Raw genomic sequence first — 113549 nt, forward strand, 5'->3', positions numbered from 1 at the left:
TGCGTCGTCTGGCGACAATGGAAGCGGCCCTCAACGAGGGCACGTAACTTGATGCGCCTGGGGCTTAGCGAAGCTCGCGCCTGCAAATCAGCCTTCAATGGCCGAGGCCCATGGTGGAGCTCAGGCGCATCTCATATGAATCAGGCGCTGCCGAAGAAACTATGGGGTCAGCTTGGGTTAGTTTCGGTACTGGATACGATAAACCGGCTTAGCCGCATAGCTTGAACCGCCGTATACGGATCCGTACGTACGGTGGTGTGAGAGGACGGCGGCTGTAAAGCCGCCTCCTACTCGATCCGTCATCCAGATGATTTCAAGCATTGCGCATGCTGTGTAGCAGCTGCCGAGCCTGCGTTCGGCTGCGAAGCAGTCGTGAAATCAGGCGATGCGGTGTTTCAGGGAGACCGCACATACAGTTTTACGACTGCTCCGCAGCCGAACAGGGATAAATCCCCTCGCCACAAGGCAGCTGCAAAAATTGCAGGTGCGCCGCGCTCACTTGAGCAACTTCTGAAAATCCTCCACCGGCAGCGGCGGGCTGTGCAAATACCCCTGATAGAAATGACAGCCCAGCCCCTGCAAAAATTCCAGCTGCTCCGGTGTCTCTACCCCTTCGGCAATCACTTTCAATTCCAGGCTGCGGGCCATGGCAACGATGGCGCGGATGATCTCGGCGTCGTTGGGGTCGGTGGTGGCGTCGCGAATGAACGATTGGTCGATTTTCAGGGTGTCGACCGGCAGACGCTTGAGGTAGGTCAGCGAGGAATAACCGGTGCCGAAATCGTCCATGGCGAAACTCACGCCGAGTTTTTTCAGGCTACGCATTTTGTTGATGGTGTCTTCCAGGTTCTGGATCACGATGCCTTCGGTGATTTCCAGTTTCAGCAGTGAGCAGGGCAGACCGTGGCTGACGAGGCTGTGTTCGATGCGTTCGACGAAGTCGTTTTGGCGAAATTGCCGTGGGCTGATGTTGACGCACAGGCTGAAGTCCAGCGGATCGACCAGGCCTTTGGCGATCAGCTGTTTGAAGGCGCTGCAGGCCTCGTCGACAATCCAGGTGCCAACTTCCAGAATCAGTCCGCTGTCCTCCAGCACCTTGATGAACTCGGTGGGCGATTGCGCGCCGAGTTCCGGGTGATTCCAGCGCACCAGCGCTTCGGCACCGACGATACGGTCGTTCCGGGCGTCCACCTGAGGCTGGTAGTGCACGCGGAACTCACCCCGGGAAAGGGCCAGGCGCAGGTCGGTTTCCATGCGCAGGCGTTCGCTCGCCGCCTTCTGCATGGTGTTGTGGTACATCTGCGCGGTGTTGCGGCCCGAATCCTTGGCCCGGTAGAGGGCGATGTCGGCGCGTTTGAGCAGGTCGGTCGGGGTCGAGCCGTGATCGGGAATCAGCGCGATGCCGATGCTCGGGGTCACTTGCAGGCGTTGCCCGTCGAGGAACATCGGCTCCGACAGCAGTTCACGCAAGGTGTCCGCCAGTTGCAGGACTTGCTCGCTGACCTCGTTGCGCGAGCCTTCGAGCCCGCTGAGCAGTACCACGAATTCGTCACCGCCCAAACGCGCGACGGTGTCTTCCATGCGCACGCTGGCTTCGAGGCGCGCGGTGATGATTTTCAGCACGGTATCGCCCACCGGATGACCGAGCGAATCATTGATGTGCTTGAAGTGATCAAGATCGAGAAACATCAGGGCGCCGCGCAGGTTGTGGCGCTTGAGCAGGGCAATCTGCTGACTCAGGCGATCCATCAGCAGGGCGCGGTTGGGCAGGTTGGTCAGCGGGTCGTGGTAGGCCAGGTGGCGAATCTGCGCTTCAGCGTTTTTCAGCAGGCTGACGTCCCGCGCGGTCAGCAGCAGGCAGGCGGTTTCGTTGAGGGTAATCGGCTCTACCGAGACTTCGACGGTCAGCAACTCGCCGCGTTTATTGCGCCCGAGCATTTCCTGGTGATGCACCCGGCCCTTGATCTGGAGTTCGGCGAGCAGCGCCGAACGTTGTTTTTCCTCGGCCCAGATGCCGACCTGATACACCGTGCGACCGACCACTTCATCGGCGCGGTAGCCGGTCAGGCGGCAAAAGCCATCGTTAACCTCCAGATAACGCCCGGTGTCGCGCTCGGTGATGGTGATGGCGTCGGGGCTGGAGTGGAAGGCCTTGGCGAACTTCTCTTCGCTGGCCTTGAGAGCGGCTTCCGAACGTTGCTGCTGAGTGATATCGCGCAGGGAGGTGACGATGCACGGCTGGTCACCGACGCTGATCTGGCGGCTGGAAATCACGCAGGTCAGGGCTTGCCCGTCTTTGTGCTGAACGAGGATCGCCACGTTGTTCAGACCCTGTTCGCGGATGACCTGCTCGATCCGTCGCAGGCTTTGCGCCGAAGTGTCCCATAGACCGATTTCGTCGGCGGCGCGGCCAATCACGTCGGCGGCGCTCCAGCCGAAGGTCTGGGTGAAGCTGGAGTTGATCTCGATGAATTGGCCGGTGTCCTGACGGGTCACGCAAATCGGGTCCGGGCTGACCTGGAACAGGGTGGCGAACTTCTCTTCAGACGCCACCAGCAGCTGCTCCCGCTCGACCTGATCGGTGATGTCAAGCAGCGTGCCGGCCATGCGTAGCGGGACACCGTTTTCATCGCGATAGAGTCGGGCGCGGCTTTCCAGGTAGCGCGAGCTGCCGTCCGGCAGTTGCACGCGGTAGGTCAGTTGATAATTGCCGGCAGGGCCTTCTCGCAGGCTGCGATAGGCGTCGCGCATGGTGCCGCGCTCTTCTCCGGGCACGCCTTCGAAAAACTCGTCGAAGGATTCATGGAAAGGTATGGGGTCCAGGCCGTGCAGCTGGGCGGCGCGAGCCGAGCCGTACAGCATGCCACTGGGAATGTGCCAGTCCCACGTGCCGAGTTGCGCTGAATCCAGTGCCAGGTCGAGGCGCTCCTGGCTGTCTTTCAGGGCATGTTCGGCGGCTTTGCGTTCGGTGGTGTCAAGGAACGTACTCAGCAGATAAGGCTGGCCTTCGAGCTCGACCTTTTGCGCGCTGAGGATGCCGTCGTGGATCTGGCCGTTGCTGGCGCGAAACTGCACCTCCATGCTGATCAGTTCGCCCTTGGCCTTGGTGGCTTTGACGAGTTGCGCCCGTTGCTCTGGATGCACCCAGAGGCCCAGTTCCAGGGTGGTGCGACCAATAGCGTTCTGCACTGGCCAGCCAAACAGGCTTTCGAAATACTGGTTGGCTTCGCTAATCAGGCCGTCTTCCTGGCGAGTCAGCAGCACCATGTTCGGACACAGGTGGAACAGTGTGGCGAAGCGTTTTTCCGAGCTGCTCAACGCCTGTTCGCGCTGGCGCTGGTGGGTGATTTCACGGATGACGCCAATCATGCGTGGTCGACCGTGTTTGTCCGGCAGCAGACTGCCGTTGATCTCCAGCCAGTGCAGGCTGCCGTCGGGCCAGCGGATGCGGTGATGCATCGCCTGTTCGAGCGGGGCGCCGGCGATCACCGCGTCGAAGGCGCGAATGGTTTTCGCCCGATCCTCTGGCGGCAGCAAGTCGAGGTATTCCAGATCCGCCGGCAGCGGTTGCCGGGGATCGAAGCCGAACAATGCCTGAGTGCCCCGCGACCAACTGATCTGCCCGCGCTCGATGTCCCAATACCAGGCGCCCAAACGTGCACCGTTGAGGGCGGCCAGCAATTGTGGGGCGCTTTCCCAGCTCTGCTCGGACCGTTTTGGGTCAAGCGCCTGTATACGCGGCATCGGCGGAATACGGTCAACAGATTTCGGCATTGGCAAGCCTTGGCTGAGTGAGGTGTCAGGTTCAGTGACTCGAGGCTCTATAGAAGTAGCACAGCTTAGCCGAGAGTCCCTGGCAGATCGATTTGCGCATCCAGCAAGGCCATGAAGGCCCGTGCCGCATTCGACAGCGTCCGCTCTGTGTGCAGGATATAGCCTAGCTGGCGAGTCAGTTGTATGCCCGGTAAAGGTATTCGCGCAACCTGATCATCAAGCATGGTGCGTGGCAACACGCTCCAGGCCAGGCCGATCGAGACCATCATCTTGATGGTTTCCAGATAATTCGTACTCATGGCGATGTTCGGCGTCAGGCCTTGAGCTTCGAACAGGCGCCGGACGATATGGTGAGTAAACGTGTTGCCGCCGGGGAATACCGCCGGGTGCAGGGCAATGTCCGCCAGGCTGACCGGGCCGTGGCTGATCAGCGAGTGCTCCGGGGCGACCACGAAGTCCAGCGGGTCGTCCCACACCGGCGTGGCCTTGACCAGTGCGTGGGGCTCCGGCGCCAGGGTGATGACCGCGAGTTCAGCGCGGCCATGGAGGATTTCTTCATAGGCCACTTCCGAATCGAGGAACTGAATATCCAGCGCCACTTGCGGGTAACGTCGGGTGAACTCCCTTAATAAGGGGGGCAGGCGGTGCAGGCCGATGTGGTGGCTGGTGGCCAGCGTCAGGCGGCCGCTCACTTCGCCAGTCAGGTTGGTCAGGGCGCGGCGGGTGTCATCCAGCACATTCAGAATCTGATAGGCCCGCGGCAGCAAGGCGCGTCCGGCCTCGGTCAGGCTGACTTCACGGCCCAGGCGATCGAACAGGCGCACCTTCAATTGCTGTTCCAGCCCGGCAATACGCTTGCTGATGGCCGGTTGCGTCAGGTGCAGCCGTTCACCAGCGCCGGAGAAGCTACCGGTCTCGGCAATCGCGATAAAAGCATTGAGGTTGGCGAGGTCCATTGCGGTATTCCAGTTGGTTATCCAAAGCATAAAAAATATGAATTTGAGTTATTTAATGTAACCCCCTAGGATCGACCTCACAAGCCAAGGGGTTATTGAATCTCTCAAGACCCAGAGGTCTGTGTGGCGAGTTTGTTAGTTCAAATTCGGATGCCAGAAGTCCATAGCCAAGGCGCTGCGATGAGTCATAGCGCGCTATGGCGAGGAGCAGCAACGCAGGATATGGGCTACTGGCGCCGAAGTTGACTAACAAAACTCGCTACACAGACCTCTCCGGCATAGAAACACGCTGATGAGGACCGTCTGATGGCCGGCAAAACGCTTTACGACAAGCTTTGGGATTCCCATGAAGTGAAACGGCGCGACGATGGGTCGTCGCTGATCTATATCGACCGCCACATCATCCATGAGGTGACTTCGCCCCAAGCTTTCGAAGGCCTGCGTCTGGCCGGGCGCAAGCCTTGGCGCGTCGACTCGATCATCGCCACCCCGGACCACAACGTACCGACCACGCCGGATCGCAAGGGCGGCATCGAAGCGATTACCGACCAGGTCTCGCGCTTGCAGGTTCAGACCCTCGATGACTACTGCGACGAATACGGCATCACTGAATTCAAAATGAATGACGTGCGTCAGGGCATCGTTCACGTGATCGGTCCGGAGCAGGGTGCCACCTTGCCGGGGATGACCGTGGTCTGCGGCGACTCGCACACCTCGACCCACGGCGCGTTTGGCGCATTGGCCCACGGCATCGGGACTTCCGAGGTCGAGCACGTGTTCGCCACGCAGTGCCTGGTCGCCAAGAAAATGAAAAACATGCTGGTGTCGGTCGAGGGCAAGTTGCCGTTCGGGGTGACCGCCAAGGACATCGTGCTCGCGGTGATCGGCAAGATCGGCACCGCCGGCGGTAACGGCCACGCCATCGAGTTCGCCGGCAGCGCCATTCGCGACTTGTCCGTTGAAGGCCGCATGACCATCTGCAACATGTCCATTGAAGCTGGCGCTCGCGTTGGCCTGGTGGCTGCCGACGAAAAAACGGTGGCTTACGTCAAGGGCCGTCCATTTGCCCCGAAAGGCGCGGAATGGGACATGGCGGTCGAAGCCTGGAAAGACCTGGTGTCCGACACCGATGCGGTGTTCGACACCGTCGTCGAGCTCGACGCTACTCAGATCAAGCCGCAAGTCAGCTGGGGCACTTCGCCCGAGATGGTCCTGGCGGTTGATCAAAACGTGCCGGACCCGGCGAAGGAAATGGACCTGGTCAAACGCGGTTCCATCGAGCGCGCCTTGAAATACATGGGTTTGAGCGCCAATCAGGCGATCACCGACATTCAACTGGACCGCGTCTTCATTGGTTCCTGCACCAACTCGCGGATCGAAGACTTGCGCGCTGCGGCGGTGATCGCCAAGGGCCGTAAAGTCGCTTCGACCATCAAGCAAGCCATCGTGGTGCCGGGCTCGGGCCTGGTGAAGGCGCAAGCCGAGGCCGAAGGCCTGGACAAGATTTTCCTCGAAGCCGGTTTCGAGTGGCGTGAACCGGGTTGCTCGATGTGCCTGGCGATGAACCCGGACCGTTTGGAGTCGGGCGAGCATTGCGCCTCGACCTCCAACCGCAACTTCGAAGGGCGTCAGGGCGCCGGTGGCCGTACGCACCTGGTCAGCCCGGCCATGGCCGCAGCGGCTGCCGTCCACGGTCGTTTCATCGACGTTCGCGAACTGATCTGAGGAACCGCACATGAGAGCTTTTACCCAACACACCGGTTTGGTCGCGCCATTGGACCGTGCCAATGTCGACACCGACCAGATCATTCCGAAGCAGTTCTTGAAGTCGATCAAGCGCACCGGTTTTGGTCCGAACCTGTTCGACGAATGGCGCTACCTGGACGTGGGCTATGCCTACCAGGACAACTCCAAGCGTCCGCTGAACAAGGATTTCGTGCTCAACGCCGAGCGTTATCAAGGCGCCAGCGTGCTGCTGGCCCGCGAGAACTTCGGTTGCGGCTCCAGCCGTGAACATGCGCCGTGGGCGCTGGAAGAGTACGGTTTTCGCAGCATCATCGCGCCGAGCTACGCCGACATCTTCTACAACAACAGCTTCAAGAACGGCTTGCTGCCGATCATCTTGAGCGACGCTGAAGTGGATGAGTTGTTCCAGCAAGTCGAGGCGAATCCTGGCTACGAGTTGAAGATCGACCTGCAAGCCCAGACCGTGACCCGGCCTGACGGCAAGGTCTACAGCTTTGAGCTTGACGAGTTCCGCAAGCATTGCCTGGTCAACGGCCTGGACGACATCGGCCTGACCTTGCAGGACCACGAAGCGATTGCGGCGTTTGAAGCCAAACACCGTGCGAGCCAGCCGTGGTTGTTTCGCGACGTTTGATTGATCCGGAATTGATGTAAGCAGTACCGGCCTCTTCGCGAGCAAGCCCGCTCCCACATTGGATTTGCGTTGTTCACAGACCCTGTGGGAGCGGGCTTGCTCGCGAAGACGGCAGCCCAGGCACCACAAGGCTCAACCCCAAAAAGGAAGTCCATATGACCAGCACTGCCCAGCACAGCCAAGTCGTACAAAAGCAATTCGGTGAACAGGCCTCGGCCTATCTGAGCAGCGCCGTACACGCTCAGGGCACCGAATTCGCGCTGCTACAGGCCGAACTGGCAGGGCAGGGCGATGCCCGTGTGCTGGACCTGGGCTGCGGCGCCGGTCACGTGAGTTTTCACGTAGCCTCGCTGGTCAAGGAAGTGGTGGCCTACGATTTGTCGCAGCAGATGCTCGACGTGGTGGCCGGTGCCGCCGTCGATCGCGGTCTGACCAACGTGTCCACCGTGCTGGGCGCCGCCGAGCGCCTGCCGTTCGCCGATGGCGAATTCGATTTCGTCTTCAGCCGTTATTCGGCGCACCATTGGAGCGATCTCGGCTTGGCCCTGCGAGAGGTTCGCCGGGTGCTGAAACCGGGCGGCGTAGCGGCGTTCATCGACGTGTTGTCACCGGGCAGTCCGTTGTTCGACACTTACCTGCAAAGCGTCGAAGTGCTGCGCGACACCAGCCATGTGCGCGATTATTCCGCCGGCGAGTGGTTGCGTCAGGTCAGCGAAGCGGGGTTGCATACCCGTAGCACCACCCGTCAACGGCTGCGTCTGGAGTACACCTCGTGGGTCGAGCGCATGCGCACACCAGAGGTGATGCGCGCGGCAATCCTCGAGTTGCAGAAGTCGATGGGTAACGAAGTACGCGAATATTTTGAGATTGAGGCCGATGGTTCATTCAGTACCGATGTGCTGGTGCTGATGGCAGAGCGATAGAATTTTTCCGGGCGCGCCCACGGGCGCGCCGACTGATGACATGAGGAAAGCATGAGCAAGCAGATTCTGATTCTCCCAGGTGACGGTATTGGCCCGGAAATCATGGCCGAAGCGGTCAAGGTGCTGGAGCTGGCGAACGACAAGTACAGCCTGGACTTCGAACTGAGCCACGACGTCATCGGCGGCGCCGCCATCGACAAGCATGGCGTGCCATTGGCCGACGAAACCCTGGCCCGTGCGCGCGCAGCCGACGCTGTATTGCTGGGCGCCGTGGGCGGCCCGAAATGGGACACCATCGAGCGTGACATCCGCCCTGAGCGCGGCCTGCTGAAAATTCGTGCGCAACTGGGCCTGTTCGGCAACCTGCGTCCGGCGATCCTGTACCCGCAATTGGCCGAGGCTTCGAGCCTGAAGCCTGAAATCGTGGCTGGCCTGGATATCCTGATCGTCCGTGAACTGACCGGCGGCATCTACTTCGGCGCGCCACGCGGTACCCGCACCCTGGAAAACGGCGAGCGTCAGGCTTACGACACGCTGCCGTACAGCGAAAGCGAAATCCGCCGTATCGCCCGCGTCGGTTTTGACATGGCCATGGTGCGCGGCAAGAAGCTGTGCTCGGTGGACAAGGCCAACGTGCTGGCCTCCAGCCAACTGTGGCGTGAAATCGTCGAGCAAGTGGCCAAGGATTACCCTGAAGTCGAACTGAGCCACATGTACGTCGACAACGCCGCCATGCAACTGGTGCGTGCACCGAAGCAATTCGACGTGATCGTCACTGACAACCTGTTCGGCGACATTCTTTCCGACCAGGCGTCGATGCTTACCGGTTCCATCGGCATGCTGCCGTCGGCGTCGCTGGATACCAACAACAAAGGCATGTACGAGCCGTGCCATGGTTCGGCGCCGGACATCGCTGGCAAAGGCATTGCCAACCCGTTGGCGACCATTTTGTCGGTGTCGATGATGCTGCGTTACAGCTTCAATCTGCAGGATGCGGCCGATGCGATCGAGAAGGCCGTCAGTCTGGTATTGGACCAAGGCCTGCGTACTGGCGACATCTGGTCGGCCGGTTGCACTAAAGTCGGTACGCAGGAAATGGGCGACGCAGTAGTCGCCGCGCTGCGGAATCTGTAATCTCTCGGGCCCGCTGCAACTTTCACTTTGAAAGCAGCGGCCCACTTTTTAAAGAAGGTGTAGTTGCGATGAAACGTGTAGGTCTGATCGGTTGGCGCGGTATGGTCGGTTCCGTGCTCATGCAGCGGATGCTGGAAGAGCAGGATTTCGATCTTATTGAGCCGGTGTTTTTCACCACTTCCAATGTCGGTGGCCAAGGCCCGTCCGTGGGCAAGGACATTGCTCCGCTCAAGGACGCTTACAGCATTGATGAGCTGAAAACCCTCGACGTGATTCTGACCTGCCAGGGTGGCGACTACACCAGCGAAGTCTTCCCGAAGCTGCGCGAAGCCGGCTGGCAGGGTTACTGGATCGACGCCGCTTCCAGCCTGCGCATGCAGGATGACGCGGTGATCGTGCTGGACCCGGTGAACCGCAAGGTCATCGACCAGCAGCTCGACGCGGGCACCAAGAACTACATCGGCGGCAACTGCACCGTCAGCCTGATGCTGATGGGCCTGGGTGGTCTGTTTGACGCCGGTCTGGTGGAGTGGATGAGCGCCATGACCTATCAGGCGGCCTCCGGTGCCGGCGCGCAGAACATGCGCGAACTGATCAAGCAAATGGGCGCGACCCACGCCGCTGTCGCCGATCAACTGGCCGACCCGGCCAGCGCGATCCTCGACATCGACCGCCGTGTGGCCGAAGCCATGCGCAGCGACGCGTACCCGACCGAAAACTTCGGCGTACCGCTGGCCGGCAGCCTGATCCCGTGGATCGACAAGGAACTGCCGAACGGTCAGAGCCGCGAAGAGTGGAAGGCCCAGGCCGAGACCAACAAGATCCTCGGTCGCTTCAAGAGCCCGATCCCGGTCGATGGCATCTGCGTGCGCATCGGCGCCATGCGCTGCCACAGCCAGGCGCTGACCATCAAACTGAACAAAGATGTGCCGATCGCCGACATCGAAGGGCTGATCAGCCAGCACAACCCTTGGGTCAAACTGGTGCCGAACAGTCGCGAAGCCAGCATTCAGGAACTGAGCCCGACGAAAGTCACCGGCACCCTGAACGTACCGGTTGGCCGTCTGCGCAAGCTGAACATGGGCACGCAGTACGTTGGCGCGTTCACCGTCGGCGACCAACTGCTGTGGGGCGCGGCCGAACCGCTGCGTCGCATGCTGCGGATCCTGCTTGAGCGTTGATCGATTGAAGCAATGAACGAACCCGTGCCTTGAAAGAGGTGCGGGTTTTTTCTTTTGGTATGTTCGTCGCCTGCAAAAAGATCGCAGCCTTCGGCAGCTCCTACATCGGCCGCGTGCAAACCCGATCCTGTAGCTGCCGAAGGCTGCGATCTTTTGCTCTAAATTGCCGAACTGCCAACCACCCGGTAAAGTGCCGCTCCCCCCGTTTCGCCAGAGTTAGAACCATGAGCCAGTCCTTTGATATTGCCGTGATCGGCGCCACCGGAACTGTCGGCGAAACGCTCGTGCAGATTCTCGAAGAGCGCAACTTCCCGGTCGGCAATCTGCACCTGCTCGCCAGCAGCGAGTCGGCCGGGCATTCGGTGCCGTTTCGCGGCAAGAACGTGCGGGTGCGGGAAGTCGATGAGTTCGACTTCAGTAAAGTCCAGCTGGTGTTCTTCGCGGCCGGCCCGGCGGTAACCCTGAGTTTTGCTTCGCGTGCCACGGCGGCCGGTTGCTCGCTGATCGACCTGTCCGGTGCCTTGCCGGCTGATCAGGCGCCACAAGTCGTGCCTGAAGCCAATGCGCAGGTACTGGCCGGTTTGAAGAAACCGTTCCAGGTCAGCAGTCCAAGCCCTTCGGCCACCACACTGGCGGTCGTGCTGGCGCCGTTGCTCGGTTTGCTCGACCTGCAACGCATCAATCTGACCGCCAGTCTGGCCGTCTCCGCCCAGGGTCGCGAAGCCGTCACCGAGCTGGCACGGCAAACGGCCGAGCTGCTCAATGTGCGTCCGTTGGAGCCGACCTTCTTTGATCGGCAGATGGCCTTCAACCTGCTGGCGCAAGTGGGCAAGCCAGATGATCAGGGTCACACGCTGCTGGAAAAACGCCTGGTACGCGAGCTGCGTCAGGTCATGGCGCTGCCTTTATTAAAGATTTCCGTCACTTGCATTCAAGCCCCGGTGTTTTTTGGCGATAGCTTTAACGTGACCTTGCAGTCATCGAGCGACATCGACCTGGCAAAAGTCAACGCCGCCCTGGAAGACGCGCCCGGTATCGAGCTGGTGGAAGCCGGCGATTACCCGACGCCGGTAGGCGATGCGGTAGGGCAGGACGTGGTCTACGTTGGTCGGGTTCGCAACGGTATCGACGACCTGTCGGAACTAAATTTGTGGCTGACGTCAGATAACGTACGCAAAGGCGCAGCGCTCAATGCTGTGCAGGTGGCTGAATTGTTGATAAAAGACCTGCTGTAAAAGATACTTGGCAACAATTTGTCGAATGAATCCGGCCGGGCGCTATGCTTGGGCGGACTGCTGAAGGCGGGCTCCCTCCGGGGCTTTGCGTGGCATGAATGAAATGATCGCGTGCGACGACTCTTCGCCGCCGCGCGCAATGCCTTACGGCAGCGACTATCAACACCTTCTCGCTGGCCGAGGAATGTTCAAACAAAGGATGAGGCTATGGTTCAAGTTCGCAAACTGGTGTTAGCAATAGCGGCCGCCTCGGCGCTGTCCTCCGGTATGGCGCATGCCCTCGGGCTCGGGGAATTGACCCTGAAGTCGACGCTGAACCAGCCCCTGGTGGCGGAAATCGAGTTGCTCGACGTCAAGGACCTCACCGCTGCTGAAGTGGTGCCGAGCCTGGCTTCGCCCGCAGATTTCGCCAAAGCCGGTGTCGACCGCCAGGCGTTTCTCAATGACCTGACCTTTACCCCGGTGCTCAACGCCAGCGGCAAAAGCATCCTGCGTGTGACATCCAGCAAGCCACTCTCCGAACCCATGGTGAAATTCCTGGTTCAGGTGATGTGGCCCAACGGTCGTTTGCTGCGCGATTACAGCGTGCTGCTCGATCCGTCCAAATTCTCGCCGCAAACCGCTGATGCGGCCGCGCAGCCTGCACCGACGCAAACCGTCACCGCACCGGTGACCGGTGGCACCAAACCAACCCAATACACCACCGCGCCGCGCGATACCCTGTGGGAAATCGCTGCGAAGGCGCGCAATGGCGGCTCGGTCCAGCAAACCATGCTGGCCATCCAGGCGTTGAATCCGGATGCCTTTATCGATGGCAACATCAACCGGTTGAAAGCCGGTCAGGTGCTGCGTATGCCGGATCAGGCCCAGAGCGCCAGCCTGCCGCAACCGAATGCCGTTGCCGAAGTCTCCGCGCAGAACACCGCGTGGCGGCAGGGGCGTCGTTACGTGGCGAAGCCCGGGACCGGACAGCAGCAACTCGATGCCACCAAACGCGCTCGCGGCGAAGGCCCGTCGTCGCAAACGGCGACAGACAAACTGAGCCTGGTCTCTGCCGAGTCCGGCAAGGCCGGTGGCAAAGGCGCCGCGGGTGATGCCAAGAATTTGAGCAACAAGCTGGCCGTGACCCAGGAAAGCCTCGACACGACCCGTCGTGACAACGCCGAACTGAAAGGCCGCATGACCGATCTGCAAAGTCAGCTGGACAAGCTGCAACGTTTGATCGAACTGAAGAACAATCAACTGGCCAAGTTGCAGGCTGAAGGCGCGGCGGGTGCGCCGGCACCAGGTGCGACTGCTCCGGCAATGTCAGCCGAACTGGCGGCCAATCCTGCGGCAACAACGCCTGCGGACGCGGCTCCGACTGCACCTGAGGCTGCTGCGCCCAAGGCCACTCCGGCTCCGGTCGAGCAACCTGTCGAGCCGACGCCGGCAGCATCCGACGATCAGCAATTCAAAGAACTGCTGACCAATCCGTGGCTACTGGGTCTGGCAGGTGGCGGTGCCGTGGTGGCGCTGTTCCTGCTGCTGTTGCTGGCGCGTCGCCGCAAAGCCCAGCAAGAAGCCGAGAAGCATTTGCGCATGGCCCGTGACTTGGCCGAGGAACAGGCGTTTTCCGCTGAACTCGACCTGCCAAAAGGCATCTTCGAAGACCTGGACGTGCCGCCGCCGAGCGTGAAGCTCGCTACCGCGCCAACCCCGACGCCACCGCCTGCACCAGCCCCGGCCCCCGCGCCAGCGCCGGTAATTGCTCCGGTTGTGGTAACGCCGCCGATCGCTGCGCCATTGATATCGCCTGCTGCCGAGCGCGATGACGACGTATTGAGCAAGGCGCAGTCGCACATCACTGCCGGTCGTCTGAATCAGGCGGCTGCCTTGCTGGAAGACGGGATCAAGCAAGAGCCGCAACGCAGTGACCTGCGCCTCAAGCTGATGGAAGTCTACGGTCAGCAAGGCGACCGCGATGCATTCGTTGCCCAGGAACGCCAACTGGTTGCCAACGGTGACAACTTTGCTCAGGTCGAAAAACTCAAGAGCCGCTTCCCGGCCATGGTCATTGCGGCAGCCGGTGGTATCGCAGCCGCTGCGATCGCTGCCGAACTGGACGCGCAATACGTCAAGGATTTGCTGCTGGACGAGCCTGAAGCGCCGGCACCGGCAGTGCCCGATGACTTCGACAGTGCCTTCGATTTGAGCCTGGATGATCTGGAAGCTGCCTCTCCGGCGGTGGTTGCGCCAGAGCCAGAAGCAGAGGCAGAGCCCGATGACTTCGACAGTGCCTTCGATTTGAGCCTGGATGAACTGGAAGCTGCCTCTCCGGCGGTGGTAGCACCAGAACCAGAACCAAAACCAGAGGCAGAGTCCGATGACCTCGACAGTGCCTTCGATTTGAGCCTGGATGATCTGGAAACTGCCTCTGCGGCAGTGGTTGCACCAGAACCAGAAGCAGAGCCAGTGTCTGCGGCTGAGCTGGACGAGTTCCCGCTGGACGACGACCTGAGCTTCGAGTCGGTGTTGCAGCAGCAGACCGACATCAAGGAAAACCTCGATGACCTGTCGGACTTCGACCTGGATATGGATCTCGGTGGGGATGCCTCGCCGGCGACCCTGGCCGAAGACGACTTCCTGTTGAGTCTGGATGACGGCGTCAAGGACCTGGATTTACCTGCCGCTGAAACGCCGGCTGTTCCCGAGGTTGCGCTGGACGATCTGGAGCTGCCAGCCGATTTCGACCTGTCGCTGGCTGACGAAATGGACGCGCCAGACGCTCCGGACGCGTTTGCCGCCGAACTGGATGACGTCAACGCCGAGCTGGATCGTCTGTCCCAGAGTCTTGGCGAGCCGAGCTTCACGGCGGAAGACGCCATGGCCTCCGCGGCTGATGAGCCGGAATTCGATTTCCTTTCCGGCACTGACGAAGTCGCGACCAAACTCGATCTGGCCCAGGCCTACATCGACATGGGTGACGCCGACGGCGCCCGGGACATCCTCAATGAAGTGGTGACCGAGGGTGATGCAGGTCAGAAGAGCGAAGCCAAGGAGATGCTTTCGCGTCTGGCTTAATTGATCGGTAAGGCGTAAACAAAACGGCAGCCCATTGAGGCTGCCGTTTTTGTTTCAGCGGGGATGTGATGGGGTCTGTCGGGCCGCTATCGTCGGAACGCCGCCCGGAGCAAGCTCGCTCCCACAGGGATTGGCGTCGAACACAAATAGTTTGAGCAACGCCGGTCCAATGTGGGAGCGAGCTTGCTCGCGATGAGGCAATCACATTCAGCGCAGTACCGCCTGTTGTACTGGCGTCCCCGTCCGGCGGCCTTATAATGCCCGCCTTTGCGTACATCAGCAGGCTGTCACTCCTTGGCAAATATAGATAATCCGGCCGCCGAAATGGTGGCCGACGGCTTTTTCCGGATCGCATTGGGCGTTGAATACAAAGGCTCGCGCTATCGCGGCTGGCAGCGCCAGGCTTCCGGCGTACTCACCGTGCAGGAAACGCTCGAAAAGGCCTTGTCCAAAGTCGCCGATTCACCGGTGTCGCTGCTCTGCGCCGGGCGTACGGATGCCGGTGTGCATGCGTGCGGTCAGGTGGTGCATTTCGATACCCAGGTCGAGCGTTCGATGAAAGCCTGGGTCATGGGCGCCAATATCAATTTGCCTCACGACGTCAGTGTCAGCTGGGCCAAGGTCATGCCGGCGCATTTTCATGCGCGGTTCAAGGCGATTGCCCGGCGCTATCGCTACGTGATCTACAACGATCAGATCCGCCCGGCGCACCTGAACGAAGAAATCACCTGGAACCACCGTCCACTGGACGTCGAGCGCATGGCCGAGGCGGCGCAGTACCTGGTCGGCACCCACGATTTCAGTGCTTTCCGCGCTGGTCAATGTCAGGCCAAGTCGCCGATCAAGGAGCTGCATCACCTGCGTGTCACGCGCCACGGCAAGATGATCGTGCTGGACATCCGCGCCAGCGCCTTCCTGCACCACATGGTGCGCAACATTGCTGGCGTGCTGATGACCATCGGTGCCGGCGAGCGCCCGGTGGAGTGGATGAAAGAGGTTCTGGAGAGCCGCATTCGCCGGTCCGGCGGGGTGACGGCGCATCCGTACGGCCTGTACCTGGTGCAGGTCGAGTACCGCGACGAGTTTGAATTGCCCGAGCGTTACATTGGGCCGCACTTCCTGACAGGCTTCTCGGAACTTGACGGCTGACGCCCTCGAACGCTTTTGTTACCATCCGGGACTTTCTCGGATTTACCTTGGGGTTCTATCGACATGTCGGCCGTTCGCAGCAAGATTTGTGGGATTACCCGCATAGAAGATGCGTTGGCAGCGGTCGAGGCCGGGGCTGATGCGATCGGATTTGTGTTCTACGCCAAAAGCCCACGGGCCGTGACGTTTCAGCAGGCGCGCTCGATCATCGAGGCGTTGCCGCCGTTCGTGACCACTGTAGGGTTGTTCGTCAACGCCAGCCGCTGCGAGCTGGGGGAAATCCTCGACGCCGTGCCGCTGGACCTGTTGCAGTTCCATGGCGACGAAACCGCAGCCGAGTGCGAAGGCTGGCACCGTCCGTACATCAAGGCGCTGCGGGTCAAGGCCGGTGACGATATCGCGGCTGCGTGCGATGCGTTTCCAAGTGCCAGCGGTATCCTGCTCGACGCCTACGTTGAAGGCGTACCCGGCGGAACCGGTGAGGCGTTTGACTGGTCTCTGATACCGCAAGGCTTGAGCAAACCGATCATCCTGGCGGGTGGCTTGACGCCGGACAACGTCGCCGAGGCGATTGCAAGGGTTCGGCCTTATGCCGTGGACGTCAGCGGTGGGGTAGAGGCGAGCAAGGGCATCAAGGATCACACAAAGATTCAGGCATTCATTAAAGCGGTACGCAATAGCTGATGTGACGGCTGGCACACTGCCGCCGTCCACAGGCATGGCTGAGGGTTTTTGGGGTGTACGCAGGTCACGTTTAGCTGATCCGGCAACCCATCGATCATCGCCACACACATGAATTTAGCTCAAGGGCATACGCGGGGCTGCGAACCAGAGCGTTCGGGCCGCCGGTACTGGAGAAAGAAAGCATGAGCAACTGGTTAGTAGACAAACTGATCCCTTCGATCATGCGTTCCGAGGTCAAGAAGAGCTCGGTGCCTGAAGGTCTGTGGCACAAATGCCCGTCTTGCGAGGCTGTGCTGTATCGTCCGGAGCTGGAAAAGACCCTGGACGTTTGCCCCAAGTGCAACCACCACATGCGTATCGGCGCACGCGCCCGTATCGACATCTTCCTCGACGCCGAAGGCCGTGCCGAACTGGGCGCGGACCTGGAACCGGTTGACCGTCTGAAATTCCGCGACGGCAAGAAGTACAAGGATCGCCTGACCGCTGCGCAGAAGCAGACCGGCGAAAAAGACGCACTGATCTCCATGAGCGGCTCCCTGTTGGGCATGCCGGTAGTGGTGTCGGCCTTCGAATTCTCCTTCATGGGTGGTTCGATGGGCGCCATCGTTGGTGAGCGTTTTGTTCGCGCCGCCAACTACGCGCTGGAAAACCGTTGCCCGATGATCTGCTTCGCCGCTTCCGGCGGTGCACGGATGCAGGAAGCCCTGATCTCCCTGATGCAAATGGCCAAGACCTCTGCGGTGCTGGCGCGTCTGCGTGAAGAAGGCATTCCGTTCATCTCCGTGCTGACCGACCCGGTCTACGGCGGTGTTTCCGCTAGTCTGGCGATGCTTGGCGACGTGATTGTCGGTGAGCCGAAAGCCCTGATCGGCTTTGCCGGTCCGCGCGTCATTGAACAAACCGTGCGTGAAAAACTGCCGGAAGGCTTCCAGCGCAGCGAGTTCCTGCTGGAACACGGTGCGATCGACATGATCATTCATCGTCAGGAACTGCGTCCGCGTCTGGGCAATCTGCTGGCACAAATGATGGGCCTGCCGACGCCGAAATTCGTCGCCGCGCCAATCGAGCCAATCGTGGTTCCACCGGTGCCCGCCAACATATGATCGAACGTACCCTTGGCGAGTGGCTCGCCTACCTTGAGCAGTTGCACCCTTCGGCCATCGACATGGGCCTGGAGCGCTCGCAACAGGTAGCGTCCCGCATGGGACTGGGCAAACCGGCGCCTCGGGTGATCACGGTCACCGGCACCAACGGCAAAGGTTCTACCTGCGCATTCGTGGCTTCGTTGCTGCGGGCGCAGGGCCTGAACGTCGGTGTCTACAATTCTCCGCACCTGCTGCGTTACAACGAGCGGGTGCAGGTCAATGGCGTCGAAGCCACTGACGCCGAGCTGTGCGAAGCCTTTGCAGCGGTCGAGGCGGGCCGTGGCGACACATCCCTGACGTACTTCGAAATGGGCACCCTGGCGGCGTTCTGGCTGTTTCAGCACGCCAGTCTCGATGCGGTGGTGCTGGAAGTCGGGCTGGGCGGGCGTCTGGACACCGTCAATGTGGTCGATGCCGATATGGCGCTGGTCACCAGTATCGGTGTCGATCACGCGGACTACCTGGGCGATACCCGCGAGTCCGTGGCGTTCGAAAAGGCCGGCATCTTCCGCCAGGGCGCGCCTGCGCTCTGTGGCGACCTGAATCCTCCACAACCTCTGCTGGATAAAGCGCGCGAGCTCAATTGCCCGTTTTTCCTGCGTGGGCGCGATTTTGACCTCGGCATCACCGATCACAACTGGCAATGGCGCGGTCTTGACGCTCAAGGGCGAGTGGTCGAGCTGCACGATTTGCCGTTGCTCGATCTACCGATGGAAAACGCCGCGCTGGCGTTGCAGGCTTACCTGTTGCTCGGGTTGCCTTGGGTGGATGCACAAATTATTGCAGCGCTGAAAGCCACTCGGGTGGTCGGTCGCCTCGATCGCCGTCAGTTCGACTGGCAGGGCACGCGCCTGAACCTGTTGCTGGACGTGGGGCATAACCCCCATGCGGCAGAGTATCTGGCTCGCCGTCTGGCCAGCCGTCCACCGGCCGGCAAGCGTCTGGCGGTGTTCGGACTGTTGGCGGACAAGGATCTGGATGGTGTTGTCGGTGAATTGAATGCTAGTGTCCAGCAATGGGCCGTCGCGCCGCTGGATTCACCGCGAGCACGCCCGGTTGCCGATTTGCACGCGGCGTTGCAGAACCTTGGCGCCTCGGTAACGTCCTATGACAGCGTGGCCGCCGCCCTGGAAGGGCAGTGCGCGCTGGCGACGAGCGACGACGAGATTCTGTTGTTCGGATCATTTTATTGTGTCGCCGAGGCCCTTGAATGGCTGGCCCGGCGCTCCACGGAGGAAGCGGCAAATGGCATTGCTGGATAAGGCATACAAGCAGCGCATGGTTGGCGCCCTGGTTCTGGTGGCGCTGGCGGTGATTTTCCTGCCGATGCTGTTTTCCCGTCAGGATGAACAGCGTCAAGTGACGGTTGAAGCCCCGGCTGCGCCGCAAGCGCCTGCGGTGCCGCAAGTTCAGGTCGAGCCGGTGGTGGTGCCTGAGCCGCAAGCGCTGCCTCAGGAACCTGTGCCGAGTGATGATGAAATCGCTCAGCAAGAAGCACCGATCACACCGATTGCCCCAAGTGCCCCGGTTGCGCCTGCACCTGCCGCCAAACCGGTCGCGCCAGCACCTGCGCCGGTCAACAAACCAACGGTTGCACCTAGCCAGCCCATCACGGCTGCACCGGGCAAGCCGGACACGACTCAAAGCCGCGTCGATGCCAATGGCCTGTCGGTCAGCTGGTCGGTGCAATTGGCCAGTCTGACTAGCCGCGCAAGTGCAGAAAGTCTGCAGAAATCCCTGCGCAGCCAGGGCTACAACGCCTACATTCGTACTGCCGACGGCAAGAATCGGGTGTTTGTCGGACCGCTGATCGAACGTGCAGAAGCCGATCGTCTGCGTGACTTGTTGGGTCGCCAGCAGAACCTCAAGGGTTTTGTGGTGCGTTTCCAGCCTGAGCGTGGTTAAAACTATCGACCCGATTTGAAATGCACTGACAATCGCAGCTTACCGATAGCCATGCGCTCTGCTAAAATGCGCCGCCTTATCCGTCTGTAGGCTGCACTGTGCCATTTACCTGGGTTGATTGGGCGATCGTTGCAATCGTCGCCATCTCCGCTTTGATCAGTCTGAGCCGCGGCTTCGTCAAAGAAGCACTGTCGCTGGTGACCTGGATCATCGCAGGAGTCGTCGCCTGGATGTTCGGTGGTTCATTGTCCGAGTACCTCGCCGGATACATCCAAACGCCGTCTGCCCGTGTGATCACGGGCTGTGCCATCATGTTTGTCGCCACGTTAATCGTAGGCGCAATGATCAATTATCTTATCGGCGAATTGGTTCGCGTCACCGGGCTATCCGGGACCGATCGATTCCTCGGCATGGCCTTCGGCGCCGCGCGTGGCGTGTTGCTGGTGGTCGTGGCGGTCGGGCTGTTGAGCCTGGGGCCGGTACAGCAGGACGGGTGGTGGCAAGAGTCACAGCTCGTGCCAAAATTTCTATTGGTCGCAGATTGGTCCAAAAACCTGATTCTCGGGTGGAGCAGTCAGTGGCTTGCCAGCGGTATCAGCGTACCCGCTGAGATACCGTTCAAGGAGCACCTCTTGCCGATGGTCAAAACGCCTCAGTGAGTTGTGTTCAGTTCAGATCCATTAAGTAGGGGTTGCGTCGCATGTGTGGCATCGTCGGTATCGTCGGTAAGTCGAACGTCAATCAGGCGCTGTATGACGCGCTAACCGTCCTCCAGCACCGCGGCCAGGACGCTGCCGGTATCGTGACCAGCCATGATGGCCGGTTATTCCTGCGCAAGGACAATGGCCTGGTGCGTGACGTGTTCCATCAACGTCACATGCAGCGCCTGGTCGGTCACATGGGTATTGGCCATGTGCGTTACCCGACCGCGGGCAGTTCGACCTCGGCCGAAGCCCAACCGTTTTACGTCAACTCGCCTTACGGCATCACCCTGGCGCATAACGGTAACCTGACCAACGTTGAACAGCTGGCCAAGGAGATTTACGAATCTGACCTGCGCCACGTCAACACCAATTCCGATTCGGAAGTGCTGCTCAACGTGTTCGCTCACGAACTGGCCCAGCGCGGCAAGTTGCAGCCCACCGAAGAAGACGTGTTCGCGGCCGTTACTGACGTGCACAACCGTTGCGTCGGTGGTTACGCGGTCGTGGCGATGGTGACCGGTTACGGCATCGTCGGTTTCCGCGACCCGCACGGCATCCGCCCGATCGTCTTCGGTCAGCGTCACACCGACGAAGGCGTCGAGTACATGATCGCTTCCGAAAGCGTCTCTCTGGACGTGCTCGGTTTCACCCTGATTCGCGATCTGGCACCGGGCGAAGCGGTCTACATCACTGAAGACGGCAAGCTGCACACCCGTCAGTGTGCGACCAACCCGTCCCTGACCCCGTGCATCTTCGAACACGTGTACCTGGCGCGTCCGGACTCGATCATCGACGGCGTGTCGGTCTATAAAGCACGCCTGCGCATGGGCGAAAAACTCGCCGAGAAGATTCTGCGCGAGCGTCCAGAACACGACATCGACGTGGTCATCCCGATTCCGGACACCAGCCGCACCGCGGCCCTGGAGCTGGCGAACCACTTGGGCGTCAAGTTCCGCGAAGGCTTCGTGAAGAACCGCTACATCGGCCGGACCTTCATCATGCCGGGCCAGGCTGCACGGAAAAAATCCGTACGCCAGAAGCTCAACGCCATCGAGCTGGAATTCCGCGGCAAGAACGTGATGCTGGTGGACGACTCCATCGTTCGCGGCACCACCTGCAAGCAGATCATCCAGATGGCCCGCGAAGCCGGCGCCAAGAACGTTTATTTCTGCTCCGCGGCACCGGCCGTTCGCTACCCGAACGTCTACGGCATCGACATGCCGAGCGCTCACGAGCTGATCGCGCACAACCGTTCGACCCAGGACGTGGCTGATCTGATCGGCGCCGACTGGTTGATCTATCAGGACCTGCCTGACTTGATCGAAGCGGTCGGTGGCGGCAAGATCAAGATCGAGAAGTTCGATTGCGCGGTGTTCGACGGCCAGTACGTCACCGGCGACGTCGACGAGGCTTACCTGAACAAGATCGAGCAGGCACGTAATGATGCCTCCAAGGTCAAGACGCAGGCAGTCAGTGCGATCATTGATCTGTATAACAACTGAGTAACTACCGGCCCTGAGGGGCCGGTTTTGTATCTACTAAAAAGAGCAAGGCAAGGAGTGACAGCATGAGTCAGGATTGGGATGCCGGTCGGCTGGACAGCGACCTCGAAGGCGTAGCGTTCGACACCCTGGCCGTACGCGCCGGTCAGCACCGCACGCCGGAAGGCGAACACGGTGATCCGATGTTCTTCACTTCCAGCTACGTATTCCGTACCGCCGCCGACGCGGCCGCACGTTTTGCCGGTGAAGTGCCTGGCAACGTTTACTCGCGCTACACCAACCCGACCGTGCGCGCGTTCGAAGAGCGCATTGCCGCGCTGGAAAGCGCCGAGCAAGCCGTGGCCACGGCGACCGGCATGGCCGCGATCATGGCGGTGGTGATGAGCCTGTGCAGCGCCGGCGATCACGTGCTGGTGTCGCGCAGCGTATTCGGTTCGACCATCAGTCTGTTCGAGAAGTACTTCAAACGCTTTGGCATTGAAGTCGATTACGTGCCCCTGGCGGACTTGTCCGGTTGGGATGCGGCGATCAAGGCCAACACCAAGTTGCTGTTCGTCGAATCGCCGTCCAACCCGTTGGCCGAGCTGGTGGACATCGCCGAACTGTCGAAAATCGCTCACGCCAAAGGCGCGATGCTGGTGGTCGACAACTGCTTCTGCACCCCAGCGTTGCAGCAGCCGCTGAAGATGGGTGCGGACATCGTCGTGCACTCGGCGACCAAGTTCATCGACGGCCAGGGCCGTTGCATGGGCGGTGTTGTGGCCGGTCGCAGCGAGCAGATGAAAGAAGTCGTCGGTTTCCTGCGGACTGCCGGGCCGACCCTGAGCCCGTTCAACGCCTGGATCTTCCTCAAGGGCCTGGAAACCCTGAGTCTGCGTATGAAGGCGCACTGTGCCAATGCCCAGCAACTGGCCGAATGGCTGGAGCAGCAGGAAGGCATCGAAAAAGTCCATTACGCCGGTCTCAAAAGCCATCCGCAGCACGAGTTGGCCCTGCGTCAGCAGAAAGGCTTTGGTGCGGTCGTGAGTTTCGAGGTCAAGGGCGGCAAAGAGGGTGCCTGGCGCTTCATCGATGCGACCCGTCTGATTTCCATCACCGCCAACCTCGGTGACAGCAAAACCACCATTACGCACCCAAGCACCACCTCTCACGGCCGTCTGGCGCCGCAAGAGCGTGAAGCAGCGGGCATTCGTGACAGTCTGATCCGCATCGCGGTCGGTCTGGAAGACGTGGCTGACCTGCAAGCCGATCTGGCGCGCGGGTTGGCTGCCTTGTGATCGAGTTGTCCACGCCGACCACCGGCACCAATGGCCGCGTCGCACTGGTCACGGGTGCTGCGCGGGGCATTGGGCTGGGGATCTCGGCCTGGCTGATCAGCGAAGGCTGGCAAGTGGTGCTGACTGATCTTGATCGAGTACGCGGTTCGAAAGTGGCGAAGGTGCTCGGCGACAACGCCTGGTTCATCGCCATGGACGTCTCGAACGAAGGGCAGGTGGCGTTGGGCGTCGCCGAGGTGCTGGGGCAGTTCGGGCGTCTGGATGCGCTGGTGTGCAACGCGGCGGTTGCCGATCCGCACAACATCACCCTTGAAAGCCTTGATCTGGCGTACTGGAATCGGGTGCTGGCAGTGAATCTCAGCGGGCCGATGCTGTTGGCCAAGCACTGTGCGCCGTACCTGCGCGCTCACAGCGGCGCAATCGTCAACCTGGCCTCGACCCGCGCCGGGCAGTCGGAGCCCGACACCGAGGCTTATGCGGCGAGCAAGGGCGGCCTGTTGGCCCTGACTCATGCCTTGGCCATCAGCCTCGGGCCGGAAATTCGCGTCAATGCGGTCAGCCCCGGCTGGATCGATACGCGGGATCCTTCCGCACGTCGTGCCGAACCGTTGACCGATGCCGATCATGCCCAGCACCCGGCGGGCAGGGTAGGGACGGTCGAGGACGTGGCGGCGATGGTCGCCTGGCTGTTGTCGAAGAACGCCGGTTTTGTCACGGGCCAGGAGTTCGTGGTCGATGGCGGCATGACCAAGAAGATGATTTACAGCGAGTAATAGGGTGGGGCGCTGTCTCCAGCATTGATGTTGAATGTGCCGCCGTCTTCGCGAGCAAGTCGAATCGTCGCACCGCCGCTCCCACAGTTGATTTTCGTCGAGCACAGAACTGATGCTCACTGCAGAACCCTTGTGGGAGCGGGCTTGCTCGCGAAAGCGGTCTGACAGCGTAAGACACGATTTTGTCTTTTTCAGAAAAACTTCAAGCGGGGTATTGACTTAGCTTCGGTACCTGCGTAAATTTCGCGGCCTCGGAGATGCAAACGGGTGATTAGCTCAGCTGGGAGAGCGTCTGCCTTACAAGCAGAATGTCGGCGGTTCGATCCCGTCATCACCCACCACTTCCGAGAGTCTTGCGAAAGCAAGATGGAAGCTTTTAAAAGCCTCCACCGACGCGCAGCGGTAGTTCAGTCGGTTAGAATACCGGCCTGTCACGCCGGGGGTCGCGGGTTCGAGTCCCGTCCGCTGCGCCATATTTTCCGAGTCAGGTTTATTCTGGTTCGAGATTGAAAGCCTCGAAGCTTTCAGTCAGACGAGTTACTTGGACGCAAGTCCAAAGCGATACGCAGCGGTAGTTCAGTCGGTTAGAATACCGGCCTGTCACGCCGGGGGTCGCGGGTTCGAGTCCCGTCCGCTGCGCCATATCTGCCTCAAGGCCCACTGAACGCCTTGGAGCTACGAAGAAAGCTGCTGGTAAAGCCAGTGCCTACTTCGAGTCGATAGCAAAGACCCTGGTCGAAAGACCGGGGTTTTTTGTGTCTGCGATTTGGCTTTTCTCTCCTGCTCTCCGCAACCATGGGTATTCGCATCTGCCAGCCAAATGCGGCCGTGTGTCGAATTCTTACTCCTCTCGACGATTTCCCTTAATAACGCTCAGCCCTGATTAACCGGTAGCTGCGTGGCAGAAACACCAGTCTTTCATTCGCGTATTCAAGGTTTTCCTGGGGGCAAACCGCACAAAGCGCTTGGTTTGAAGTCTCAACACTAATTAGAATGAGTCGCATTTAAAATATTTCTTCGCGCAGGGTTCCTTTAGATGAGTGATGCAGCGATGCCGGCGGCGCAAACTTTCCACGACCTGTACCGCGACCATCGTGGCTGGCTCGAAAGCTGGTTGAGGCGACGCATGAGCAATGGCCATGATGCGGCGGACTTGAGCCAGGATACATTCGTGCGTTTACTCGCCAGCGCCCAGCACATCGCTGACTTGCAAGAACCCCGCGCCTATTTGGCGACGGTCGGCAAGCGACTGCTCACCAATTTCTATAAGCGCCGCAGCCTGGAGCAGGCCTACCTCAGTGCGCTGGCGCTGCTGCCCGAGGACTGCGTGCCATCCCCCGAGCAACGTTGGTTGCTGCTGGAAACCCTGCAAGCCCTGGATGAATTGCTCGATGGATTGCCGACCGCGGTGCGACGGGCGTTTCTCTGGAGCCAGTTGGAAGGCTTGGGTTATCACGAAATTGCCGAACGCCTGCAAGTCTCGGAGCGCACGATCAAGCGCTACATGGCGCAAGCCTATGAGCATTGCTTGCTGGTGGATTTGTGATCGGTTCGGCGCCTTCGGCTGAAGCCCGGCAAGTCGTGCGGGCTGCCGCTCAATGGCTGGCGCTCATGGAATCAGGCGCCGCCAATGAACGCGATCGTGCCAATCTGCAGCACTGGCGTGACAGCCATCCCAGCCACGAACAGGCCTGGCAGAAAGCCCAACTCTTGCGCCAACGCTTTGCCGACCTGCCGTCAGCACTGGCTATGGCCAGCCTGGATCGGCCGCAGACGAGTCGGCGCACGGTGCTCAAGCGCGCCGTCGGGGCGGTGGCGCTGGTGCCAACCGCTTGGCTGATCAGTCGGCAGCTACCTCTGGATGTCTGGCGCGCTGACCTGCGAACCGCGACCGGGGAGGGCAAAAAGGTCCAGTTGGCCGATGGCAGCTCGCTGCAATTGAACACCGCGAGTGCCGTCGATATCGACCTGAAGAACCGCCGGCTGAGACTCGTGGAAGGCGAATTAGCGCTGAATGTGCCCTGCACATCGCCACTGACGATCCAGACGCACTTCGGGCAAGTGGTCGTCAGTCAGAGCGAAGTGTGCGTTCGTCAGGGGCAGGCGGGGTGCAAGGTGTCAGTGCTTAAAGGCGCGGTGCAGTTGCAGCCTTTGCGCGGGCCGGTCTTTTCATTGCGCGCGGGCCAGCAAGTCAGCCTTCAGGCGATGGGCGCGGGCGCCGTAGAGCCTTTCGATGTGCTTGCCCCAGGCTGGCGCGACGGCGTGTTGATGGCACAGAACCAGCCCCTGGGCGATTTTCTGCGCGAACTCAGCACCTATCGTCCGGGATTGTTGCGCTGGGAACCGCAACTCGAATCCCTGCGCGTCACCGGCAGTTTCCGTCTGGAAGACACCGATCGCATCCTGACGTTGCTGGCGGCCAGCCTGCCGCTGGAGGTGCATAGGCGAACCCGCTACTGGGTCACGTTACTGCCGCGCAAAAATAGTGTCTGAGGCCTGTCCCCTTTTTTCGCGTCGCTTGTCATTCAAGGCAAGTGAAACGAAATCAGAGAGATTCTCAATGCCAGTAGTGATGCCCTGCAGTACGCGTCTGGGTTCTTCCAGGCTGCGCCCGTTGTTGCACTTGAGTCTGTTGCTGAGTCTGAGTGCCTGTCCGTTGTTCATCACTGCCGGTTGGGCCGAAGACGCGCCTCGACGCAGTTACCAGGTGCCGGCAGGAAGCCTCAGCGCAGCGCTGACCCGTTTCGCCGGGCTGGCCGGGGTCAATCTGTCAGTGGACCCGGCACTGGTGGGCAGTCGCACCAGCCCTGGACTTTCCGGCGAGTACGCGGTGGAGGAGGGCTTTGCCCGACTGTTGCAGGGTTCAGGTCTGCAACTGCAGCCGGTAGGTGAAGAGGCGTACATCCTGACCCCGGCGCCAGAAGGCGGCAGCCTGCAACTGGGCGCCACCTCGATTCTCGGTGCCATTGACTCGGAGCACGGCGATCCGTATGCCGGCGGCCAGGTCGCGCGCCGTGGTTCACAGGGCCTGCTGGGCTCGAAAGACTTTATGGAAACGCCGTTCAGCATGACCACCTACACCAGCGAGGTGGTCAAAAACCAGCAGGCGCGTACCTTGGGTGACCTGATTGCCAACGATCCTTCGGTTCGCGCCACCAACCCGGCGGGTGGGCGCTATGAGCAGTTCACCATTCGAGGGTTGAGCCTGTTCAATAGTGATGTTGCCTACAACGGTCTCTACGGCGTCCTGCCGACCTATACGATCGACATGGAGATGGCCGACCGCGTCGACGTCCTCAAAGGTCCGAGCCAGCTCATCAACGGCATCTCGCCGCGGGGCAGCGTGGGTGGCGGGATCAACGTGGTGCCCAAGCGCGCGACCGACAAGCCCATCACTTCATTCACCGGCAGCTACGCGTCCGACAACCAGGTCGGCGGTGCCGTGGATGTCGGCCGGCGCTTCGGTGAAGACAACAAGTTCGGTCTTCGTTTCAACGGCGTGAAGCAATCCGGCGACACCGAATGGGATCACCAGAATGTCGACCGCGAGATGGCCGTGCTGGGCCTGGATTTTCGCGGTGAACGCCTGCGACTCTCGACGGACATCGGGCGCACCGAGCGTGATACCGACGCCCCGCAGGAGCGCGTACAGGTTGGCCCTAACGCGCAGGTTCCGCATGCCAGCGATGTGCGCCGCAACTATGCGCAGCCCTGGAGCAAGGCGAGTACCAACGACACTTTCGGCATGGTGAACGGCGAATTCGATGTCAGCGATTCCGTGATGCTGTACGGCGGTGTGGGCGTGCGCAAAAGTAACCATGACTTCCTCCGACATGCCGTTTCGGTCACCAACAACGCTGGCAATTTCAGCGTTCTACCCCGTGACTTCACCCGTGACGAAAATGTCCGGACGGCTACGGCGGGGGTGCGCAACTGGTTCCATACCGGCCCGGTGAGCCATGAAGTCAACCTGGCCGCCAGCTATTTCTACATGGGCTTTGAAAACGGCGGCGCCCGTTATGCTGCGGCCAACAGCAACCTCTACAACCCCGTGGTAACACCAACGCCTGTCCGGCCCACGCGACAGGATTCGGAGGTCTATACCGAAAACCGCTCCACCGGTGTGGCGCTGTCCGACACCCTGGGTTTCTTCGATGACCGGCTGCTGCTGACCCTCGGCGCCCGCTGGCAGCGCGTGAAGGTTGACGACTGGACCGATAACGTCAGAGGCGACACCGCCTACGATGAGGAAAAGGTTTCTCCGTCGGGCGGCATCCTGTTCAAGGCCACCGATAAGTTGTCGCTGTATGCCAACTACATGGAAGGCCTGAGCCAGGGCAAGATCGCACCGTCGACCTCGGTGAACGAGGACGAGATCTTCCCGCCGTTCATCAGCCGCCAGGTCGAGGTCGGTGCCAAGTATGACGCCGGTGCGTTCGCCGTCACCGCCGCCGTGTTCCGGATCAAGCAGCCGGCTTACGAGACCAACGCCACGACGCGCGTCTTCGGCCCGAACGGCAAGCGTGAGAACACGGGTGTGGAACTGAGCGTGTTCGGTGAACCGCTCGATGGTTTCCGTCTGCTCGGCGGTGTCATGTACATCGACAGCGAATTGAGTAACACCACCAATGGCACCTTCGACGGCAACCGGGCACCGGCCACGCCGAAATACAACGTCAACCTGGGCGCCGAGTGGGACGTGCCGACTGTACAGGGCCTGACCTTGACCAGCCGCGGCATTTATTCCAGCTCGCAGTACCTGGACCAGTCCAACAACAAGGAAATCGACTCCTGGGAGCGTTTCGATGTGGGCGCACGCTATGCGTTCAAGGTCGAGGAAAAGAACATCACCCTGCGTGCCAATGTCGAGAACGTGGCGGACAAGCGCTACTGGAGTTCGGCCGGGGCCTCGGATGACAGCGAGCCTGGCTTGACGCTGTCGACCCCGCGCACCTACCTCCTTTCGGCGACCGTTGACTTCTGATCCACCCGTGTCGTGCGCCTCAGGGATCGGGGCGCCATCGTTGAACCATGACCTGATTCGTATAGAGGAAGGACATATGCACCCCCTCAGTTAATGAACATTCAAGACACTTGCGTATAAGTCGCTATCTGTCGGTAGCCTATACCGAAGTTGTCAGTTGCGTTAAAAGATCATGGCTAGATCATGGCACTTCCGGAGTTCATACCAGGTTTATTAACTTGGTTTTTTGCGTGTCTGATGGTTTTTAAAGTAGTTCAATTCGCTATATGTAAATTTCCAAATCGGTTGTAAGAATTAGTTGCAACAACTTGTTAATGAGAATAAGTTGCATATCGAATTTAACGAGGGTGAAGCGATGTTGAATGATGGCGTATTGCACTCTAATCCTTTGCAAAAAACCAATGCCGACTATTTGGCTCGACAAAGCAAGTTTGAATCTAATGTCCGTAGTTATCCACGCAAGTTGCCGCTGGCCATCGCCAAGGCGCACGGGCTCTGGGTTACTGATGTTGAGGGCAATACTTACCTCGACTGTCTGGCTGGCGCCGGTACTTTGGCCCTGGGGCACAATCATCCGGCCGTCATGGCCAGCCTCGACAGCTTCCTCGCCTCAGGTCTGCCGATGCACACCCTGGACTTGACCACCGCGGTCAAGGACGCTTTCAGCGAAACCTTGCTCAGCCTGTTGCCGAACCAGGGCCGTGATTACTGCCTGCAATTTTGCGGGCCGTCCGGGGCGGATGCGGTGGAGGCCGCGCTGAAACTGGCCAAGACCTACACCGGGCGCAACAACATCATCAGTTTCTCCGGGGCCTACCATGGCATGACCCACGGCGCCCTGGCCCTGACCGGCAACACCGCGCCGAAAAATGCCATCGCCAGCCTGATGCCCGGGGTGCAGTTCATGCCGTACCCCCACGAATACCGTTGCCCGCTGGGCATTGGCGGTGAGGCCGGGGTCGAGGCCTTGACCCACTATTTCACCCAGTTCATCGAAGACGTCGAAAGCGGCGTGTCACTGCCGGCGGCGGTGATCCTTGAAGCGGTGCAGGGTGAGGGCGGGGTCAACTGTGCCCCGGCGAGCTGGCTGCGGGCGATCCGCGAGGTGACGCGCAAGCACGGCATCCTGCTGATCCTTGACGAAGTGCAGACCGGTTTCGCCCGCACCGGCAAGATGTTTGCCTTCGAACACGCCGACATCGAGCCGGACCTGATCGTCATGTCCAAGGCGGTCGGTGGCGGTTTGCCCATGGCAGTGCTGGGCATCCGTCGTGAATTCGACGCCTGGGAGCCAGGCAATCACGCCGGCACCTTCCGCGGCAACCAGATGGCCATGGCCGCCGGGCTGGCCACGTTGCAGGTGCTGCAGCAACAAAACCTCGCCGCCCAGGCCGAGCGCCAGGGCCAGTGGCTCAAGGACCGACTGGTCGAGTTGCAGGCGCATTATCCGGCCCTCGGCCAGGTGCGCGGTCGCGGCCTGATGCTGGGCATCGAGATCGTCGACGAGCGCCAGCCGGCGGATCGCCACGGGCATTTCCCGATGGACCCGGCGCTGGCCGCGGCCATCCAGCAACAGTGCTTCAAACAAGGCCTGTTGCTTGAGCGCGGCGGGCGTAAGGGCAATGTCATCCGCTTGTTGCCACCCTTGATTATCGACGATGAACAATGCCAGCAAGTCATCCAGCGTTTTGATAACGCGATGGCTGCCGCGTTATTGCAGTTGCGCCGTTGAATTAATCAATCGTAGTTGCTTTAGCAGTCCGCCGAATTGCAGTTTGATGACGTTGCTGTAAGTAACTTTGATGGTCGTCTGATTGTTTAAAAAAGTTTCAGTGAAGTGATGTCGTTACGTGGGGTTTCGTCGGCTGTTAAACAGGTCGATCAGCAACTAATTTTTTCGCCATATAACGTGTCCAGTGGCCTCGCGGGCTACTGTGGAGCACCCATGAATCATCCAGATCGCAGTGTTTTATCGAATATGGTCAGTGAGTTGGCGACGACGCGTGCGTTGCTTAATTGTTTGATCAAAGAGTTTGCCTTGCCGGAAAACTGCCTCAGTTACAGTTGGCCGACGCAGATGCAAGGTATCGCCCCGGGCAGTTACCTCGAGGGCCTGGAATGGAAGGGCATTCCGCTGACCATCAAGCTGCCCAACCAGCAGCAGTTCTTTGTAATGGTGGACCGCCGTGATGGTCTCGGCAGTCACCGTTACCTGTCGGACGTTTATGCCCGGCGTGGCGAGGGCGACTGGTCGTGCCTGAGGTTTACCGAGTTCGTCGAGCAGTTGCTCACGGCGTGCGAACACATGACCCGCGCCAGCAACGACGAGTTGCTGGATCAGGTGTTGCAAAGCCAGTTGCTGACCGCGGCCATCGTCGGCCACAACATGGACGGCCAGCACCCGGCACCGCTCAGCGGTTACCTCGCCAGCGAGCAGGGTTTGTGGTTCGGTCATCCGAACCACCCGGCACCCAAGGCGCGCCTGTGGCCCGCTCATCTGGCCCAGGAAACCTATGCCCCGGAGTTCCAGGCCCGCACGCCGTTGCACCTGTTCGAGGTGCCGCTGGAAGGATTGAGCGTCGGGGCCAACGGCCTGAGCAAAGCCCAAGTGCTGGCCGGTTTTGCCGATCAAGCGCAGGCGCGGCCGGGGCACGCGGTTATCTGCATGCACCCGGTTCAGGCTCAGCTGTTCATGCAGGATGGCCGGGTTCAGCGTTTGTTGAAATCCGCGGCCATCGTCGATCTTGGCGCCACAGGGCTGATGGCCAACCCCACGGCGTCCATCCGAACCTGGTACATCGAGGGCCATGAGTTCTTCATCAAGGGCTCGCTGAACGTGCGCATCACCAACTGCGTCAGGAAAAACGCCTGGTACGAACTGGAAAGCGCACTGATGATCGACCGAGTCTTTCGTAACCTCCAACTGACCCGACCCGAAACCCTTGGCGGGCTCTCGGTGGTGGCCGAGCCGGGCAATTTGAGCTGGGCGCCGCAACAGGCCAGCGAAGCCGATAACCACTGGTTCCGCGAACAGACCGGGGCGATCCTGCGGGAGAACTTCTGCCTCGACACCGGCACCGACTGCAGCATCATGGCCGGTACGTTGTTCGCTCGTGGCCTGCATTTACCGCCCTTGGTGCATGAGTTCCTGAGCCGGTTCAACGGCAATGACATCGACGATCAACAGCTGTTGAGCTGGTTCGACGACTATCAGGCGCTGCTGCTACGGCCGGTGCTGGCGCTGTTCTTCAACCACGGCATCGTCATGGAACCGCACTTGCAGAACAGCGTACTGGTGCATGACAACGGTCGTCCACAACGCTTGCTCCTGCGGGATTTCGAAGGGGTCAAACTGACCGACGAACTGGGTGCTTACCGGATCGACGCAGATGTTCATCCACGGGTGCGTGAGTCGCTGCTTTATTCCCGCCAGCAAGGCTGGAATCGCATCGTCTATTGCCTGTTCGTCAACAACTTGTCCGAGGCTGTGCTGGCCCTGAGCTGGGAGCGTCCGCACCTGGCGCCGCTGATGTGGCAACGGGTGGAGCAGCAATTGATCAGCATCCGCGCCGAATTGACCCGCGCTGCGCCGGAGTTGGATGCGCTGATCGCCGGTCAGCCGATTGCCTGCAAAACCAACCTGAAAGTCCGTCTGGCCGCCAAGGCCGATCGCCAGGCCAGCTACGTCAGTCTGGTGTCCCCGTGGGGCAAGGAGGCCAAGCATGGATAAGCTGCCCGAAACGGTATTGGCCGCCATCGACGAAGCCCGCCTAAAACACGAAGACCCACTGGCGCTGTTCATCTATGACCTGGACGCGCTGAAACAGCACGTGACGCAGGTGATGGCGGCGCTGCCTGAAGGCGTGGAGCTTTATTACGCGATCAAGGCCAACAGTGAACCGCAGATCCTCGCCGCCATCGCGCCGTTGGTGCACGGGTTCGAGATTTCCTCCGGCGGCGAGATCGATCGTCTCCGGGTCTGCTCGACGCGCAAGCCGTTCATCTTCTCCGGCCCCGGCAAACTGGACTCCGATCTGCGTTCGGCGCTGCAACATCAGGTCGAAGCGATTCATATCGAAAGCCTGAATGAAATCGTCCGCCTGCAACGGCTGGCACTGGAAGCGGGGCATGTGCAAGACGTCTTGCTGCGGATCAACCCCGAACTGCCTTCGCCGCTCTCCAGCAAACTGGCGATGGCCGGCACGGCCACACCGTTCGGGATTGATGAGTCGGAACTGGCTCAGGCGGTCAGTTGGGTCGATAACGCCAGCCACCTGCGGCTCAAGGGTTTCCATGTGCATGCGATGTCCCATCAGTCGCTGGTGGAGCGCCATGAACAATTGCTCGATCTGTACCTGCAGCGCTGGCCGCAATGGAAGGCGTTGTCGGCCGATCCTGCGGCGATCACTCACCTCAATGTGGGCGGTGGCATCGGCGTTAATTACCTTGGGCCGCAGCAATTCGATTGGCAGCGCTTGTGTACGCATTTGGGGCAAAGCCTGGCAGCCTGTGCCGATGCGCCCATCGTGCGTTTTGAGCCCGGTCGTTTCATCAGCGCCTTCTGCGGCTACTACGCCATTGAAGTGCTGGACAAGAAAACCAGTCACGGCAAGCACTTCCTGGTCTGTCGGGGCGGTACCCATCAGTTCCGTTTGCCGGTTGCCCAGGGACATGATCACCCGATCATTCATCTGCCCCGGCATCGCGTAACGCCAACGGCGACACAACAGAACTGGACCGTCGTGGGGCAGCTCTGCACGCCCAAGGATGTGCTGAGCCGAGATTGCCCGCTCACCGGGGTGGAGATCGGCGACATGCTGGTGCTGCCCCTGGCCGGTGCCTATGGCTACAACATCTCCCACGCCGATTTCCTCTGTCATCCGCGACCGCCGCAGGTGTTTGTGCAAGAAGCCGGAGTCGCCCCGTGGGATTGACGTTTGCCGTGCCGCGCTGGTTGGTGGTGGTCAATGTGTTGTTGGGCACGCTGACGGTCAGCCTGAACAACAGCTCGCTGAATCCGGCGTTGCCGGCATTCATGGAGGCCTTTCAGATCGGTCCGCTGTTGGCCACCTGGATTGTTGCTGCGTTCATGGTGAGCATGGGCATGACCATGCCACTCACCAGTTTTCTCAGCCAGCGGGTGGGGCGCAAATCCCTGTATTTGTGGGGCGTGGCGTTGTTTGTCTGCGGTTCGCTGCTGGGAGCGCTGGCCAACTCCATCGCGCTGGTGATTGCCGCGCGCGTGGTGCAAGGGATCGCCAGCGGGCTGATGATTCCGCTGTCGCTGGCGATCATTTTTTCGGTGTACGCCAAGGGCGAGCGGGGCAGGGTTACCGGCCTGTGGGGCGCGGCGGTCATGCTGGCGCCGGCATTGGGGCCCTTGTGCGGGAGCCTGATGCTGGAGTGGTTCAGTTGGCGTTCGCTGTTCCTGATGAATGTGCCGATTGGCCTGCTGGCGCTGATCCTGGGCATCGGCGTTTTGCCGGCTTCTGAAGCATCGGAACGCAAACCTTTCGACCTGGCGGGTTACTTGCTGATCGCGACGGGTATCGGTCTGTTGATGATTGCCGTTGGCCGTCTGCGCCATGCCGAAGCCCTCACTGATCCGCTCAACCTTGGCATGCTGCTGGCGGCCATTCTGTGTCTGGTTGCGTTTGTACGACTGGAACTGAACCGGGCCGCGCCGCTGCTCAACCTGCGCATCTTTACCCTGCGCGGTTATCGCTTGAGCGTGATCATCGCGGTGGTGCAGTCGGTCGGCATGTTCGAATGCCTGGTGCTGCTGCCGCTGCTGGTGCAAGTGGTGATGGGCTACAGCGCTATCTGGACCGGCCTGTCCCTGCTGTGCACGGCGATGTTCGCCAGCCTGTTCGGGCATCTCGGCGGTAAGTGGCTGGACCGACACGGCCCTCGCGGGGTGGTGCTCTGGGGGCTGCTACTGACCGGGGGCGCCACCCTGGGATTGGGCATGCTGGGGGCTGGCGCTTCAATCGGTGTGGTGTTTTTTCTGATGATGGTCCGCGGCGCCGGGCTGGGCCTGTCCTATATCCCCATCACCACCGCCGGGCTCGATGCGCTGCCTGAACCGATGGTCACCCAGGGCGCGGCAATGAATAACATTTCCCGTCGTCTCGTCTCGTCACTGGCCATCGTGATTGCCTCGCTCTGGCTCGAGTTTCGCCTGGCCGCCGATTCGGCGGGCGGCATTGTTTCGGTGGCGACCCCAGGGGCGATCAGCGAGGTCTTCTTGGCCACCGGCATCCTCATCCTGCTGGCATTGCCCTGTGCCTGGCGTTTTCCCGTTCACGCATCCAACGAGCCGGCCGAGGCACTGCCCTCAGCCCTCGAACACCGTTAATTCTTTCACGGACAAGGTTATGACTATGGCGACTTCTTCACAGGCAACACATCAGGCTGCGGATTCTGCGCCAGGCGTCTGGCTGGCGACGGCTGATCCGCGCCACTATCAGCAAGTGGAACAGCGCGTGGTGGGCCAACTGCTGCAAACGCTGCTGTATGAAAACGTCCTGCCGTATCACCATTCGCCGCTCGATGGCGGCCAGCACCGTTTTGTCGTCAGCGGCTTCGATGCGCAGCAACAACCGGTGGAGTACCACTGCAGCGGATTGCTCAGCGCCAGCTTCGAGCTGATTCGCCTCGACTATGCCAGTCTCGAACGCGTTGGCGCGTTGGGCGCACGCAGTCGGCCGCATCTTCATCAAGCATTGGCGGAGCTACTGAGCGAACTTCAGGACAGCCCGCACCTGCCACGCTTCACCCATGAACTGGAGCAGACCCTGCTCAAGGATCTGCAATCGCGCAGTCAGGGTTATCAAGCGGTCAAGCCGCCACATCAACTGGATGTCGATGCGCTGGAACAGCACTTCATGGACGCCCACAGCTATCACCCTTGCTATAAATCGCGCATCGGTTTCTCGCTCAAGAACAACGCCAGTTACGGACCGGAATTTGCCGCGCCCATCGCCATTGTCTGGTTGGCGGTTGCGAAAACTTGCGGGGCAATGAACATCTCGCAGCACCTGGATTACGACGGATTTATCCAGCAGGAATTCGGGCTTCAACGCTGGCAGCAACTCGCTGAGAACCTCACCGACCAAGGCAAGGCGATGGGCGATTACTGGCTGATGCCGGTGCACCCGTGGCAGTGGGAAAACATCATCGTTCCCGTGTTCTACCCAGAACTGGTCAGCGGTGAAGTGATCTATCTGGGCACTACGGATGACCGTTATCAGGCGCAACAGTCGATCCGCACCCTGGCCAACGTCACTGAGAAAAAGCGGCCTTACGTCAAGCTCGCACTGAGCATGACCAACACCTCCAGCACGCGAATTCTGGCCCGGCATACGGTGATGAACGGCCCGATCATCACCGACTGGTTGCAGCAGTTGATCGGCAGCGACAGCACTGCCCGTGACCTTGGCTTTGTGATTCTCGGCGAAGTGGTCGGCGTCAGCTTTGACTACGATCACCTGCCCGCCACGCGGATGTCCCAGGCCTACGGCACGATGGGCACCCTTTGGCGCGAGAGCATTCACCAGTACCTGCAAGACGACGAGCAAGCGGTGCCGTTCAATGGTTTGAGTTCCGTGGACAATCGCTACGGATCGGGTGAGCAGACCCCGTTCATAGACGCCTGGATCACTCAATACGGGCTGCACGCCTGGACCCGTCAACTGTTGCAGGTTGCGGTGTCGCCGATCATTCATATGCTGTACGCCGAAGGCATCGGCATGGAATCCCATGGGCAGAACATCGTCCTGATCGTGAAGCAGGGCTGGCCGCAACGTATTGCCCTGAAAGACTTCCACGACGGCGTGCGCTATTCACCGCAGCACCTGGGGCGCCCCGATCTGTGCCCGACCCTGGTGCCGCTGCCCGCCAGCCACGCCAAGCTTAACCGCAACTCGTTCATCCTCACCGACGACCTGGATGCGGTCCGGGATTTTTCCTGTGATTCGTTCTTTTTCATCGCCCTGGCCGAGATGGCGATCTTCCTGCATCAGCACTATCAACTGGAAGAGGCTCTGTTCTGGAAAATGACCGCTGAGGTGATCACCGCCTACCAGGCCGAACATCCGCAACACCGTTCGCGTTACGCAGCGTTTGATGTTTTCGCGCCGTTCTATGAAGTGGAGGAGCTGACCAAGCGCCGCCTGCTGGGCGACGGTGAACGTCGTTTCAAATCGGTTCCCAATCCGCTGCACGCCTTCCGGCCGCAATCATGCTGAGGACCAATCTGCTCAAGCAGAAGCTCAGAACAGGTGAGCCGGTCTACGGCCTGATCAGCTCGATTCCGTCACCTGCGGCCATCGAATTGATTGCCGAGGCCGGTTTCGATTTCGTGATCATCGATATGGAACACGTGCTGATCAATCCCGAGACCGTGGAGAACATGATCCGCACCGCCGAGAGTTACGCGCTGACTCCGCTGGTGCGGGTGGCGGACCTCAACCCGAAAACCCTGCTGCGCCTGCTCGATGGCGGCGCCCAGGGCATTGTCTTGCCGATGATCGAAGGCCCCGAGCCTTTGGCCGAAAGCATTCGAGCCTGCAAATACCACCCGCAGGGTACCCGCAGCCTGAATGCCGGTCGCCCCGGTGCCTTTGGCAAACACAGCCTGGCGGAGTACATCGCGCTGGCCAACGAGCAAATCATGGTCGTGGCGATGATCGAAAGTGCCGAAGGGGTGCGTCGGGCGGCGGAAATTGCCGCCGTGCCCGGCCTCGACATGATCCTCGAAGGGGCCGCCGACTTGTCGCAATCGATGGGCATGCCCTGGCAGATCGACCGGCCCGAGGTGCAGCAAGCGCTGCTCGCCAGTTGGCAGGCAGCCAGCGCCGCGGGCGTGCCGTATTGCGCGATTCCACGTCAGCCGGGCGACCACGAACGGTGGTTGAGCCGGGGCGTTAAAAGTTTTGTTTTGGGTGACGAGCGTGGCATCGCTTTTCGTGCCCTCCAGGCCAAATTGGCCGCCACTTCAGCAGAAGGAAAATAATCGGATGAACTTCACCACAATGGCCGCCGACAAGGTGATGCAGGATCTGGTCGATTGTTTGCTGGCCGAACATTTTTTCGGTACCGAGCCGCTGAATCTGGTGGCGCCGTCGTCATCGGCCGATCAGCCGTTTACCGGGTTGAGCGCCGGGCAACGGATCTGGGAATGGCCCACTGAGCCGCAGGGTTGCATCGTCATTGCCCTGCGACCCGGCATTACCCAGCAATGGGAGAAAGTACCGGGCACGCCGGTTTGGGCGCGACAGAATGACCAACTGACCGCGCTGTCACCCGAGGCCTTCACGACCCAGGTGTTGGCAGGGATGACCGATCGCTACCCGGACAATGAAAAAGGCTTCGCCCTGTTTCTGGATGTGCTGCGCACCAGCGTCCGGCAAACCGAGTTGTCCCTGGCCCATCGGGTCGACAGCGAACGCTTGCTGGAAAAAAGCAACGCGGACTTTTTCCTGGCGATGGAGCAGTGGGCTTCGCTGCGTGATCGTCCCTACCACCCGCTGGCCAAAGCCAAGCAGGGTTTGAGCGAAACGGAATATCAGCAGTATCAGGCGGAATTTGCCCGTCCGGTGGCGCTCAATTGGGTCGCGGTCGATCGCACGTTGCTGCAATGCGGCGACGGTGTGACGGACCTGGCGCAGAGTTATCCCGCTCAATACCTGTTGCCGCCGCTGTTGCAGGCCAACTTGCAACAAGAGCTACAGCAGCGGGGCATTGCCCAGAGCCACATCGCGCTGCCGGTGCACCCGTGGCAGTTCGAGCACGTGCTTGAGGCGCAACTCGGCGACGCTTTCGCCAAGGGTGACTGCCATCGCCTGGACTTCACCGACGGTGATTTTTTCGCCACCTCGTCGTTGCGCTCGATGACCCCGTGCTTCAACAGCGCCGATTACCTCAAGTTGCCGATGGCGATCTATTCGCTGGGTGCCTCGCGTTACCTGCCGGCGGTGAAAATGATCAACGGCGGCTTGAGCGAAGCGCTGCTGCGCCAGGCACTGGGCAAGGATGAAACGCTGCAACAATCCCTGTACCTGTGCGATGAAACCAAATGGTGGGCATTCATGCCGCCGGACGCGACACTGTTCGACGAAGCACCACGGCATCTGTCGGCCATGGTTCGCGGCTATCCACCCAAGTTGCTGGAAGATCCGGACACCCGACTGGTGCCCATGGCTGCCCTCGGCACGCCGTTGCCGGGCAGCAATCAGCACTTCTTCGATGACTGGATGGCCTACCGCGAACTGCCGACCAACGCTGCGTCGGTGATGACCCTGTTCCGCGAGCTGTGCCACAGTTTCTTCGATATCAACCTGCGGATGTTCCGCATCGGCATGCTGGGGGAAATTCACGGGCAGAACGCGGTGTTGGTGTGGAAGGCCGGTTACGCGCAGGGCTTGCTGTTGCGCGATCACGATTCGTTGCGCATCTTCGTGCCGTGGCTGGAACGCAACGGCCTGGCCGACCCGGCTTACCGGTTGAAGAAGGGGCACGCCAATACGCTGTACCACACTCGCCCTGAAGACCTGCTGTTCTGGTTGCAGACCCTGGGTATTCAGGTCAACTTCCGCGCCATCATCGATACGCTGGCTGAGGTCTACGCATTGCCGGCGACCCAGTTGTGGACGGCGATGGGCGAAGTGCTCAACGAGTTGATCGACACCATCGAGTTTGACGCCGAGGCGCGGATCATGATCAAGCACCAGTTGTTCGAAGCGCCACATTGGCCGCAGAAATTGCTGCTCACCCCAATGATCGAACGCGCGGGTGGCCCTGGCAGCATGCCGTTTGGCAAAGGGCAGGTGGTCAATCCGTTTCACAGGCTCGATCGGAATGCCTGAACCGCGACGACATCCCTGCAGGCGCACGCTGTTGCGTCTGTCCCTGGGCGCGCTCGCCCTCAGGTTGTCCACGCCGGCGTGGGCCGAGGCCGACGCCGCGCCGTTGCGGGTGATCACCCTGTTTCAGGGCGCCACCGACAGCGCCGTGGTGTTGGGCGTGACACCGTGTGGCGTGGTTGATTCCTGGAGCGAAAAACCGACCTACCGCTATTTGCGCACGGCACTGGACCAGGTGCCCCATGTCGGGCTGGAGACTCAGCCCAGCCTTGAAGACATCGCGCTGCTCAAGCCGGACTTGATTGTTGCCTCGCGCTTTCGCCACAAACGCATTGCACCGTTACTCAAGCAGATCGCCCCGGTGCTGATGCTGGAGGAAGTGTTTGAATTCAAAAAGACCCTGGCGCTGATGGGGGCCGCTTTACACCAGCAACAAAGGGCCGACGAGATTCTGAACCGATGGCAGCAGCGCGTGGCACATCTGTGTGAGCAACTGCAGCAGACATTTGCCGGACGCTGGCCACCCACGGTGTCGATTCTGGATATCCGCGAAGACCACATCCGCAGTTACCTGCCAGCGAGTTTCCCGGGCTCGGTGCTCACCGAACTGGGATTCAACTGGAGCGACACCAGCCGGGAGGCGAGCGGGGTGTCGATCAAACTCACCAGCAAGGAAAGCCTTGCCGTGGTGAATGCCGACATCTTTTTTGTGTTCCTGCGCGCGCAGAACGCGGCGGTGCAGCGCAACTACGAGAGTCTGGTGCAACACCCGCTGTGGAAGCAGATGCGTGCCCCGCAGCAAGGACAGGTGTGGCAGGTCGATGGCGTCGCGTGGAGTCTGTCGGGCGGGATGTTGGGGGCGAACCTGATGCTCGACGACGTGGCCCGCGTGGCCGCCGCGCAGGTGGCCTCATGAGCCCGGGAGTAAAACTGTGCAGCGCGGGTGTCGTGTTGCTGCTGTGCTGCGTGTTGAGCCTGGCGGTCGGTGCCACCTGGATTTCACTGCCACAGATTGCCGCGGCGTTTGTCCATCCCGACCTGTTGAGTGTCAGTCATGTACTGGTGACCACCACGCGCCTGTCGCGCACCCTGATGGCGATTTCCGTAGGCGCCAGTCTGGCGGTCGCGGGTGCCCTGATGCAGGCACTGACCCGCAATCCGTTGGCGTCACCCGGACTGTTCGGGATCAATGCTGGTGCGACCTTTTTTATCATCCTGTTTTCCTCGATCTTCTCGCTGTCATCCCCGGATGCCTGGTTATGGTCGGCGTTCATTGGCGCTGCCGTGGCGGGTTGTCTGGTGTGGCTGATCGGCAACATGGGGCAAGGCAGTCTCAGTCCACTGCGCATCGTGCTGGCGGGCGCGGCGATCGCCGCGTTGTTCTCCGCCTTCAGCCAGGCGCTGCTGGTGGTGAATCAGGATGGATTGGACACGGTGCTGTTCTGGCTGGCCGGCTCGTTGTCCGAACGCAACCTGTCGAGCGCCGCTCCCTTGTTGCTGACTGATGTGTTCGGGTTGTCGGGGGCGCTGTTGCTGGCCGGGCAGGTCAACGTGCTGAACGCCGGGGAAGAGATTGCCACGGGGCTGGGGCAGCGAACCGGCCTGATCCGGCTGCTGATGAGCGTGCTGGTGATCTGTCTCGCGGGAAGCGCGGTGGCGTTGGCCGGCAGCATTGGTTTTATCGGTCTTTTGGTGCCGCACATGGTGCGCAAGGGGTTGTCCATCGACCATCGCTGGTTGCTGCCAGGTTGTGCGCTGCTTGGTGCGATTCTCCTGCTGTTGGCGGATACGTTGTCGCGGGTTTTGATCCTGCCTCAGGAGGTGCCGGTGGGGGTGATGACGGCGCTGTTCGGCGCACCATTTTTCATCATGTTGGCCCGGCGTGGAGGTCGTTATGGATAGGGTGGTGACCTGGCGCCGAGGCGGGTATTCCCGGAGGGTCAACCTTTCCACGTGGTTGCGGTTGGCGGCGGCGCTGTTGCTGACGGTGCTGGTGATGCTCGGCTCGTTGTCGCTGGGGAAAGTCATCCTCTCGCCCCTCGAGGTGATGCGAATCCTGTTTTCCAGTCAGGACGCCAGCCTGACGTTGATCGTCGAGCAACTGCGTTTTCCACGCATTGTGTTGGCGGCGCTGGTTGGCGCTGCGTTGTCGGTGTCCGGGTTGATCCTGCAAAGCATCATCCGCAACCCGCTGGCATCGCCGGACCTGCTCGGCATCACCAGCGGCGCCAGCGCCGCCGCCGTGCTTTACCTGTCGTTCTTGTCCGCGACGCTGGGCCAACAGTTTCTGCCCCTGGCCGCAATGCTCGGTGCGGCTCTGGCAACATTGGCCATTTATCTGCTGGCCTGGAAGCAGGGGACCTCACCGCTGCGACTGGTGCTGATCGGCGTGGGCGTCTCGGCGATGTTGACGGCCGCGACCACCTTCATTCTGGTGTTCAGTCCGCTGACCACCACTCTGTCGGCCTACGTTTGGCTGACCGGCAGCGTGTACGGCGCCAGTTGGCCTGAACCGTTGGCGCTTGCGAGCTGGTTGTTGGGCATTTGTCCGCTGCTGGTGCTGCTGGCCCGTCAGGTGATGGTGCAACAGTTGGATGAAAACCTGGCCCAGGGCATCGGCGTGCGCGTGCAATGGCTGCGGGCCGGTTTGCTGCTGGTGAGTGTGGCGTTGGCCGGTGCGGCCATTGCCTGGGGTGGGGCGATCGCGTTTGTCGGGCTGATTGCTCCGCATATTGCCAAACGCCTGGTGGCCCCTGGTTTCGCTGGGCAGGCCGTGATGGCGGCCCTGATTGGCGCAAATCTGGTGATGCTGGCGGACCTGGTCGGGCGCACGCTGTTCTTGCCCCTGGATTTGCCGGCGGGGATCTTTGTCGCGGTGCTGGGCACACCCTTTTTTCTCTATTTACTGATTAAACAGCGTCATTAAGGAATTCAACGTATGACGTCGATTGCAAGTCGCGGCCTGACCCTGAGTTATCAGCGCCAGGTGATTATTGACGCGCTGGACATGCAACTGCCCAAGGGCAAGATCTCGGTGCTGATTGGCAGTAATGGCTGCGGTAAAAGTACCTTGCTCAAATCCTTTGCCCGACTGCTGAAACCGCAGCAAGGCTCGGTGATTCTCAACGGCGTGGATATCCAGCAAAAATCCACGGCGGCGGTGGCGCGTGAGTTGGCCATCCTGCCTCAGACACCGACGGCGCCGGAGGGTATTACCGTTCGCCAGCTCGTGGCCCTGGGCCGATACCCTTATCAGAGCTGGATGCAGCAGTGGTCGGCCGAGGATGAAACCATGGTCAATCGCGCGCTGACGCAAACCAGTTTGCAGGCGCTGGCGGATCGGCCGGTGGATGCCTTGTCCGGTGGGCAGCGCCAGCGTGCGTGGATCGCCATGACCCTGGCCCAGGACACCGGCATTGTGCTGCTGGACGAGCCGACGACCTTCCTCGACCTGGCTCACCAGATTGAAGTGCTGGACCTGCTGCGCGACCTCAACCGGCTCGAAAACAAAACCATCATCATGGTGCTTCACGATCTCAACCTGGCCTGTCGTTATGCTGATCATATGGTTGCGGTGCATGAGCGTACGGCATTTGCCCAGGGCCGGCCTGAGGACGTCTTGACTCAGGCGCTGGTCAAAACCGTGTTCGACCTCAACTGCAGGATTATTCCTGACCCGTTCTTTGGTACGCCGATGTGCATTCCGTTTGGTCGGGAATTGCCGCAATGAGTCTGGCTCGCCACTTCACCGCGCAAGAGTGGAGCGTGTTGGGCGGTGGGTTGCGGTTGAAGGACTGCGCCGAGCGTGATCCATTACGCTCGCTGATGGCGCGTGACCTGTTGCAGGAAGATGTGTGCGAGCGTTTGCTGGACGCATTGAGCCCGGTCATTGGCTCACCGTCGCGGGCGATCACCGCCTCGCTGCTGGGCAAGCGCCTGTCGTTCCTGGCCACCGGCGCCTGTTTGTACGCCATGTCGGTGTACGACAAAGGACTGCTGCTGTCGCTGGACAATACGGTGATCGAGTACGGTCATGATGACGGACTGTGGACGTCTTCAATGCCGCTGGCTCATTCCCTGCCGCTGACGTACGGGGCAGGTGAGCGCGAGGCCTGGCGGGAAACCTTGGTGCAGTCACTGTTTGCCGGGCTGTTGAAGCCGCTGTGGCAAACCTTCAACCGTGTGAGTGGCGTTTCACGGCGCATCTTGTGGGAAAACTCCGCAGTGCGCGTGTATTCGTTGTATGAAAAACGCATGGCAAAAATCGACGAGCCGTCGGTACGCGAGCGCTATGAAGCCGACTTCAGGTGGTTGCTGACTCAGGCAGAACCTGCGCTGTTCGGCCTCGATTACAACCCGCTGAGTCACTTCCGTCGTCCGCCGACGCTGCTCGACGAGGGGCAGCGCAGCATTCGCTTTCGGCGAACCTGCTGCTTCTATTACCTTGCTACTGAGCCCGCTGAATATTGTTCGACCTGCCCACTGCTGCGTCCGGGGAAATGCCGATGAGTTATCAGATCAACCCTCGCCAGCAGCTCGTCGACCCGGAGTTGCTCAACGCCTACCGGTCGATCCCTTCGTCAACCATCGGCCACTTTTCCGATCGGGGTTTCCTGCGGGGGATCAAGCCGCTGTTCAACAACATCCGCATGGTCGGCACTGTAGTCACCGTCAAAGTCTTCCCGCCGGATGGCAGCATTTTGCGTGAAGCGCTGTTGCTGAGTGAGCCGGGCGACGTGCTGGTGATCGAATGTGTGGACGACGAGGAGTGTGGCTGTTGGGGCGAACTGCGCACCCTCGCCGGGCTGATCAAAGGGTTGGCCGGGGTGGTGGTGTCGGGTGCGGTCACGGATGTCAGCGCATTACGTCGTCATGGGTTACCGATCTTTTGCCGGGACGTCAGCGCCTACACGACTCGCGGTATTGGCGCCCGTGGGGAGGTCAATCGGTCGATCAATGTGGGCGGGATTCAGGTGCAGCCGGGGGACCTGGCCATTGGTGATGATGACGGTGTCTACATCCTCGATGTCCGGCGTGCGGCCGAGCTGCTGTCTGAGTTACTGGCCAAAGAAGAAGCCGACGAACGGCGCCGCGCGGAATTCCTGCAGAGACTCGACGCCCGCCTGACCTGAAACTGCGTCATCTGCTCATCGATTTGTTGCAGCGCAAAGCGGCAATGCTTTGATTCTTCGGGCAGATTTTTGTAACGGGTTGTTTGCGGCAAGCGCAAAAAACTATAAAGTTAACCTTTCGGTCAGCTTTACACTGTCAACACAGCCCTTTGCTCCGTCGATAAGGGCTTCCGCAAGACTCGAGATTCCCAGAACATAACCAGAAGGGCGGACCCATAACCGCCCAGAGGATGATCCATGTCCAACCGTGATATATCCCGGCGCTCGTTCCTACAGGGCGGGCTGGTGGCGGGTGTGAGCGTCACGCTTACACCGCTCAGCAGCCAGGCGCTGGCAGCCTTGATGGAAAACAGCGTGACCGTGCCGTCCGAGCAATGGCTCGGCAACAACGGCAAGGCGCGCTCGCGTAACGATGCCTTGTCCAAGGTCTGCGGCAGCAAAGTCTTTGCCCGCGACATCCGTGCCAAGGACATGCCGGGCTGGCCCCAGCAGCAGGGCCACGCCATGTTGCTGAAAATCACCAAGGCTGACCGCATCTATGCGGGTTACGACCTGTCGTGGCTCGGTGCCGACTTGCAGCCCGATCGCATCGTTACCGCCGCCGATCTGGACAAGGACGGCATCGTCTTCCCGGAAGAGCACGCGCCTGACCTGTTGCTGCCCGAAGGCAAAGTGCCGATGTTCATCGGTCATCCGGTGGCGATCCTGATCTGGAACGACTTCGAGCGTTTCCGCCAGGCCAAGGCCAAACTCAAATTCAATGACAAAGCAATCCGCTACGGCGCCCAGGTGCCTTACTACGAAGGCGATCCCTACGGCAGCTTCCGCTACGTGCGCGTCGGCGGCGCGACCTCGGCGGACGAAGACGAATTCGCCAGCCTCAAGGATTCGATCCTGTTCCCGATGCTGAAAAACCGTCGTCCGGTGTGGAATTCCCAGCCGGACCTGCACGGCAACCTGACCGAGCGCGGCCTGTTTTACGCCGACCGGATGAAGCAGCAAATCGACAGCCCGCCAGACAACTGGCTGGTGTTCGACGAGCGCTACAAAACCCCGTCAATCGAACCCGCTGCGATGGAGCCGGACAACGGCAACGGCTGGTACGACCCGGCGACCAAGACCCTGCACTTTGTCGTCGCCACCCAGTGCCCACTGGAAGCCGCCACCGAAACCGCGAAGATGATCGCGCCGTCGCGTTTCGGCCTGGCCAACCTGAACATGCACCCCGGCTACACCGTCGGTTACGGTTCCAAAGACCACAACATTTTCGTCTACTACGCAGCGTTGGCCGCGCTGTACGGCGCCGGCGTGCCGGTGCGTCTGGCCAACGACCGCTACGAGCAATTCCAGAGCGGCATCAAGCGTCACTCGTTCGACATCCGCTACCAACTGGCGGTGGACAAGACCGATCACAGCTTCAAAATTTTCCGCGCCGAGATGAGCGTCGACGGCGGCGGGCGGATCAACTACAGCCCGTCGGTGGCGGCGGTTGGTGCCACGGCGGCGCAGTCGATCTACTACATGCCGCAGAACGATTTGCAGGTCACGGCCTATCATTCCCGCGCCGTTGAGGCCGGGTCGATGCGTGGTTACGGTACGCTGCAAAGCATGGCTTCCACCGAGATGATGGTGGATGAAATTGCCGATCGCCTGGGCATCGACGCCATTGCTCTGCGCAAGAAAAACGCCATGCTCTCGGGCATGAAAAACACCCAGGGCGCGGTGCCGGCGGGTGCGTTGCGTCTGCACGAGATTCTCGACAAGGCGGCCGTTCACGAGGTCTGGAAAAACCGCGACGCGATCAAAAAACAACGCGAAGCGCAGGACCCGGATCACTGGTACGGCGTCGGTTTTGCGATCTGCCAGAAAGACTTCGGCACCGGTTCCGAAGCGCCGATGGCCAGCATCGAATTCACCGCCGAGGGCTACGTGACCCTGCGCCATATCGGCATCGAAATCGGCACCGGCATGTCCACCTCCCAAGCCCTGGTGGTGGCGGATTTCATCGGTATCCCGGCCACCGAAGTGAAAACCGGCGAAACCGAATGGAAAGAGCTGCAACTGATCACCGGCGGCAACCCGTACATCATGAGCCAGGCTGAACAGGACGGTTTCCTGCGCAACCCGCGCTGGGTCGGCAAATTGGCCTCGGCCTCGTCGGCGACGAACTCCGCCTACTACTTCAGCCATGCCACTCGTGAAGCGTCCCGCGTGCTGTTCAACCACGGCTTGTGGCCGGCGGCGTTGCAGATATGGGGCCAGGGGCCTTACGGCGGCCAGGCCAACCCTTACGTGGTGCGCCGCGAGGACGCGCATTGGGTCGACGGCAAACTCACCGCCAACGGCATGCAACCGCTGAGCTTCGAACAGCTGGCCAAACACGCCCACGAAAAGGGGCTGGTGACCGGCGCCACCGTGCACGGTTTCAACCGGTGGAGCTGGGCCGAGGCCGATTTCAGCATCGACGGCGTGCGTGAACGCCTGCCGCTGGATGGCTTGGCCGTGAAGTACGGCGACGGTGCGCCAAACGCGAAGAAGGCGCAGATGACCAGCGCCGGTTTCCATCTGCTGGATCGCCAGAACGTGCACTACCCGGACACCCAGTTGAACAACGCGGCGGTGACTTACTACAGCCCGGTCGCGACGCTGGTGGAATTGAAAGTGAACAAGGGCTCCGCCGAAGTACAAGTGCTCAACCATCACTCGTGGGTCGAGTGCGGTCGGGTGCTGGTGGAAGAACTGGTCAAAGGTCAGCTCGAAGGCGGGATCGCCATGGGCATCGGCCATGCGTTGATGGAAGAGATGCCGCTGTACGAAGGTGGGCCGGGGGAGGGTGACTGGAACTTCAACCGATACCGCTTGCCGATGGCGCGACACGTTGCGGTCTGGAAACAGACGGCGGAGATCCTGCCGCCGTTGTCGCCGAGCGATCCATCGAAGGGCATCGCCGAAGTGGTGATGATCCCGGTGGTCGGTGCGATCGGCAACGCCGTGGCCCACGCTATCGGTAAGCGCGTTCGCGACCTGCCTATCACTTCTGCCCGCATCAAGGAGGCCCTCAATGGCTAACCGTCCGCTTCAGCTGACCCTCAACAGTCAATCCGTCGGCCCGGTGGACATCCCTGATGACCTGCCGATGATCGACTACCTGCACGAATACAAAAACCTTACCGGCTCGCGCCTCGGCTGCGGCCAGGGTATCTGCCATGCCTGTGTGGTGATCGTCGATAACCCGGACGGCACCAGCGAAGAAGTGCGCACCTGCATCACCGGCGCACATTACTTCGAAGGTAAAAAAGTGCGGACCATCGAAGGCCATGCGACCCGAGATGAGCAGGGCAAGGTCACCGCGCTGAACCCGATCCAGCAGCGTTTCGTCGATGAATTCGCTTTCCAGTGCAGCTATTGCGCGCCGGGCTTCGTGAATGCCGCGACCGTGTTGGTGGAAAAACTTCAGCGTCAGCCGATTGTTAAAAGTCAGCTGGAAAAAGTTATAGAGGACAGCCTCGGTCACCACATCTGCCGCTGCACCGGCTACGTGCGCTACTACAGCGCGACGCGCAACGTGCTGACCGACCTCGGTCTGGTCAAGGAGGGTTAAGCATGAAGCATCTACTTTCCCGCCTGGCGTTGGCGGTTGGTCTGGTTGCGCCGGTGTTGCTGGCTCACGCGGATAATCAGATCAAACGCGGCGAATACCTTGCCCGCGCCGCTGACTGCATGGCCTGCCACACTGCGCCGGGCGGCGCGCCTTTCGCCGGCGGCCTGCCGATCGTCTCGCCGTTCGGCACGATCTACGGCACCAACATCACTCCGAGCAAAGAGCACGGCATCGGTCTGTATAGCGATGACGAGTTCTTCGCCGCGCTCACCAAAGGCAAGCGCCGGGATGGCGCGAACCTGTACCCGGCGATGCCCTACACCTCGTATCACCTGATGCCTCGTGCAGATTCGGACGCGATTCATGCCTATCTGAGAACTGTCGAGCCGATTGAACGCGCAGCGCCGGTCACCAGCCTGAGCTTTCCGTTCAACGTACGCCTGGGCCTGATGGGCTGGAACATGCTCTACGGCAAGGACGTGCAACTCGCGCCCACCGAGGGCAAAAGCGAAGACTTCAAGCGTGGCCAATACATGGTCGAAGTGCTCGGTCACTGCGGCGAGTGCCATACCCCGCGCGGTCTGCCCGGCGCGATGCAGCAGGACAAACGCCTGACCGGTGGCCTGCTCAATGGCTATCTGGCACCAAGCTTGCTGGCCAATGACCTGGCGGCGCGGGGCTGGAATCATCAGGACCTGAGCTCGTTCCTCAAGCACGGCATGAGCGCCCAAGGCACGATGTTCAACGAGATGTTTCCGGTGTTCCACAACAGCACCCAAGGCCTCAACGACCCGGACCTGGCGGCGATGGCCACTTACCTGCTCGGCGATCAACCGCCCGCAGCGAAGGTGCTGACCGAAGTGCCCCTGGACAACATGAGACCAAGCGCCCAGCGCGGTCGTCAGGATTACCTGAACGTTTGCGCCGGTTGCCACGCGCCAAATGGCGAGGGCAAGCCGCACATCGCAGTGGCCATGCGCGGCAACACCACGTTGCGTCTGGACGATCCGCGTAACTTGCTGCGGGTGATCGAGGACGGCATCGGCGAGCAGAAATTCGCCGGGTTCGAACGCATGCAACAGATGCCGGGCTTTGCCGACAAGCTCAGTCACGAGCAACTGACCGATCTGCTCAACTATCTGCGTCAGGGTTGGGGTGGTCAGGCGAGTGAGCTGGCGGTCAGCGATGTGCAGAAGCTGCAAGCGGATGCTCCGACCGCCGAGCACAAGGCGCACTGACATGCAGCATCTCGATCTGCAGGTTGTGCGCCGGGCGCTGGAATGGTCGGCGGCTGGTCAGCGGGTGTGGTTGTGCACGGTGCTCGCCACTTACGGCTCGGCACCGCGTGCGCCGGGGTCGCTGCTGGCTGTGAACGCTGATGGACAATGGATCGGTTCGCTGTCCGGTGGCTGTGTTGAGGAAGATTTCCTGGAACGCGTCGCCGAGGGTGCATTCTCTGAGGCCGTCAACGTTGTCCGTTATGGCGAAGGTGATGACCCGCGCTCCCGAGTGAGCCTGCCCTGTGGCGGTGTGCTCGATGTGCTGGTGGAGAAGCTTGAACCTGATTGTGAGGTTCAGGCGCATCTGCGGGAACTGGAGTCGGCGTTGCTGGGTCAGCGTCGGCTGATCCGTGAAGTTGATCTGGCCAGCGGTGCGCGCAATGTGTTCGCAGACAGCGAGCAGGGGGCGCGCATCGAGCGTGAGATCGACCGGGTACGCGTGCGGATCGGCGCGGCTCAGCGGTTGCTGCTGGCGGGGTATTCCAGTGTCGCCCAGGCCTGCGCGGAGTTTGCCGTGGGTTTGGGGTTCGAGGTGATCCTGTGCGATCCCCGCGATGAAGTGCTGGAAGGCATGGTGCTCAACAACGTCGAGATTCGCCGCCAACTGCCATCGGTGTTCATCGCCGACGGCGGCTGTCACAGCGACACGGCGGTGGTGGCGTTGACCCACGATCCGCGGATTGATGATTTGGCGATGATGGAAGCCGTGCGCACCGATGCGTTTTATATCGGCGTGATGGGCTCGATGCAGACGTCGCAAAAACGCTTTGAGCGGTTGCGCAGGATTGGCGGGTTGGGGGATGTGGAGTTGGCGCGGATTCATGCGCCGATTGGCCTGAACCTGGGCAGCAAGACGCCAGCAGAAATTGCCCTGGCCGTACTCGCCGACATCCTGCGCATCCGCAGCGGCATCCCGCGGGATCGACTCTAACGCCATCCCCCTGTGGGAGCGGCTTGCTCCCACAGGATTTGTGGTGTCTGTCAGTACCCGAACTTATCCCGCAATCCGTAATACCAGGCACCCAACGCCGCAAACGGCGTGCGCAGCAGTTGTCCACCCGGAAACGGGTAGTGCGGCAAATCCGCAAACGCATCAAAACGCTCAGCCTGACCACGCAACGCTTCGGCCAGCACCTTGCCCGCCAGGTGCGTGTAAGTCACGCCGTGGCCGCTGCAACCCTGGGAGTAGTAAATGTTGTCGCCCAGCCGCCCGACCTGCGGAAGACGCGACAGTGTAAGCAGGAAATTTCCGGTCCAGGCGTAATCAATCTTCACGTCTTTCAGTTGCGGGAAAGCCTTGAGCATCTTCGGCCGAATGATCGCCTCGATATTCGCCGGGTCCCGCGCGCCATACACCACGCCACCGCCGAAGACCAAACGCTTGTCCCCGGTCAGGCGGTAGTAGTCGAGCAGGTAATTGCAGTCTTCAACGCAGTAGTCCTGCGGCAACAGACTCTTGGCTAGCGCATCGCCCAGCGGTTCGGTGGTGATCACCTGAGTTCCGCACGGCATCGACTTGGCCGCCAGTTCCGGCACCAGATTGCCGAGGTAGGCATTGCCCGCGACGATGATGAACTTGGCCCGGACCTTACCCTGTGGCGTATGCACCACCGGATTCGCACCGCGCTCGATGCGCACCGCTGGCGACTGTTCATAAATAGTGCCGCCCAACGACTCCACGGCCGCCGCTTCCCCGAGCGCCAGGTTCAGCGGATGAATATGCCCGCCACTCATGTCGAGCATGCCACCGACATATTGATCGCAAGCCACCACTTCACGGATGCGCTTTTGGTCCAGAAACTCAAGTTGTGTATGACCGAACCGCTCCCACAGACGCTTCTGGGATTCCAGATGGCCCATCTGCTTGGCGGTAATGGCGGCGAATACGCCACCGTCCTTCAAGTCGCACTGGATATTATATTTGGCAACCCGCTCACGAATGATCCGCCCACCTTCGAACGCCATCTGCCCCAGCAACTGAGCCTGCTTGGGACCGACACTGCGCTCGATCACATCGATGTCGCGGCTATAACTGTTAACGATCTGGCCACCGTTACGCCCCGACGCACCAAAACCTACCTTCGCCGCTTCAAGTACCGTGACCCGGAAACCGTTTTCCAGCAGAAACAGGGCAGAGGACAGACCGGTGTAACCGGCACCGATTACACAGACATCAGTCTCTACGTCATCCTGCAAGGCCGGGCGCGGCGGAACCGCATTGGCCGATGCGGCGTAATAGGATTCCGGGTAGGGGGTGTTCGCCATCCTGCAGCCTCTGTTTAATATATTTTACGAGTGCATCGATCCTACCCGAGATAAAAATCGACCGCCAGCCACCGCAAAATCTTCTTTGCAGCGGCGAAATTAAATATTTTGCATATTCATAGGGTTAGCTCGAAAAAAGGTGTTGACACCCCTCCGGAATTCCGTAGAATGCCGCCTCACAGCAGGCACGTAGCTCAGTTGGTTAGAGCACCACCTTGACATGGTGGGGGTCGTTGGTTCGAGTCCAATCGCGCCTACCAAACAAAATCCGCTCTGCTGGGCGGTCTAGAAGGGCTCACCGAAAGGTGGGCCCTTTTTTGTTGGGCTGCGTTTGGAAAAACGTTGGAAACAATTTGGAAAAACGAACCACCTCAAATCGGCTTTCACCTTCATGTAAACCATTCGAGGGAGTGGGGAGCTTTGCAGCTGGAATGGCTGACAACAAAAAGCCCGCGCATGGCGGGCTCTCTGTATGGGGTCAAATCCTTTTGTCTGCTCAATCTGCGCTGCGTTCTGTGAGTGCTTCGTGAAAAGGATGTCGCTGGAACGAAAAAACCCGGCACTTGGCCGGGCTCTCTGTAGATGGGGCCAAATCCTTTTGGCTGGTTGCATTGTGCAGGGTGGGTGTGACGAAGGTGTGACAGGGCAGATACGAAAAGCCTGACTCTGGGCCGAACTCGATGATGGATGCCTATATTGATACCGCCAAGGCATTACGCCTCACAAGCAGTTGGATCTTCATAGACTTCGCACCACGCAGCCTTTATTAGCGGCTTGCACTCCGCGTCAAGCTTCCCCCTCAGCTTGGCAGTGCTAGCCGGGGTCATCGGCCCTGGCATCTCCTCGCCTATGTCCACCATTTTTTGCGCTACGGCCTTCTGGACTTCGCTGTATCTGACCAGTGAATCATTGAGCGGCCTCACTATCATATCGCTGACCTTTGCATTCAGGACGTTCAAATGAAGCGTGCAGTAATAATGTTCATGGCCATTTCGGGCTCTCTCCTGCTGGGAGGCTGCGGGCCTCACTGGGACGACGGAGAAAGGTACGGTCGAGATCGTGATCGAGGTCATGATTACCGTCGTGGATACGACCGAGGTTATGACGATGATCGAGGGTATGACCGCAGATATGATCGTCGTGACAATGATCAGGGGTATGAACGCAATCACGGTCGTGATCGTGATCGTGACGATAGAGACGACTGAATGCGCTGGCCATCGGCTAGCGAGAGACGGCGGTGACAGGCTCCCCTCGGGCTGGTCAATGATCACCCGGTTTGCCGATTAGCTTCAGCGGCACGGATTGCCAGTGATTCAGGCGTAAGATAGCGGTGCTACCTCATCAAAAGGAGCCGCATATGATCGCCGACCAAATGAACAAGCAGGTATCTGTGGACAGAGCTGTTTGGGATCAATACTTCTGCGCTGCGTTGATTGCGGAAAGCAATTTGACGGCACCGGTCGTAGGAGGGGCTACTCATGAAGACAGGCAGAACCTGTTGATTGAAAGGGCCAAAGCTCTCGCCGACAAGATGATGGAAAACAGAAAATAACCAGAGCCCAGCCATCGCGCTGGGCTCTTCACATCTGGATCTCGGCATCGGTGCAGCGCTACTAAGTCAGGCAATCAAGTCTACTTTGCCGCTAGCGAGGCGATAGACGCCCCCCACAATCTTCAACGTGCCCTTGCTGAGCGCATCAGTGAGCAGTGGTGAGGCATGTTTAAGGCGGTTAACCGAATCTTTGACATTCTGCGCTGTAGCGTTGTCGATAAGGTTTCCGGGGGATGTTGAACACTTTCTCGATGGGAGGTTTAGGTGCGTCAGTCAATTTTGGGATGTGGCCAGGAAGGCCAACAGCGCAAGACGATGCTGGTGTGCAACAGGTGATCATGATGGGTGAGTTGGCGGTCAATCGCGTGCGGAATAACCACAATCCCGGGTAGTCGCCAGGCACTGTAACGAGGGGATTGCCCCCTCGTTACAAATGTTGCATGAAGAGCATGAATCACTACTGGCGTGGTTCATCTCAACAACGTCGGACCTGCGTGGCAGGACACCAACCAACTAAAACCAATCTTACCTGGCGTTCAACTTCTTCAGTTCTTCATAAGTCGCCGACTGTACAAACCAGAAGCCGGAGATGATGCACCACGTCAGGGTGCCGGTAATGAAAACGCCAGCCCCGGACCAGAAGCCCTGAACGAAGATCATGACCACTGCGGCGATCCAGATAACGGCCAGTGCGACGTACAGAACTACGTTGTTTACGCCAATTACGAACTCTTTCACGTCTATTCCCTTTTGAATGTTTATCCTCTGGCTCCTTACGCAAGGGCCAGTGGGCGGCATGATAGGGAGATAGGTGGCTGTTCGCCAGTCATGTCGCGGCCAGCAGGCAGATTTCCAGATTTTGGACTACTACTGACAAGCCCATTTCCTTACCCCTGTCAGGAGCGTTCCTATGCTGTCTCACTGGTTTCTTGCGGCGATCCACCTCTTGGCTGTTGCCTTGGGCCTCTGGGCGGTGCTCACCCGAGGGACGGCGTTAAGCCGCCTGGCCGTCGGTACGGCGCAGGTTCGCAGTGTGCTGGTTGCCGATAACGTATGGGGCATCTGTGCGGGTATTTTGCTGGTCACAGGTTTGATGCGGGCCTTCGGTGGGTACGAAAAAGGCACCGACTATTACCTTCATCAGCCGTTGTTCCATCTGAAGATGACGCTGTTCGTGATCATTCTGCTGCTTGAAGTGGCACCAATGATCACCTTGATCAAGTGGCGGATCGCCTTGGGCAGGGGCGCTTCGATTGACCAGGGCCGAGCCAGGCTGTTTGCACGCATCAGCCATATCGAAGCGCTGTTGTTGATGGTGATTGCGGCCACCGGCATGGCGCGCGGTGTGACCTTCGGCTAATAACGGCGTGATTCGTCGGGGTTAAAGCGAATAATCTGACAGCCACGGCGTGGCCGAAGCCGGTAGCATCGGCTTCACGTAATGGGGGAGGAGGCGAGTGCTCAGCAAAATGCCGAGCATGAATCTTTAGCCAGCCATTGCGCTGTAACGAACGGGCTGGCTACTGACTGCAACAGGATTCAGGGAGTCTGCGGTTTGTCTGGAGCGGTGAGGCCAGCCTGAATGCGCTGATAGATTTCTTCGCGATGAACCGCAACGTCTTTCGGGGCATTGATGCCAATTCTGACTTGCTGGCCGCTAACGCCCAGAATGGTGATCGTAATGTCATCACCAATATTTATGCTTTCACCGACTTTGCGGGTGAGTATCAGCATGGTCTTCTCCTTGATTGCTTTGTAGGGCACCTGATTCGGACAGTGCAGAGGTCGGTGGTATGTATAGATTAGTGCGAAGTCTCACGGTTTGGGTGCCTCTTTCTGACGCGCAGATGCTGCATTAATTCCCAAGGCGTAACTATACAGAGGCCGCAACCATCATTCTCGTTGTTTTGAGCCCATTTTGCGGCACTCGGGAAGTAATCATGGATGCTAAAATCGCCGCTTTAAGCATTCTGAGGGACGCGTTGTGCGCAAAATGGTCTTGGTAATCGCGGTACTGGCGCTGGCGGGATGCGGTGAGGGCAAGAGTATTGAGGCGCAAAAGCCGCAGCCGACAGCTGCGACTACAGCCTCGGTGGTATCCGCACCACAATGGGATCTCGAAGTTCGAGGCGAAACGCCTCAGGCGGTCAGCGATTTGAGCGGCTGGTTGATTGAGCACAGTTTCGTTTCCAATATCGTCAAGGAAAATGGAAAAACCCGGATTCTGCTCGGGCCATTCAGTTCGAAAGCCGAGGCCGAGGCCAAACAGACAGAAGTGCGCGCGGCGCTCACCCGGGCGAAAAAACAGAACATCGAATTGTTGGTTGTCGACCATCCAGTGACCCAGTAACGGTCTTTTTCAGGGAGCTTTCGACGGAACGCCTTAAAGGGGATCCACATTGACTCGTTTCTAGATGTAGTCACTGTCGATTCCCAGTAGGAGTTCCCCCATGGCCTCCGCCACCCCTTACAAAATATTCGACGCAGTCCTGCGGCGCAAAAAGGCGCTGAGTCCTCATTTGATGCGCGTCACTCTGACCGGTCCGATGGTTACCGAAATGGCGACCTGGGCACCGGATCAGCGCGTGAAGCTATTCTTTCCGGCTGTGGACGGTTCGTCTGCCAAGCTCTCTCATGGCGATGGCTGGTACGCACGTTACCGCGCGATGCCGGTTGCCCAGCGCCCGGCGATGCGTACTTACACCATCCGGCATTTGCGTGCCGAGCAAGGCGAAGTGGACATCGACTTCGTGTTGCATGGCGAAACCGGCCCTGCATCCCGTTGGGCAATCCATGCAGCAGCGGGTGAGTCGATCCAGATCGTCGCACCTGATCGCCAGTTTTCGGCGCAAGACGCGGGAGGTTTCGAGTGGAAGCCGCCTCAACAGCTCAAGCAACTGTTACTGGTCGCCGATGCCACGGCTTTACCCGCGGCGCTCGGCATTCTGGATGAGCTGGCAGCGCTTGCCGTACCACCGATAACCCAGGCGTTTTTTGAAGTAGACAGTGTGGACGATGCTTTGCCGGTTCCTGACTGGCCCGGGCTTTCGGTGGAGTGGCTGATTCGAGATCGCGCCACCGCGACCGGAGTGGGTTCGCTGATGGTCGACGCGGTCTGTCGGGCCATTCTGCCGTCATCTGCTAAAGCATTCGAAACGGTGGAACTGGCGGAAGTCGATGTCGACGAAGACATGCTCTGGGAAACGTCCGAGGCTGCCCGTGGTGGCTTCTACGGCTGGATCGCCGGGGAAACGGTTGCGGTGATGAGTCTGCGCAAATACTTGATCAAGGAATGCGGCATTGCCAAGGAGTCACTCAACCTGATGGGCTACTGGCGTTGCAACAAAGCGGGCGGGTAGAAACGAACAAAGGCCTCGGGTGTTAAACCCGAGGCCTTTGTGTTTTCAGCGAGCGCTTAACCGCAGGCTTTCATGTCGACCGGGCCGACAAACACGTTGCCGCGGCCCATGACGCACGCCACGCTCTGGTTACGCTGACGTTCCCAAGCCTCTACCGGATAGGTTTTGTTCCAGGCTTCGTAGAGCTGTCGATCCTGTTTCGACAGGCGCAGACCGTACTGCTTGCTCATGTAGAAATATGTTCGGGCGATCATGCCGCGTATGGATGGGCGGGGCATGACCTTCTTCGCCTTGAAGTCGACCTGGGTCAGGCACGAGCCATATTGGCCCGACTGCACCGGCAACCAGCCGAAACTGAAGTTGCTGCGATCGCCATTCACTTCACCAATGCTCGGCACCAGGTTGTGCAGATCGGCTTCGGCCTTCTGGTAGGTTGGATCGTAACGCGTGCAGTTCTTGCGCCCACCTTCTTGCCAGCACTGACGCTGATGGCCGATCTGCCAGGCCGGAACAATGTGCTCCCACTCGATGCGGGATGCGCGCTTGGCGTTTTTGCGCGGTACATAACCGCAGGCTGCGAGGTTGACCTTGTTGCCGGTGTATTTGCACCCGCAATAGAACTCTGTGGATTGCGGTGCGTAGAGCCTCCAGGCAACTTTCTTGGCTTCGTTGAAAGTGCGTGGGGCACCAGCCTGGGCGCCGAGGGTGATGAACAAAAACAGCAAAGCAAACCAGCGGACACTCATCGACTCAATCTTCCTTCGGCACAACCCAAAAAATCTGCACCCCGCCATCGTCGCGATAGGCGAGGGTGACGTTGTCGTTCTCGTCGATTTCTTCGAGTAATTGTTCCCACTCATCCACGGGTTCGTCCGGTAGACGGAAGATCAAGGCAGCTTTGGCTTTTTGGGCGGTGGGGGAATTGATGATTTTTTGAACGCGCATACCCATGCGTGCATAGGAGTCAGGAGAAGCAGGGGTGGTGGCCACGGAATTATCCTTATTTAGCTGTACGTGCATACAGTATTTAACTGTAAGCATTTTCGCAACTGCTTAAAATTCAAGAAAATCCTCCGACAGCAATTTTTTCCGTTTGGTGTAGGACGAAGGGAAGTTTTTTATCGAAATATCGGAAGGGGGTGTGAGCCACTCGCCTGGGTTGGCGAGTGGTGAAAGCAGTGCCCGACCGGAACCGGTCGGGCGAGGGCGAATCAGTATTCCCAGAACATCCGTTGCAGCTCTTTGCTGTCGTTGGTCTTGGTCAGTGCGACCATGGCCAGGATGCGAGCCTTTTGCGGGTTCAGGTCATGCGCCACAACCCAGTCGTACTTGTCGTCTGGCTGTTCGGCGTTACGCAGTACGAAACCGCCGGCGTTGACGTGGGACGAACGAATGATTTGCACGCCGTCCTTGCGCAGGGCTTGCAGCGATGGGACTACGCGGGACGCGACTGAGCCATTGCCGGTACCGGCGTGAATGATGGCTTTGGCGCCAGACTGAGCCAACGCTTTGTAAGCGGTATCGCTGACATTGCCGTAGGAATAGGCGATTTCTACGTCAGGCAGGCTCTTGATGGTTTTGATGTCGAATTCTGAGTCCATGGTGTGACGCTTGGCCGGCAGACGGAACCAGTAGGATTTACCTTCAACCACCATGCCGAGTGGACCCCAGGCACTTTTAAACGCCTCGGTCTTGATGTTGATCATTTTGCTGACGTCGCGACCCGACTGGATCTCATCGTTCATGGTCACCAGTACACCTTTGCCGCGTGCCTCTTTGCTGCTGGCCACGGCCACTGCGTTGTACAGGTTCAGCATGCCATCGGCCGACATCGCGGTGCCTGGGCGCATGGAGCCGACAACGATGATTGGCTTGTCGGTTTTTTCCACCAGGTTCAGGAAGTAGGCGGTTTCTTCCAGGGTGTCGGTGCCGTGGGTGATAACGATGCCGTCGACGTCCTTGCTGTCGGCCAGCTCAGCCACTCGACGACCCAGTTGCAGCAGGTTGTCGTTGGTGATGCTTTCGGACGCGATCTGCATGACCTGTTCGCCACGAACGTTAGCCAGCTGGCTGAGTTCCGGAACCCCGGCGATCAATTGTTCGATGCCGACTTTTGCCGCTTGATAGGTAGCGCTGTTAGCGGCGCTGGCGCCCGCGCCGGCAATGGTGCCGCCGGTGGCCAGGATCACCACGTTCGCCAGTTTCTGTTGGGTTTCGACTTCTTTTGCCTGAAGGGCAGTAGGCAGGAGCAGCAGGAGGGCTAAAGCGCCCGGAACGAAGGTCTTGAAAGCAGATGTCATTATTTTTCTCTCTAGTAGTGAGACGGTGCTGATGCAGGTTCATCTAGATGCGCCCCAGGCGGATCTGAACGCTTGGGGTAAATGAGATGAGCAGGATCTGTACCAGTCCTACTTTGAATGAGGAAAACTTTTAACTTGATGATTTGTATCAGTATTTATTTGATTGGCCAGAATGGTTGCACAGTCTGTTGTCCGGGTTTCCGAACGCGTTGAGTGTTTGTGTTCGGCTCTCCGAAAAGTACTACGACCTCTATAGAGCAAATCGCCTTGCCAGATTGAGAATTAGTGCTAAAGAAACCCGTGCTTCGGTCGATGCTCCTTTAAAGGATCTTTTTACTCAGGAGTTCACATGTCGTTATCCATTGGTATCCCAAACGCCGCAGGCGTCACCATCGGCGGCAAGTCCGCCGCTACGATTCAAGCGTTGAGCGATCAGACGGCCGATGCCGCGAATCAAGCGTTGGGTACGAAGGAAAGCGACAGCAAGCAAGTCAGAACCGGCGCTGTGGGCCTGGATAAAAGTGCGGAGGCGTCGACTGAAGCGGATGGCGCCGACAACGCCTCGGTGGCGGAAAAGGTTTTGCTCCAGCGTCTGAAAGAACTGCAAGAGCAACTGCGTCAGCAACAGCAACAATTGGCGGCGGCCCAATCGGCGTCTTACCCAACACCTGAAGCCAAGGCCACCGTGGTGATGGCGATTCAGGGACAAATGGCCGATACCACTGCCGCAATACTGGAAACGGCCAACAGCCTTTACAAGGAAATGGCCAAAGGCTCCAGCACCGGATCGGTGGTCAATACGACGGCATGACATGAATGCCGGCATTTACGGTTTCCCCCGCAAAACGGCTTTTCTGGTCGTTGACAAATGTCGGCAGGGTTCGCATAGTTCGGTCTACGCAAACGTTTGCGCGGTGTTCCCGGTGGTTATCCATCAGTGAGCGCAATGAAGCCTACGCCAGCGCAAGCGTTGCTCAGAATAATCATAAGATCGGAGTGAACCCATGAAGCTGCCATTCGCTGGACGTCTTCTCGTTGTCGCTATGCTGGCTGCCGCATCCATCGCGTTACCTGTCTCTTCGGCCTTCGCCGAGACTCCTGAAAAACCCAAAGTCGCGCTGGTCATGAAATCCCTGGCCAATGAATTCTTCCTGACCATGGAAGACGGCGCCAAGGCCTATCAGAAAGACCACTCCGGCGATTTCGAGCTGATCTCCAACGGCATCAAAGACGAAACCGACACGGCTGGCCAGACACGCATCGTCGAGCAAATGATTCTGGCCAAGGTCAATGCGCTGGTCATCGCGCCGGCTGACTCCAAGGCCATGGTTCCAGTGATCAAGAAAGCCATCGATGCCGGTATCACCGTGATCAACATCGACAACCAACTGGACCCGGCGGTGGTCAAAAGCAAAAACATCACCGTACCGTTCGTAGGCCCGGATAACCGCAAAGGCGCGCGTCTGGTGGGCGAGTACCTGGCCAAGCAACTGAAGGCCGGGGACGAAGTCGGCATCATCGAAGGCGTTTCAACCACCACCAACGCACAGCAAAGAACCGCAGGCTTCAAGGATGCAATTGAAGCGGCGCAGATCAAGGTCGTCTCTTTGCAGTCCGGTGACTGGGAAATCGACAAAGGCAACAAGGTTGCTGCCTCGATCCTCAGCGAATACCCGCAAGTCAAAGCCCTACTGGCCGGCAACGACAGCATGGCCGTCGGCGCAGTATCCGCCGTGCGTGCAGCGGGCAAGGCCGGCAAGGTGCAAGTGGTCGGTTACGACAACATCAATGCCATCAAGCCAATGCTCAAGGATGGCCGCGTTCTGGCTACCGCTGACCAGTTTGCAGCCAGGCAAGCCGTGTTCGGCATCGAGACTGCGCTGAAGATCATCAAGGGTGAGAAAGTCGACAGCGGCGCCAATGGCGTGATCGAAACTCCGGTAGAGCTGGTCACCAAGTAGTCCTTCTGGCGACACAACGGTGCTCGCCCGTCGGGGCGAGCGCATGGAGAGTTTTTATGTCAGTTTCTGCCCCGAACGCTGTCCTCTCGGTCAGCGGTATCGGTAAGACCTACGCCCAACCGGTCCTGACCGGCATCGATCTGACGCTGATGCGCGGTGAAGTGCTGGCGCTGACCGGCGAAAACGGCGCGGGGAAAAGCACGCTGTCGAAGATCATCGGCGGACTGGTCGCACCGACCACCGGCCACATGCAATTCCAGGGGCAGGATTACCGCCCCGCAAGCCGCACTCAGGCCGAAGACCTCGGCATCCGCATGGTGATGCAAGAGCTCAATCTGTTGCCGACCCTGTCGGTGGCGGAAAACCTGTTCCTCGACAACCTGCCCAGCAAGGGCGGCTGGATCAGTCGTAGGCAATTGCGCAAGGCAGCGATCGAAGCCATGGCCCAGGTCGGCCTCGACGCGATTGACCCGGATACGCTGGTGGGCGAATTGGGCATCGGTCACCAGCAAATGGTGGAGATCGCCCGCAACCTGATCGGCGATTGCCACGTGCTGATCCTCGACGAACCGACCGCGATGTTGACGAACCGTGAAGTCGAGATGCTGTTCGAGCAGATCACTCGTCTGCAAGCTCGCGGCGTGTCGATCATCTATATCTCGCACCGTCTCGAAGAACTGGCGCGGGTCGCCCAGCGTATTGCGGTACTGCGCGATGGCAACCTGGTTTGCGTCGAGCCGATGGCCAATTACAACAGTGAGCAACTGGTGACGCTGATGGTCGGCCGTGAACTCGGCGAACATATCGACATGGGCCCGCGCAAGATCGGCGCTCCAGCCTTGACGGTCAAAGGGCTGACCCGTTCCGACAAGGTTCGCGACGTGTCCTTCGAAGTACGCGCCGGCGAGATCTACGGGATTTCCGGTTTGATCGGGGCAGGGCGCACCGAGTTGCTGCGGCTGATTTTCGGTGCTGACATCGCAGACAGCGGCACTGTTGCGCTCGGTTCGCCAGCACAAGTCGTCAGTATCCGCTCGCCGGCTGACGCGGTCGGTCATGGCATTGCCCTGATCACTGAAGACCGCAAAGGCGAAGGCCTGCTGCTGACCCAATCGATCAGTGCGAATATTGCCTTGGGCAATATGCCTGTGATTTCCAGCGGTGGCTTCGTCAACAATGGTGACGAGATGGCGCTGGCCCAGCGTCAGATCGACGCCATGCGCATTCGCAGCTCCAGCCCGACGCAACTTGTGTCGGAACTGTCCGGTGGTAACCAGCAGAAAGTCGTGATCGGCCGGTGGCTTGAGCGTGATTGCTCGGTGATGCTGTTCGACGAGCCAACGCGTGGCATCGACGTCGGCGCCAAGTTTGACATTTATGCCTTGCTCGGTGAGCTGACCCGTCAAGGCAAAGCGCTTGTAGTGGTGTCCAGCGACCTGCGTGAACTGATGTTGATCTGCGACCGCATCGGCGTGCTCTCGGCGGGACGTCTGATCGACACCTTTGAGCGTGATAGCTGGACCCAGGATGATTTGCTTGCCGCCGCGTTCGCCGGCTACCAAAAACGTGATGCGTTGCTCAATGAAGCAGCGCCTAGGGATCTCGCATGAATACTGCAGTGACTGCCGGCAAACGTAGTGGCAACTTCTACGGCCTCGGTACCTATCTGGGTCTGGCCGGTGCCTTGCTGGCAATGGTCGCGCTGTTCTCGGTTCTGAGCAGCCATTTCCTGTCCTATGACACCTTCAGCACCCTGGCCAACCAGATTCCGGACTTGATGGTGCTGGCGGTCGGCATGACGTTCGTGTTGATCATCGGCGGCATCGACCTGTCGGTGGGGTCGGTGCTCGCACTCGCGGCGTCAACGGTCAGTGTGGCGATTCTCGGTTGGGGCTGGAGTGTGCTGCCTGCGGCGCTGCTCGGAATGGCGGCGGCAGCACTGGCTGGGACCATTACGGGTTCGATCACTGTGGCGTGGCGCATTCCGTCGTTCATCGTGTCCCTTGGCGTGCTGGAAATGGCCCGCGGTGTGGCCTATCAGATGACCGGATCGCGCACGGCCTACATCGGTGATGCCTTCGCCTGGTTGTCCAACCCGATCGCCTTCGGCATCTCGCCGTCGTTCATCATTGCCTTGCTGATCATCTTCATTGCCCAGGCAGTGCTGACGCGTACCGTCTTCGGTCGTTACCTGATCGGCATCGGCACCAACGAAGAGGCGGTGCGTCTGGCAGGGATCAATCCGAAGCCCTACAAGATTCTGGTATTCAGTCTGATGGGGCTGCTGGCCGGTATTGCTGCGCTGTTCCAGATTTCTCGCCTGGAAGCGGCGGATCCGAATGCCGGCTCCGGGCTGGAGTTGCAAGTGATCGCCGCGGTCGTGATCGGCGGCACCAGCCTGATGGGTGGCCGCGGTTCGGTCATCAGTACGTTCTTCGGGGTTCTGATCATTTCCGTATTGGCGGCCGGGCTGGCGCAGATCGGCGCAACTGAACCCACCAAACGCATCATCACCGGCGCGGTGATCGTGGTGGCGGTGGTGCTTGATACTTATCGCAGTCAGCGCGCAAGCCGGCGGACCTGAGTCATGGCAACAATCAAGGATGTGGCAGCGCTCGCGGGAATTTCCTACACCACGGTTTCCCACGTAGTGAACAAGACCCGGCCGGTGAGCGAAGAGGTGCGGGTCAAGGTTGAGGCAGCGATCAAAACTCTCGACTACGTGCCCAGTGCCGTGGCCCGGTCTCTCAAAGCCAAAACCACGGCGACCATCGGTCTGCTGGTGCCCAACAGCCTCAACCCTTACTTTGCCGAATTGGCGCGAGGCATTGAGGATTATTGCGAGCGTAATGGCTACTGCGTGATTCTCTGTAACTCCGATGACAACCCGGACAAGCAGCGTAGCTACCTGCGGGTACTGCTGGAAAAGCGCATCGACGGGCTGATCGTCGCTTCGGCTGGCGGTGACGCGGGGCTGGCAGAAGGCCTGGCAGGCGTGCGTACGCCGATGGTGATCGTCGACCGTGGACTGGAAGGTGTGAATGCCGATCTCGTGCGGATCGATCATGAATACGGCGCCTATCTGGCGACCCGCCACCTTCTGGAATTGGGGCACCGGGACATCGCCACCATTGGCGGCCCGGCGAGTACCAGCGTGGCGCAGATGCGTCTGGCCGGTTATTGCCGTGCCCTGAAAGAGGCGGGAGTCGAAGTATCCCGCGAGCGCATGCTGGAAAGTGATTTCACCAGCACTGGCGGCTACAACGCCGCCGCGATACTGCTGGAAAAGACCCCGCCGAGCGCGATCTTCGCCGGTAACGACATGATTGGCATCGGTGTGCTGCGAGCGGCGGCCGAGCGCAACATTCGTGTACCGACAGAGCTGTCGGTGATCGGCTTCGACGATATTCAGATGAGCCGCTATGTGTACCCGGCGCTGACCACCGTGGGGCAGTCGATCCTGCAACTCGGCGAGATGGCGGCCGAAGTGCTTTTAAGAAGAATTGCCACACCGGATATGGCCACCGATCAACGGATCGTGACGCCCAGTATTGTCCTGCGGGAGTCGACTGCGCCGCTGGCCGGCGTGTTCGCCCAGTTCCGTTGAAATAGAAAGCCGCTAAATCAAAAGCACCGCTGAAACAGAATTGATGAGTAGCAATGTATGCCAGCAAAAGTAGTGGTTATAGGCAGCCTGAACATGGACCTGGTCACCCGGGCGCCACGGCTGCCCCGTGGCGGTGAAACGCTGATTGGCGAGTCGTTTGCCACGGTTTCCGGTGGCAAGGGCGCGAACCAGGCGGTCGCCGCGGCGAGGTTGGGGGCGCAGGTGTCGATGGTCGGATGCGTGGGCAGCGATGCCTACGGCAACGAACTGCGCGGGGCGCTGTTGGCCGAGCAGATCGATTGCCAGGCGGTCAGCACCGTCGATGATTCCAGCGGCGTAGCGTTGATCGTGGTCGATGACAATAGCCAGAACGCAATCGTGATCGTTGCCGGTGCCAATGGAGCGCTGACTCCAGAGGTGATTGATCGTTTCGACGCCGTATTGCGGGCGGCGGACGTGATTATCTGTCAGCTGGAAGTCCCGGATGCCACTGTCGGTCATGCGCTCAAGCGCGGCCGTGAATTGGGTAAGACTGTGATCCTCAATCCTGCGCCGGCCAGCCGCCCACTGCCGGCGGACTGGTACGCGTCCATCGATTATCTGATTCCCAACGAAAGTGAGGCTTCGGCGCTGAGTGGGTTGCCAGTGGATTCTCTGGCATCTGCCGAAACCGCTGCATCCCGGTTGATCTCTTTGGGCGCCGGCAAGGTCATCATCACCCTCGGTGCTCAAGGTTCGCTGTTTGCCAACGGCAAAGGCTTCGAGCATTTCCCTGCGCCGAAGGTGAAGGCTGTCGATACCACGGCGGCTGGCGACACCTTCGTCGGTGGTTTTGCCGCCGCGCTGGCGGCCGGCAAAAACGAAGCCGACGCGATCCGTTTCGGCCAGGTCGCCGCGGCGCTGTCGGTGACCCGTGCTGGCGCGCAACCCTCGATTCCCACCTTGTCCGACGTACAGGCCTTTAAAGCACCATGAAAAAGACACCTTTGCTCAACGTCGCGCTGTCGCGGCTGATCGCGTCCCTGGGCCATGGCGACATCGTGGTAATCGGCGATGCCGGTTTGCCGGTGCCACCAGGCGTTGAACTGATCGACCTGGCCCTGACCCAGGGTATCCCGGATTTCGTCAGCACGTTGAAGGTTGTGCTCAGCGAAATGCAGGTCGAGAGCCATGTATTGGCCCAGGAGATCCTGGACAAAAAGCCTTCGGCGTTGGCGACGCTCGATGAGCTGAATGCCGAAGGTGCGCTGGGTCAGCGTGAGCTGCTCAGTCATGACCAATTCAAAGTCCTCAGCCAACAGGCACGGGCGATTGTTCGCACAGGCGAATGTCAGCCGTATTGCAACATCGTGCTGGTGGCGGGGGTAACGTTCTAACTCGCTGTTGTCTTTCTGCTGTCCCACGCACAAGGAGTGCGCTATGCACCGCTATGCTCAGAAACTGCACCATTTGCTTCGGAGTCTGCTGCTTTTGTCCCTGATTACCGCAACAAGCGCCCAGGCGGCGGAAAAGATCGACCTGATCATCGACACCGACCCGGGTGCCGATGACGTGGTTGCCTTGCTGTTTGCCCTGGCATCGCCGCAAGAGCTGAACATTCGTGCGCTGACCACCGTCGCCGGCAATGTGCGTCTGGACAAGACGTCGCGTAATGCGCGGCTGGCCCGCGAGTGGGCAGGGCGCGAGGAGGTGCCGGTCTACGCGGGCGCTCCGAAGCCGCTGATGCGCACGCCGATCTATGCCGAGAACATCCATGGTAAGGAAGGACTGTCGGGTGTCACCGTACATGAGCCGAAAAAAGGCCTGGCCCAAGGCAATGCGGTCAACTACCTGATCGACACCTTGAAAGCCGCCAAGCCCCATAGCATTACCATCGCCATGCTCGGTCCACAGACCAACCTGGCCCTGGCGCTGATCCAGGAACCTGAGATCGTTCAGGGCATCAAGGAGGTGGTGATTATGGGCGGAGCACACTTCAATGGGGGCAACATCACCCCGGTGGCCGAGTTCAACCTGTTCGCCGACCCGCAGGCTGCGGAAGTGGTATTGAAAAGCGGCGTGAAGCTGACCTACCTGCCGCTGGACGTGACCCACAAGATCCTCACCAGTGAAGCGCGCCTGAAGCAGATCGCAGCGATCAACAACAATGCCAGCAAGCTGGTGGGCGATATTCTCAATGAATACGTCAAAGGCGACATGGAACACTACGGCATTCCGGGTGGCCCGGTGCATGACGCTACTGTCATCGCCTATCTGCTCAAGCCTGAGTTGTTCACCGGTCGTTCAGTCAACGTAGTCGTTGATAGCCGCGAAGGCCCGACGTTCGGCCAAACCATCGTCGACTGGTATGACGGCCTGAAAGCGCCGAAGAACGCTTTCTGGGTAGAAAGCGGCGACGCCCAGGGCTTCTTTGACCTGCTGACCGAGCGTCTGGCTCGTCTGAAGTAAGCTTCACACCCGTAGGCGCCAGCGCCTGCGGGTTTCACTCCCTTTCGTTATATTCAACGCCCTTGTAGTCGGCCGGGTATTTCTCGAATACCTGCGCGATGAAGGATTGCGCCGCTTCAGTCCCCAGTTCCTTGACCAATAGATCGATACCAATGATTGCCAACTCTTCCGGGCTGCCCGGGCTGTAAGAACTGTGGCCCTGTGGCCACTTGGCTTTGATGTCGGCGTCGATACTTACGGTGGTCATGATGGCGCTCGTGAAGTCGGGAAAGTCTGAGTGTCGAGTTAACCATTTTGCGCGGCTTTTGGCACTCCGACTTAGGCATGAGGGAAGGGCTATGCGACACTTGGTCTTTGACGAATTTTCAAGGACTGTGCTGTGCAGATCGATTTGAACACTCCTGACGGCTTGACCCTTGAGGCGGTGCGTCAACTTCTGGCCTCTGCCAGCGACGATGAGCACACTCAATTGCGAGTCACCAAGGGCGGCATCGCCTACATTTCGTCAGGCGTTGTGGGCGGCACTGATATCAGCGGGCTGTTGTTTCGTCTGGAGACGTGGGCCAAGGGTTCCGGTTATGTCGGATTGGTTGCGGCCAGTGATGAGGTCTGGGTCATGCAGATTTTCAATGCGCTGAAAGAGAACTGGCCGAATCCGCCGTTCGACTACATTGACGTCTATTGAGCGCTGTTCATATTCAGTCACGATTGAGTGGTAAACGGCAGGACGATGCTCAGGCAAACTCGCCGCGTGTCCGAATAGAGGGCAGGGTGCTAGTACTCCCTGTGAAACCAAACGCCAGATTGGCGGTCGCACGATCTCAGCTTAACTATTGAAAAAAGGAGGCTTCATGCCTTGGAAGCTCGCGTCATTGGGTACTTTGTTGGCAGTTGCCCTGCTGGCCGGTTGCAGCACTACCTCCACCGAGTCGACAACAGATCCTGTCACGACGACTGACACGGGTCACAGCCGTTGTGAGGCCAAGGCTGCCGAATTCACCATTGGCAAAAAGGCTTCGCCTGAACTGCTGGAGCAGGCGCGTACTCGCGCAGGCGCGCAGAATGCACGGTTCCTCTTGCCCACCGACATGGTGACCCTGGAGTACCGCTCCGATCGCCTGAACCTGAATACCGATGCCAATCGGGTCGTCACCCGTGTCAACTGCGGCTGATCGCTTCAGGCTTTTGTTTCGCCCATAAAAAACCCCGTCACATGGACGGGGTTTTTTTAGTGCGGCTGAAAATTACTCAGCGCGGACTTGTGCAGCTTGCATACCCTTTTGGCCTTTCTCAGCCACGAAGGAAACGGTCTGGCCTTCTTTCAGGCTTTTGAAACCGTCGCTTTCGATAGCTTTGAAGTGTACGAACAGGTCGTCACCGCCACCTTGAGGAGTGATGAAGCCGAAGCCTTTTTCATCGTTGAACCATTTAACGGTGCCGGTTTGGCGATTAGACATGGTGTATCTCCAAGAAACATATATTTTCAGTAGTGCTGTGCTGCTCAGGCCAACTGGGCACACCGGGGTATCATAGTCGAAATGTTCGCTTTGGGAGCCCCCCGGACGTGCTGTTTGCCCTGCAGTCGCGTTCTGTTTGCTGCTTTGTTTGGCTGCAAGCCCCGTTTTAAAAGGCTTTCAGCCAAAAGTAAAGACAATAAAAAAACCTGTAAAACCTGCATAAATTGTACGAAAAGTCGGTTTTCAAAGGCTTTTTACTGTCGTTGCAGGCGCAAAAAGCGCTCTGTCGGGCTTATTTTTTGGCCTTGTTATCGGCTTTGCACGCGCTAATTTGCGTCAGTGCTTTTTGTTTCAGGGCATCATTGGCGGTGTTGTCCATCAGGGACTGGATGTCTTTGGCAGGGTACGATTTGATGGCATCGGCGCCGCAAGCGCAGTGAGCCTTCGCTGCTGCAGCACCGATCTGCGGAGTGGCCGCTTCTGTGCACTGAGCCATGTATTTCTCGCGTTCGCCCTTCGGCCAATCGGCATGGGCGGCCAGTGGCAGCAGCAAAACGATGGGGGCGACTACTGCGAATAAACGTTTCAGATGCATGCTGGGATGCTCCTTGTGGGTCAATGTCTTGTTATCTGAGGGGTAAAGCAGGGTTCTAGTTCAGCACTCTGGCATAAAATTGCACGATTTGCCCCAAGACAAAGCCTCGGTGCATCGACGACCGTTCATCTGTGCTAGCATGCCTGGCTCGGGCGTTTGCAGGCTCCGGATGACCTTCAGTCCCGGTAGCGGCAAATGTGCGAATAACCCTGATTTGAATCCCAGTCACTCTGGTTCGGTTTTCCGGTTGGCCGCAAGGCTCCTGCCGCTGTAAGGCAGGCGTTCGTCATTGAATGGCCTGGATCGGATCTTGTACTGGCTCATCCCAACCCACGTGACCTTTGGTAGGGGTCACCACTAGGAGAGGAGGCGCCATGCCAACTATTACTCTTCCCGACGGCAGTCAACGTTCATTCGATCACCCGGTATCCGTAGCCGAGGTCGCCGCATCCATTGGTGCAGGTCTGGCCAAAGCCACCGTGGCCGGCAAGGTCGATGGCAAGCTGGTCGACGCCAGCGACATCATCGGCAGCGACGCTACGCTGCAAATCATTACGCCAAAGGATGAAGAGGGGCTGGAGATCATTCGCCACTCTTGCGCCCACCTGGTTGGCCATGCGGTCAAACAGCTGTACCCGACGGCCAAGATGGTCATCGGTCCGGTCATCGACGAAGGCTTCTATTACGATATCGCCTTTGAACGTCCCTTCACTCCGGACGACCTGGCCGCCATCGAACAGCGCATGCAGCAGCTGATCGAAAAAGATTACGACGTGATCAAGAAAGTCACTCCGCGCGCCGAAGTGATTGAAGTGTTCAAGGCTCGCGGCGAAGACTACAAACTGCGCCTGGTCGAAGACATGCCGAACGAACAGGCCATGGGCCTGTACTATCACGAAGAATACGTCGACATGTGCCGCGGTCCGCATGTGCCGAACACGCGCTTCCTGAAATCCTTCAAACTGACCAAGTTGTCCGGCGCCTACTGGCGTGGCGATGCCAAGAACGAGCAATTGCAGCGCGTTTACGGCACGGCATGGGCAGACAAAAAGCAGCTGGCGGCTTACATTCAGCGCATCGAAGAAGCTGAGAAACGCGATCACCGCAAGATCGGCAAGCGTCTGGGCCTGTTCCACACCCAGGAAGAGTCGCCGGGCATGGTGTTCTGGCACCCGAACGGCTGGACTCTGTACCAGGTGCTCGAGCAATACATGCGCAAGGTTCAGCGCGACAACGGTTACCTGGAGATCAAAACTCCGCAGGTCGTTGACCGCAGCCTGTGGGAGAAGTCCGGGCACTGGGCCAACTACGCCGACAACATGTTCACCACGCAGTCGGAAAACCGCGACTACGCCATCAAGCCGATGAACTGCCCTTGCCACGTGCAAGTGTTCAACCAAGGCCTGAAAAGCTACCGTGAGTTGCCAATGCGCTTGGCCGAATTCGGTGCCTGCCATCGTAATGAGCCATCGGGTGCGCTGCATGGCATCATGCGTGTGCGTGCGTTCACTCAGGACGACGCCCACATCTTTTGCACTGAAGAGCAGATGCAGGCCGAATCCGCTGCGTTCATTAAGCTGACCATGGACGTTTATGCCGACTTCGGCTTTAAAGACGTCGAGATGAAGCTGTCCACTCGTCCGGAAAAACGTGTCGGTTCCGACGAACTGTGGGATCGCGCCGAAGCGGCCCTGGCTGCAGCCCTTGATAGTGCTGGCCTGCCATATGATCTGCAGCCGGGCGAGGGTGCGTTCTACGGTCCGAAGATCGAGTTCTCGCTGAAAGATTGCCTTGGCCGCGTCTGGCAGTGTGGTACCCTTCAGCTCGATTTTAACCTGCCTGTCCGTCTGGGAGCCGAATACGTCTCTGAAGACAACAGTCGCAAGCACCCGGTGATGTTGCACCGGGCGATCCTTGGCTCCTTCGAACGTTTCGTCGGAATCCTGATCGAGCACTACGAGGGTGCATTCCCCGCGTGGCTGGCTCCGACCCAGGCAGTGATCATGAATATCACTGATAAACAGGCTGATTTCGCCGCTGAGGTTGAAAAAACTCTCAACGAAAGCGGATTTCGTGCCAAGTCTGACTTGAGAAATGAAAAGATCGGCTTTAAAATCCGCGAGCATACTTTGCTCAAGGTTCCTTATCTCTTGGTTATCGGAGATCGGGAAGTCGAGATGCAGACTGTCGCTGTGCGTACTCGTGAAGGTGCTGACCTGGGCTCGATGCCCGTCGCCCAGTTCGCCGAGTTCCTCGCTCAAGCGGTTTCCCGGCGTGGTCGCCCAGATTCGGAGTAATTACTATTAAGCGTGAAATGAGACAAGATAAACGAGCTGCACCGAAGGCCCCGATCAACGAGAATATCTCGGCACGCGAGGTTCGGTTAATTGGGGCTGAAGGTGAACAGCTTGGGATTGTGTCAATTGAAGACGCGCTTCTTAAGGCTGAAGAGGCCAAACTGGATCTGGTGGAAATTTCCGCCGATGCAGTACCCCCTGTTTGCAAACTGATGGACTACGGCAAATCGATCTTCGAAAAGAAGAAGCAGGTTGCCGCGGCCAAGAAAAACCAGAAGCAGATTCAGGTTAAAGAAATCAAGTTTCGTCCAGGGACGGAGGAAGGGGATTACCAGGTAAAACTGCGCAACCTGGTACGTTTCCTGAGTGATGGGGACAGGGCCAAGGTATCCTTGCGATTCCGCGGCCGTGAGATGGCCCACCAGGAGCTGGGGATGGAACTCCTCAAGCGAGTTGAAGGTGACTTGCTCGAGTACGGTTCGGTCGAACAGCATCCTAAGATGGAAGGACGCCAACTGATCATGGTCATCGCCCCGAAAAAGAAGAAGTAATCAATAGGGCACGGCAGGCCTTCTGATTATGTTTATCAACTGAATGCGGAGTATCCGAACATGCCAAAAATGAAAACTAAAAGTGGTGCTGCTAAGCGGTTTCTGAAAACTGCTAACGGTATCAAGCACAAGCACGCTTTCAAGAGCCACATCCTGACTAAAATGTCGACCAAGCGTAAGCGTCAACTGCGCGGTAGCAGCTTGCTGGCACCGTGTGACGTGGCAAAAGTCGAGCGCATGCTGCGCCTTCGTTAATTTAGTCAAGAATAGAGGAAGTAACTCATGGCTCGTGTAAAGCGTGGCGTCATTGCCCGTAAACGTCACAAAAAAATTCTGAAACTTGCTAAAGGCTACTACGGCGCTCGCTCGCGCGTATTCCGTGTTGCCAAGCAAGCGGTAATCAAGGCAGGCCAATACGCCTACCGTGACCGTCGTCAGAAAAAACGTCAGTTCCGCGCTCTGTGGATCGCTCGTATCAACGCTGGTGCACGTATCAACGGTCTGTCCTACAGCCGTTTCATCGCCGGCCTGAAAAAAGCGTCCATCGAGATCGACCGTAAGGTTCTGGCTGATCTGGCAGTGAACGAAAAAGCGGCGTTTGCTGCGATTGTCGAGAAAGCTAAAGCCACCTTGGCTTAAGTACCCCCGACAGTCACCCGGCCTCACCTCTGTGGGGTCAGGTGTTAAACGTCATAAATAGGGGAAGAGCCTTCAAGCTCTTCCCCTATTTTGTATCTGGAGTCTGTACATGGAAAACCTGGATGCGCTCGTCTCTCAAGCTCTAGAGGCTGTGCAAAGCGCTGAAGATATCAATGCCCTGGAGCAAATCCGGGTTCACTACCTTGGCAAAAAGGGCGAATTGACTCAGGTGATGAAGACCCTGGGGAATTTGCCGGCAGAAGAGCGTCCGCAAGTCGGCGCACTGATCAACGTTGCCAAGGAGCGTGTCACAGAGGTTCTCAATGCGCGCAAGGCACTGTTTGAAGAGGCCGACCTGGCCGCCAAACTGTCCGCCGAGTCCATTGACGTGACCCTGCCTGGCCGTGGCCAGACCTCGGGTGGTCTGCATCCGGTTACTCGCACTCTGGAACGTATCGAGCAGTTCTTCACTCACATCGGCTACGGCATTGCCGAAGGCCCTGAGGTCGAAGACGACTACCACAACTTCGAAGCGCTCAACATCCCAGGCCATCACCCGGCCCGGTCGATGCATGACACCTTCTATTTCAATGCCAACATGTTGCTGCGCACCCATACCTCACCGGTACAGGTCCGCACCATGGAATCGAAACAGCCGCCGATCCGCATCGTCTGCCCAGGCCGTGTGTACCGTAGCGACTCCGATATCACCCACTCCCCGATGTTCCACCAGGTCGAAGGCCTGCTGGTCGACCGCGATATCAACTTCGCCGACCTGAAAGGGACCATCGAAGAGTTCCTGCGCGTGTTCTTCGAAAAAGAACTGGCCGTGCGTTTCCGCCCTTCGTACTTCCCGTTCACCGAGCCATCCGCCGAAGTCGACATGGAATGCGTGATGTGCAGCGGTAAAGGCTGCCGTGTCTGCAAACAGACTGGCTGGCTGGAAGTGATGGGCTGCGGCATGGTTCACCCGAATGTGCTGCGCATGTCCGGGATCGACCCGGAAGAGTTTTCGGGCTTTGCCTTCGGCATGGGTGTTGAACGTCTGGCCATGCTGCGTTACGGCGTGAACGACTTGCGTCTGTTCTTCGACAACGACTTGCGGTTCCTCGCGCAATTTCGCTAGTCGTAACGAATTCTTAGGAGAGCAGGATGAAATTCAGTGAACAATGGCTGCGTGGCTGGGTAAGCCCGCAGGTAAGTCGTGACGAGCTGGTTGCTCGTCTGTCGATGGCCGGTCTTGAGGTCGATAGCGTTACGCTGGCCGCCGGCGAATTCACCGGTGTGGTGGTGGGCGAGGTGCTGAGCACCGAACAGCACCCGGACGCCGACAAGTTGCGCGTTTGCCAGGTCAGCAATGGCTCGGAGACCTTCCAGGTTGTTTGCGGTGCGCCCAACGTGCGCCCGGGCCTGAAGATTCCGTTCGCCATGATCGGTGCCGAACTGCCAGGCGACTTCAAGATCAAGAAAGCCAAACTGCGTGGCGTTGAGTCTAACGGCATGCTGTGCTCCCAGGCCGAGCTGCAAGTCGGCGAAGGCAACGATGGTCTGATGGAATTGCCGGCCGATGCGCCGGTCGGTCAGGACATTCGTGAGTACCTGAGCCTGGACGACGCCAGCATCGAGGTCGACCTGACCCCGAACCGCGGCGACTGCCTGTCCCTGGCCGGTCTGGCTCGTGAAGTCGGCGCGTTGTACGCTGCTGAAGTCACCCGTCCGGTGGTTGCTGTCGTGCCAGCCGTGCACGACGAAGTGCGTTCGATCGAAGTGCTGGCGCCAGCCGCTTGCCCGCGTTACCTGGGTCGTGTGATCCGTAACGTTGACTTGTCCAAGCCAACGCCGCTGTGGATGGTCGAGCGTCTGCGTCGTGGTGACGTGCGCAGCATCGACGCTGCCGTCGACATCACCAACTACGTGATGCTGGAACTGGGTCAGCCGCTGCACGCTTTCGATCTCGCCGAAATCAACGGCGGCATCCGCGTGCGCATGGCTGAAGAAGGCGAGAAGCTGGTACTGCTCGACGGTCAGGAAGTCAGCCTGCGTAGCGATACGCTGGTGATTGCCGACCACACCCGCGCCTTGGCAATCGCCGGCGTCATGGGTGGCGAGCACAGCGGCGTCAACACCGCGACCACTCGCGATGTGTTCCTGGAAAGCGCGTTTTTCGATCAGATTGCTGTCGCTGGCAAGGCCCGTTCCTATGGCCTGCACACCGATGCCTCGCACCGCTACGAGCGTGGCGTGGACTGGCAATTGGCCCGTGAAGCCATGGAGCGCGCGACTGGCCTGCTTCTGGAAATCACTGGCGGCGAAGCTGGCCCGATCATCGAAGCCGTCAGCGAGCAGCACCTGCCGTCGATTGCGCCAGTTACTCTGCGTGCGCAACGCATCACTCAGATGCTGGGTATGGAAATGGATTCGGCCGAAGTCGAGCAACTGCTCAGCGGCTTGGGTCTGAAGATTTCTGCCGATGGGGCAGGGCAGTGGCGCGTCGAAGTGCCAAGCCATCGCTTCGACATCAGCCTGGAAGTCGATCTGATCGAAGAACTGGCTCGTCTGTATGGTTACAACCGTCTGCCGGTTCGCTACCCGCAAGCTCGTCTGGCGCCGCAGGCCAAGGCTGAGGCGCGGAGCGATCTGCCTGAGCTGCGCCGTCTGCTGGTAGCCCGTGGCTATCAGGAAGCGATTACCTACAGCTTCATCGATCCGAAACAGTTCGAGTTGTTTAATCCAGGTGTCGAACCGCTGTTGTTGGCCAACCCGATTTCGAACGACATGGCCGCCATGCGCTCGTCCCTGTGGCCAGGCCTGGTCAAGGCGCTTCAGCACAACCTGAACCGTCAGCAGGATCGGGTTCGTTTGTTCGAAAGCGGCCTGCGTTTCGTCGGTCAGCTGGACGGCCTGAAGCAAGAGCCGATGCTGGCGGGTGTTGTTTGCGGTAGTCGTCTGCCGGAAGGCTGGGCGCAAGGTCGCGATGTGGTGGACTTCTTCGACGTCAAAGCCGACGTGGAAGCGGTGCTGGGCTTCGCCGGTGCACTGGATTCATTCACTTTCGTACCGGGCAAACACCCTGCGTTGCATCCGGGTCAAACCGCGCGCATCGAACGTGAAGGTCGCTTGGTCGGTTTCGTCGGTGCTATCCACCCTGAATTGTCGAAAACCCTCGGTCTCGACCGTCCGGTCTTCGTATTCGAGCTGGTTTTGGCCGAAGTAGCGTTGGGCAAAATGCCTAAATTCCAGGAGTTATCGCGCTTTCCTGAAGTGCGTCGTGATCTGGCACTGATTGCGGCCACGGACGTTGCGGCCAATGCTGTGCTGGACGTAATCCGTGAAAATGCAGGCGAATGGCTGACAGACCTAAGGCTATTTGACGTGTATCAGGGTAAAGGCATTGATCCTGATAGAAAAAGCCTTGCAGTCGGCTTGACCTGGCAGCATCCATCGCGCACTCTTAATGACGATGAGGTGAATACCACGACGCAAAACATCCTCACCTCGCTCGAACAAAGGTTGAACGCCACGTTAAGGAAGTGACGTATGGGGGCTCTGACGAAAGCTGAGATGGCGGAACGTCTGTATGAGGAGCTGGGCCTGAATAAACGGGAGGCCAAGGAATTGGTCGAACTGTTTTTTGAGGAAATCAGGCACGCTCTTGAAGACAACGAACAAGTCAAATTGTCCGGTTTCGGCAATTTCGACCTTCGGGACAAACGCCAGCGGCCTGGCCGCAATCCGAAAACGGGTGAAGAAATCCCGATCACGGCTCGCCGTGTGGTCACCTTTCGTCCAGGGCAGAAGTTGAAGGCCCGAGTTGAGGCTTATGCTGGAACCAAGTCATAACGACGAGCTACCCGTCATCCCAGGCAAACGCTACTTCACCATTGGTGAAGTCAGCGAGCTGTGTGCGGTAAAACCACACGTGCTGCGTTACTGGGAGCAGGAGTTTCCTCAACTCAACCCCGTCAAACGCCGCGGAAACCGCCGGTATTATCAGCGACAAGACGTGCTGATGATCCGGCAGATCCGCGCGCTTCTTTACGACCAGGGGTTCACCATCGGCGGTGCACGCCTGCGTTTGTCCGGCGATGAAGCCAAAGATGACACCACTCAATACAAGCAAATGATTCGGCAGATGATCGCTGAATTGGAAGATGTACTGGTTGTGCTCAAGAAATAATTTCCTGCTTTTAAATACTTTCAGTTTTCAAAAGCTTGCGATATATTCTTGAGCGTTCTTCGAGAAGAGGAACGGGTTTCACGCCTAGTCGGGGCGTAGCGCAGTCCGGTAGCGCACTAGCATGGGGTGCTAGGGGTCGAGTGTTCGAATCACTCCGTCCCGACCATATTCGTAGGGGATCAAGCACTTAGCGGCTTGATCCCCTTTCTCGTTTCAGGCCTGCGCAGTACTGGCGCAAAACTACCCGGTGATTTCGCTGATATTCAGGTCCGGAATTGCCTCGGACCAGACGATTTCTTCGTGGTCGCGCTGGAAGTTTTTGGTCATGCCTTCGCTCGCATGGCCGGTCGCTTACCCTTAACGGTGGTCTCGTTGCGTTTCATCGCCATGCCTAGATCTATAGGCGCTGGCCGAATCCTGCAAAATCACTTGATTGGTTCGGTGCTTGAGTGGTCACTGCATGTCCTCTCGGTTAATGGCTGCCTACAAGGCAGTTTCTCCAAGGTGAGCAAAGGCCCGCCGTGTTGTTGCTAATTCCAGAGAGCATGAAAACCACTCGCAGCTGCTCGTAGTGGCGGTTCAATGGTGATAAATTTTGCGTCGTTAGCAAGATGTATGGGCGTGAAGGGCGCGCCTAGTCCTGGGCTCGGATGACGACAACAGCTTCACCGAGCCTCAAAGCAGCACTTGTTCCGGTGGGCGATGTATTCGCGCTAACAATTGAAAGACAGAGCAATGCCCTGCAGAAGGGTTACTGAATGCCGATGAAAAAGACGGAAAGTAAAGTAGCAGCGACGGCTACTGCTCATGAAATTGAGCACGCCATCCATGCCCTGAACAGAATGGCTGAACGCCTTTGGGGAGATGGTCGAGAGATCGAGGCGAAAGCCCTCCTTGACGCCTTGGATTCTCTAAACAGGGCACTGGACCGGATCAGGATTGGCGAAAGCCACAGGGTTGTGACTCTTCATTGAAGACCGCCATGGACTCATTGAAAGGCCTAAAGCGGCCAGAAGGTGTATGAGGCATACCCTTTGACTTTATGTGTGCATGCACACCTTTTTGGATATGGAAATTCAATGAAAAGCACCGGGTTTTTTATCTTCCTTTCATGCGCCGTTGCCGTTTCTCTGCTGAGCGGCTGTGCGGCCTCCGTAAAAAGCGGCAGCACTGAAGCGCTGACGATTGAGCAGTCCGCCAAGAAGAACTTGGTGGTGAATATTCAGGGAACGGCAAGGTCCAGCAGAACGATGACTGGATTCGCCTGAGGCCCGCTTCCCCTCAGCGGGATGGCGGGCATGCAGACACCGACAGAACCTTGCCCAATGAAAACGATGGGCATGGCGATGATGGACGACATGGGGATGGACTGCTGCAACGATATGAAAAGCCCTTCCGAGCACGGCAAACCTTGTAAGCCGGGCCAGGAATGCAAGACAGGCGGCATGCTACAAGTCTCGATCTTCAAGCCACCTGTAACCGTATTCAGCCCCGTCGTGATTTCCTTCTCCAGCGATTCCCTACCCGTACAGCTTACGACCCAGTCTGTGTGAAAACGATTTAGAAACAGTTGGACAGTCAGAATCGGCGATCACCGCGCTACTCCCTTCCGGCGGTTGGACTTTTCCTCGAGCTGGATGGCGAAATCCATGGCCTCTCGGTAGTTGAAACGGTAGGCCCAGGTCCTGCCAGTGTATCGCTCGACGACGTGAAAGATGCCGAGCTTCATGGTCACCACCTGGAAGCGAACACCGCGGCGCGACTTCAGTCGATTAGTGCGCCGGAAGAAATCGATGCGTGCTGCATTGGAGTGGACAAGCAGAGCGCCGAGCTCATCGATGCGCTGCAGAAAGGATGGATGCATGTCTGATCCTCAAAGTGGGGAGCATGTATTCGTAAGCACTCGTGCCGCTAGCTGCTTGTCTATGGATGCAGAGGTAGTTCTGACGGATAAATGTAGTCGTAAAAAAGCCACATCGAAACCTGACTTTTCTTTTTGCGTCACACAGACTTCTTCGCGAGCCTGAGGGTTTTCTTTCACAACCCTTGCTGGGCCTAGGGCAAGCTATCGAGAAATGCGGCAATCTGCCGGGTACCGCGCAAGTGCACTGTAGAAATTTGCGGGCCTATGGCCAGGCGTACCGCCTCGATACCTGGGCGATAGCCACGATCGAAATTCCACACGAAGTTCAGAAAGGTCAGGAACGCCCGGTCGAGTTTCTCTGTACAGCCTGCTGCAAGGTCAGGGCGAGGGCGGTTCATGACGCTGCGCATGATCACCCGGGTGAAACAGGTGAGCCGCGAAGTATCGAGCCAGATGATCAGGTCGGTACGGGGCAGGCGAAGGTCGAAGGTTCGCCGCGCATAATTGCCTTCACAAATCCAGGCATCCGGTGCGATCGCTTCGCGGACCCGCGTGCGGAACTGTTCAGCGTCGGGTTCGACCCAGCCGGGCTCCCAGAACAGCGTGTCCAGGTGAACCACGGGCAGGCTCAGGCGCTTGCCGAGGGCGCGGGCGAGGGTAGATTTGCCGCTACCGGCATTGCCCAGAATGACAATCCGTTGCATGGGGACTTCCTGTCGCGAAAAAAGCCGGCAATTGTGCAGGTTTTGGAGGGCCAGTCAAAGGCTGATGGATGGGTCGACTGCGCCACGGAAATGAATTTTGTGTTGCTACTGATAAGAAGCCAGAAGGTGTAAACCTTATTCAGGACGAGACAGTTGCTGCAAATAAGCCTTCGGCGAACACCCTGTTTTTTGCTTGAAGCAACGGTAGAAAGTGGACAGCGAGTTACAGCCTGAGGCGCTGGCAATCTCGTCAATGCGCGAGGCGTGGCGTTGCGCATTCAAACGTGAAAGGGCGTCATCCAGGCGCAGTTGATTGAGGAGCGTATAAAACGTTTTCCACGCTGCGAACGGGTCGCCCGACGCTTTCGCGCCGGGAGCGTCTGGGGCAACTGCTCGCAACCAACCTTCGTGGAAGCACCTTGGGGCGGCTACAAGCAGAGCGGTATTGGCCGCGAGCTGGGAGAGTGGGGCTACGACAACTACCTCGAAACCCAGCCGATTACCCGATACAACGGCGGGGCCGGGGCTGGTATTTGAACTGAGGCACCAACCGTCTATTTCAGATACCACCCCCATGGCTGGTCGCTGACGTATTCGGTCACTTGCTTCACCTCCAGATAATTGTGCAGCCCCCATTGGCCGAGTTCCCGGCCAATACCGCTGTGTTTCATGCCGCCCCACGGAGCCTCGACGAAGGTTGGTTGCGAGCAGTTGACCCAGATAATCCCGGCGCGCAGTTGGTTGGCGACGCGGGCGGCACGTTGCAAATCAGCACTCATCACAGCGGCGGCGAGGCCGAAGCGGCTGGCGTTGGCCATTTGCAAGGCTTGCTCCTCGGACTTGAAGCGCTTGATGCACAGCACCGGGCCGAACACCTCTTCGCGCCAGAGGATGCTGCTGTGTCCGGGCTCGTCGAAGATGGCCGGTTCGATGAAATAACCCTCTGGCAGATACGCCGGTTGCCGACCTCCGGTGAGCAGGCGTGCGCCGCTGGCCAGTCCCTGATCGATAAAGCCGAGGACCTTGTCGTGTTGACCTCGGCTGACCAAAGGGCCCAACAACACGCCGGGTTCCATGCCTGGGCCGATGGTGATCTTGCGGGTTTCCTCAACCAGTCGCTCGATCAACCGCGAGGCGATGTTTTCCTGCACCAGCAAGCGTGAAGTGGCGCTGCACACCTGGCCCTGGTTCCAGAAAATCCCGAACAGAATCCACTCCACCGCTGCTTCGACATCGGCGTCGTCGAACACAATCAACGCAGACTTTCCGCCCAGCTCCAGGCTGATGTTCTTGATGTCGCGAGCGGCCGCCGACATGATTTTTGCCCCGGTGGGCACACTGCCGGTGAAGGCCAGTTTGTCCACGCCTGGGTGTTCGGTGAGCGGACCGCCGGCGTCGACTCCAAGACCGGTCACGACGTTCAGGACTCCGGCCGGCAGACCGATGCGGTCGGCGGCCGCGGCCAGTTCCAGCGCCGTCAGTGGTGTCAGTTCGGACGGTTTCAACACCAGCGTGGCCCCTGCGGCCAAGGCGGGTGCGACCTTCCACGCGGCCATCAGCAGCGGGTAGTTCCAGGGGATGATCTGCCCGGCGACACCGATCGGCTCATGACGGATTCGGCAGCGAAAGCGCTCGTCCGGCAGTGCCAGCGGTTGGTCCTGCTGTTGATCCAGTTCCCGGGCCAACCCGGCGTAGTAACGCAAGCAACCGATCGCATCGCCAACGTCCCACTGCGCTTCGGGCAACGGTTTGCCGTTGTCGCGCACTTCCAGTTCAGCCAACGCCTGTTGACCACTGCCCAATTCATCAGCCAACGCTTCCAGCCACTGCGCGCGCTCGGCGCCCGTGGTTTGGCTCCAGCCGTTATCGAATGCTCGCCGGGCGGCGCGCACTGCATGATCGACGTCTTCTTCGGTGCCCGCAGCTACCCGATGGAAAGCCTGTCCAGTAGCCGGGTCGATGACGTCCAGGTAACCGCCCAGATCCGGGCTGACCCACTCGCCGTTGATGTAAAGCTGATCACGCATGGTGAGACTCCTGGACGCCGGTGCGGCGGTTTTGCAGGTGACGGGAAGTGAACAGCAGCGCCAGCGACGCGCAGATGATGACGGTCGAAACCGCGTTGATCTCCGGGGTCACGCCGCGACGGATGGATGAAAAGATGTAGATCGGCAAGGTCGTTTCGGAACCGGCGACGAAGAACGCGATGATGAAATCGTCGAAGCTGAAGGTGAACGCCAGCAGAAACCCGGCCATGATCGCCGGACTGATCTGCGGCAGGGTGACCCGCCAGAACGTTTGCATTGGCGGTGCGTAGAGGTCGGCCGAGGCTTCCAGCAAGGCCTTGTCCAGTGAGTCGACGCGGCTGCGCACGATCACCATGACCAGCGCCATGGTGAACAGCGAGTGCGCGGCGATCACGGTAAAGAAACCCATGTTCAACCGTGGCACGCTCGGTATCCAGCTCGCCAGCAACGGGTTGATCAGGTCGAACAGGCTAATGAGCGCAATCAGCGTCGAGATGCCGATGACGATCCCGGGCACGATGATTGCGCAATAGGTCAGCGCATCGAACAGCAACCGTACTTTGGCGCCGGCACGTTGCAAACCGAACACCGCGAGCGTGCCGAACAGCGTGGCAATCACCGCTGAAGTGAAGGCAATGAACGCGCTATGGCCCAGCGCCTCCATGATGAACGGGTTGCCAAACGCGCGACCAAACCACTGTACCGAGCAGCACTCGAACGCCAGGCCACTGCGCCCGGCGTTGAAGCTGAACAGCACGATCAACGCGATCGGTGCGTAGAGAAACAGGTACAGCGAAGTCGAATAGCTGCGCAGCCACATGTCACAACCCTCCGTCGGCAGGGCGGCCGCCATAGCGCGCCACCAGTTTCAAATACACGCCGATGATCAGCAGCATCATCGCCACCAGGGTCATCGCCAGCGCGCTGCCGAAGGGCCAGTTGCGCGATTGCAGAAACAGGTCGACCAGTGCGTTGCCGACGAAGAACACTTTGCCGCCACCGAGAATGGCCGGGATCAGGAACTCGCCCATCAACAGGATGAACACCAGCATCACCCCGGTGATGATCCCGGGGGCGGAGAGTGGCAGGGTGATCCGTCGGAAACTTTCGAAAGCGCTGGCACCCAGGTCCGCCGAGGCTTCGAGCAGACGCTTGTCGAGTTTTTCCAGGCTGACGTAAATCGGAAACACCATCAGCGGCAAGTAGCCGTAAACGATGCCGATCAGCACCGCCCACGGCGTATTGATCAGCCGCACGTCTTCAAGGCCAAGGCTTGCGAGCAAGGCCGGAATACCCTTGCCGCTGAGGATGAAAATCCAGGCGTAAGTGCGGATCAGGAAACTGGTCCAGAACGGCACAATCACCAGCGTCAGCAGCAGTGAGCGGTTCTTGCTGACCTTGACCGCCAGAAAATACGCCAGCGGGTAAGCCGCCACCAGGCACACCAGCGTGCCCAGCGGCGCCAACATCAGCGTGTTACTGAACGCCGCGCCACGGGAACCGAGGTTCAGGTAGTTGGCCAGCGTGAAGCCACCGGCGTAACCGCCCACGGCACTGCGCTCGCCGAAGCTGAAGACCAGGATGATCACCAGCGGCATCAACAACAGCAGCAAGAACCACAAGGTCGAGGGCAAGAGCATCAGCAGGGTGATCCGCCGGCCGAGGCTGCGCCGTTGGCGAACCTCGACCGACAGGGCATTGCCCGGCTGCACCGTTTGCGGGTGGGTGGCGGCGTTCATGTGGGACTCCTCATTGGCCATGGCCAGGCGATCAGGCGGACTTGAAGCGAGCCATCAGTTCTGCCCGCGCCGGGCTGGTGAGCGTCGCCGCGGCACCGAACTCCAGAGGACTGAGCGCTTCGGCGGCCGGGTACATGATCGGATCGTCGAGCATGGCGGTGGGCAGCAACGCATCGACGCGCTTGTCGCCGCTCGGGTAGCCGTGGCTCAACACTTCGAGCTTGTTGTGCTGCGGATCGAGCAGGTAGTTGATGAAGGCGTAGGCCGCGTCCTTGTGCTCCGAGCTTTTGGGAATGGCAAAGAAGTCACTCCACAGTTCGCCACCTTCCTTGCCCAGTTCGAACTGCATCTGCGCGTTGTCGCGGTGCAACTGAGAGGCATCGCCGGTCCAGGACATCGCCAGCCAGGCATCGCCGCTGCGCATTGACGGCTGGATGTCGGAGTTGATGGCGAACAGGTGCGGCTTGACCTCGATCAGCAGTTTTTCGGCATCGGCCAGTTCTTTCGGGTCAAGAGAATTGAAGCTATAGCCGAAGCTTTTCAGCGCGTTGCCGATGGCGGTCAGTTGGTAGTCGTGAACCATCGTCCGGCCGCTGGCGGGGCCTTGAGCTGCAATCCAGAATTCTTTCCAGCTGGAGGGGCCGTTCTTCAGTTTGCCGGTGTCGTAGAGCATGCCGGTAGTGCCCCAGTTCTTCGGCACCGCATACACCTTGCCGTCCACCGTTCCTTGGGCCATGAATTTTTGCTGGAAGGCCGACACCTCAAAGTTGGGAATGCGCGACAGGTCCAATGGTTCGATCAGGCCCAGGCCAACGTAAGTGCTGATGGTGTAGTTGGTCGGCACCAGTACGTCCCAGCCACTGCCACCGGCCTGCAATTTGGCAAGCATCTCTTCGTTGGAACCGAACACGCTCATCGAAACGCGCGCACCGGTGGTTTTGGCGAAGGTGTCGAGGTTTTCCTGGCTGTGGTAATTCGGCCAAGTCGCCAGCGACAGGCGATCGCCCAGCCTGGCCTGCTCGGCGGCTTCGGCGGTGGAAGTCAGCAGGCCGGGCATGTTGGTTGCGACCACCGCTGCGGCAATTCCCAGGCCTGTGCGGCCAAGGAACTCGCGGCGGCTGATCGAGCCGTTCTGCCAGCTACGCAGGGTTTTGATAAACGTCTTGCGGTCCATAGCACGCTCCACATTCGGTTGATGAAACGAATCGATGATTTACAACGCCATGGCCAGGCCATTGGCGTGATCCCAGCCGACGCTCACTGCAGCGCCGTGTTCGAATGCATTGGCGCCGTGATCCTGCTGGCGCGGCACACGCACGCAAACCACGCCAAAAACTTGGGTGCGCACGCGGTATTCGGTGGAGTTGCCGAGGTAGATGCGGTCTTCCACGTAGCCTTGCAGCTTCACTTCGCGGGTCATGTCGGTGTTGGCGCTGGCGATGCTGATCAGCTCCGGGCGCACCGCGATGCAACCGGCGACGTCTGCGCTTAAGGCTTTGCCGGTGGGCGTCAGTGGGCTGGTCAGTTCCAGTCCTTGTTCGGTGCGCAGCACAACTGAATCGCCCTGCATTTGACGAACCGTGCCGTTGAACAGATTGGATTCGCCGATAAAGTCGGCCACGTAACGGCTGGCCGGCGCTTCATACAGTTGTTCCGGGGTGGCGGTCTGGATGATCGAACCGTTGTGCATCACGCTGATGCTGTCACTCATCGACAAGGCTTCTTCCTGATCGTGGGTGACCAGCACAAAGGTGATGCCGACTTCGCGTTGCAGGCGCAGCAATTCGGATTGCATTTCCTTGCGCAGCTTGCGGTCCAGTGCCGCCAGCGGCTCGTCCAGCAGCAACACGGTCGGCTTGTTGACCAGCGCCCGTGCCAGGGCCACACGCTGCTGTTGGCCGCCGGAAAGTTCACTCGGCTTGCGTTGGCCGAAGCCGCTCAGGCGCACCATTTCCAACGCTTCATCAGCCATGCGCAGTTGGGTTTTTTTGTCGGGTCGCGGGGTGCGATAACGCAGCCCATAGGCGATGTTCTGCGCCACTGTCAGGTGCGGAAAGAGGGCGTAATGCTGGAACACCATGTTCACCGGCCGCTCAAACGCCGGCACTCCGGCAACGTTCTTGCCCGACAGGCGCACTTCGCCGCTACTGGGCTGTTCGAAGCCGGCGATCATGCGCAGGGTGGTGGTTTTGCCGCAGCCGGAACCGCCGAGGAAGGAATGGAATGAGCCGCGGCGCACCGCAAAGTTCAGGCCGTTGACGGCCGACACCTCGCCATAGCGTTTGACCACGTTGCAGAATTCGATATCGCTTGGCGAAGTGTCGTTCACGCTGTTGTTCACGAGGCGGGCTCCCTTGCAGTGATGAATCAGTGCGTCGGGGGCCAAACTAGCAATCGGGGTTTTGCGCTGTATATATCCCTTGGGGGATAGAGTCGGTTTCAGGTGTCAGGCTTCGACGACCAGTTCCTGGCCGGTAAGGTCGCGGATAAACAGCCCGAGCAATTCGGACTGGCTGCCGATGCCGAGCTTGGCGTAGATGTTCTTGCGGTGAATCTTCACCGTGCCAGGACTGATGCTCAGTTGTTCGGCGACCGAGGCGCTGGAGTGACCGCGTAACAGCAACTGGACAATCTCTTGTTCGCGGCCGGTGAGGATGTGCGCGCCGAACTGATCGAAGGCTTCGCGGATCTTGAAGTCCAGGTCCTGCGCCGGGCGTGGTTGCTGGGCTTGACGCAAACGCCAGGCTTCATTGATGACCTGTTCAACCACGGCCTGCGCGCACTCGATCAACTGCATCTCGTCACGACCAAAAGCACAGCTGGCGGTGGATCGCATCAACGACAGAACGGCCATGGCGCCGCCACCGAGGTCGACGAAAAACGCCACTTCTTCAGCCAGCCCGGTTTGCTGGTAATACGTCAGGTAATATTCGCCGAGGTAGAAGTGGTCGGGTGCGAACTGTCGCAAACGCCACAGTCCAGGCGCTTGCCCGCGAGTGCATGCCAGGTAGAACGGATCAAGCAAATAGGGCCCGCACTGATAGTCATCGACATACACCGCACGCTTGTCGGCTGTGAAGGTGTCGAACAGCGCCAACGGCCGATGATTGCCTTCGTAGACGAACAGAACGAAGTGATCGACCGGGCATACTTGCCGCAACCAGTGACTTAAGCCTGCTAACCGCGCATGCCCGGGAGGAAGGTCCAGTAAATGGGCAACACCGGTAGTCCAGAGTTTCAGTTCCTTGGGGCGCATGGTGGCTTCAAGCAGGGTTGGATTGCGTTTAGATGCACAATTTACGCCATGGCTGTTTTTGGCCTCGTAGGGCGGGGCGCGTGAAGTCGAGTCGTTGAAAAGACGCACCGTAACAGCGCCGGATGTTACCGAGTGCTACAGGGGTGGTATCAGAAGTGATGGGGTCGGTCGCCTATGGGCCAGGCGTTCGATCCTCGGCGGATCGGCCTCGACATCGCCCATTCGGACTAGGCAAGGCTGACGATTCTGTCGTGTGCCACTGGCACCAAACTCGAAGGCCAGAGGGGTGTCGCTTCATGCGTGCCCCGCCTAACGAGCAGAAGGCGCCGCGATGGAGTTTGCATTCAGCGACGAACAGGAAATGATCCGCGCATCGGCCGAGGGCTTTCTCGCCGATGTCTCGGATTCTGCCGCCGTGCGAGCGGCGATGGTCAGCGAGCGAGGTTTTGACGAGGCGCTCTGGCAGCGCCTGTGCCGCGAAATGTACTGGCCGGCGATTCATATTCCAGAAGCGTACGGCGGCCTGGGACTGGGCTTTGTCGAACTGTCGATTTTGCTGGAACAGATGGGCCGGCGCTTGCTGTGTTCGCCGTTCTTCGCCACCGCCTGCATGGCCACGCCCGCGCTGTTGCTGGCCGCCAGAGAACAACAAAAACAACGCTGGCTGCCCTTGATCGCCGACGGCAGCCTCACCGCTACGCTGGCCTTCAGCAGCGCCAACGGCTGGGCGGCCAAGGATGTTCAGGCCACGGTGGTGACCGAGGGCGAGGGTTTTGTGCTTGATGGAACCCTCAATCATGTGCTCGACGGGCACAGCGCTGACCTCTTGATCATCGCCGCACGGGTTCCCGGATCGACCGGCGAGGCGGGCATCAGCCTGTTCGCCGTGGATGCGGACCGGGCAGGGATCGAGCGTCAAATATTGCCGACCATGGACCAGACCCGTCGTCAGGCACGGGTTCAGCTCAAGGGGCTGTACCTCGGCGCTGACTGCCTGCTCGGTGAGTTCGGCGCGGGCTGGCCGCACCTGGAGCGGGTGCTGCAACTGGCTTGCATCGGCTTGGCTGCCGAACAGACCGGTGGCGCGCAGCAGGTGCTCGACCTGAGCGTTGCCTATATGCAGGAACGCCAGCAGTTCGGTCGACCCATCGCCAGTTTCCAGGCGCTCAAACACCGTGCCGCCGACATGATGCTGCAGGTCGAATGTGCACGTTCGGCCAGTTATTACGCGGCCTGCGTGGCCCAGGAAGTCCTCGATCCCGAAGGCGACCCGCAGGTGGCCGCCGAGCTGCCGCTGGCGGCGGCGCTGGCCAAGGCGCAGTGCTCCGAAACCTATTTCCACTGCGCGTCCGAGTCGATCCAGTTGCATGGCGGCGTTGGTTTTACCTGGGAATACGACCCGCACCTCTACTTCAAACGCGCCCGCGCCAGCGAAAGCTTTCTCGGCGCACCTGCCTGGCATCGAGAGCGCATTGCCGTGGCGATTCTTGGGGAGCAACCATGAAAATCAGTTTCAGCGAACAGGACGAGCGCTTCCGTCAGGAAGTAGCCGACTGGTTGAGCGTGAACCTGTGCGGTGAATTTGAGCCCCTGCGTTTTCGGGGTGGCCCGGGTGACGAACATATGTTTCCCGAGGAACGCAAAGCCTGGGAACGCAAACTCGCCGACGGCGGCTGGACGTGTGTGGGCTGGGCGCCGGAGCACGGTGGGCGTGGTCTGTCGATCAGCCAGCAAGTGATTTTCCACGAAGAGTACGCCCGCGCTGGCGGCCCGGGACGCATGGGGCATATCGGCGAAGGGCTGGCCGGACCGACCATTGCCGCGTTCGGCACTGCCGAGCAGCAACAGCGCTTTCTGCCGGGCATCGTCAACGGCACGTCCTTCTGGTGCCAGGGCTATTCCGAACCGGGTGCGGGGTCCGACCTGGCCAACGTCAAGACCCGCGCGGTGCTTGATGAAGCGAGCGGCACTTGGGTGATCAACGGACAAAAAGTCTGGACCTCCCTGGCCCATGAGTCGGACTGGTGTTTTGTGATCGCCCGCACTGAACCGGGCAGCGTTGGCCATCGCGGCTTGTCCTTCCTGCTGGTGCCCATGGCCCAGGCGGAAATTACCGTGCGGCCGATCGAGCAACTCACAGGCACCTCTGAGTTCAACGAAGTGTTCTTCGATGATGCCCGCACCGACGCCGCCAACATCATCGGCGCGCCGGGCGAGGGCTGGAAGATTGCCATGGCGCTGCTGGGGTTCGAGCGCGGAGTGTCAACCCTTGGCCAGCAGATGCAATTTCACAATGAGCTGAACGAAATCATCGCCATCGCCAGGGCCAATGGCGCCGCGCGCGACCCGATCCTGCGCCAGCGCCTGGCCGAGGCCTGGAGCGGGCTGCGGATCATGCGCTACAACTCGCTGCGCATGCTGTCCGGGGCGCAGGACGGTTCGCTACGCAAGGAAGCGACCATCTACAAACTGTTCTGGTCCACCTGGCACGCCAGCCTCGGCAAGCTGGCGATGGACGTCCTCGGCGCCGAGGCGGAGCTGCTGGAAGTCGCGCCTTACCAACTCACCCGTTTGCAATCGCTGTACCTGTTCAGTCGCGCCGACACCCTCTACGGCGGCAGCAACGAGATCCAGCGCAACATCATCGCCGAGCGCGCCCTGGGAATGCCCAAAGAACCGCGCCTGCGCACCTGACCAAGGAGTTTTCCATGTCTGTTCCTCACTATGTTGCAGGTCACGGCCTGTTGCGTGACAAGTCGGTGCTGATCACGGCCGCGGCCGGGGCCGGTATCGGTTTTTCCGCCGCGGTGCGTGCCGCCGAGGAGGGTTGCCGCGCCTTGATGATCAGCGATATCCATGAAGGCCGGCTGGCAGAAGCGGTGTTGAAAATCCGCGAAACGACCGGTCTGCAACAGGTCTTCGGTCAGGTCTGCAATGTCGCTGATGAAGCTCAGGTTCAACAGCTGATTGCTTGTGCCGAGCGTGATCTGCAGGGTGTCGATGTGCTGATCAACAACGCCGGGCTTGGTGGTTCACGGCTGCTGGTGGACATGACGGATGAGGAGTGGAACCGGGTCCTCGATGTGACGCTCACCGGCACCATGCGCATGACCCGTGCAATGTTGCCGAAGATGATCGAGCGGCGTGCCGGGGTTATCGTCAACAACGCTTCGGTGCTGGGCTGGCGGGCGCAGAAAGAGCAGTCGCACTACGCCGCGGCCAAGGCCGGGGTCATGGCGTTGACCCGTTGCGCCGCGGTCGAGGCCGCCGACTACGGGATCCGCATCAACGCGGTGAGCCCGAGCATTGCGTTGCACGATTTCCTGCGTAAGTCCGCCCCTCAGGCGGTGCTCGATCAACTCGCTGCCAACGAAGCGTTTGGTCGTGCCGCCGAGGTCTGGGAAGTGGCCAACGTAATGATGTTTCTGGCCAGCGACTACAGTTCCTACATGACCGGCGAAGTGTTGTCGGTTTCCAGTCAGAGGGCTTGAACATGCCACGTGTTTTCGACACGCCCCTTGCCTTGCACGATGCCGTGGGAGAGGTGCTGGGCGTCAGCGACTGGCTGGTTCTCGCGCAGGAGCGCATCGACCGGTTCGCCGAGGCGACCGGTGATCACCAGTGGATTCACGTCGATCCGCACAAAGCAGCCAGCGGTCCGTTCGGCGCCTGCATCGCCCATGGCTATCTGAGCCTGGCGTTGGTCAATCTGTTTTTGCCGCAGATCGTCGAGGTGCGCGGCATTGCCATGGGTGTCAATTATGGCTGCGAGCGGGTGCGCTTTCCCACGGTAGTGCGTGTTGGCTCGCGGGTGCGCGGCAGTGCGCAATTGATGGCGGTCGAGGAGGTCAAGGGCGGCGTTCAGGCGACCATTCGCGTCAGCGTCGAAATCGATGGCGAGGAGCGTCCCGGCTGTGTGGTCGACACCATCAGCCGTTACTACCCCGCGTGAACCCTTTAGCAGAACATTCGAGGAATCCAGCATGAAAGAAGCCGTCATCGTTTCGACCGCCCGTACCCCGATCGGCAAAGCCTTTCGCGGTGCATTCAATGACACCGACGCCCCGCAGCTCGGCGGCCATGTGGTGCGCGAAGCCGTGCGTCGCGCCGGTATCGAGCCGGGCGAAGTGGACGATGTGATCATCGGCGCGGCGGCGCAGCAGGGCACGCAGTCTTATAACTTGGGGCGTCTGTGTGCGATTGCCGGCGGCTTGCCGACCTCGGTCGCCGGGATGGCGGTCGAGCGCCAGTGTTCATCGGGGCTGATGAGCATTGCCATGGCCGCCAAAGGGATCATGTGCGATGAAATCGACATTGCCGTGGCCGGTGGCCTGGAGTCGATTTCGCTGGTGCAGAACAAGCACAAGAACCTGTACCGCAATCAGTCAGGCTCGGTGATCGAGCTTGATCCGTACGCCTACATTCCGATGGTCGAAACCGCCGAAATCGTCTCCGCGCGCTACGGCATTTCCCGAGAGGAACAGGACGAATACAGCTATCAGAGCCAGGTGCGAACCGCGCTGGCCCAGAGTGCCGGATTGTTCGACCGTGAACTTGCGCCGCTGACCAGCCGCAAGGCGATTTTCGACAAGGCCAGTGGCGAAACCCGCTTTGAGGCCGTCACCTTGCTGCGTGACGAGTGCAACCGCATCGACACCACCCGCGAAAGCCTGAATGCGCTGGAACCGGTGTGGCCGGGCGGTCAGTGGAGTGAAAAGGGCCGTTTCATCACGGCGGGCAATGCCTCGCAACTCTCCGACGGTGCTTCGGCCTCGGTGTTGATGAGTGCCAAATTGGCCGAGAAGCGTGGCCTGGAGCCGCTGGGGATTTATCGCGGGATGGCGGTCGCTGGCTGCAACTCCGACGAGATGGGCATCGGCCCGGTCTACGCCATCCCGAAACTGCTCAAGCGCCATGGCCTGACCGTGGACCACATTGGCCTCTGGGAGTTGAACGAGGCGTTCGCCTGTCAGGTGCTGTATTGCTGCGACACCCTGGGCATTCCCGCTGAACGCATGAACGTCAACGGCGGCGCGATTTCGGTGGGCCATCCTTTCGGCATGTCCGGTGCGCGGATGGTCGGTCACGCGTTGGTCGAGGGGCAACGCCGCGGTTTGCGTTATGTAGTGGTGAGCATGTGCATCGGCGGCGGCATGGGTGCCGCCGCACTGTTCGAGGTGGTCTGAATGGTCAGTGCACAACAGATTCAAGCGACCATGGCGCGTTATGTGGAATTGGTGGACGCCGGTGATATCGACGGGATCATTGCGCTTTACAGCGAGGATGCAGTGGTCGAAGACCCGGTCGGTCAACCGCCGTTGCAGGGGGTCGTCGATATAGAACGTTTCTACCGCGAAGGGCTGGGCGCGAGCAACGTCTCGGCGACCCTGACCGGCCCGGTTCGGGCGACGTTGAACGGTTGTGGGGCGATGCCGTTTCGGGTCGATATGGAATGGGCCGGGCAACCGTGCTCGCTTCATGTGATCGATGTGATGGAGTTCGATGCCGACGGTAAGATTCACTCGATGAAAGCCTATTGGAGCGAGGTCAACCTGACCGCCCAAAACCAGGCATAAACCCCTGTAGCCGCTGCCCAGCCTGCGAGGCCTGTGGGAGCGAGCTTGCTCGCGATAGCGGNGNGTCAGGCGGCATCGATGTTGGCTGTGCNGNCTTCATCGCGAGCAAGCTCGCTCCCACATTCGATCCTCAGAAGACACTGGATTGGTGTTCGACAGTNATCCCCTGTGGGAGCGAGCTTGCTCGCGATAGCGGAGTGTCAGGCGGNATCGATGTTGAATGTGCGGGCTTCATCGTCGGAACGCCGCCCGGAGCAAGCTCGCTCCCACGCTACAGGGCGCGTTCCTGAGGCGTGGCGGCGAGCAAGTCGCGATTTTGCGTCTGCCCGCTTTCGTAATAGGCCTTGAGATTCTCGGCAATCTGGCGCACGACGTTGTTGAACGCCCTGGCCAACAGCATTTCCATCAGCCTGCCACCGCGCAGGCTGTAGTTCATTTGGGTGGTGATGCGTGTCGCGTCACCCTCGGCCTGCAAGGCATAACTGAAGCTGGCCTCGCGGAACGGGAAGGGCGCGCCGCTACTGGCCCGGTGCAGAATCAGTACGAAACCCGCACCTTCCTGCCATTGCACCACGCTCTCATCCAGCCACTGACCCCCTTTGCGGAACACCCGGCGACTGGCGCCAACCCCTTCGCGTGCACCGGGATGAAACTGGCAGCCGGTCAGACCCGGCACGTAATGCGGGGCGAGGCTCAGGTCGCGCAGTTTGGCCCATGCGGCAGATGGGCTGAGATCCAGCAAAACACTGTGGCTGGCTATCGCAGGCATGTCGGGATTCCTCTTGTTTTAATGAGATGGCCAAAAGATCGCAGCCTGCGGCAGCTCCTACAGGAGTACACAATCAAAGGAGCTGCCGCAGGCTGCGATCTTTTCAGGATTGTGCCGCATCGAGAAACGCCGGGCGTTCGCCACCGCCGTGCACGGTGATGTCCGCGCCGCTGACATAACGTGCCAGCGTTGATGCCAGGTACAGACAGGTATCGCCGATGTCTTCCGGAGCCGCCAGGCGTTGCAGCGGGATGGTCGCCGCCACCCGGGCAATGCTCGCCTGATCGCCATAATGCATGGCCGCCTGCTCGGTGAGAATCAGCCCGGCCGTCACGGCGTTGACCCGCACCTTGGGTGCCCATTCCACCGCCAGCGAGCCGGTCAGGTTCAGTAGCCCGGCCTTGGCCGCCCCATAGGCGGCAGTGCCGGGGGAGGGACGGATCGCGCTGACGCTGCAAATGTTGATGATTGCACCACCTTCGACCTGTGCCTGCATCACCTGATTGGCCTGCTGACAGAGATTCAGCGGCGCCAACAGGTTAAGGCGGATGATCGCTTCGCTAAAACGCGGCGAGGCACTGGCCGCATCGGCATTCGGTGAACCGCCGGCATTGTTGACCAATACATCGAGGCGACCGAAACGCTCGACGATACTGTCGATCAACCGCCCGGACTGCTCGACATCCCGCAGGTCGCAGGGCAGAAACAGCGCCTCGCGCCCAGCGCTGACAGGCAGAGTGTCCGGTGCTTCACGACCACAGATCACCACTTCGGCACCACAGTCGAGAAAACGCTGACTGATGCCGCGACCGACACCCTTGCCACCGCCGGTGACCAGTACCACTTTGCCGCGAAAGTCCATCGGATCAAGCATGGGATGCCTCGTTCTGTCGCTCGGGAATGCTGTCGATGCTAGGTCTGTCACCCCCATCGGCCAACGTCCGAAAAGACTAGGGGGCGTTCTCAATTAGTTTCCCCGCCGCGTTGTCGCCTTAAAGCGGGCCAGGCAAGGCGCAGGCCGCTGGGAATGGTGCTCCCTTTCCAAGGCCTGCAACTCAGCCTGGCCCGCTTTAAGGCACAACCCGAAGGGCCGGGCCTGCAGTTGTGCAGGGCTGCGTTGCTCGAAGCTTATTTGGAATGACCAAACCACGCTTCTCGCGCCTTGCCCTGCACAACAGCAGACCCGGCGCGGTGTGGAAACTAATTGAGAACGCCCCCTGGGCGTAGTCCTGTCGGACGATGTTGTTTGCCCGGGCGCTCGGAATAATCCGGCGACAACAACAGGCCGGGAGGACACCTATGGACGCATCAGCGCAAGGGCACTTCGTCACGCTGCCGGATGGTTTGCAGCTGCACTACTTGGATATCGGCGGGCAGGACATCGGCAGCGGCGAGCCGGTAATTTTCATTCACGGCAGCGGGCCGGGCGCCAGCGGTCACAGCAATTTCAAGCAGAACTACCCGGTGTTTGCCGCGGCAGGCTACCGGACCATTGTCCCGGACCTGCCGGGTTATGGCGCTTCAGATAAGCCAGACACCCTCTACACCCTGGACTTCTTTGTCGCCGCCTTGAGCAGTTTGCTCGATGCCTTGGATATCCAGCGATGCGTGCTGGTCGGCAATTCTCTGGGCGGTGCGATCGCGATCAAACTGGCCCGCGATCAGCCGCAGCGGGTCAGCCGGCTGGTGCTGATGGCGCCCGGCGGCCTGATGGAAAAAGAACAGTATTACTTGCAGATGGAAGGCATCCAGAAAATGGGTGCGGCCTTCGCCAAGGGTGAACTGCACGATGCGGGCGGAATGCGCCGGCTGCTGGCGCTGCAACTGTTCGATGAGTCCTTGATCAGCGACGAAACGGTCAATGAGCGGGTCGCAGTGGTGCGCCAGCAACCGGTCTGCGTGTTGTCGACCATGCAAGTGCCGAACATGACCTCGCGCCTCGGCGAGTTGCAGTGTCCGATCCTCGGTTTCTGGGGCATGAACGACAAATTCTGCCCGGTGTCTGGCGCGCAAACGATGATGCAACACTGCCGGAACATTCGCTTTGTACTGCTCAGCGAATGCGGGCATTGGGTGATGGTCGAGCACCGAGAACTGTTCAACCGCGAGTGCCTGGCGTTCTTTGAGGAGGCTCGCTCATGAGTGAACAACTGCGCCATCAATACGGCGAGGAGCTGTATCAGGCGTTGCTGAGCGGCGCCACCCTGGCGCCGCTGACCGAGCGCTGGCCGGCGATCAGCATCGAAGATGCTTACCATATTTCCCTCTACAGCATCGAACGCCGGGTGGCCGCCGGTGACCGGATTGTCGGCAAGAAAATCGGCGTAACGTCGGCGGCAGTCCAGCAAATGCTCAACGTGCATCAGCCGGATTTCGGCTTCATCACCCGGCAGATGTCGTTCGCCAATGACGCGCAAATCTCCCTCGCCGCGAACAAGCTGATCCAGCCGCGCGCCGAGGGCGAGATTGCCTTCAAGCTCAAGCGCGATTTGATCGGCCCCGGTGTTACCGAAGCCGACGTTCTGGAAGCGACCGAGTATGTGACGCCGTGCTTCGAGATCGTCGACTCACGGATTCATGACTGGCGGATCCGCATACAAGACACCGTCGCCGACAACGCCTCTTGCGGTGTGTTCGTGCTGGGTGATGTTCAGGTCGATCCACGGACACTGGATTTGCCCAACTTGCGTATGCGTGTGTTCAAGAACGGTGAACTCCTGAGCGAGGGACTGGGCTCGGCGGTGCAGGGTAATCCGCTGACGGCCGTGGCCTGGCTGGCCAACACCCTGGGTGCCTTCGGTATTCCGTTCAAGGCCGGGGAAATCATTCTCTCCGGCTCTTTGGTGCCGCTGGAGCCTGCGCGTGCGGGCGACCGTTTTGAATTGACTATCGATGGCCTGGGCAGTGCCCAGGTGTCCTTCTGCGCCTGACCTGTGGGGTTTAACCGGATGAGCAAGAAACTCAGAGCGGCCATTATCGGCCCGGGCAATATCGGCACTGACCTGCTGATGAAAATGTATCGATCGGAATGGATCGAGCCGGTCTGGATGGTCGGCGTCGACCCCCAATCCGAGGGCCTTAAACGCGCCCGTGAATTGGGCGTGAAAACCACGGCCGAGGGCGTCGACGGTCTGCTGCCCCATGTGCTCGACGATGATATTCGCATCGCCTTCGATGCCACCTCGGCCTACGTACACGCAGAAAACAGCCGCAAGCTCAACGCGCTGGGGGTGATCATGATTGATCTCACGCCAGCGGCCATCGGCCCGTTCTGCGTGCCGCCGGTCAATCTCAAGGAGCACGCTTTGAGCCTGGCGATGAACGTCAACATGGTGACGTGCGGTGGCCAGGCGACCATTCCGATGGTCGCGGCAGTGTCACGGGTCCAGTCGGTGAGTTACGGCGAGATCGTCGCCACCGTGTCCTCCGGTTCGGTCGGCCCGGGCACTCGCCAGAACATCGACGAATTCACCCGCACCACGGCCGGAGCGGTGGAGAAGATCGGCGGCGCTCGACGCGGCAAGGCAATCATCGTCATCAATCCGGCCGAGCCACCGCTGATGATGCGCGACACCATCCACTGCCTGACGGATGACGAACCGAATCAGGACGCCATTCGCACCTCGGTGTTGCAGATGGTCAAGGAAGTGCAGCGCTATGTCCCCGGCTACAAGCTGATCAATGGCCCGGTGTTCGATGGGCACAAGGTGTCGATTTTCATCGAAGTCGAAGGCCTCGGCGACTTCCTGCCCAAGTCCGCCGGCAACCTCGACATCATGACCGCTGCGGGGCTGCGTACCGCCGAGATGTTCGCCGAAGAAGCCCACAAGGGCACCCTGCAACTGCCCGTCCGTTGAGTGGAGAATTGCCATGAATTTGCAAGGTAAGAGCGTCCGTCTGCACGACATGAGCCTGCGCGACGGCATGCATGCCAAACAGCATCAAATCAGTCTGGAGCAGATGATCTCGGTGGCGACCGGCCTCGATGCCGCCGGCGTGCCGCTGATCGAAATCACCCACGGCGATGGCCTCGGTGGCGCTTCGTTGAACTACGGTTTTCCCGCCCACAGCGACGAGGAATACTTCGCGGCGGTGATCCCGCGTATGAAACAGGCCAAGGTCTCGGCGCTGTTGTTGCCAGGTATCGGCACCCTCGATCATTTGAGAATGGCCCATGAATACGGGGTGTCGACCATTCGTGTGGCCACCCACTGCACCGAGGCGGACGTCTCCGGCCAGCACATCGGCATGTCAGCGAAGATGGGCCTGGATACCGTCGGCTTTCTGATGATGGCGCATAGGGTCAGCGCGGAGAAACTGCTGGAGCAGGCGCGGCTGATGGAGAGTTATGGGGCCAACTGCATTTACTGCACTGACTCGGCTGGCTACATGCTGCCTGATGAAGTCACTGAGAAAATCGCTGCATTGCGAGCTGGGCTGAATGCCGGGACCGAAGTCGGTTTTCACGGTCACCACAACATGGGCATGGCAATTGCCAATTCCCTTGCCGCGATCGAGGCGGGCGCCGCACGTATCGACGGTTCGGTGGCGGGGCTGGGCGCGGGAGCGGGCAATACGCCGCTGGAAGTGTTTGTCGCGGTGCTTGAGCGGATGGGCGTCAACAGTGGCATCGACCTGTACCGGATCATGGACGTTGCCGAGGACCTGGTAGTGCCGATGATGGACCAGCCGATCCGCCTCGACCGAGATGCGCTGACCCTGGGTTACGCCGGGGTCTACAGTTCGTTCCTGTTGTTCGCCAAACGTGCCGAGCAAAAGTACGGCATTACCGCACGTGAGCTGCTGGTGGAATTGGGTCGACGCGGCACCGTCGGCGGTCAGGAAGACATGATCGAAGACCTGGCGCTGACCCTGTCACGTTCGCGGGGTGTCTTGCCAACCTGATCTGGCGACAGCACAAAAAAACCACCGGCCTTGCTTGCAGGCCCGGTGGTTTTTTTATGGGAGCAGATTACGCACCAGCGGGGGATAGCAATTGATGGCACTGGCCGAGCAACTGATGAACGCCGTGGTCGGTCGGTAGGCTTCATTCTTGAAGCGCTGACACAGGCTGGCGGTGCTGCTGGCGCAGACGATGATGAACAGGGCACAGGTGGCTTTTCGCATAGCGAGCCTCGACACGGATTTTATTGTTGTAGAGGCAAGGTATTGCGGCTGGCGGAACGTGGCTTCGTCCGAATGGACTACACAGGCCCCTGTGGGAGGGTCAGCCCGGATATTTGCGTACGACCTCGACCCCCTGTGGGAGCGAGCTTGCTCGCGATGGCGGTGTGTCAGGCGACGCTAATGTTGAATGTGCCGGCCTCTTCGCGAGCAAGCTCGCTCCCACATTGGTTAGAGGGGCAGCCCGTGTATTTGCGTACGACCTCGATCCCCTGTGGGAGCGAGCTTGCTCGCGATGGCGGTGTGTCAGGCGACATCAATGTTGAATGTGCCGGCCTCTTCGTCGGAACGCCGCCCGGAGCAAGCTCGCACACAGGTTTTGCGTGTCAACCCCGCCGGTCGAGGGCCCCCATGGCCATGAACAGTGCAGCAATGGCCCGCGCTTCGTTGAGTTCGCCGCGGGCGACCAGGTCGGGGATCTGCGTCAGCGGCACGCGCAGGCATTCCAGCGATTCGGGCTCGTCGCCGACCAGTTGGCAGGGACTCAACTGTTCGGCCAGCACCACCCGGTAGCGATGGCACAGGTGACCCGGCGCCAGGGTCAGTTCGCCCAGTTCGCTGAGGCGTGCAGCGCGCATCCCGACTTCTTCGCAGAGTTCGCGTTGCGCCGCTTGCAGATAGTCTTCATCAGGCTCCGCGCCGCCCTTGGGCAGGCCGAGCACGGTTTTTTCGACACCGACCGCATATTCACGGACCAGCAATACATGCAGCGGATCGGGCATCGCCACCAGCATCACCGAGCGATAACCGGTGCCGCGCAGACGCTCGTAAACCCGCTGCTGGCCATTGCTGAATTGCAGGTGCAAAGCTTCGATCTGAAAATAGCCGCTTTCAGCCAGCAATTCAGTCTTGAGGATGGTCGGACAGTTGCGCATGGTCAGGCCCCTGGTTGGGATAAAGCCACTGTGCGCCGTGCCGGGATGGCCGCCATCGTCCGAGCGGACGAGGGCGGAGGTTGAACGCTAACCGAGGGTCGCCACGCTGCGCAGGATTAGCCGCACGAGCATGGTCTGGCGGGTCACGCCGGTCTTGGAGAAGGTTGACCGCAGGTGTGCCCGCGAGGTGTTGCGGCTGATGCCCAGCTCCTCGGAGGCTTCGTCGAGGGTCAAGCCGTTGGCCAACAACATGGCCAATTGAGTTTCGGCCGGGGTGAAGTCGAACAGCGCGCGGACGATCTCCTGTGGCGCGGTGGACTGTTGCTCTGGGTCGCTGATGAAAATCACCACGGTGGGGCACTGTTTGCCTTCGCTCCAGTCCGATAACGGCACCGAGCGTACGATGATCCCCAGGTCCGCCCGCCCGGACGGCCGTTGCACGCGCAGGGCTTCGACCACCGACGGGTTGCTGCTTTTTTGCGAGAGCAGCGATTGTTTCACCAGGCGCCGGAACTCTTGAGTGTCTCGCGCGGTGCCGACTTGCAGGCCGTCGTTGACCAGTTTGATGCCGTCCTTTTCCTGGATCAGCCGATCGGCAACCTGGTTGGTTTGCAGCACTTTGCCGGCCTCGTCGAGGATGATCGTACCGACCGCCAATTGATTCACCGCGCCGGCGTAGAGATTGCGCTCGGCTTCGATGCGATTGAGCTGCATGTGGATCTTGATCGAGCGTTCCAGGTGCGGGATAAAGTGCGTCAACAAGGCTTTCTCTTCGTTGCCGAAGGCCTTGTCATCGCGTCCGCGACTGATGCGGATACGGCACTGGGCGCCGTCGCAGGTGTTGATGTCGGCGCCGAGAATGTGGAACACATCCACCGGTTCGAGGAAATTCTTGTAGAACTCCGAGTGCTGCCAATCGTCGTTGGACACGAACTCGGCAAGGGTCACCACCTGGCGGTTGGGCAGGTCGACAAACGGGTCGAGGGTGAAAAAGTGTTTGTTGTACGACGCGGTCGCCTCGGTCGACGTACCAGTGGTGTTGACCATCAAGCCATCCACATGCGCGCTGGGCGGACGCAGGATGAAGGTCACGTATTTGCTTTCCAGGTAGACGTTGAGCTGGTTGAGAAAGGTCGCCCAGGGAATGGTTTCCAGCGGTCCCTGATAGAGGTTGCCGATCAAATCACTGAACGTATCGAGGCTGAGGCTCTGCTGCATAGGGAAAACCGTTCTTATTATTAGCGTTGGCGGTGGCCGAGAATAAGCGCCGATATCGACTCCTTGCAACGCTCGGGCTCAAGGCCTGACGGGCGGCTGCCGGTCAGGCGCAGGGAGCGCGAAAGGCCGCTGTGTTCAGGCCCGTTCGCTGGCGCGCACGACGAACCGTTTTTGCTCCAGCACGTCGCCCGAGAGCGCCGCGACGTCGGTGTAGAACTGCTCGTACCAGCGGCGCAACTGATAGACCGGGCCATCGCCGTCACACAGCAACGGGTTGTCGACGCGGGTCTTGCTGTGCCAGATCGTCACGTCTTCGTAGAAGGCTTCCTGGGCCTGTTGCACATAGGCCTTGGCCATCGCCTGATTCTGTTCTTCGCTCAGCCCCGGAATCTTTTTCACCAGCACGCCGTAGCGCAGGGTGAAGCTGTCGAGGTCGATCGGCACATGGCAGTTGAGCAGGATCGAATGGATCGGCTGGCCATTCATCGCGCCGGTCATTTCGGTGATCTGGTAGGCCGGGCCGAAGTAGGTGGCCACGGTGCTCAACGCGCTGTCGCCGGACAAACGCTCACTGCGGGCGCTCATGATCTGGGTGGCCAGGTGACCTTCGAAGACGTTGCTGAATGCTTCGACCGGCGCGCCATGCACCGTACCGAAGTGCGCCATGTCGGCGATGTTGTCGATCAATTCGCGGCAGTTGGTGCCGATCTGCAATTCGGCGACTTCCCACGCGGCCCACTCGTCACTGAAGCAAGCGTCAATGCGCGGGATGCGTTGCTCAGGGAGCGGCGGGTTGCCTTCCGGGTCATTCCAGACGAACAGCAACTGGTTTTCTTCCATGAGTGGCCAGCTCTTGAGCCGGGCCCGTGGCGGAATGCGTTTGGCGTAAGGAATGTCATCGCAGACACCATCGGCACCCCAGCGCCAGGCGTGGAACGGGCAGCGAATCGAGTTGCCTTCAACGCAACCGGTACTGAGGTCGGCGCCCATGTGCGGGCAATAGCCATCCAGAATATGCAGCTCGCCGTCTTCGCCCTGAAAGGCCACCAGCCGGGTGCCGAACACCTCCAAGCGATGGGTCTTGCCGTCGCGGTATTGGGCAGCCAGGCCCAGACAATGCCAGCCACGGGCGTAGCGGTCTTCCAGCAGTTTGGCTTCGATGCGGTGCAAGGTACTCATCTTATTATTCTCCCAGGGTTCACGGGCTTGGCGCCTGTCACGGATTCTGCCGCCCCTGTAGAAGCGGGCATCGTCTGAATGGACGATGGCCGGTTTACGCCCGCCCGCTCTACTGACGCCATTGGACCCAGTGCAGGAGTTGGCGATGAGCAATGAACAAAGGCCGGTCGCGGTGATTACCGGGGCCGCCAGTGGTATTGGCCGGGGTTTGGCCGAGCATGCGGCAAGGTTGGGGATGCGCCTGGTGCTGGCCGATCTCGATGGGCCGGGGTTGCAAGCGCTGTGCGATGAACTACAGGCGGGCGGTGCGCAGGCGATTGCTTGCGTCACGGATGTTGGCGATCTGGCGCAAGTCGAGCGCTTGCGCGATATCGCCCTCGATCACTTTGGCGGGGTTGATCTGCTGTTCAACAACGCCGGAGTGATGCAGACCGGCTACAGCTGGGAAATCACTGCGCAGCAATGGCAACGGATGCTCAACGTCAACCTTACCGGCGTGATCAATGGCATTCGCAGTTTCGTGCCGCTGTTTTTGCGCCAGGGGCGGGCGGCCCATGTGATCAACACGGCGTCACTCGCGGGCTTGCTCAGCAGCCCGTTGATGGCGCCTTACAACGTGACCAAGCAGGCAGTGGTCGCACTCTCGGAAACCCTGCACTACGAATTGGGCATGCTCGGTGTGCCGGTATCTGTCTCGGTGGTGTGCCCAGGGCCGGTGGCCAGCGAAATCATGGCGTCGAATCAAGTGGTGGACGCGGCCGGTTCGTCATTCAGTCAATTGCTCGACAGCAGCATCCGCCAAGGCATGACGCCGAGCGAGCTGGCGGAGCAGGTGTTCGCCGCCATCGCCGAAAAACGCTTCTGGGTCTTCCCTCACAAAGGTTTCAAACCGGCGCTGGAGCGACGTGTGCAAAGCATCCTGGAAGAAACCAATCCGCAGTTTCAAATGACCGATGTAGAGGGAAATGCCGATGCCGCTCGATAACCAGATCGTCGCAGTGCTCCAGCAGTTTCGCGACCTGCCGGAGCCGGATTTCAGCCAGCTCGATGCCAAGCAATATCGGCAGTTTTCCGACAACCTGCTGCCCGCCATCCCCGGCGACCCGATGATCGAAGTGCGTCACCTGCGGGTCGCGGGCGCGGCGGGCGAGCTGGATGCGCGGCTGTACGGGCCACTGGAGCAGGACAACCTGCCGCTGTTGGTGTTCTTCCACGGAGGCGGTTTTGTCATGGGCAACCTCGACACCCATGACAACCTCTGCCGTTCACTTGCCAGTTTGACGGAGGCGGTGGTGGTGTCGGTCGCCTACAGACTGGCGCCGGAAAACAAATTCCCGGCGGCACCACTCGATTGTTATGCGGCCACATGCTGGCTGGTCGAGCATGCGTCTGAACTGGGCGTTGATGGCAACCGGCTCGGCTTGGCCGGGGACAGCGCCGGGGGCAACCTGGCGCTCGCCGTGAGTCGGCTGGCGGCGCAACGTCAGGGGCCGAAAATCAGTCATCAGTGCCTGTTTTACCCGGTCACCGACGCCCGTTGCGACAGTCAGTCTTATGAGGATTTTGCCGAGGGCTATTTCCTCACCGGTGCGATGATGTACTGGTTTTGGCAGCAGTACCTGCAGGATGCCGATCAGGGGGATGATCCCTTGGCCTCGCCGTTGCGCGCCGACCGATTGGCGGACTTGCCGCCGACCACCCTGATCAGCGCCGAGTTTGATCCTTTGCGGGATGAGGGCGAGGCGTTTGCCTTGCGTCTGCGGGAAGCCGGCGTGGCGGTGCGGGTGCAGCGCTGCGAGGGCATGATTCACGGTTTTATCAGCATGGCGCCGTTTGTCGAGCGCGCTGCGCAAGCCTTGTCCGATGCCGCGGCAGACCTGCGCAGGGGGCTATCTGGAGAGAACACATAACCTGTGGGAGTGAGCCTGTCGCGAAAGCGGAGTTACCCGCGACGTAGATGTTGATTGTGCCGGCCCCTTCGCGAGCAGGCTCGCTTCCACAAGGGATTTAGGGTGTTCACAGGCTTTGCGTTTACCGACGATCAACTGTGGGAGCGGGCTTGCTCGCGAAAGCGGAGTTACCAGCGACATAGATGTTGAATATGCCTGCCTCTTCGCGAGCAGGCTCGCTCCCACAAGGGATTTAGGGTGTTCACAGGCTTTGTGTTTACCGACGATCAACTGTGGGAGCGGGCTTGCTCGCGAAAGCGGAGTTACCAGCGACATAGATGTTGAATATGCCTGCCTCTTCGCGAGCAAGCCCGCTCCCACAAGGGATTCAGGGTGTTCACAGGCTTTGTGTTTACCGACGATCAACTGTGGGAGCGAGCCTGCTCGCGAAAGCGGAGTTACCCGCGACATAGATGTTGAATGTGCCGGCCTCTTCGCGAGCAAGCCCGCTCCCACAAGGGATTTAGGGTGTTCACAGGCTGTGTGTTTTCCGACGATCAACTGTGGGAGCGAGCCTGCTCGCGAAAGCGGAGTTACCCGCGACATAGATGTTGAATATGCCGGCCTCTTCGCGAGCAGGCTCGCTCCCACAGGTTCTGCGTTGCCTTAAGGTTTCACTCCTCTCAGCATTTCCTTCGCCTGATCCTGCACCGCACCCGGTGCACTCATGTTGCCGTCGATCACGGTGATCACCGCATGCCCTTGCCACAACTGATACGCATCGGCCTGTTGCTGGGCGGTCGTCGGTGTCGGCGGGGCGACCAGGTTGACGTGAACCACGCCGTCGGCGCCGCGCTGGGAGGTGAAGTTCACCCGGTCCCAAGTGCCGATCGGGGCAAAACTCACGCCTTTGACGTCACTGGCCGCCAGCGCCGGGTAATTGATATTCAACCCGCTGACACCCGGCAATCCGAGCACGTTCAATTCGCAGTCGGGGTTGTTTTTTTCGCAGGCCTGTTTGGCTTGAGCTCCCGCGAGACTCGCCTGCTCGATAACCTTCACCGCAAACCGGGCGGTGTCATCCATGGCGCCGAGGGTTTTGCGGTAGCCGGCCTGTTGGTCGCGGATGATCAGGTCCATGTCGATGGCCGTCGACACCGCCACCGCCGGAATGCCCTTGAACATTGCGCGGACCGCTGCGTTCAAAGTGCCGGACATTTGCGTCAGCGGGCCGACGTTTTCACCAAAATTACTGCCCGACACCACCAGGTCTGGCGGATTGCCTTTGAGCAGCACGTCCAGTCCAACATTGACTGCATCCACCGGGGTGCCGATGGCGGAAGTCTTGCCCGGGGGCGGGGTGTAGCCCTCGGGTGGGCCGACGCAAAATTTGCCTGGCGCCAACTCGGTCACTGCCAACGCCTGCCCGGGCACGACCACGCTGGCCGCGCTGATGCCACTGCTGTCGTTCAACGGACCAACGAGGGTCACCTGATGCCCGGCGGCGGTCAGCGCCCGGTACATCGCATCGATGCCGGGCGCCCGACAACCGTCGTCGTTGGTCAGCAGGATGTTCAGGGCATTGGCCTGCATCGACAGGCTGACGCTGGCCACGGTGATGACGCCAGTGAGCAATTTATTCATGGGAGTTTTCCGTGAAATGAGCGAGTTCAAAAAAGCACAACGCCCTGACCGAGTTATTCGGTCAGGGCGCAGAGGGCTTAGCGAGTGCCGAGTTTGCGCAGGTTGCCGGGGGTGAATTCGTCTTCAGTGAAGGCGGTAGCGTTGAGTTTGGCGGGTTTTTGATCGATCAACATCCGGTCAACCAGATAGGAGCCGGCGATCAGGTCATGGTAGATCCCGAGGCGAGCGTGGTAGCGCTGCAGCTCGTAGGCGTAGATCGAAGTTTGCATGTTGGTGCGCCAGAGCACGCCGCGGCTGTCGTAGTTGTCGGCCAGGGTAGCGGCCCAGGAATCCTCGTCCAGGTACAACACACGCTTGGCGTAAACATGCCGGGCGCCTTCTTTAAGTGTTGCCTGCAAGACCCAGACGCGGTGCTTTTCATAGCGCATGTACTGCGGATCGATGTGGCCGGTGGTGGCCAGGATCTGGTCGGTACTCACGCTCGGGTCGTCGATCTTGTAGTTGTGGTACGGAATGTAGATTTCTTTCTTGCCGACGATGGTCCAGTTGTAGCGATCCGGTGCACCGTTGAACAAACGGTCTTCGTCATACACCCGAAAACCGCCGGCGCCGCTCGGTGAGTCATAGCCTACAGTTGGCGCACGACGTACCCGACGTTGACCCGGGCTGTACTGCCAGGCCTGGCGAGGTGAGGCGGTCGGGTTGATGAACTCGTGACCGACGACAATCTCGCCTTTCTTGCGCACCGGCTCCAGGGTGGTGATCAGGAAGTTGGTGAGAATGCCGTTGGCGCTCTCCAAGGTTTTATCCGGGCTGGACCAGATCGAGAAGATCTTGTAATTGACCTCTTCCAGTACCCGTTCCTTGTTGGAATAGACCACCGCCTGCCCGTAGTTGGCCTCTTCGGTATTGGCGCGTCCGGCCAGCGTATGGTTGAACATCAACTCGCTACCGTTCTTGGGAATCGGGAACGGCGAGGCGCCCCAGGCGTTTTGCGTGTCGTTGTTGTCGTTGGCCAGTTCGGCGCTGACCGCGTTTTTCTTGACGAGGTCTTCCAAGCGCTGATCGAAACGGAAGTCGCGATGGCTCGGATACACCGGAATGTTGAAGGTCGAGGGGTAGCGTTTTAGCAACGCTTTTTGGCCATCGGTGAGGTTGTCGGCGTACTTGTCCATGTTCTGCGCGTTGATCACGAACATCGGCTTTTCTGCCGCGTACGGGTCCGGGTACGGCGTGCCGGGGCCAGCGTATTTGAGCTGCGGCGGCAAGCCGCGCCATTTTCCGGTCCAGGCCGGGATGCTGCCGTCGGCGTTGCCCGCTTTCTCGGCACCCATCGGGGTCAGGTCCTGACCCAGGCGTGCGGCTTCTTCATTGCTGATTTTGGCCTGAACCAGGCCACTGCCGAGCAGGCTGACGGCCAACGCCGTGCCCAACAATGTGTGGGTAAATCTAGACATGCTGTGCTCCTCCATCAGGGGATTCAGAACCGGTATTTGAAGTTGAGGGCGACGTTGTCGCGGTCGGCCAACGGGGCGTTGTTGGCGTTGCCCAGGTAGGCGTTGTAACGGGCTTCAACGGTGAAGTTGCCCAGATAGCGCCACGAGCTGCCGATGCTCGCGCGGTCGTCGCCCTGGCCTGAGTTGATCGAGCCCACCAGTGCGCTGTCATGCTGGGCGGCGGTGCTGTAGGTGACGGGCACCGACATGTCCCAGCCGCTGAACACGTTGTTGTAATCGAAGTTCGCCTGAACCGTGTAACCGAAGGCGTCGCGGTCATAGACCAGGCTGTCGGTGCCCGGCAACGAGAATCCGGGGGCCAATGTCACAGGTTCCGACTTGTCGTTGCTGAGCACGGTGTTGTAGACCAGCTCACCGATGAGAGTGGTGTTGTCGGCCCATGATGTCGGGCCGAGCACGTAGATCATCGACGTCTGCGCCTGCATGGTTTTGCCGCGTACCGGGCTTGAGAAACCGTTGTCGACCATCACTGGCTGACCGTCGCGGTAGCTGACTTCACCGGCCCAGCTCACGCTGCCCAGCACCGTGGCGAAACTCGCGCCGTACAGGTCGATGTTGTCGAAATATCGCACTCGGTAGTGCCCCAGGTCGGTCTGGAAATCCAGTGACGGGGTCTTGTCGTGGTATCGCGAGTAGTAGAGGCCGAACTCGGTGTTGTTCAGCGACTCTGCCGCATAGGTCAGGGCCACACCGTATTGGCCGCTGTCGCTCGGCTTGTCGTCACCCAGGCGTGTCAGGAAACCGCTGGCGTCGTTGAAACCGCCCTCGTCGATGAAATCGGTGGTGGAGAAGTAACTACCCACGCCGAACAACTCGGTTTTTTCCCATTTGTATTGGTAGTAGGCCTGCAGGTCGAGGCTGTCGGTCAGGCTGAACTGCGTGAACAATTGGCCGACGGGCAGCAAGATCTCCTTGACCTCAACCCCGGGAGTGGTCGACTTGGTCGCATCCACCGGGCTCTGGGCGGCGGAAATGCCGGGGTAGAACAGGCTTTCACCCCAGCTCACCACCTGATTGCCGAGCCGCGCGTTGAAGTTGTGGCCACCGATGTCCCAGGTGCCATACGCGTAGTAATCGAGCATGCGCAGTTCATTGCGGTGTTGATCGATGGTGTCCTGGGAGAACCGGTCGGGACGGTTGCAATGACCACCGGCGAAGCAGTTCGAGGTGCCCGTGTCGTTGTCGTTGCCCTGATCGTAAACGTTGTCGTAGAACCCCGTCCCACGCAGGAACACGCCGTAGTCCTCACGCCATTTGATGTTGGCCTCGGTGAGAAAACCGCTGCGGTTGTTGATCAGGCTGCCTTTGTCGAACGCGTTGTCGCCATCGTTGCCGTTGGCATTGGCCGTCAGCTTGTGATCGCGAGACTCGGCCCGCCAGGCCAGGCTGTACGTCAGTGTGGTATCCCAGTCGACGCTCAAATCCTCGTTCGGCTGGAAACTCATGGCGCTGGCTTGACTGCCCAGTCCACCAGCCAGCAAGAGCATGGCCAGCTGTACGCGAGGGTGCAGCGTTTGTGGGGCGATTATTGTTTTTATCATGTCGTCCTCATGCCCAGGTCAGACCTGCCCGACCTGCATTTCAGGGGGGTGATTGGTGCTGTGGGCGACTATGGAGTCAGCTTTCGAGCGCAACATCGTCCAAGCGGACTAAGCGATTTGCACAGGGCCGGCAACGCCGGATCCTTGTAGGAGCTGTCGAGTGCAACGAGGCTGCGATCTTTTGATCTGGCCTTTTAAAAGATCGCAGCCTCGTTGCACTCGACAGCTCCTACAGGGGATCAGGGGGCTGCAGTCTGCGCTTAGTCCCATCGGACGATGACCGTTCAGGACACGCGGCGAACAATCCCGAGACCGACTGCACCGGGCGAAGATCTGGCGGCGGCGGTTTTTGCCTGATGGGCGCTGAGCAAGGGTGATCGCATGAAAGCTGCCGGGATCAAATGGGATGAGTGCTGCGATGTACTGGTGATTGGCTCCGGAGCGGGGGGAATGACTGCGGCGCTGCGTGCCCACGATCTGGGGCTCAATGCGCTATTGATCGAGAAGAGCACCGAATACGGCGGCACCTCGGCGGTGTCCGGCGGCGGCATCTGGATACCTGACAACCATCGGATCAAAGCCCTGGGCGGCAGTGATTCAGCGGAAGAAGCGATTGCCTATATCCGTGCGGTGACCCATGGCGAGATCGATGACGGACGTATCGAAGCCTATGTCGAACACGGTCGCGAGATGGTCGAATACCTTGAGCAACAGACCCGCGTGCGTTTCGAGGCGCAGCCTCGCTATGCCGATTACTACCCGGAAGTCGAAGGCGGAAAACCGGGCTACCGCTCCATGGACCCGCAACCGTTTGACGCCGCCGAACTGGGTGAGGAATTTCTGCGCATGCGTGCGCCATCCCCCGGAACACTGATGATGGGACGCATGGCGATGACCATGAAAGAGGCGCAGGTTCTGCTGTGTCGTGGCCCTGGCTGGTTGCGACTGACGCTGCGGGTGATGTGGCGTTACTGGCGTGACCGCGAGGGGCGGCGGCTGTCACGCCGCGACCGTTTCCTGACCCTTGGCAATGCATTGATCGGCGCCTTGCGCTGTTCGTTGCAGGATCGCGGCAAGTCCCTTTGGCTGAACTGTGCACTGGAAGAACTGCTGCTCGTTGGTGATCGGGTTGGCGGCGCTCGCGTCTGTCGCGACGGGCAATTACTCAACGTCAAGGCACGCTACGGCGTGATCATCGCGGCCGGTGGTTTCGAGCGTAATCAGGCGATGCGTACGCAGTATCTGCCACAGCCGACCCAGGCCACCTGGAGTGCCACACCGCCGCACAATACCGGTGACGGCATTCGCGCCGGTCAGGCAATCGGTGCTCGCACTGCGCTGATGGACCATAGCTGGTGGGCGCCGACCACTCATGTCCAGGGTGAGGAAAAACAGCGCGCGCTGTTCGTCGAACGGACCTTGCCTGGCTGCGTGCTGGTCAACTCTGCCGGCGAACGCTTCGTCAACGAAGCCGCGCCCTATACCGATATCGTTTACGCGATGTACGCCAACAATCGCGAAGGCGCGGTGAGTGTGCCGTGCTGGATGGTGTTCGACGCCGAATTCCGCCGCAAGTACCCCTGCGGCGCGTTACTACCAGGCTACGCGCAGCCCGATTGGCAGCTGCCCGAGCATCTGCGCGAGTACTTTTACAAGGCTGCGAGTTTGCAGGCGCTGGCAGAAAAAATCGGCGTCGACGGTGCCGGTCTGGTCCGTACGGTGCAGCGTTTCAACGGCATGGCTGTGCAGGGTGTCGATGCTGATTTCCATAAAGGTGAATCGTTGTTCGATCGCTACTACGGTGATCCGAATGTGCAGCCCAATCCTTGCCTGGCGCCGTTGCTCAAAGGTCCGTTCTACGCCGTGCGCATTGATGCCGGGGATATCGGCACCAAGGGTGGTTTGCTGACCGATGTTCACGCCCGCGTGTTGCATGAGGACGGGCAACCCATCAACGGTTTGTATGCCATCGGCAACAGCGCCGCTTCGATGATGGGGCGCACGTACCCGGGTGCCGGTTCGACCATCGGCCCGGCAATGACCTTCGGTTACGTGGCGGCCAATCACATCAAGTGTCAGAGCGAGACCAACTCGGCCAAAAGCCTGTTCAGGAGCGTCGAATGAATCAGCCACTTAAACAAGTCGCGGTGGTGACCGGCGCCAGTCGCGGGGTCGGTCAGGGCATCGCCCTGGCCCTTGGCGCTGCGGGCATGACGGTGTTCGTCACCGGACGTGCGCCGGAGCAGGGTGGATCGAATTTGTATGGGCATGCATTGCGCGGCTCACTCAAGGACACGGCTGCCGCGATTACTGCGGCAGGTGGGCGGGGGATCGCGGTGGTCTGCGATCATGCCGATGATGCGCAGGTCCAGGCACTGTTCGCCCGGGTTGAAAAAGAATGTGGGCAACTGGATTTGCTGGTGAACAATGCCGCGTTTATTCATGACCAGTTGATTGAACCGGGACCTTTCTGGGAGAAGCCGCTGGACCTGGTGCGGATCCTCGACGTTGGTCTGCGTTCGGCTTATATCGCCAGTTATCACGCCGCGCCGTTGTTGCTGCGCAGCGGTCGAGGGCTGATCTGTTTCACCTCGTCATTCGGTGCCGGGTGTTACATGCATGGTCCTGCATATGGCGCGCAAAAAGCGGGTTGCGACAAGTTGGCGGCCGACATGGCCATCGACTTCGAGGGGCGAGGCGTGGCGGCGTTATCGCTATGGCTCGGCCCGCAATTGACCGAACGCACCCGGATAGCCGGCGAGCAACATGGCGAGCAATACAAGGCCTTTCTGGCAGATGCCGAAACCCCGCAATTCAATGGCCGGGTGATTCACGCATTGCTCAATGACCCGCAGTTGATGACGTTCTCCGGGCAGACATTAATCACCGCCGAAATCGCCGCCGGTTACGGCATCTGCGAAGCCGGCGGCCGCCAGCCACCTTCCCACCGCGCCATGCTCGGCGACCCGCGCCAGCAGCATCCGGCACGGGTGATCTAGTCCACATTCGGCAGGTCAAACACAAAACCCTGTGGGAGCGAGCTTGCTCGCGATAGCGGAGTATCAGCCGACATCAATGTTGGATGTGTTGACCTCATCGCGAGCAAGCTCGCTCCCACAGGGGGTGCGTTTAATTGACTGGCTGCAAAGCCCACTCACGCAACACATTCTTGGTCACTTTGCCCGCTGCGTTGAGCGGCATGCTCTCAAGCACCCGCACCCGGCGCGGGACTTTGTAGTTGGCCATCTGCTCGCGGCACCAGGCGAGGAATCGGGCCTGCTCGATTTCTATGCCCGGAGCTGGCAGCAGGAACGCCATTGCCACTTCACCAAGACGTTCATCGGGGATGCCGATCACCGCGACCTGGGCCACGCCGGGGTAGGTCAGCAAACAGTGTTCGATCTCCGCCGGGTACACATTGAAACCTCCAGTGATGAACATGTCTTTGAGGCGGTCGGTGATGCGCAGGTAACCCTGTTCGTCGAGCACGCCGATGTCCCCGGTGTGCAACCAGCCGTCGGCATCGAGGACTTCCCGGCTGGCCTGCGGATCATTGAAATAACCCTGCATCAGGTTGTAGCCGCGCACCTGAACCTCGCCGGGAACGTCGGCCGGCTGGCTGCGGCCGGTGTTGCCAACGCAGCGAATTTCCACACCGGGCATGGCCCGGCCGCTAGTGTTGGCCACCAATTCCGGCGAATCACCAGGACGGCAGATCGTCGCAAAACCACAGACTTCGGTAAGACCGTAGGCGGTGACGATGGTGGCAAAGCCCAGTTCGTCGCGCATACGCCGGATCATCTCCACCGGAATCGCCGCGGCACCCGTCACCGCTACCCGCAATGACGTCAGGTCAAATTCGCTGCGTTGCGGATGGGCAAGCAATGACTGATAGAGCGTCGGCGGGCCGGGCAGCACGGTGATCCGTTCGCGCTCGACGCATTCAAGCACCGCCTGCACATCGAACACCTGCTGCGGCACGATGGTGCAGCCGCGCATCAGCGCCGCCAGCCAACCGGCCTTGTATCCGAAGGAATGGAAGAACGGATTGACGATCAGGTAGCGATCGCCCTCACGCAAACCCACCACCTCGCTCCAGTCGCGCACCACCCGCAGGTTTTGTCCATGGTTGGTCATCACGCCTTTGGGCTTGCCGGTGGTGCCCGAGGTGAACAGCAGGTCGGACAGCGCTTGCGGGCCAAAGCTTTGTTCGCGGGTTCGCAGGGACAATTGCGAAACGTCTGCGCCCAGGTTGAGGAAGTCATCCCAGTTCAGGGTGCCCGAACCACCGTCGCGCAAGGTGACGATCTGCCGTAGCGCCGGCAGTGCTTCAGACGCCAGCATGCGCGGGTAATCGGCACCCAGAAATTCACCGATGGCAAACAGCACGCAGGCACCGCTTTCGCGAAGGATGTAACCAGCCTCGCTGCCCTTCATGCGGGTGTTGAGTGGCACCAGTGCTGCGCCGACACTTTGTAGCGCACCGGCGGCCACGATCCATTCCCACATATTAGGCGCCCAGATCGCCACCCGATCCCCGGCTTGAACGTCCAGTGCCAGTAGCGCGCGGGCGGCTTGGCGGCGCAGTTGATCGAGTTCCCGGTAGCTGATCGAGCGCCCGTCATCCTCGATGGCCGGGCGGTCGCCGTAGGCCTGGGCAGCGTTGGCGAACAGTTGAGCGATGGTCAGTGCGGTTGCGACAGGCGGCATGGGGCCTCCCCGGTTAGAAGACAGTGGCGAAAAAGGGAGTGGGCCGGGCAGGGCGCCCGGCCGGATAGCGAATTACTGGGCGGGCGGGGCGAAGCGGCGACCGGCGGAGAAACCACCGTCCACGGCGATCATCTGGCCGCTGACAAAGGACGCTTCGTCTGACGCCAGGAACAGCGCGACGTTGGCCACTTCTTCCGGTTGCCCGGAGCGGTTGAGCATGTGCTGCGAGGCGAAGAAGGCGTGGAAGGCTTCCTGCTCGCGGACCATGCTGGTCATCGGCGTTTCGATCAGGCCGGGGCACAAGCCGTTGACGCGGACATTGGCGTAGCCGTAATCAATGGCCATCGAGCGGGTCAGCTGGTTGATGCCGCCCTTGGAGACGTTATAAGCAACGTTGCCGTCGCAGCCTTGCAGGCCGAAGATCGAGCCGACATTGATGATCGAACCGCTACGTTGGGACACCATCGATTCCAGCGCGTATTTGCTGGTGAGCATGCTGCCCGTCAGGTTGATGTCCATCACCCGTTGCCAGTTGGCGGTGGTGGTCTGGGTCACGCTGCCCTGATCGGCAACGCCGGCTGCGTTGACCAGCACGTCGATGCGCCCGAAGTGGCCGATGACTTCTTGCATGACCTGCTGGACCTGCGCTTCATCGCGCACATCGAGGGTCATGAACAGGCCAGGGAAATCCGCCGGTGCGGTGCCGATGTCCAGCCCGACCACTTGCGCGCCTTCAGCGGCGAAGCGGCGCACACAGGCCAGACCGATCCCTGAAGCGCCGCCGGTAACCACCGCGACCTTGTTCTGCAAACGAGCCATAACTGCACCTCTTTTATTGTTGTGGGCTAATGCTGTGGCCGAGTCTAACCGCAGACCCGACCAAGGTGATCGTCCGTTGAGACTATGGCGACAGAGCGTCTCAATTGGGGAATGCTCTGGCTCTCGAACCCCCCTGTAGGAGCTGTGGAGTGCAACGAGGCTGCGATCTTTTGATCTTGC

The 113549-nt window shown here is 59.8% G+C and carries 106 protein-coding genes, 5 tRNA genes and 4 pseudogenes; 83 read left to right on the forward strand and 32 right to left on the reverse strand.

The features are described from left to right. Window positions 1-225, forward strand: a pseudogene (locus CUN63_RS32360) (group II intron reverse transcriptase/maturase); the annotation flags it as partial. A 270-nt stretch (window positions 226-495) separates the two neighbouring features. On the opposite strand, the gene CUN63_RS23750 reads toward CUN63_RS32360, so the two are convergent. Continuing rightward, window positions 496-3774 (reverse strand): EAL domain-containing protein, encoded by a 3279-nt coding sequence (locus CUN63_RS23750; protein WP_129443005.1) that lies wholly within the window; start codon window positions 3772-3774, stop codon window positions 496-498. 65 nt (window positions 3775-3839) lie between these two features. Next, window positions 3840-4730 carry a LysR family transcriptional regulator gene (locus tag CUN63_RS23755; protein ID WP_111450539.1) on the reverse strand — a complete coding sequence of 297 codons (891 nt, stop codon included), beginning with the start codon at window positions 4728-4730 and terminating at the stop codon, window positions 3840-3842. A 306-nt stretch (window positions 4731-5036) separates the two neighbouring features. On the opposite strand from CUN63_RS23755, the gene leuC reads away from it, so the two are divergent. The 39 genes from leuC to CUN63_RS23950 all read left to right on the forward strand — a co-directional run bounded on the left by leuC (window position 5037) and on the right by CUN63_RS23950 (window position 50578). After that, window positions 5037-6455, forward strand: a complete 1419-nt coding sequence (gene leuC / locus CUN63_RS23760; protein WP_129443006.1) for a 3-isopropylmalate dehydratase large subunit — start codon at window positions 5037-5039, stop codon at window positions 6453-6455. A gap of 10 nt (window positions 6456-6465) precedes the next feature. Next, window positions 6466-7110 carry a 3-isopropylmalate dehydratase small subunit gene (leuD, locus tag CUN63_RS23765; protein WP_129443008.1) on the forward strand — a complete coding sequence of 215 codons (645 nt, stop codon included), beginning with the start codon at window positions 6466-6468 and terminating at the stop codon, window positions 7108-7110. Window positions 7111-7265: 155 nt separating this feature from the next. Further along, window positions 7266-8033, forward strand: coding sequence for a class I SAM-dependent methyltransferase (locus tag CUN63_RS23770; protein ID WP_129443010.1), 768 nt, complete (start codon window positions 7266-7268; stop codon window positions 8031-8033). 51 nt (window positions 8034-8084) lie between these two features. Beyond that, window positions 8085-9167, forward strand: coding sequence for a 3-isopropylmalate dehydrogenase (gene leuB / locus CUN63_RS23775; RefSeq protein WP_129443012.1), 1083 nt, complete (start codon window positions 8085-8087; stop codon window positions 9165-9167). 68 nt (window positions 9168-9235) lie between these two features. Beyond that, window positions 9236-10348: an aspartate-semialdehyde dehydrogenase gene (gene asd, locus CUN63_RS23780; protein ID WP_129443014.1), complete on the forward strand. Its 1113-nt coding sequence runs from the start codon at window positions 9236-9238 to the stop codon at window positions 10346-10348. 224 nt (window positions 10349-10572) lie between these two features. Then, entirely contained in the window at window positions 10573-11583 is a 1011-nt protein-coding gene (locus CUN63_RS23785; RefSeq protein WP_129443016.1) for an aspartate-semialdehyde dehydrogenase, read from the forward strand. A 207-nt stretch (window positions 11584-11790) separates the two neighbouring features. Continuing rightward, window positions 11791-14646, forward strand: coding sequence for a FimV/HubP family polar landmark protein (locus tag CUN63_RS23790; RefSeq protein ID WP_129443018.1), 2856 nt, complete (start codon window positions 11791-11793; stop codon window positions 14644-14646). A gap of 324 nt (window positions 14647-14970) precedes the next feature. Beyond that, window positions 14971-15795, forward strand: coding sequence for a tRNA pseudouridine(38-40) synthase TruA (truA, locus tag CUN63_RS23795; RefSeq protein ID WP_046047735.1), 825 nt, complete (start codon window positions 14971-14973; stop codon window positions 15793-15795). Between the two features lie 63 nt (window positions 15796-15858). Beyond that, window positions 15859-16479: a phosphoribosylanthranilate isomerase gene (locus CUN63_RS23800; protein ID WP_129443020.1), complete on the forward strand. Its 621-nt coding sequence runs from the start codon at window positions 15859-15861 to the stop codon at window positions 16477-16479. Between the two features lie 182 nt (window positions 16480-16661). Further along, window positions 16662-17582, forward strand: coding sequence for an acetyl-CoA carboxylase, carboxyltransferase subunit beta (gene accD / locus CUN63_RS23805; protein ID WP_033061847.1), 921 nt, complete (start codon window positions 16662-16664; stop codon window positions 17580-17582). Next, window positions 17579-18886 (forward strand): bifunctional tetrahydrofolate synthase/dihydrofolate synthase, encoded by a 1308-nt coding sequence (folC, locus tag CUN63_RS23810; RefSeq protein ID WP_129443022.1) that lies wholly within the window; start codon window positions 17579-17581, stop codon window positions 18884-18886. Before accD ends, folC begins: the two co-directional genes overlap by 4 nt. Next, window positions 18870-19529 (forward strand): SPOR domain-containing protein, encoded by a 660-nt coding sequence (locus CUN63_RS23815; RefSeq protein ID WP_129443024.1) that lies wholly within the window; start codon window positions 18870-18872, stop codon window positions 19527-19529. The genes folC and CUN63_RS23815 overlap by 17 nt, the downstream gene beginning before the upstream one ends. A gap of 98 nt (window positions 19530-19627) precedes the next feature. Next, the gene (locus CUN63_RS23820; protein ID WP_129443026.1) at window positions 19628-20188 is read left to right on the forward strand and encodes a CvpA family protein; all 561 of its coding nucleotides are present in this window, start codon (window positions 19628-19630) and stop codon (window positions 20186-20188) included. 41 nt (window positions 20189-20229) lie between these two features. Beyond that, a complete protein-coding gene (gene purF / locus CUN63_RS23825; RefSeq protein WP_010456022.1) occupies window positions 20230-21735 on the forward strand; it encodes an amidophosphoribosyltransferase in 1506 nt (501 codons plus the stop codon). A 65-nt stretch (window positions 21736-21800) separates the two neighbouring features. Next, entirely contained in the window at window positions 21801-23012 is a 1212-nt protein-coding gene (locus tag CUN63_RS23830; RefSeq protein WP_046047729.1) for an O-succinylhomoserine sulfhydrylase, read from the forward strand. Next, on the forward strand, window positions 23009-23785 hold the full coding sequence (locus CUN63_RS23835) for an SDR family oxidoreductase (RefSeq protein ID WP_129443028.1): 777 nt from the start codon (window positions 23009-23011) through the stop codon (window positions 23783-23785). Before CUN63_RS23830 ends, CUN63_RS23835 begins: the two co-directional genes overlap by 4 nt. 265 nt (window positions 23786-24050) lie before the next feature. After that, window positions 24051-24126: transfer RNA gene (locus CUN63_RS23840), tRNA-Val, on the forward strand. A 55-nt stretch (window positions 24127-24181) separates the two neighbouring features. After that, window positions 24182-24258, forward strand: a tRNA-Asp gene (locus CUN63_RS23845). A gap of 92 nt (window positions 24259-24350) precedes the next feature. Further along, window positions 24351-24427 (forward strand) — tRNA-Asp (locus CUN63_RS23850). Window positions 24428-24821: 394 nt separating this feature from the next. Then, window positions 24822-25331 carry a sigma-70 family RNA polymerase sigma factor gene (locus CUN63_RS23855; RefSeq protein WP_129443030.1) on the forward strand — a complete coding sequence of 170 codons (510 nt, stop codon included), beginning with the start codon at window positions 24822-24824 and terminating at the stop codon, window positions 25329-25331. Further along, complete coding sequence (locus CUN63_RS23860) at window positions 25328-26278, forward strand: FecR domain-containing protein (RefSeq protein WP_129443032.1); 951 nt, start codon at window positions 25328-25330, stop codon at window positions 26276-26278. The genes CUN63_RS23855 and CUN63_RS23860 overlap by 4 nt, the downstream gene beginning before the upstream one ends. A gap of 67 nt (window positions 26279-26345) precedes the next feature. Continuing rightward, the gene (locus CUN63_RS23865; RefSeq protein WP_129443034.1) at window positions 26346-28769 is read left to right on the forward strand and encodes a TonB-dependent receptor; all 2424 of its coding nucleotides are present in this window, start codon (window positions 26346-26348) and stop codon (window positions 28767-28769) included. Between the two features lie 355 nt (window positions 28770-29124). Further along, on the forward strand, window positions 29125-30501 hold the full coding sequence (locus tag CUN63_RS23870; protein WP_129445146.1) for a diaminobutyrate--2-oxoglutarate transaminase: 1377 nt from the start codon (window positions 29125-29127) through the stop codon (window positions 30499-30501). A gap of 213 nt (window positions 30502-30714) precedes the next feature. Then, entirely contained in the window at window positions 30715-32499 is a 1785-nt protein-coding gene (locus CUN63_RS23875) for an IucA/IucC family siderophore biosynthesis protein (protein WP_129443036.1), read from the forward strand. Next, window positions 32492-33703 carry a type III PLP-dependent enzyme gene (locus CUN63_RS23880; protein ID WP_129443038.1) on the forward strand — a complete coding sequence of 404 codons (1212 nt, stop codon included), beginning with the start codon at window positions 32492-32494 and terminating at the stop codon, window positions 33701-33703. Before CUN63_RS23875 ends, CUN63_RS23880 begins: the two co-directional genes overlap by 8 nt. Continuing rightward, entirely contained in the window at window positions 33700-35127 is a 1428-nt protein-coding gene (locus CUN63_RS23885) for a DHA2 family efflux MFS transporter permease subunit (RefSeq protein WP_129445147.1), read from the forward strand. Before CUN63_RS23880 ends, CUN63_RS23885 begins: the two co-directional genes overlap by 4 nt. A gap of 19 nt (window positions 35128-35146) precedes the next feature. Then, window positions 35147-37018, forward strand: a complete 1872-nt coding sequence (locus CUN63_RS23890; RefSeq protein WP_129443040.1) for an IucA/IucC family siderophore biosynthesis protein — start codon at window positions 35147-35149, stop codon at window positions 37016-37018. Beyond that, window positions 37012-37785 (forward strand): HpcH/HpaI aldolase/citrate lyase family protein, encoded by a 774-nt coding sequence (locus CUN63_RS23895; RefSeq protein WP_165353275.1) that lies wholly within the window; start codon window positions 37012-37014, stop codon window positions 37783-37785. Before CUN63_RS23890 ends, CUN63_RS23895 begins: the two co-directional genes overlap by 7 nt. A 4-nt stretch (window positions 37786-37789) precedes the next feature. Next, window positions 37790-39637 carry an IucA/IucC family siderophore biosynthesis protein gene (locus tag CUN63_RS23900; RefSeq protein WP_129443044.1) on the forward strand — a complete coding sequence of 616 codons (1848 nt, stop codon included), beginning with the start codon at window positions 37790-37792 and terminating at the stop codon, window positions 39635-39637. Next, complete coding sequence (locus CUN63_RS23905) at window positions 39630-40550, forward strand: ABC transporter substrate-binding protein (protein ID WP_129443046.1); 921 nt, start codon at window positions 39630-39632, stop codon at window positions 40548-40550. The genes CUN63_RS23900 and CUN63_RS23905 overlap by 8 nt, the downstream gene beginning before the upstream one ends. Beyond that, window positions 40547-41536, forward strand: coding sequence for an iron ABC transporter permease (locus CUN63_RS23910; protein WP_129443048.1), 990 nt, complete (start codon window positions 40547-40549; stop codon window positions 41534-41536). The genes CUN63_RS23905 and CUN63_RS23910 overlap by 4 nt, the downstream gene beginning before the upstream one ends. Further along, window positions 41529-42560 carry an iron chelate uptake ABC transporter family permease subunit gene (locus tag CUN63_RS23915; protein WP_129443050.1) on the forward strand — a complete coding sequence of 344 codons (1032 nt, stop codon included), beginning with the start codon at window positions 41529-41531 and terminating at the stop codon, window positions 42558-42560. Before CUN63_RS23910 ends, CUN63_RS23915 begins: the two co-directional genes overlap by 8 nt. A gap of 12 nt (window positions 42561-42572) precedes the next feature. Beyond that, window positions 42573-43364: an ABC transporter ATP-binding protein gene (locus CUN63_RS23920; RefSeq protein ID WP_123365512.1), complete on the forward strand. Its 792-nt coding sequence runs from the start codon at window positions 42573-42575 to the stop codon at window positions 43362-43364. After that, window positions 43361-44143 (forward strand): IucA/IucC family C-terminal-domain containing protein, encoded by a 783-nt coding sequence (locus tag CUN63_RS23925; protein ID WP_129443052.1) that lies wholly within the window; start codon window positions 43361-43363, stop codon window positions 44141-44143. Before CUN63_RS23920 ends, CUN63_RS23925 begins: the two co-directional genes overlap by 4 nt. Next, window positions 44140-44766 carry an RraA family protein gene (locus CUN63_RS23930; RefSeq protein ID WP_129443054.1) on the forward strand — a complete coding sequence of 209 codons (627 nt, stop codon included), beginning with the start codon at window positions 44140-44142 and terminating at the stop codon, window positions 44764-44766. The genes CUN63_RS23925 and CUN63_RS23930 overlap by 4 nt, the downstream gene beginning before the upstream one ends. Before the next feature lie 237 nt (window positions 44767-45003). After that, a complete protein-coding gene (locus CUN63_RS23935; protein ID WP_129443056.1) occupies window positions 45004-47835 on the forward strand; it encodes a xanthine dehydrogenase family protein molybdopterin-binding subunit in 2832 nt (943 codons plus the stop codon). Further along, complete coding sequence (locus CUN63_RS23940) at window positions 47828-48367, forward strand: (2Fe-2S)-binding protein (protein ID WP_129443058.1); 540 nt, start codon at window positions 47828-47830, stop codon at window positions 48365-48367. The genes CUN63_RS23935 and CUN63_RS23940 overlap by 8 nt, the downstream gene beginning before the upstream one ends. Before the next feature lie 2 nt (window positions 48368-48369). Then, window positions 48370-49605, forward strand: coding sequence for a cytochrome c (locus tag CUN63_RS23945; protein WP_129443060.1), 1236 nt, complete (start codon window positions 48370-48372; stop codon window positions 49603-49605). A 1-nt stretch (window position 49606) separates the two neighbouring features. Next, window positions 49607-50578, forward strand: coding sequence for an XdhC family protein (locus CUN63_RS23950; RefSeq protein WP_129443062.1), 972 nt, complete (start codon window positions 49607-49609; stop codon window positions 50576-50578). Window positions 50579-50628: 50 nt separating this feature from the next. On the opposite strand, the gene CUN63_RS23955 is transcribed toward CUN63_RS23950, so the two are convergent. Continuing rightward, window positions 50629-51912 carry an FAD-binding oxidoreductase gene (locus tag CUN63_RS23955; protein WP_129443064.1) on the reverse strand — a complete coding sequence of 428 codons (1284 nt, stop codon included), beginning with the start codon at window positions 51910-51912 and terminating at the stop codon, window positions 50629-50631. Window positions 51913-52095: 183 nt separating this feature from the next. Here CUN63_RS23955 and CUN63_RS23960 point away from each other — a divergent pair. From CUN63_RS23960 to CUN63_RS23970, 3 genes are all read left to right on the forward strand, one after another. Then, window positions 52096-52172: transfer RNA gene (locus tag CUN63_RS23960), tRNA-Val, on the forward strand. Window positions 52173-52871: 699 nt separating this feature from the next. Then, complete coding sequence (locus tag CUN63_RS32790) at window positions 52872-53120, forward strand: hypothetical protein (RefSeq protein WP_129443066.1); 249 nt, start codon at window positions 52872-52874, stop codon at window positions 53118-53120. Between the two features lie 152 nt (window positions 53121-53272). Beyond that, window positions 53273-53467, forward strand: coding sequence for a hypothetical protein (locus tag CUN63_RS23970; protein ID WP_129443068.1), 195 nt, complete (start codon window positions 53273-53275; stop codon window positions 53465-53467). A 66-nt stretch (window positions 53468-53533) separates the two neighbouring features. Here the strand turns inward: CUN63_RS23970 and CUN63_RS23975 are convergent. Then, a pseudogene (locus tag CUN63_RS23975) lies at window positions 53534-53762 on the reverse strand (carbonic anhydrase); the annotation flags it as partial. 230 nt (window positions 53763-53992) lie between these two features. Next, entirely contained in the window at window positions 53993-54205 is a 213-nt protein-coding gene (locus tag CUN63_RS23980; protein WP_033061943.1) for a hypothetical protein, read from the reverse strand. 172 nt (window positions 54206-54377) lie between these two features. Here CUN63_RS23980 and CUN63_RS23985 point away from each other — a divergent pair, with 172 nt between their 5' ends. Continuing rightward, a complete protein-coding gene (locus CUN63_RS23985) occupies window positions 54378-54827 on the forward strand; it encodes a DUF2214 family protein (protein WP_129443070.1) in 450 nt (149 codons plus the stop codon). A gap of 179 nt (window positions 54828-55006) precedes the next feature. On the opposite strand, the gene csrA is transcribed toward CUN63_RS23985, so the two are convergent. Further along, complete coding sequence (gene csrA / locus CUN63_RS23990) at window positions 55007-55201, reverse strand: carbon storage regulator CsrA (protein ID WP_007938114.1); 195 nt, start codon at window positions 55199-55201, stop codon at window positions 55007-55009. A gap of 250 nt (window positions 55202-55451) precedes the next feature. On the opposite strand from csrA, the gene CUN63_RS23995 reads away from it, so the two are divergent. Further along, window positions 55452-55817: an SPOR domain-containing protein gene (locus CUN63_RS23995; RefSeq protein WP_129443072.1), complete on the forward strand. Its 366-nt coding sequence runs from the start codon at window positions 55452-55454 to the stop codon at window positions 55815-55817. Between the two features lie 100 nt (window positions 55818-55917). Beyond that, a complete protein-coding gene (locus CUN63_RS24000) occupies window positions 55918-56826 on the forward strand; it encodes a siderophore-interacting protein (RefSeq protein ID WP_129443074.1) in 909 nt (302 codons plus the stop codon). A gap of 56 nt (window positions 56827-56882) precedes the next feature. On the opposite strand, the gene CUN63_RS24005 is transcribed toward CUN63_RS24000, so the two are convergent. The 3 genes from CUN63_RS24005 to CUN63_RS24015 form a co-directional block, all read right to left on the reverse strand. Next, window positions 56883-57572 (reverse strand): endonuclease, encoded by a 690-nt coding sequence (locus CUN63_RS24005; protein WP_129443076.1) that lies wholly within the window; start codon window positions 57570-57572, stop codon window positions 56883-56885. 4 nt (window positions 57573-57576) lie between these two features. Beyond that, window positions 57577-57867: a DUF1654 domain-containing protein gene (locus CUN63_RS24010; protein WP_129443078.1), complete on the reverse strand. Its 291-nt coding sequence runs from the start codon at window positions 57865-57867 to the stop codon at window positions 57577-57579. A gap of 170 nt (window positions 57868-58037) precedes the next feature. Beyond that, the gene (locus CUN63_RS24015; RefSeq protein ID WP_129443080.1) at window positions 58038-59126 is read right to left on the reverse strand and encodes an asparaginase; all 1089 of its coding nucleotides are present in this window, start codon (window positions 59124-59126) and stop codon (window positions 58038-58040) included. A gap of 349 nt (window positions 59127-59475) precedes the next feature. Here CUN63_RS24015 and CUN63_RS24020 point away from each other — a divergent pair, with 349 nt between their 5' ends. The 8 genes from CUN63_RS24020 (at window position 59476) to CUN63_RS24055 (ending at window position 67142) form a co-directional block, all read left to right on the forward strand. Beyond that, window positions 59476-59937 (forward strand): hypothetical protein, encoded by a 462-nt coding sequence (locus tag CUN63_RS24020; protein ID WP_129443082.1) that lies wholly within the window; start codon window positions 59476-59478, stop codon window positions 59935-59937. Window positions 59938-60130: 193 nt separating this feature from the next. Then, on the forward strand, window positions 60131-61087 hold the full coding sequence (locus CUN63_RS24025; RefSeq protein ID WP_129443084.1) for a sugar ABC transporter substrate-binding protein: 957 nt from the start codon (window positions 60131-60133) through the stop codon (window positions 61085-61087). A 56-nt stretch (window positions 61088-61143) separates the two neighbouring features. Then, window positions 61144-62697, forward strand: coding sequence for a sugar ABC transporter ATP-binding protein (locus CUN63_RS24030; RefSeq protein ID WP_129443086.1), 1554 nt, complete (start codon window positions 61144-61146; stop codon window positions 62695-62697). Then, window positions 62694-63671, forward strand: a complete 978-nt coding sequence (locus CUN63_RS24035; RefSeq protein WP_008145645.1) for an ABC transporter permease — start codon at window positions 62694-62696, stop codon at window positions 63669-63671. The genes CUN63_RS24030 and CUN63_RS24035 overlap by 4 nt, the downstream gene beginning before the upstream one ends. 3 nt (window positions 63672-63674) lie before the next feature. Next, entirely contained in the window at window positions 63675-64694 is a 1020-nt protein-coding gene (locus CUN63_RS24040; RefSeq protein WP_129443088.1) for a LacI family DNA-binding transcriptional regulator, read from the forward strand. Between the two features lie 57 nt (window positions 64695-64751). Beyond that, window positions 64752-65669, forward strand: a complete 918-nt coding sequence (gene rbsK, locus CUN63_RS24045) for a ribokinase (protein ID WP_129443090.1) — start codon at window positions 64752-64754, stop codon at window positions 65667-65669. After that, on the forward strand, window positions 65666-66070 hold the full coding sequence (rbsD, locus tag CUN63_RS24050; protein ID WP_129443092.1) for a D-ribose pyranase: 405 nt from the start codon (window positions 65666-65668) through the stop codon (window positions 66068-66070). Before rbsK ends, rbsD begins: the two co-directional genes overlap by 4 nt. 43 nt (window positions 66071-66113) lie before the next feature. After that, entirely contained in the window at window positions 66114-67142 is a 1029-nt protein-coding gene (locus CUN63_RS24055; protein ID WP_095128565.1) for a nucleoside hydrolase, read from the forward strand. Between the two features lie 34 nt (window positions 67143-67176). Here CUN63_RS24055 and CUN63_RS24060 read toward each other — a convergent pair whose 3' ends face one another. Continuing rightward, window positions 67177-67389: a hypothetical protein gene (locus tag CUN63_RS24060; protein WP_129443093.1), complete on the reverse strand. Its 213-nt coding sequence runs from the start codon at window positions 67387-67389 to the stop codon at window positions 67177-67179. A 132-nt stretch (window positions 67390-67521) separates the two neighbouring features. Here CUN63_RS24060 and CUN63_RS24065 point away from each other — a divergent pair, with 132 nt between their 5' ends. Beyond that, window positions 67522-67827: a hypothetical protein gene (locus tag CUN63_RS24065; protein ID WP_008145652.1), complete on the forward strand. Its 306-nt coding sequence runs from the start codon at window positions 67522-67524 to the stop codon at window positions 67825-67827. A gap of 166 nt (window positions 67828-67993) precedes the next feature. Next, window positions 67994-68314, forward strand: a complete 321-nt coding sequence (locus CUN63_RS24070; protein WP_129443095.1) for an I78 family peptidase inhibitor — start codon at window positions 67994-67996, stop codon at window positions 68312-68314. 72 nt (window positions 68315-68386) lie between these two features. Here the strand turns inward: CUN63_RS24070 and CUN63_RS24075 are convergent, their stop codons facing one another. Together CUN63_RS24075 and CUN63_RS24080 are read right to left on the reverse strand one after the other, a co-directional pair. Further along, the gene (locus CUN63_RS24075; protein WP_007905882.1) at window positions 68387-68599 is read right to left on the reverse strand and encodes a cold-shock protein; all 213 of its coding nucleotides are present in this window, start codon (window positions 68597-68599) and stop codon (window positions 68387-68389) included. A 292-nt stretch (window positions 68600-68891) separates the two neighbouring features. Continuing rightward, window positions 68892-69194 carry a hypothetical protein gene (locus CUN63_RS24080; RefSeq protein ID WP_129443097.1) on the reverse strand — a complete coding sequence of 101 codons (303 nt, stop codon included), beginning with the start codon at window positions 69192-69194 and terminating at the stop codon, window positions 68892-68894. 374 nt (window positions 69195-69568) lie between these two features. Here CUN63_RS24080 and thrS point away from each other — a divergent pair, with 374 nt between their 5' ends. The 12 genes and pseudogenes from thrS to CUN63_RS24145 all read left to right on the forward strand — a co-directional run. Further along, entirely contained in the window at window positions 69569-71491 is a 1923-nt protein-coding gene (gene thrS / locus CUN63_RS24085) for a threonine--tRNA ligase (RefSeq protein ID WP_008145656.1), read from the forward strand. Further along, window positions 71491-72042 carry a translation initiation factor IF-3 gene (infC, locus tag CUN63_RS24090; RefSeq protein ID WP_176469887.1) on the forward strand — a complete coding sequence of 184 codons (552 nt, stop codon included), beginning with the start codon at window positions 71491-71493 and terminating at the stop codon, window positions 72040-72042. Before thrS ends, infC begins: the two co-directional genes overlap by 1 nt. Before the next feature lie 60 nt (window positions 72043-72102). After that, window positions 72103-72297: a 50S ribosomal protein L35 gene (gene rpmI / locus CUN63_RS24095; RefSeq protein WP_008145659.1), complete on the forward strand. Its 195-nt coding sequence runs from the start codon at window positions 72103-72105 to the stop codon at window positions 72295-72297. 27 nt (window positions 72298-72324) lie between these two features. Further along, window positions 72325-72681 (forward strand): 50S ribosomal protein L20, encoded by a 357-nt coding sequence (gene rplT, locus CUN63_RS24100; protein WP_007905879.1) that lies wholly within the window; start codon window positions 72325-72327, stop codon window positions 72679-72681. Window positions 72682-72790: 109 nt separating this feature from the next. Further along, window positions 72791-73807, forward strand: coding sequence for a phenylalanine--tRNA ligase subunit alpha (pheS, locus tag CUN63_RS24105; RefSeq protein WP_007905876.1), 1017 nt, complete (start codon window positions 72791-72793; stop codon window positions 73805-73807). A gap of 26 nt (window positions 73808-73833) precedes the next feature. Next, a complete protein-coding gene (pheT, locus tag CUN63_RS24110; RefSeq protein WP_129443099.1) occupies window positions 73834-76215 on the forward strand; it encodes a phenylalanine--tRNA ligase subunit beta in 2382 nt (793 codons plus the stop codon). Between the two features lie 3 nt (window positions 76216-76218). After that, window positions 76219-76521, forward strand: coding sequence for an integration host factor subunit alpha (ihfA, locus tag CUN63_RS24115; RefSeq protein ID WP_002553164.1), 303 nt, complete (start codon window positions 76219-76221; stop codon window positions 76519-76521). Then, on the forward strand, window positions 76502-76858 hold the full coding sequence (locus CUN63_RS24120) for a MerR family transcriptional regulator (protein ID WP_003179985.1): 357 nt from the start codon (window positions 76502-76504) through the stop codon (window positions 76856-76858). Before ihfA ends, CUN63_RS24120 begins: the two co-directional genes overlap by 20 nt. Before the next feature lie 89 nt (window positions 76859-76947). After that, window positions 76948-77024 (forward strand) — tRNA-Pro (locus CUN63_RS24125). Between the two features lie 592 nt (window positions 77025-77616). Continuing rightward, a complete protein-coding gene (locus CUN63_RS24135; protein ID WP_129443101.1) occupies window positions 77617-77832 on the forward strand; it encodes a hypothetical protein in 216 nt (71 codons plus the stop codon). Window positions 77833-77937: 105 nt separating this feature from the next. Beyond that, on the forward strand, window positions 77938-78126 hold the full coding sequence (locus CUN63_RS24140) for a hypothetical protein (protein ID WP_256657578.1): 189 nt from the start codon (window positions 77938-77940) through the stop codon (window positions 78124-78126). 6 nt (window positions 78127-78132) lie between these two features. Further along, a pseudogene (locus tag CUN63_RS24145) lies at window positions 78133-78411 on the forward strand (hypothetical protein); the annotation flags it as partial. Window positions 78412-78449: 38 nt separating this feature from the next. Here the strand turns inward: CUN63_RS24145 and CUN63_RS24150 are convergent. The 3 genes from CUN63_RS24150 to CUN63_RS31845 form a co-directional block, all read right to left on the reverse strand. Then, window positions 78450-78722: a hypothetical protein gene (locus CUN63_RS24150; protein WP_129443105.1), complete on the reverse strand. Its 273-nt coding sequence runs from the start codon at window positions 78720-78722 to the stop codon at window positions 78450-78452. Window positions 78723-78913: 191 nt separating this feature from the next. Further along, window positions 78914-79426 carry an AAA family ATPase gene (locus CUN63_RS24155; RefSeq protein ID WP_129443107.1) on the reverse strand — a complete coding sequence of 171 codons (513 nt, stop codon included), beginning with the start codon at window positions 79424-79426 and terminating at the stop codon, window positions 78914-78916. Window positions 79427-79561: 135 nt separating this feature from the next. Next, the gene (locus CUN63_RS31845; RefSeq protein ID WP_256657579.1) at window positions 79562-79825 is read right to left on the reverse strand and encodes an AraC family transcriptional regulator; all 264 of its coding nucleotides are present in this window, start codon (window positions 79823-79825) and stop codon (window positions 79562-79564) included. Between CUN63_RS31845 and CUN63_RS24165 the strand changes: the two are divergent. Further along, window positions 79766-79968, forward strand: a pseudogene (locus tag CUN63_RS24165) (aldehyde dehydrogenase family protein); the annotation flags it as partial. The gene CUN63_RS31845 and the pseudogene CUN63_RS24165 sit on opposite strands and share 60 nt — an antisense overlap. A gap of 12 nt (window positions 79969-79980) precedes the next feature. On the opposite strand, the gene CUN63_RS24170 reads toward CUN63_RS24165, so the two are convergent. From CUN63_RS24170 to CUN63_RS24195, 6 genes are all read right to left on the reverse strand, one after another. Further along, on the reverse strand, window positions 79981-81453 hold the full coding sequence (locus CUN63_RS24170; protein WP_129443109.1) for an aldehyde dehydrogenase family protein: 1473 nt from the start codon (window positions 81451-81453) through the stop codon (window positions 79981-79983). Beyond that, entirely contained in the window at window positions 81446-82273 is an 828-nt protein-coding gene (locus CUN63_RS24175) for an ABC transporter permease (RefSeq protein WP_129443111.1), read from the reverse strand. The genes CUN63_RS24170 and CUN63_RS24175 overlap by 8 nt, the downstream gene beginning before the upstream one ends. 1 nt (window position 82274) lies before the next feature. Further along, window positions 82275-83192 (reverse strand): ABC transporter permease, encoded by a 918-nt coding sequence (locus CUN63_RS24180; RefSeq protein ID WP_129443113.1) that lies wholly within the window; start codon window positions 83190-83192, stop codon window positions 82275-82277. Between the two features lie 31 nt (window positions 83193-83223). Then, window positions 83224-84366, reverse strand: a complete 1143-nt coding sequence (locus tag CUN63_RS24185) for a PotD/PotF family extracellular solute-binding protein (RefSeq protein WP_129443115.1) — start codon at window positions 84364-84366, stop codon at window positions 83224-83226. Between the two features lie 39 nt (window positions 84367-84405). Further along, complete coding sequence (locus CUN63_RS24190) at window positions 84406-85533, reverse strand: ABC transporter ATP-binding protein (protein ID WP_371928189.1); 1128 nt, start codon at window positions 85531-85533, stop codon at window positions 84406-84408. A 105-nt stretch (window positions 85534-85638) separates the two neighbouring features. Next, window positions 85639-86448 carry a response regulator transcription factor gene (locus CUN63_RS24195; protein WP_129443117.1) on the reverse strand — a complete coding sequence of 270 codons (810 nt, stop codon included), beginning with the start codon at window positions 86446-86448 and terminating at the stop codon, window positions 85639-85641. Between the two features lie 331 nt (window positions 86449-86779). On the opposite strand from CUN63_RS24195, the gene CUN63_RS24200 reads away from it, so the two are divergent. Genes CUN63_RS24200 through CUN63_RS24225 form a run of 6 tightly spaced genes read left to right on the forward strand, consistent with a single transcriptional unit; the run spans window position 86780 to window position 92024 of the window. After that, the gene (locus tag CUN63_RS24200; protein WP_129443119.1) at window positions 86780-87952 is read left to right on the forward strand and encodes an acyl-CoA dehydrogenase family protein; all 1173 of its coding nucleotides are present in this window, start codon (window positions 86780-86782) and stop codon (window positions 87950-87952) included. Then, complete coding sequence (locus CUN63_RS24205; RefSeq protein ID WP_129443121.1) at window positions 87949-89142, forward strand: acyl-CoA dehydrogenase family protein; 1194 nt, start codon at window positions 87949-87951, stop codon at window positions 89140-89142. The genes CUN63_RS24200 and CUN63_RS24205 overlap by 4 nt, the downstream gene beginning before the upstream one ends. Window positions 89143-89156: 14 nt before the next feature. Then, on the forward strand, window positions 89157-89939 hold the full coding sequence (locus CUN63_RS24210; protein ID WP_129443123.1) for an SDR family oxidoreductase: 783 nt from the start codon (window positions 89157-89159) through the stop codon (window positions 89937-89939). Between the two features lie 2 nt (window positions 89940-89941). Beyond that, window positions 89942-90400, forward strand: coding sequence for a MaoC family dehydratase (locus CUN63_RS24215; RefSeq protein WP_129443125.1), 459 nt, complete (start codon window positions 89942-89944; stop codon window positions 90398-90400). A 31-nt stretch (window positions 90401-90431) separates the two neighbouring features. Next, window positions 90432-91634, forward strand: coding sequence for an acetyl-CoA C-acyltransferase (locus CUN63_RS24220; protein WP_129443127.1), 1203 nt, complete (start codon window positions 90432-90434; stop codon window positions 91632-91634). Continuing rightward, the gene (locus tag CUN63_RS24225) at window positions 91635-92024 is read left to right on the forward strand and encodes a steroid Delta-isomerase (protein WP_129443129.1); all 390 of its coding nucleotides are present in this window, start codon (window positions 91635-91637) and stop codon (window positions 92022-92024) included. 271 nt (window positions 92025-92295) lie between these two features. Here the strand turns inward: CUN63_RS24225 and CUN63_RS24230 are convergent, their stop codons facing one another. Together CUN63_RS24230 and CUN63_RS24235 are read right to left on the reverse strand one after the other, a co-directional pair. After that, window positions 92296-92793: an SRPBCC family protein gene (locus tag CUN63_RS24230; RefSeq protein WP_129443131.1), complete on the reverse strand. Its 498-nt coding sequence runs from the start codon at window positions 92791-92793 to the stop codon at window positions 92296-92298. A gap of 103 nt (window positions 92794-92896) precedes the next feature. Next, window positions 92897-93667, reverse strand: coding sequence for an SDR family oxidoreductase (locus tag CUN63_RS24235; RefSeq protein ID WP_129443133.1), 771 nt, complete (start codon window positions 93665-93667; stop codon window positions 92897-92899). A 425-nt stretch (window positions 93668-94092) separates the two neighbouring features. Here CUN63_RS24235 and CUN63_RS24240 point away from each other — a divergent pair, with 425 nt between their 5' ends. Genes CUN63_RS24240 through dmpG form a run of 4 tightly spaced genes read left to right on the forward strand, consistent with a single transcriptional unit; the run spans window position 94093 to window position 97698 of the window. Further along, the gene (locus CUN63_RS24240; protein WP_129443135.1) at window positions 94093-94935 is read left to right on the forward strand and encodes an alpha/beta fold hydrolase; all 843 of its coding nucleotides are present in this window, start codon (window positions 94093-94095) and stop codon (window positions 94933-94935) included. Continuing rightward, the gene (locus CUN63_RS24245; protein ID WP_129443137.1) at window positions 94932-95723 is read left to right on the forward strand and encodes a fumarylacetoacetate hydrolase family protein; all 792 of its coding nucleotides are present in this window, start codon (window positions 94932-94934) and stop codon (window positions 95721-95723) included. Before CUN63_RS24240 ends, CUN63_RS24245 begins: the two co-directional genes overlap by 4 nt. An 18-nt stretch (window positions 95724-95741) precedes the next feature. Further along, window positions 95742-96650 (forward strand): acetaldehyde dehydrogenase (acetylating), encoded by a 909-nt coding sequence (locus CUN63_RS24250; RefSeq protein WP_129443139.1) that lies wholly within the window; start codon window positions 95742-95744, stop codon window positions 96648-96650. 13 nt (window positions 96651-96663) lie between these two features. Continuing rightward, window positions 96664-97698, forward strand: coding sequence for a 4-hydroxy-2-oxovalerate aldolase (gene dmpG, locus CUN63_RS24255; RefSeq protein WP_129443141.1), 1035 nt, complete (start codon window positions 96664-96666; stop codon window positions 97696-97698). A gap of 54 nt (window positions 97699-97752) precedes the next feature. Here the strand turns inward: dmpG and CUN63_RS31740 are convergent, their stop codons facing one another. From CUN63_RS31740 to CUN63_RS24275, 4 genes are all read right to left on the reverse strand, one after another. Continuing rightward, the gene (locus tag CUN63_RS31740; protein WP_165353277.1) at window positions 97753-97920 is read right to left on the reverse strand and encodes a hypothetical protein; all 168 of its coding nucleotides are present in this window, start codon (window positions 97918-97920) and stop codon (window positions 97753-97755) included. Between the two features lie 383 nt (window positions 97921-98303). Then, entirely contained in the window at window positions 98304-98852 is a 549-nt protein-coding gene (gene nudE, locus CUN63_RS24265; RefSeq protein ID WP_129443143.1) for an ADP compounds hydrolase NudE, read from the reverse strand. A gap of 87 nt (window positions 98853-98939) precedes the next feature. Beyond that, complete coding sequence (locus tag CUN63_RS24270; protein WP_046054842.1) at window positions 98940-100070, reverse strand: helix-turn-helix transcriptional regulator; 1131 nt, start codon at window positions 100068-100070, stop codon at window positions 98940-98942. Window positions 100071-100205: 135 nt separating this feature from the next. Further along, window positions 100206-101249, reverse strand: coding sequence for a Rieske 2Fe-2S domain-containing protein (locus CUN63_RS24275; protein ID WP_129443145.1), 1044 nt, complete (start codon window positions 101247-101249; stop codon window positions 100206-100208). A gap of 145 nt (window positions 101250-101394) precedes the next feature. Here CUN63_RS24275 and CUN63_RS24280 point away from each other — a divergent pair, with 145 nt between their 5' ends. Then, window positions 101395-102234 (forward strand): SDR family NAD(P)-dependent oxidoreductase, encoded by an 840-nt coding sequence (locus CUN63_RS24280; RefSeq protein WP_129443147.1) that lies wholly within the window; start codon window positions 101395-101397, stop codon window positions 102232-102234. Beyond that, window positions 102221-103159: an alpha/beta hydrolase gene (locus CUN63_RS24285; protein WP_129443149.1), complete on the forward strand. Its 939-nt coding sequence runs from the start codon at window positions 102221-102223 to the stop codon at window positions 103157-103159. The genes CUN63_RS24280 and CUN63_RS24285 overlap by 14 nt, the downstream gene beginning before the upstream one ends. A gap of 645 nt (window positions 103160-103804) precedes the next feature. On the opposite strand, the gene surE is transcribed toward CUN63_RS24285, so the two are convergent. From surE to CUN63_RS24305, 3 genes are all read right to left on the reverse strand, one after another. Further along, entirely contained in the window at window positions 103805-104782 is a 978-nt protein-coding gene (gene surE / locus CUN63_RS24295) for a 5'/3'-nucleotidase SurE (RefSeq protein WP_129443151.1), read from the reverse strand. A 77-nt stretch (window positions 104783-104859) separates the two neighbouring features. After that, window positions 104860-106239, reverse strand: coding sequence for a DUF1329 domain-containing protein (locus CUN63_RS24300; RefSeq protein ID WP_129443153.1), 1380 nt, complete (start codon window positions 106237-106239; stop codon window positions 104860-104862). Between the two features lie 23 nt (window positions 106240-106262). Then, window positions 106263-107840, reverse strand: a complete 1578-nt coding sequence (locus CUN63_RS24305; protein WP_129443155.1) for a DUF1302 domain-containing protein — start codon at window positions 107838-107840, stop codon at window positions 106263-106265. A 381-nt stretch (window positions 107841-108221) separates the two neighbouring features. Between CUN63_RS24305 and CUN63_RS24310 the strand changes: the two genes are divergently transcribed. Beyond that, window positions 108222-109964, forward strand: coding sequence for an FAD-dependent oxidoreductase (locus CUN63_RS24310; RefSeq protein ID WP_129443157.1), 1743 nt, complete (start codon window positions 108222-108224; stop codon window positions 109962-109964). After that, complete coding sequence (locus CUN63_RS24315; protein ID WP_129443159.1) at window positions 109961-110839, forward strand: SDR family NAD(P)-dependent oxidoreductase; 879 nt, start codon at window positions 109961-109963, stop codon at window positions 110837-110839. Before CUN63_RS24310 ends, CUN63_RS24315 begins: the two co-directional genes overlap by 4 nt. A 130-nt stretch (window positions 110840-110969) precedes the next feature. Here CUN63_RS24315 and CUN63_RS24320 read toward each other — a convergent pair whose 3' ends face one another. Beyond that, window positions 110970-112550, reverse strand: a complete 1581-nt coding sequence (locus CUN63_RS24320; RefSeq protein WP_129443161.1) for a FadD3 family acyl-CoA ligase — start codon at window positions 112548-112550, stop codon at window positions 110970-110972. 72 nt (window positions 112551-112622) lie between these two features. Continuing rightward, entirely contained in the window at window positions 112623-113369 is a 747-nt protein-coding gene (locus CUN63_RS24325; protein ID WP_129443163.1) for an SDR family NAD(P)-dependent oxidoreductase, read from the reverse strand. Between the last annotated feature and the right edge of the window lie 180 nt (window positions 113370-113549).

The organism is Pseudomonas sp. ACM7 (assembly GCF_004136015.1).
In the GTDB taxonomy this organism is placed as follows: domain Bacteria; phylum Pseudomonadota; class Gammaproteobacteria; order Pseudomonadales; family Pseudomonadaceae; genus Aquipseudomonas; species Aquipseudomonas frigoris.

Bases quoted from the DNA above. Each gene is read 5' to 3' on its own strand.
- CUN63_RS23750 (WP_129443005.1), bottom strand. From the start codon at position 3,774: ATGCCGAAATCTGTTGACCGTATTCCGCCGATGCCGCGTATACAGGCG.
- CUN63_RS23755 (WP_111450539.1), bottom strand. From the start codon at position 4,730: ATGGACCTCGCCAACCTCAATGCTTTTATCGCGATTGCCGAGACCGGT.
- leuC (WP_129443006.1), top strand. From the start codon at position 5,037: ATGGCCGGCAAAACGCTTTACGACAAGCTTTGGGATTCCCATGAAGTG.
- leuD (WP_129443008.1), top strand. From the start codon at position 6,466: ATGAGAGCTTTTACCCAACACACCGGTTTGGTCGCGCCATTGGACCGT.
- CUN63_RS23770 (WP_129443010.1), top strand. From the start codon at position 7,266: ATGACCAGCACTGCCCAGCACAGCCAAGTCGTACAAAAGCAATTCGGT.
- leuB (WP_129443012.1), top strand. From the start codon at position 8,085: ATGAGCAAGCAGATTCTGATTCTCCCAGGTGACGGTATTGGCCCGGAA.
- asd (WP_129443014.1), top strand. From the start codon at position 9,236: ATGAAACGTGTAGGTCTGATCGGTTGGCGCGGTATGGTCGGTTCCGTG.
- CUN63_RS23785 (WP_129443016.1), top strand. From the start codon at position 10,573: ATGAGCCAGTCCTTTGATATTGCCGTGATCGGCGCCACCGGAACTGTC.
- CUN63_RS23790 (WP_129443018.1), top strand. From the start codon at position 11,791: ATGGTTCAAGTTCGCAAACTGGTGTTAGCAATAGCGGCCGCCTCGGCG.
- truA (WP_046047735.1), top strand. From the start codon at position 14,971: ATGGTGGCCGACGGCTTTTTCCGGATCGCATTGGGCGTTGAATACAAA.
- CUN63_RS23800 (WP_129443020.1), top strand. From the start codon at position 15,859: ATGTCGGCCGTTCGCAGCAAGATTTGTGGGATTACCCGCATAGAAGAT.
- accD (WP_033061847.1), top strand. From the start codon at position 16,662: ATGAGCAACTGGTTAGTAGACAAACTGATCCCTTCGATCATGCGTTCC.
- folC (WP_129443022.1), top strand. From the start codon at position 17,579: ATGATCGAACGTACCCTTGGCGAGTGGCTCGCCTACCTTGAGCAGTTG.
- CUN63_RS23815 (WP_129443024.1), top strand. From the start codon at position 18,870: ATGGCATTGCTGGATAAGGCATACAAGCAGCGCATGGTTGGCGCCCTG.
- purF (WP_010456022.1), top strand. From the start codon at position 20,230: ATGTGTGGCATCGTCGGTATCGTCGGTAAGTCGAACGTCAATCAGGCG.
- CUN63_RS23830 (WP_046047729.1), top strand. From the start codon at position 21,801: ATGAGTCAGGATTGGGATGCCGGTCGGCTGGACAGCGACCTCGAAGGC.
- CUN63_RS23855 (WP_129443030.1), top strand. From the start codon at position 24,822: ATGAGTGATGCAGCGATGCCGGCGGCGCAAACTTTCCACGACCTGTAC.
- CUN63_RS23865 (WP_129443034.1), top strand. From the start codon at position 26,346: ATGCCAGTAGTGATGCCCTGCAGTACGCGTCTGGGTTCTTCCAGGCTG.
- CUN63_RS23870 (WP_129445146.1), top strand. From the start codon at position 29,125: ATGTTGAATGATGGCGTATTGCACTCTAATCCTTTGCAAAAAACCAAT.
- CUN63_RS23875 (WP_129443036.1), top strand. From the start codon at position 30,715: ATGAATCATCCAGATCGCAGTGTTTTATCGAATATGGTCAGTGAGTTG.
- CUN63_RS23880 (WP_129443038.1), top strand. From the start codon at position 32,492: ATGGATAAGCTGCCCGAAACGGTATTGGCCGCCATCGACGAAGCCCGC.
- CUN63_RS23890 (WP_129443040.1), top strand. From the start codon at position 35,147: ATGACTATGGCGACTTCTTCACAGGCAACACATCAGGCTGCGGATTCT.
- CUN63_RS23895 (WP_165353275.1), top strand. From the start codon at position 37,012: ATGCTGAGGACCAATCTGCTCAAGCAGAAGCTCAGAACAGGTGAGCCG.
- CUN63_RS23900 (WP_129443044.1), top strand. From the start codon at position 37,790: ATGAACTTCACCACAATGGCCGCCGACAAGGTGATGCAGGATCTGGTC.
- CUN63_RS23905 (WP_129443046.1), top strand. From the start codon at position 39,630: ATGCCTGAACCGCGACGACATCCCTGCAGGCGCACGCTGTTGCGTCTG.
- CUN63_RS23910 (WP_129443048.1), top strand. From the start codon at position 40,547: ATGAGCCCGGGAGTAAAACTGTGCAGCGCGGGTGTCGTGTTGCTGCTG.
- CUN63_RS23915 (WP_129443050.1), top strand. From the start codon at position 41,529: ATGGATAGGGTGGTGACCTGGCGCCGAGGCGGGTATTCCCGGAGGGTC.
- CUN63_RS23920 (WP_123365512.1), top strand. From the start codon at position 42,573: ATGACGTCGATTGCAAGTCGCGGCCTGACCCTGAGTTATCAGCGCCAG.
- CUN63_RS23925 (WP_129443052.1), top strand. From the start codon at position 43,361: ATGAGTCTGGCTCGCCACTTCACCGCGCAAGAGTGGAGCGTGTTGGGC.
- CUN63_RS23930 (WP_129443054.1), top strand. From the start codon at position 44,140: ATGAGTTATCAGATCAACCCTCGCCAGCAGCTCGTCGACCCGGAGTTG.
- CUN63_RS23935 (WP_129443056.1), top strand. From the start codon at position 45,004: ATGTCCAACCGTGATATATCCCGGCGCTCGTTCCTACAGGGCGGGCTG.
- CUN63_RS23940 (WP_129443058.1), top strand. From the start codon at position 47,828: ATGGCTAACCGTCCGCTTCAGCTGACCCTCAACAGTCAATCCGTCGGC.
- CUN63_RS23945 (WP_129443060.1), top strand. From the start codon at position 48,370: ATGAAGCATCTACTTTCCCGCCTGGCGTTGGCGGTTGGTCTGGTTGCG.
- CUN63_RS23950 (WP_129443062.1), top strand. From the start codon at position 49,607: ATGCAGCATCTCGATCTGCAGGTTGTGCGCCGGGCGCTGGAATGGTCG.
- CUN63_RS23955 (WP_129443064.1), bottom strand. From the start codon at position 51,912: ATGGCGAACACCCCCTACCCGGAATCCTATTACGCCGCATCGGCCAAT.
- CUN63_RS32790 (WP_129443066.1), top strand. From the start codon at position 52,872: ATGAAGCGTGCAGTAATAATGTTCATGGCCATTTCGGGCTCTCTCCTG.
- CUN63_RS23970 (WP_129443068.1), top strand. From the start codon at position 53,273: ATGATCGCCGACCAAATGAACAAGCAGGTATCTGTGGACAGAGCTGTT.
- CUN63_RS23985 (WP_129443070.1), top strand. From the start codon at position 54,378: ATGCTGTCTCACTGGTTTCTTGCGGCGATCCACCTCTTGGCTGTTGCC.
- csrA (WP_007938114.1), bottom strand. From the start codon at position 55,201: ATGCTGATACTCACCCGCAAAGTCGGTGAAAGCATAAATATTGGTGAT.
- CUN63_RS24000 (WP_129443074.1), top strand. From the start codon at position 55,918: ATGGCCTCCGCCACCCCTTACAAAATATTCGACGCAGTCCTGCGGCGC.
- CUN63_RS24005 (WP_129443076.1), bottom strand. From the start codon at position 57,572: ATGAGTGTCCGCTGGTTTGCTTTGCTGTTTTTGTTCATCACCCTCGGC.
- CUN63_RS24010 (WP_129443078.1), bottom strand. From the start codon at position 57,867: ATGCTTACAGTTAAATACTGTATGCACGTACAGCTAAATAAGGATAAT.
- CUN63_RS24015 (WP_129443080.1), bottom strand. From the start codon at position 59,126: ATGACATCTGCTTTCAAGACCTTCGTTCCGGGCGCTTTAGCCCTCCTG.
- CUN63_RS24020 (WP_129443082.1), top strand. From the start codon at position 59,476: ATGTCGTTATCCATTGGTATCCCAAACGCCGCAGGCGTCACCATCGGC.
- CUN63_RS24025 (WP_129443084.1), top strand. From the start codon at position 60,131: ATGAAGCTGCCATTCGCTGGACGTCTTCTCGTTGTCGCTATGCTGGCT.
- CUN63_RS24030 (WP_129443086.1), top strand. From the start codon at position 61,144: ATGTCAGTTTCTGCCCCGAACGCTGTCCTCTCGGTCAGCGGTATCGGT.
- CUN63_RS24035 (WP_008145645.1), top strand. From the start codon at position 62,694: ATGAATACTGCAGTGACTGCCGGCAAACGTAGTGGCAACTTCTACGGC.
- CUN63_RS24040 (WP_129443088.1), top strand. From the start codon at position 63,675: ATGGCAACAATCAAGGATGTGGCAGCGCTCGCGGGAATTTCCTACACC.
- rbsK (WP_129443090.1), top strand. From the start codon at position 64,752: ATGCCAGCAAAAGTAGTGGTTATAGGCAGCCTGAACATGGACCTGGTC.
- rbsD (WP_129443092.1), top strand. From the start codon at position 65,666: ATGAAAAAGACACCTTTGCTCAACGTCGCGCTGTCGCGGCTGATCGCG.
- CUN63_RS24055 (WP_095128565.1), top strand. From the start codon at position 66,114: ATGCACCGCTATGCTCAGAAACTGCACCATTTGCTTCGGAGTCTGCTG.
- CUN63_RS24060 (WP_129443093.1), bottom strand. From the start codon at position 67,389: ATGACCACCGTAAGTATCGACGCCGACATCAAAGCCAAGTGGCCACAG.
- CUN63_RS24070 (WP_129443095.1), top strand. From the start codon at position 67,994: ATGCCTTGGAAGCTCGCGTCATTGGGTACTTTGTTGGCAGTTGCCCTG.
- CUN63_RS24075 (WP_007905882.1), bottom strand. From the start codon at position 68,599: ATGTCTAATCGCCAAACCGGCACCGTTAAATGGTTCAACGATGAAAAA.
- CUN63_RS24080 (WP_129443097.1), bottom strand. From the start codon at position 69,194: ATGCATCTGAAACGTTTATTCGCAGTAGTCGCCCCCATCGTTTTGCTG.
- thrS (WP_008145656.1), top strand. From the start codon at position 69,569: ATGCCAACTATTACTCTTCCCGACGGCAGTCAACGTTCATTCGATCAC.
- rpmI (WP_008145659.1), top strand. From the start codon at position 72,103: ATGCCAAAAATGAAAACTAAAAGTGGTGCTGCTAAGCGGTTTCTGAAA.
- rplT (WP_007905879.1), top strand. From the start codon at position 72,325: ATGGCTCGTGTAAAGCGTGGCGTCATTGCCCGTAAACGTCACAAAAAA.
- pheS (WP_007905876.1), top strand. From the start codon at position 72,791: ATGGAAAACCTGGATGCGCTCGTCTCTCAAGCTCTAGAGGCTGTGCAA.
- pheT (WP_129443099.1), top strand. From the start codon at position 73,834: ATGAAATTCAGTGAACAATGGCTGCGTGGCTGGGTAAGCCCGCAGGTA.
- ihfA (WP_002553164.1), top strand. From the start codon at position 76,219: ATGGGGGCTCTGACGAAAGCTGAGATGGCGGAACGTCTGTATGAGGAG.
- CUN63_RS24120 (WP_003179985.1), top strand. From the start codon at position 76,502: ATGCTGGAACCAAGTCATAACGACGAGCTACCCGTCATCCCAGGCAAA.
- CUN63_RS24135 (WP_129443101.1), top strand. From the start codon at position 77,617: ATGCCGATGAAAAAGACGGAAAGTAAAGTAGCAGCGACGGCTACTGCT.
- CUN63_RS24140 (WP_256657578.1), top strand. From the start codon at position 77,938: ATGAAAAGCACCGGGTTTTTTATCTTCCTTTCATGCGCCGTTGCCGTT.
- CUN63_RS24150 (WP_129443105.1), bottom strand. From the start codon at position 78,722: ATGCATCCATCCTTTCTGCAGCGCATCGATGAGCTCGGCGCTCTGCTT.
- CUN63_RS24155 (WP_129443107.1), bottom strand. From the start codon at position 79,426: ATGCAACGGATTGTCATTCTGGGCAATGCCGGTAGCGGCAAATCTACC.
- CUN63_RS24170 (WP_129443109.1), bottom strand. From the start codon at position 81,453: ATGCGTGATCAGCTTTACATCAACGGCGAGTGGGTCAGCCCGGATCTG.
- CUN63_RS24175 (WP_129443111.1), bottom strand. From the start codon at position 82,273: ATGTGGCTGCGCAGCTATTCGACTTCGCTGTACCTGTTTCTCTACGCA.
- CUN63_RS24180 (WP_129443113.1), bottom strand. From the start codon at position 83,192: ATGAACGCCGCCACCCACCCGCAAACGGTGCAGCCGGGCAATGCCCTG.
- CUN63_RS24185 (WP_129443115.1), bottom strand. From the start codon at position 84,366: ATGGACCGCAAGACGTTTATCAAAACCCTGCGTAGCTGGCAGAACGGC.
- CUN63_RS24195 (WP_129443117.1), bottom strand. From the start codon at position 86,448: ATGCGCCCCAAGGAACTGAAACTCTGGACTACCGGTGTTGCCCATTTA.
- CUN63_RS24200 (WP_129443119.1), top strand. From the start codon at position 86,780: ATGGAGTTTGCATTCAGCGACGAACAGGAAATGATCCGCGCATCGGCC.
- CUN63_RS24205 (WP_129443121.1), top strand. From the start codon at position 87,949: ATGAAAATCAGTTTCAGCGAACAGGACGAGCGCTTCCGTCAGGAAGTA.
- CUN63_RS24210 (WP_129443123.1), top strand. From the start codon at position 89,157: ATGTCTGTTCCTCACTATGTTGCAGGTCACGGCCTGTTGCGTGACAAG.
- CUN63_RS24215 (WP_129443125.1), top strand. From the start codon at position 89,942: ATGCCACGTGTTTTCGACACGCCCCTTGCCTTGCACGATGCCGTGGGA.
- CUN63_RS24220 (WP_129443127.1), top strand. From the start codon at position 90,432: ATGAAAGAAGCCGTCATCGTTTCGACCGCCCGTACCCCGATCGGCAAA.
- CUN63_RS24225 (WP_129443129.1), top strand. From the start codon at position 91,635: ATGGTCAGTGCACAACAGATTCAAGCGACCATGGCGCGTTATGTGGAA.
- CUN63_RS24230 (WP_129443131.1), bottom strand. From the start codon at position 92,793: ATGCCTGCGATAGCCAGCCACAGTGTTTTGCTGGATCTCAGCCCATCT.
- CUN63_RS24235 (WP_129443133.1), bottom strand. From the start codon at position 93,667: ATGCTTGATCCGATGGACTTTCGCGGCAAAGTGGTACTGGTCACCGGC.
- CUN63_RS24240 (WP_129443135.1), top strand. From the start codon at position 94,093: ATGGACGCATCAGCGCAAGGGCACTTCGTCACGCTGCCGGATGGTTTG.
- CUN63_RS24245 (WP_129443137.1), top strand. From the start codon at position 94,932: ATGAGTGAACAACTGCGCCATCAATACGGCGAGGAGCTGTATCAGGCG.
- CUN63_RS24250 (WP_129443139.1), top strand. From the start codon at position 95,742: ATGAGCAAGAAACTCAGAGCGGCCATTATCGGCCCGGGCAATATCGGC.
- dmpG (WP_129443141.1), top strand. From the start codon at position 96,664: ATGAATTTGCAAGGTAAGAGCGTCCGTCTGCACGACATGAGCCTGCGC.
- CUN63_RS31740 (WP_165353277.1), bottom strand. From the start codon at position 97,920: ATGCGAAAAGCCACCTGTGCCCTGTTCATCATCGTCTGCGCCAGCAGC.
- nudE (WP_129443143.1), bottom strand. From the start codon at position 98,852: ATGCGCAACTGTCCGACCATCCTCAAGACTGAATTGCTGGCTGAAAGC.
- CUN63_RS24270 (WP_046054842.1), bottom strand. From the start codon at position 100,070: ATGCAGCAGAGCCTCAGCCTCGATACGTTCAGTGATTTGATCGGCAAC.
- CUN63_RS24275 (WP_129443145.1), bottom strand. From the start codon at position 101,249: ATGAGTACCTTGCACCGCATCGAAGCCAAACTGCTGGAAGACCGCTAC.
- CUN63_RS24280 (WP_129443147.1), top strand. From the start codon at position 101,395: ATGAGCAATGAACAAAGGCCGGTCGCGGTGATTACCGGGGCCGCCAGT.
- CUN63_RS24285 (WP_129443149.1), top strand. From the start codon at position 102,221: ATGCCGCTCGATAACCAGATCGTCGCAGTGCTCCAGCAGTTTCGCGAC.
- surE (WP_129443151.1), bottom strand. From the start codon at position 104,782: ATGAATAAATTGCTCACTGGCGTCATCACCGTGGCCAGCGTCAGCCTG.
- CUN63_RS24300 (WP_129443153.1), bottom strand. From the start codon at position 106,239: ATGTCTAGATTTACCCACACATTGTTGGGCACGGCGTTGGCCGTCAGC.
- CUN63_RS24305 (WP_129443155.1), bottom strand. From the start codon at position 107,840: ATGATAAAAACAATAATCGCCCCACAAACGCTGCACCCTCGCGTACAG.
- CUN63_RS24310 (WP_129443157.1), top strand. From the start codon at position 108,222: ATGAAAGCTGCCGGGATCAAATGGGATGAGTGCTGCGATGTACTGGTG.
- CUN63_RS24315 (WP_129443159.1), top strand. From the start codon at position 109,961: ATGAATCAGCCACTTAAACAAGTCGCGGTGGTGACCGGCGCCAGTCGC.
- CUN63_RS24320 (WP_129443161.1), bottom strand. From the start codon at position 112,550: ATGCCGCCTGTCGCAACCGCACTGACCATCGCTCAACTGTTCGCCAAC.
- CUN63_RS24325 (WP_129443163.1), bottom strand. From the start codon at position 113,369: ATGGCTCGTTTGCAGAACAAGGTCGCGGTGGTTACCGGCGGCGCTTCA.